Below are 113,476 nucleotides of genomic sequence, written 5' to 3' on the forward strand. Positions count from 1 at the left end.
AGCGACGGCGAGGCACGTCGAACGGACGAGATGGGTTCGAATCAGGGAGCAGCTTTGCTGAGACCGTGGTTCGAGTCCCATCGTGCCCGCGAAACTCGAGCCAACCCGTTTCACTAAACCCACCCGAACGGTCGTCGTCCCCGGATTTTCGGCGTGTTCTCGAGAACCCGAATCCGCTTGAGTAGTGAACGCCCTCTCTCGCAGTCGACATTGTCGTTCTTCGTTCCGGTTTTCGGGCACCGGCGACGGCGTCGACGTCGCGATTCCCGATCCGGAGATCGCGCCCGGTCGCCACGAAGGGGAATTGGCGTGAGCAAAACCGGTCACTACACGAGCGGTACTGAGCACATTCGGCGGTCTACCTCACGCCTCATTCTCCTCCCTCGATTGGAGAGATAATCGAACATTGTCTTCTTCTTTCTCGATACCAACGCGCCCAGCAATGGGAGTCCTATCGACAGGAAAAACGGCCACACGACGCCCGTTACGGACTCGCGACGGACTCTCTCGAGTCAGTCCCGCGGTCGAAGCCGACATTGTGCGCGGCTGGCGGGAGATAACGGAGGTGGCGAGTATAACCGAAACTCGTTACTCATCCAGCCCGAGACGACCGCGGGGAGTTACTGAACACGTATACAACTGTCGGGCCCATACGATCTCGAAATGGCCGTTCGTGCCCGTCGTTCCCGACTCGAGTTCACGTCGAACGAGGTGACGGGAGCGATAGGGGATTCGATTACGGTCCTCCCGCTGGTTGTCGCGCTGGCGCTCGTCACGTCAATCTCGTTGCCACACGTGCTGGTCGCCTTCGGCGTCTTCCAGATCGTCTGGGGACTCAGGTACGGTCTCCCGATCTCCGTCGAACCGATGAAGGCACTCGCAGCGCTCGCGATCGCGGGCGCGATGACCTACGGCGAAATCGCCCTCGCGGGATTGCTTCTCGGCGTCGTCCTGCTCGCCATCGGTGTCACCGGGACGCTGGCGAGCGTAGAACGGTGGATCGGCGAACCAGTCATCCGTGGGGTCCAGTTCGCGGTCGGGTTGCTCCTCCTGGAGACCGGCGTTCACCTCGCACTCGAGGACGTCGTTCTCGCCGGCGTCGGCGTGGCGATCGTCGCAGCAGCCGTCGTGCTCGGATACAGACGATCCAGCGCACTCGTGGTGCTGATCGTTGGACTGGGACTGGCCCTCGCCGTCGCCGGCGTGCCCTCGCCCCGGTGGCCCGGCCCACCGCCCGTCCCGCCGCTCGGCGAGTCGGTCACGAGAGCCGCGGTCGACGGGGCGTTCGCCCAGCTCGCGATGACTATCGGCAACGCGGCGCTGGCGACCTCGTTGCTCGTCGCCGACCTCTTCGACGAGACGGTCTCGCCGGACGAACTGGCGACGAGCATGGGCGCGACGAACCTCCTCGCGATTCCGGCGGGCGGCATCCCGATGTGTCACGGCTGTGACGGCGTCGCCGGCAAGTACACGTTCGGCGCGCGATCCGGTGGTGCGAACGTCATCCTGGGCGGGTTCTACCTCGCGGCCGCTGTCTTCGCCTCGGCGACCCTGCTCGAGGCGTTTCCGCTCGCGATGCTCGGGGTCTTGCTGGTCGTCGTCGCCGTCACGCTGGGCTCGAGCGTTCGCCAGTCCGAACACCTCCCGCTGTCGGTCGGGATTGGGCTTCTGGCGCTGGCGACGAACATCGGACTCGCGTTCGTCCTCGGAATCGTCGCTCACCTGGCCTATCGACGCGTCTCGAACGAACGCTGATTGGTCGTCTCGCTCGAGTGCCCATTGATCGGCGTGTCTCGAGTGAAGCTACCTTTTGACTCGCTCGCAAAAGCTGGACCTCGAATCGTTTGTTTAGTCCTCGAAACCGTCCTCGAAGACGAACGTCCCATTCCGCTGTACAACGTCGCCATCCACCTCGATGAACGACTCTTCGCTCATGTCGACGATCATGTCGACGTGGACCGCGGAGTCGTTCGCCTCGTTGCCCTCGCCGACGGTCTCGTCGTAGGCGCGACCGACCGCCATGTGTACCGTATCGCCCATTTTCTCATCGAACAGCATGTTGTAGGTGAAGCGATCGATGTCGCGGTTCATGCCGATACCGAGTTCGCCCAACCGACGGGCGCCATCGTCCGTCTCGAGCACTTCCGTCAGCAGGTCCTCGTTCTTCTCGGCCGCGTGGGAGACGACCTCGCCGTTCTCGAACTCGAGGTACGCGTCGGTGATCTCTCTGCCCTGGTGGTACAGCGGCATGTCGAACAGTACCTCGCCCTCGACGCTGTCGGGGACGGGCGCGGTGAACACCTCGCCGCCGGGGAGGTTGTGTTCGCCGTAGTCGTTGAGCGTCGTGTTCCCGGCGACGCTCATCGTTACGTCCGTCGTGTCGCCGCTCACGATGTGAACCTCGTCGGCGGGGTCGAGGATCTCGACCATCTGTTGCTGGTGTTCGCGCACGGCGTCCCAGTCCTTGTTGACGGCGTCCCAGACGAAGTTCTCGTAGCCGTCGCGGGACATCTCGGCCAGTTGCGCGTTCGCGGGCGCGGGGAACTGCGTGAGACACCAGCGCTTCGAGAGGCGCTCGTCCTGGACGGGGCGGTAGGCCTGTGTGTAGGCCGCGCTGACCTCGGGGTCGACGTCGCTGGTCTCGGTCGCGTTGTCGCCCGCGCGGATTGCGATGTAGACGTCCGTGTTCTCGATCAGCGCGAGTTCGTGTGACGGGGTGTCGAACTCGAAGTCGCCACCGTTGCCGTCTGCCGCGGCACGGAGAAACGCCCGGTGCTGACGTTTGCCCGCCCGCTTGCTCGTCGTGAGGGGGTTCGCGCCGGCGTCGCCGACGACCTCGTGGAGGGCGACGACCAGGTCCTCCGCGACGGGGTGGGCGTCGATGACGACGTTGTCGCCGGGCTGGAGGTCCACGGAGTGGTCGGCGATGATCTGTGCGTGCTCGCGGATTCGCGGATCCATGTCCGGCTATTTCGATTCGGCGTCGAATATCCTTTCGTTCCGGACACCACTCGAGGCGCGGGCAACCGAAACCAGCGAGACGCCACTCGAGGCACCGGCAGCCGAAACCGGCGAGTCACGACGCGTTCGCTCGCCCGGTATCGACCGGGAGCGTCGCCTATTTCTTCGGCGAGACGAAACGGATACCTACCATGATCGATCTGCGCTCGGACACGGTCACGAAACCCGACGACGTGATGCGCGACGCCGCTCGCGACGCCGACGTCGGCGACGACGTCTACGGCGAAGACCCCACGGTGAACGAACTCGAGGAGCGCGCCGCCGACCTCGTGGGCAAGGAAGCGGCCCTCTACGTGCCGACGGGGACGATGGGCAACCAGATCGCCGTCCGCGAACACACCGAGCGCGGCCAGGAGGTGATCGCCGACCGGGAGAGCCACGTCGTCAAGTGGGAACTCGGGGGGATGGCCCAGCACGCCGCCGTCCAGGTGCGGATGCTCGACGGCAAGCGCGGCGTTCCCTCCGCCGACCAGGTCGAGGCGGGTTACGTCGCGGAGGACCTCCACCGCCCGGGAACCGGGCTACTCTGCCTCGAGAACACCCACAACGCGCGCGGGGGGTTGGCGATCGAACCGGCCCGGATCGCCGAGGCCGCCAGCGCCGCTCGCGAGCGCGACGTGGCGGTTCACCTCGACGGCGCGCGCGTGTTCAACGCCGCGACGGCCCTCGACGTCGACGTCACCGACGTCACTCGGCACGCCGACTCCGTGATGTTCTGTCTCTCCAAGGGGCTCGGCGCACCCGTTGGATCGATGCTCGCGGGCGACGCCGACTTCGTCGAGCGCGCGCGCCGAACGCGGAAGCTCTTCGGCGGCGGGATGCGCCAGGCCGGGATCATCGCGGGGCCCGGCCTGCAGGCCCTCGAGAACGTCGAGGACCTCGAGGCCGACCACGAGAACGCCCGCCTCCTGGCGTCGGGGCTGGACGACGTCGCGGGCCTGTCGGTTCCCGAACCGGAGACCAACATCGTCGTCGTCGACGTCGCCGGAACGGGGCTGGACGTCGAGAGCGTCCTCGAGCGCCTGCGCGAGCACGACGTGCTGGCGACCGCATTCGGTCCGACGACGATTCGGTGCTGTACCCATCGAGACGTATCGCGCGAGGACGTCGAACGAGCGGTCGAGCAGGTCGCCGGGGCGCTCGTCTAGGTCGCGTTCACCCATCCGCCGGTACCGGTGTCACTCTCTCGAACCTCGACGCTCGACTCTCGAGCACCAGTCGCTCCCCGGTCTCATCTCCGTGGCGAATCAGCTACCGACGCCGGCCAGTCGTAAGAAATGACGCTATCGTCGCTCCATCCCGTCTCGAAACTCGAGGACGGTCCGGCGGAGCAGGAGGTAGAGGAAGAAGATGAGCGACAGCAAAATGACTACCATCGCGATGATAACCGGATCGTCGGGGATGAGGTCGAACATACGTCGTGGTTACACGGGCGGTCGCAAAACCGTTTCGACGCCTCGAGGACGGTGAGACTCGAGGATCTGTGGGCCGACGAACCGACTGTGGGGCTAGGAACCGGATAGCTAAAATCGATTTTTTAGCTTGCGGTGAGTCTTTTTATACCCGACACGTAGGTGATGATGGACTTCGGTCGCACACGTTCCCGTGACATCCACTGGTGCGACCGGTACAGTCCACCCACCGTCCGGGGCCGACCCAGCGCTCTCCCCCAGCGCGGAAGTCACAATTGACCGACCGATCGACCGATCGACCGACCACTCACGGTCGGCCCCTACTCGTCCCCTCTGATGCTTCGGCGGTCGCCCGAACCGCCATCCGTTACAGTCGCGTGCCCTCCCCCGTGGTCGCCCGGATTTTCTCACGTACGTCGCGTCCTCATCAGTCTCGGCCCTCCCCTTCCTTCCACTTCCGTTTTCGGCCCGTTTCGTTCCCGCCACGACTCCTTTCCGTTCGCACTCCTACTCGTTCTCGCGCTCACTCCGACTCGAGCGTGAACGACTCGAGCAGCGTACCGCCCGGCTCTCGAAGTTCGCCACGAACCGTCCCGTCCTCGCCTCGCTCGAGCGTCGCGAACCCCGGCCGGTTTCCGCGCGGCTGGGCGTGGCTCCCGGGATTAAGCAACAGGACGCCCTCGGCGTCGGTGACCGACGGGTGATGCGTGTGTCCGGAGACGACGACGTCCGCCTCGCGCGAGCGGCCGAACATCGCCAGACCAACGTCGCCGCCGTCGCGACGGTGCGTAACCGCGATCCGGATTCCCTCGCAGTCCACAATTCGAACGGGCGGTAGCTGTTCGGTGACGGTCGCGTCGTCGGCGTTGCCGTGGACGGGATAGAAGACGGGGCAGAGCGAGCGAAACGCCTCGAGCGCCTCGACGTTGGTGAAGTCGCCGGCGTGAATCACGGCGTCGGCCTCGCGGGCGGCCTCGAGCGCCGCGCCCTCGAGGTGGTGATCGCCGGTGCTGTGAGTGTCGGAGAAGATGGCAAGCATCGGGACGCGGTAGGCCGCGAGGGAGTACCACTGTTTCGACATCGGCCAGACGTGTACAGTCGCATCGTTTATACTCGTCCCTGTCTTCGGACGAGACAGTACGCATGTGGCCACTCGGACACGCCGCCGTCGCCTACCTCCTCTACTCGCTCTGGACGCGCCGTCACCCGGCGCGAATCCCGAGCGCGGTGGCAGTCGTCTGCGTCCTCGTCGGTAGCCAGTTTCCCGACCTGATCGACAAACCACTTGCCTGGTACGCACCCGTGCTCCCGACGGGCCGGTCGCTGGCACACTCCCTGCTGTTCTTGCTCCCGGTTTCGCTCGTCGTCCTGGCCGTCGCGAGCCGGTACGATCGTCCGACCCACGCGATCGCCTTTGCCATTGGCGCGTTCTCACACCTCCTCGCCGACACCGTGCCAGCGCTCTGGGGCGCCGAAGAATACGGGTATCTGTTGTGGCCGATCGTCCCGGTCGTGCCTGAGGAGGGCGCACCGAGCATCCTCGAGCTGTTTTCCAGCTCCCTGGGCGACCCCTACTTCCTGCTCGAGTTCGTCCTCGCCGCGGCGGCCCTGGTCGTCTGGCGCGCGGACGGCTATCCGGGACTCGACCTCGTGACGGACCGGCTCGAGCCGGGTTCCGACGAGCGCGAACACCCTTCGCGCTGACGGGACCACCGACGAACCGTCGCAACGGTTTTCCTCCGGGGCGTCGCACACGAACGCATGCACGTCCTGCTGGGACTCGACGGAAGCGATGAGTCAGTGAAGACGCTCGAGACGACAATCGAGCGCGTCACCGAGGTGGGCGACGACCTGCTCGTCGCCGTCCTCGACAAGCCGGAGGCGGACCGAACGGCCGAGGAGATGCACGATCTAACCCAGGAACGACTCGTAGCGGCGGGGATCGACGCTGAAATCCGGACGCTCGAGGGCGATCCCGGGAGCTCGCTGGTCGACCTGGCCGAGCGCGAGGACGTCGACCAGCTGGTGATCGGCGGCGGGACCAGGAGTCCGATGGGGAAAGTTCGCCTCGGGCCGATCACCGAGTTCGTCCTGTTGAACGCGACGATGACCGTTAAACTCGTTCGATAACGATGACGGAGAGACAGCGACGAGTGTACCCGGACGAACCGGCCGGCCCGTTTCCGACGCCACCGACGACCTACACCGATCCGGAGGGGCGAGACATCGAGATCGGGCCACTCGACCTCGACCGCGGTGGCGGACCCAAACAGACCAACGGAGCGCTCGAGGCGCTCACCCGAATGTACGTGCAGTTCGACCCCGCCGACCGTGCCCAGGGGATCCCGCCGACCGGCGAGGAGCGCATCCGCCAGTGGCTCGAGCCGTTGCTCGAGGACGGGATCAACGTCGTCGCGCGACACGAGGAGGGGGTGATCGGTCACGCGACGCTGGTTCCGGACGTCGACGACCCGGAAACGATCGAGGACCTGAGCGAGGTCGAGTGGGAGCTGGCGATCTTCGTGCTGCAGGCCTACCAGCGCGGCGGCATCGGGACGCAGTTGCTCGAGCACCTGCTCGGGGAGGCCGCCGACCGCGGCGTCGAGTGGGTCTGGCTCACCGTCGAGCGCTGGAACGGCCCGGCCATCGCGCTGTACGAACGCGTCGGCTTCGAACTGTGCGGGACCGAGAGCTTCGAACAGGAGATGTCGATCCACCTCGCTCGCAACGGGAAGCCGTAGCGCCCTGCTCCCAACGAGAAACCGCAACCCCTACCACGCCCCTGCGCGCACGGCTATCCATGCAACTGGGCGTAATCGGACTCGGACGGATGGGGCAGATTGTCGTCGACCGGGTGCTCGCCGCGGGCCACGACGTCGTCGCCTTCGACCTCGACGAGGACGCGATCGATGCCGCGGCCGCTGCGGGGGCCAGCCCCGCCGACTCGATCGACGACCTGTGTGACCAACTCGGCGACGACAAGCGGATCTGGCTGATGGTTCCCGCGGGCGCACCCGTCGACGCGACCCTCGAGACGCTCGAGCCCCGCCTCGAGGCCGCGGACGTGGTCGTCGACGGCGGCAACTCGAACTTTCACGACACGCTCCGACGCGCCGAGTCCTGTCCGGCGGCGTACCTCGATTGCGGCACCTCCGGAGGCCCCGCCGGCGCCGAACTCGGCTTCTCGCTCATGGTCGGCGGCCCCGAGTGGGCCTACGACGAACTCGCCCCGGCGTTCGACGCCGTGGCGACGGGGCCGGAGGGCCACGCCCGGATGGGCCCGTCGGGGTCGGGCCACTACGTAAAGATGGTCCACAACGGCGTCGAGTACGCCCTGATGCAGGCCTACGGCGAGGGCTTCGAACTGCTCCACGAGGGCCGGTTCGACCTCGACCTCGAGGCCGTCGCGTCGGTGTGGAACAACGGCGCGGTCATCCGATCCTGGCTGCTCGAACTCTGCGAGGAGGCGTTCCGCGAGGAGGGATCCGACCTGGGCGACGTTGCCGATCGGATCGAGGGCGGCTCGACGGGCACCTGGACCGTCCAGGAGGCCCTCGAGCAGGAGGTCCCCCTCCCGCTGATCTACACGGCGCTCGCCGAGCGGCACGGCTCGCGGGCGGACGAGGGTCGGTTCTCGAGGCGGCTCGCGAATCGTCTTCGGTACGGGTTCGGTCGACACGAGGTCCATCGGCGGTAGGCGGTTCATGAGGTGGGGACCGCCGACGCGGCGTCCCTGGCTTTGGTGAGTTGACGAGTTGACACCCTTGCGTTCTGGTGAGCTGGCGCCTTTTCACCCTGATCTTCTGGCGTTCCGCTGATCTGTCAGCATGACAGCCCGATACGCTCACCGACTGACGCACCCACCTATATGTACCCCTCGCCACATCGGTCAGGTATGCAGACAGTCGAGGTCACGGATGAACAGTACGCGGTGATCCAGCGATTGCGAGCGGCCATCTCCGAGGACGTCGTCGGCAGGTACGGCTTCGTGCGCGAACGCGACGCGATCCAGTTTCTGATCGACAATCTCGAGGCGGGCGAAGACAGCGAGGATGCCCTCGACGTCGACTTCGAGGCCGACACCTCGGGTCGAACGGCGACGGACGACGTGGCGGCGGCCGTCGAGTCGGCGATCGAGTCGGGTTCGCAGGTTGATGGGTCCGACGAGGTGGAAGAAGTCAGTTACGACGAGGAAGCGGAGACGAGCGCTGCCGACGACGAGGGTGACGACGACGCCGATGCGGACTCGGCGGAACCCGAGTCGGATGGTGATGCGGATACCGATACTGAGGACTCGAGCGACGACGCCGGAGACGACGAAACCACAGACGATGCCGACGCCAGCGAGGGTGACGGTGAGAGCGTAGACGATGACGACGACGAGGACGGTACCGAGGAGGAGAATACCAGTGAGGACGAAGGCGAGGGCGATGATAACGCAGACGACGAAAACAAGGAGGAGGACGAGGAGGCGGGCAACAGCAGCGGCGCCGCCGACGACGACGACATGCTGAACAAGATGATGAACCTCCTCGAGACTCACGACGACAAGTGGGACGAATCACCCGCCGCGGACTATCGCTACCGGGTCACGCTCCCCAACGACTCCACCGAGGACGTGCAGACGAAAGACGACGTGCGCGCACTCCTGTTCAAAAATTACTGACCCGCGTTAGCGGTGACCGCCGGTTCGCCTGCCGACGCACCGAGGTGAGGACGGAACTGCTGTAGCTGGTCGGTCGGGTACACTAGCCCACGGGACTTGTCGTACTCGAGGAGTCCGAGTCGGTCCAGTTTCGGGAGAACCGACGTAGCGAGCGAGACGTACACTCGTTTGCGCTGGCCGTCCTCGAGGTCGGCGACCGTCGTCTCGTGTTCCCGGGCGGCGACTCGTTCGGCGAGGGCCCCCATCTTCACGGGCTCGTTCGTCCCGTACTCGAGCAGACAGGTGGCCGTCTTTCGCTGACGGGGCGTCTCCAGGACTCGTCCGCCGGCGTTGCGTGGACTATCCGGGCTGTCGGTGGTGGCCGGTCGGTCGTCCGACGAATCGCTCCGCTGGGGCCCTTTCACCAGGGTGACTGGGTTAGAACGGCGCACCGACGTCTCGACGTGGCGTGCAACTCGCTTGATCGTCTCGTTCTTGGGTACGGTATCTTTCATTGACAGCATGGTGGCCTCTGACGATGTAGTGGGCTTCGTGCCCGATTCGGTGAGAGTGCCGTATCGTCAACGGTCTCGCGTATGGAATACTCAAATAGTCCTGTCGTTATGCACATTGTCCCAAAACACGTTGGGTAAATATTGGATGATTAACACGCTGATGAATATGAAATGTCTCCCCAAAACGCCGGTTCCAGCCCGCTCGAGGGCGCACTCGGCGAAACTCGTCGAGCCGTCAGGTGTTGCACGTGACACAACGCTTTTGCCGGCGCTCGCGCTTCGGAGGGATATGAGCGAACGCGAGGTGCTCGAGTTGCTTCGTGAGAACGCGCGATACGAGACGGCCGACATCGCGCGAATGACCGACCTCGACGAGGACGAGGTAGCCGACGCTATCGAGGCGCTCGAGGCCGCCGGAATCGTTCGGGGCTACCAGGCCGTCGTCGACTGGGACCGCCTCGAGGACGAACGCGTTCGGGCCGAGGTCGAACTCAACGTCACCCTCGACCGGGAGACAGGGTACGACGACGTCGCCGAGCGACTCGCTCGCTTCCCGCAGGTGAAAGCGCTGCGACTCATCAGCGGCGACTACGACTTCGACATGGAGGTCGAGGGCGACTCGATCCGCGAAGTCTCCCGGTTCATCAGCGAGAAGGTCGCCCCGGTCCCCGAGATTACCCAGACGGTCACCCACTACGTGATGGCCTCCTACAAGGAGAACGGGATCGAACTCGGGGACGGCGAGGACGACGACCGACTCTCCGTGTCGCCATGACCGTGCCCCTCGAGCCAGCCGAACGCGTCCGGGCGGTCGGCCCCTCGGGTATCCGTCGCTTCTTCGAAATCGCCGAGGAGCGCGACGACGTCATCTCCCTGGGCGTCGGCGAACCCGACTTCTCCGCGCCGTGGGCAGCGCGGGACGCCGCTATCCAGTCACTCGAGCGGGGGAAGACCTCCTACACGGCCAATCGCGGCATGTACGCCCTTCGCGAGGCCATCTCGAGCTACGTCGCCGACCGATTCGGCCTCGAGTACGGCCCCGAGGAGGAGGTTCTCGTCACCGCGGGCGCGAGCGAGGCCGTCGACCTGGCCTTTCGGGCGTTCGTCGATCCCGGCGACACCGTCGCCGTCGCTCAGCCGGCGTACATCTCCTACGGACCGGGCGTAACATTCGCCGGCGGGGAGGTGCTCCCCGTCCGGACGCGAGAGGAGGACGACTTTCGACTCACGGTCGACGCGCTCGAGGCCGCCGGGGCCGAGGCTGCGGACCTGCTCGTCATGTGCTATCCGAACAACCCGACCGGCGCCGTGATGACGCGCGCGGATCTCGAGCCCATCGCCGAGTTCGCACGCGAGCACGACCTCGCGGTTCTCTCGGACGAGATTTACGCCGAGTTGACCTACGACGAGCACGCCGCCGACGCGAATCCCGGCGCCGCCGTTCACGCCTCCATCGCGACGCTGCCAGGAATGCGCGAACGGACGATCGTCTGCAACGGGTTCTCGAAGGCCCACGCGATGACCGGGTTGCGACTGGGCTACGCGCTCGGTCCCGCCGAGGCGGTGGGGGCGATGAATCGCGTCCACCAGTACGGCATGCTCTCGGCGCCGACGACCGCCCAGTACGCGGCCCTCGAGGCGCTCGACTCCTGTGGTGACGACGTCGAAGCGATGGTCGACCAGTACGGCCGCCGGCGCCGGTTCGTCATCTCGAGGTTTCGCGAGATCGGAATGCCGTGTTTCGAGGCGAAAGGGGCGTTCTACGTCTTCCCCGAGGTGCCCGACGGGTGGGATGGGAGCGCGAACGACTTCGCCGAACGACTGCTCCGCGAGCGCGGCGTCGCGGTCGTCCCCGGCGACGTCTTCGGCGTCGGCGGCGAAGGCCATCTCCGGGTCTCGTACGCGACGGGCCTCGAGGACTTACGCGAGGCACTGGCGCGGATCGAGGCGTTCGTCGACGAGCACGCCTGAAGCCCGTTTCGTATACGGCATTCTGGCGGCTGCGCGAGGTGTGTGAGACGCCATCGAGAGAATTCGTTACCCAACTATCGGATCGCGACGATAGTTCGCGTCAGTCGTCGCCCTCGACCAGAATCCGTTCTTCGGGCCGTGGCCGCCCCGGATGAACACCGTAGCGCGCCATCGCGTAGAGCGCCGTTACCGCAGTCGCACACAGAAACGCACTCCCGGCACCGACTTCGAACGCGACGAGCGGTATCGCGGCGGACAGGGAGTCGGAAATCGCTGTCGCCCCCTCGCTCGAGGGCGCCGTCACGAGTCCGTAAGGGAGGAAGGCGACGAAGGCGACCGCCCACCAGCGAACTGCCGCCCGGTGAACGCCCTCGAGCGGACGCTCGCTGACCTCGCTTGCGATGCCGGCGAGTCCGACCGTGACGAGACACAGTGCCGCGATGGATCGGACCGAGGGGGTCAGGGTCCAACCGTTGCTGATGGCGACGCCAGCGGCGACGAGTGTCGCCGACGTGACGGTCACGAACCGCGTCGACTCGAGGAGACGAGTGGACATTTCGTGGCGGTAGTGAGCAATTACACATAGCTCTCTCGAATCGTCTATCATCACGAATAACTGACTCTCAGGGTATCGAGAGCGACGAACAACAAAGGACGTATTACCGGTGGCGAGAAGTCACGGCCAAGGATGGCGAGCGTACGTGATCAGACGAGGTGTGGGCGCGAACCCGGGTCCAACCCTGGACTCGAGGTGACCGAACCGTGCTGAAACGCCTGTGGAAACGGTATGTCGCGGAACGTCCGGACGAATACCAGGCGTACATCTCCCTGCCGACGGAATCGTCGGCACCGACGATGGGCGCGCTTCACGACCTGATCGAGGACGCCGAGTTCGCGTTCGAGGGTCGACTCGACGTCTACGCGCGGCGCCGACGCCTCGCCGTCGTCACCGACCGTGTTCCACGCGAGACGTTCGACATCGCCGCGTTCGACGCGGTGATCGAGACGCTCGAGTCGCTGTACGAGGCTCACGCCGTCGCGCACGTCGAGAAGTGGCGCTCGGTTAACGGTCGATTGGTAAAAACGTACGTCGTCGTTCCGGTCAAACCGCTCTTCTCGAAACTGGGGGAACCGAAAGCGGCGCGGCCGGCCGTCCGGTGACCGAGGTCAGTCGTCCGAGTCCGCGCCAGGACCGGGTTCGCGGTCCGTTCGAGTTCTGGACCCGCTCCCCGTTCCAGCACCACTCTCGCTCCGTCGCTGATCGGACGACTCATCGGACGGCTTCATCGAGTTCGTCCGGCGCATCCAGCTGTCGATGTTGTCGGCGACGTAGTCCTTGCCGCCCCAGCCGAAGGCGACGCCGGCGCCGATCGCCACAGCGGCGGCCAGGCCCCACGCGAGCGCTCGCGCGAAGACTAATAGAATGCCGACGTCGATGCCCATCGTTCCGAGGCCGATCACGATGGCCGTGAAATAGAGGAACACCCGGGCACCGTCGGCGAACCAGGACGTGTAGACCGTCTGGGTCGCTGCTCGAGTCCGCTCGATCATGTCGCCGACGAAGTCAGCGACGATGAACCCGAAGACGATGACGAGCAGGCCCGCGATGAACGCTGGCAAGTACGATACCGCGGTCGAGATCCACTCCGACAGGAGTGCGATTGCGAGAGCGTTCGCGGCCGCGAGAATCGCGAGGGCGTACACGAACCACTTCGCCAGTTTGCCGAAGGTTCTCGAGACGGCCTGCTCTGTTCCACCGAGGATGCGCCCGAGCGGCGTCTCGAGTACCATGCGGTCGAGTTCGATGCCGTCGGCGATTCGCATGACGACTCGGCCGGCGAGGCGGCCGATGATCCAGCCGATGAACAGGATCACCAGCGCGCCGACTAGTCGCGGCAGAAACGTCACCAGTTCGGCGATCGGATCCTGGAGCCAGTCGGGAACCGTTACCTGTGCGGGTTGTGTGTGAACCATACCCGAACGGTGGTCCTCACCCGACTTTACGCTAGACGTTGCTCTCGGTGGAAATATCCTGTTTCCGGCGGCGTCGTCCACTCAGCAACCAAGACGTACCGCTTCGAGAACGCGCGTCTGGAATTGGGACGAGCGAGACTGGCGCTGGCCGTGTCGATCTCGACTCACGAGTGTCGTCGGTCGATGCGGACAGCGATTGCGGATTTCAATTGCCCTGTCGCTGCGTCACCAAACCGGGATACGGCGTGCTGTTCGGATGGGGGAACCGGTTCGTACTCGAGCCCGAAGCGGTCATTGATTGGTCGCTCGGTAATCGACCATTAGCGTTTGGACGGGTTCCGGGGAAACCTGTAACACCACAGAAACGATCGCGTGTTATCGTGACACATGGGACACAAACATTCTTCGAACTGGCCTCTCGCTCATCGATTATGACGATCTATCGGGCACTCTCCGAGGACGAGCGCGATCGATTTCACGAGTACGTCTCCTACGCGTTCACGCCCACCAACGGCCCACCGGCGTACGAACCGGCGGAACACGACCGGCCACGAGCGCTTCTCGGCGACCGACGAGGGCTGTTCGCGGACGGCGATGGAGACCCGCTCTGTGTCTGCAAACACTACTGGTTCGACGTTCACGTCCGCGGCGACGAACACTCGATGGCTGGCCTCGCCTCCGTCGCCTCGCCGCCGGAACACCGCCGGAGCGGTTACGTCCGGGACCTGCTAGTCGCCTCGCTCGAGGAGTATCGAGACCGTGACGCGGCCTTCGCGGCCCTCTGGCCGTTTCGACACCGGTTCTACCGGCAGTACGGCTGGGCGACGGCCAACCGACAGCTTCGGGTCGAGTGCGACCCCGCGGACCTCTCGTTCGCCCGGACGCGGCTCGAGGCGGAAACCATCGAAAACGGCCGATACCGGCGCCTCGAGGCCGACGACTACGAGACCCTCGTTCCGGTCTACGAGCGCCACGCCGCGCGCTACGACCTTTCGATCGATCGCGACGCCGACTGGTGGCGCTACCGCGTCTTCGAGAACTGGGAGACGGACCCGTTCGTCGCCGTCTGGGAACGCGACGGGGAGCCGGCGGGCTACCTCGAGTACACGATCGACGGCGACTGGGGCGACCGGACGATGGACGTCGCCGAACTCGCCTACACCGACGTCGAGGCGTTCCTGGCGCTCCTGTCGTTCTGTCGCGACCACGACTCGCAGGTCCAGACCGTTCGTCTTCGCCTGCCCACCGACACGCCGCTTTTCGACGTTTCGAGCGACCCCGACGAACTCGAGACCGAACGCGAGGGTGGGCCGATGATTCGAATCGTCGACGTCTCGCGAGCGCTGTCGGCGCTCTCGTATCCGACCGTCGACGCCAGCGTGACGCTCACCGTCGACGACCCGCTGGCTGCGTGGAACGATGGTGCATTCGAACTCTCGGTCGAGAGTGGCGATGGTACCTGCGAACGCGTACCCGTGCCGGACTCAAACATCGCGCTCGACGTTGGAACGCTGTCACAACTCGCCGTCGGCGCCCGTTCGGCCCGGGCGGTCGAGCGGGCAGGCCGTCTCGAGGTCTCACCATCGGCGCTTGAGACGCTCAAGACACTGTTCCCCGAGCGGGCGGTGTACCTGCGGGACGGGTTCTGATCGTAACGCGAAACTCGAGTTGGAGAACGACTACTCGTCGGACTCGTAGTGTTCGCCCGCGGCCGACGGCATCCGGGTATGACCGACGAACGTGAGCACGACCAGGACGGCGACGTAGGGGACGATGCCGACGAGCGTCGAGGAGAGGTCGTAGGCTGCGATCTGCTGAAGTTCGATCTGAAGCGCGTCGAGGGCCGCGAAGAGGAACGACGCGAGGAACGCGCCGATCGGGTTGTAGTTCCCGATCAGGTACGCCGTCAGGCCGATCCAGCCGCGACCGTCGATCATGGTGTCGCCGGTGCCCTGGAACTGGCCCACGTTGAGTGCCCAGCCGGCGCCGCCGATGCCGCAGTAGACGCCCGAGAGCAGGACGCCAGCGTAACGCACCTTTCGGACGTCGACGCCGGCCGTGTCGAGCGACTTGGGGTCCTCGCCGCTGGCCTCGAGCCACATCCCGAACGTAGTCCGGTTGAGGAGGTACCACGAGACGGGGACGGCCACGAGCAAGAGCAACACCTGCGGCGAGAACTCGAAAATCTGGCCGACGCCTGGCAGCGAGGAGAGTCCCGGAATCGAGACCGACGAGAACGTACCGACGTTCCCCGGACTGCTCCGCCGGTCCCAGATGACGACGCTGAGGAACGGGGCGGCGCCCAGCGCGATCAACCAGACGGCGAGGCCGGCGATGATCTGATCGGCCTTGAATTCGATGCAGACGATGGCGAACAGGAGGGCGATCAACGTGCTCGCGAGGATGGCCCCCAGCAGCGCGAGCCACGGATTCGGCTCGATTGGGACGGAGTCGGAACCGAGCGCGTACATGGTCGCAATCGAACTGAACGCGCCGACGATGAGCAGCCCCTCGAGTCCGATGTTGATGACGCCGGATTTCTCGGCGAAGATGCCGCCCATCGCGGCGAACGCGATTGGGACGGTGAACCGGAGCGCAGAGCCGAGATAGGAGATGCTGAGGACGCCGGCAATCTCCCCGACGAACTGGCGCCCGCCGTCGACGACGAGGCCGAGTGCGAGTACGCCGAAAAGGCCCGCGCCGATGGCGAGGCCCTGACGACGAGTGACGGTCGGCGCGTTCATCGCCGCTCACCTCCGTCGGTCGCGACGGGTTCGCTGCCGAATCCATAGTGCTTGCCGAGCAATCGGAAGAACTCGGGCATGGCGATGAAGAGGATGATCAACCCCCTGAGCACCTCGACGAGTTCGTTCGGGATGCCGAGTGAGAGGTCGACCGCCACGCTGCCGGTCTTGAGGGTTCCGAAGAGGAGGGCGGCCGGGATCACGCCGATGGGGTTGTTCCCGGCGAGGATGGAGACCGCGATGCCGTCGAAGCCGAGCGGCGGGATGCCGGCCTGCCAGCGGTACTGGACCATCGTGACGTATATCGCCCCGGCGACACCGCCCAGGACACCGGATAGCGTCATGCTCGTGACGATGTTTCGTCTCGCATCGACGCCGCCGTACTCCGCTGCAGCCTCCTGGATGCCGCTCGTGCGCAGATCGTAGCCGATGACGGTTCGTGAGTACAGCAGGGCGATACCGACGGCGATCGCGAGGGCGCCGATCAGGGCGATCAGCGAAAACCGGCTTCCGTCGATCGACGCCGGCAATCGGGCGACTCCCGGGATCGGTTCCGTCTGCACCGAATCGCTCGCCAGGTCGCCGATGTGGACCTGTACGAGCCAGTAGGCGACGCCCGCGGCGACGAAGTTGAGCATAATCGTCGTGATCACCTCGTGGGCGTTCGCGTAGGCCTTCATCAGGCCGGGGATCATCCCCCAGACCCCACCGACGAAACCGCCGACGACGATTCCGACCGGGATCACGACGAGGGAACCGATCAGCGTATCCGGCACGAACTCTCCGACCGTGAGTACCGTCATCGCCGTCGCCAGCGCGCCGAGTACCATCTGTCCCTGCGTCCCGATGTTGAACAGGCCGGCGCGAAACGCGACGGCGACCGAGAGCCCGGTGAACAGCAACAGGGTCGTCTGCAACAGCGTCTGGCCGAGGTCGGTGAACGAGCCGAACGCCCCCTCCAGAATCGTCCAGTACATCTCGAGCGGGTTGTAACAGCCGTACCCGAGCCCTGGCAGGTAGATGAAGGGGCTCGAGCACTCGGCGACGAACCCGGAGACGAACACCAAGACGGCGCCGACGACGAGCGCGAAGACGAGCGAGGCGAGGCTGATCGCGACGCGTTCGGCCGCCGAGGCGTCGACGAGGCGGTCGAGGGTTGCTCCGCCGCGTTCACGCCAGCCGCCGTCCCCGCTGCCGTCCGAACCGTCCGGGCTGTCCGAACCGTCCGTGCCGCTCATACCACCGACCTCCCGACTCGAGCGCCGTCGACGTCGAGTCCGTCGGGTCGTTCGCCGGCCATGAGCAAGCCGAGTTCCTCCTCGGTGACGGCGTCGGGATCGACGACGGCGACGAGTTCACCGTCGTGCATTACCGCGAGCCGATCGGAAAGCTGGGTCACCTCGTCGAGTTTCGAGGAGACGAGGAGGATGGCTTTCCCCGCCGAACGGAGGTCGAGCAGTCGGTTGTGGATGAACTCGATGCTCCCGATGTCGACCCCACGAGTCGGTTGCGCGGCGACGACCAGCGAGGGGTCGCGTTCGAACTCGCGGCCGACGATGAACTTCTGCTGGTTCCCGCCCGAGAGCGAGTGCGCCGTTGCGGAGGGGTCGGGTGGTCGCACGTCGTACTCCGCGATGATCTCGTCGACGTAGTCGCTGGTCGCCTCCCAGTCGATCACTCGACCGTCCGAGAACGGCGCGAGGTGCTGTCGGCCCAGCAGGCCGTTTCGCCGAAGATCGTAGTCCATCACCAGGCTCCGTTTCTGACGGTCCTCGGCGACGTAGGCCATCCCGGCGGTGATGCGCTCGCGACGCGGCGACGAGGTGATCTCGCGCCCGTCGAACGTGATCGTTCCGTCGGTCGTCCGACGGAGCCCCGTGATGGCCTCGACGAGTTCTGACTGGCCGTTCCCGTCGACGCCTGCGATACCGAAGACCTCGCCCTCGTGGACGCGGAACGTCGCCTCGTCGACCGCGACGACGTCCCGGTCGTCCGTCACCGTCACCCTATCGACGTCGAGGACGACGCCCCCGCGCGTGGTGGCGGGTTTGTCGACCTCGAGGAGCACGTCTCGACCGACCATCATGCGCGCAAGTTCCTCGCGGGTGGCGTCGGCCGCCGGGACCGTCCCGACGAGTTCGCCGTTTCGCAGGACGCTAATCTCGTCGGCGACCTCGAGGGCCTCGCCGAGTTTGTGCGTGATGAAGATGATTGTCTTGTCCTCGGCGATGAGTTCCTCGAGGACCTCGAGCAGCGCGTCGACCTCTTGTGGGGTGAGGACGGCGGTCGGTTCGTCGAGGATGAGGACGTCCGCACCGCGGTAGAGCGTCTTCAGAATCTCGACGCGCTGTTGTTCGCCGACGCTGACGTCCTCGATGCGCTCGGTCGGGTCGACGTCGAAGCCGTAGCGGTCGGCCAGCGCCCGTGTCTCCTCGTTGGCTCTGGCGCGGTCGGTCGCGAGGCCGCCCCACTTCGTCGGTTCGTCGCCCAGAACGACGTTCTCGGCGACGGTCATCGTGTCCACGAGCATGAAGTGCTGGTGGATCATCCCAATGCCGACAGCCATCGCGTCGCCGGGGTCGTCGAACGTTCGCTCCCGGCCGTCGATCCGGATCGTCCCCTCCGTGGGTTCGTACAGCCCGTAGAGGACGTTCATCAGGGTCGTCTTTCCGGCACCGTTCTCGCCGATCAGGGCGTGAATCGAGCCACGCTCGACGGTGAAGTCGACGTCGTCGTTCGCGACGACGCCCGGGAACCGCTTGGTGATCCCCTCGAGTGCCACCGCCGGCGGCGTCTCGCCGTCCGTCCCGCGGTCGTCAGTAGCCATTGCGTCTCAGAGGTCGTCGGTGTTGTCGGGAACCTCGATGTCGCCGTCGATGATCGCCTGTCGGGACTCTTCGAGCGCGTCGACGATGTCTTCGGGGAGTTCGCCCTCGAAGTCCTGGCCGATGGTCGCGCTCACGCTGCCGTCGTCGTCGAGGCCGAGGTCGTTCATGCCGCTCTCGAACTCGTCGTTGACGACGGACTCGACCGAGTCGTAGACGGCGTTGTCGACGCGCTTGACCATGCTCGCGACGATCACGTCACTGAAGTCCTCGGCACTGATCGACTGGTCGTCGTCGACGCCGATGGCGAACCGACCGGCCGACTGGGCGGCCTGGAAGACGCCGCCACCGGTGCCGCCCGCGGCGTGGTAGACGACGTCCGCGCCGTCGTCGTACATTCCGCTGGCGATCTCCTGGCCTCGGGACGGGTCGTTCCAGCTTCCGGCGTACGCCGACGGCGTCTCGATGCTGTCGTCGGCGTGGCGAACGCCCGCGATGTAGCCCGCCTCGAATCGGTCGATGAGGGCGGTCTCCTGGCCGCCGACGAAGCCGACGACGGTCTCGTCGGTGTTCGTCTCGCCGCCGCCGTGGGCGTAGTCGGTCGTCGTCAACAGGCCAGCGAGGTGACCGACCTGGAAGGAGCCCTCGTGTTCCCGGAACGTGTAGTTGGCGACGTTGTCCGCCTCGACGACTGCGTCGACGAGCACGAATTGCTGGTCGCTGAACTCCGCGGCGTTCTCCTCGAGGTCGGTCGCGTGGTCGAAGCCGATACAGCAGACGAGGTCGATTTCTTCGTCGCCCGCGAAGTTCCGCTGCATCTGGTTCATGTCGGCGGGGGCGTCGGGTTCGGCGTCCTGGTAAGAGATGCCGAAGTCCTCCGCCGCTTGCTCGATGCCGGCGTGGGCCATATCGTTGAACGAGTCGTCACCGAGGCCACCGGTCGAGTAGATGATGCCGACGGTGATGTCGGATCCGGCGCCGCCGTTGCCGTTGCCGTCGGCCGTGTCGTTTCCGTTTCCGTTCCCGTTCCCGTTCCCACCATTTCCGCCACCGTCGCCGACCAGACAGCCAGCCAGTCCTGCCGTTACCCCTGCACCTGCTGTCGTGAGAAACGTCCGTCGTTGCATATCCGTGAGAGTGTACGCGACCGGTTTATAGATTCGGTTTCGAAAGGAGATAGCGACTTTACGTGAATTACCTGAATATTCGGTCTAAGAGAGTTCCCGATCGGTCACTCCGCCCGATGGGGATCCCCATACCAGAACGCGTCGAGCAGCATCCGCCTGAACCGGTCGCCGTCGACCGACTCGATCACCCGCGTCTTCGCCTCGCCGTCGGTCACACTGAGTTCGTCGACCAGGCTGTACCCACGTGTTATCCCCTCCCGATCGTCGACGGCCACGTAGTACGTATTCGCCGCCTCGACGATGTCGGGCTCGAGTAGCGTCGCGATCGCCAGCGAGTCCGGCTGAGTCGTCACGTCTGCGCCGAGGGCGTCGTGGTCGGACTGGCGGTTGAACGCGCGGACGGCCTCGGTGACGGTCAGGTAGAAGTCCGCGAGTGGCGTGTCCATCGCCTCGACCGCCTCGAACACGTCGGTGTCGAACGTCGAGTCCCGGAGCGTCAACCCCCAGTCGACCAGCGTCGTCTCGAAGGCATCCATCACGACCGCTGCGGCGTCGGGGTCGACCCAGAAGTTGTACTCCGCCGCGGGCGTGATGTTCCCGAGCGTATTGACCGCGCCGCCCATGATCACCACTTCGTCGAGCAGCTCCGGCAGGTCGGGTTCGCGCTCGAGCGCCAGGGCGACGTTCGTCAGTGGGGCGATGCAGGCCAGGGTGATCTCCCCGGGGTTCTCGCGAGCGGTCTCGACGATGAAGTCGACGGCGTGTGCCTCGGCCGAGGGGATTCCCGTCTCGAGGAAGAGGTCGCCACCCAGGCCGCCCTCGCCGTGGATGTACTCCGCGAACTCGTGTTCTTTCTCGAGTGGCTCACGAGCGCCCTCGTAGACCGGCACGTCGCCGGCCCCAGCGAGGTCGAGGGTGTACTTCGCGTTCTCGACCTGGTACTCGAACGGGACGTTCCCTGCACAGATCGTCACGCCCTCGAGGGCGACGCGATCCGAGCAGGCCGCGAGCACGAGCGCCTGCGTGTCGTCTCCCGCGGTGTCCGTGTCGACGATCAGCCGCGCCGGGTCCGAATCACTCATTGGCCGACGGTTCGGGGCGGACGAGGAATACCCTGTCGACCCTCTCGACATCGGGTGGTGTCTGCTCGCCGGACTGGCGCGAGTAGAAGGCGCGCACACAGCGCGGACGTCGTCCGAACAGAACGAACGAAGAATCGGCCAGTACGGTGCTCTCGGCGGCGAACCGACACTGAACTAGTCGCTGGCCCACGACCCTCTGCACTCGTCGCTACAGAACGAGATCGGAGCGGTGGTCTCGTCGTCCGTGACCACGTCGACGATCGGTGGAGAGGCAGCGGTGCTGTATTCGATCCCACACTGGGCGCAATAGTTCCAGAAATCCGGTCTGTCGTCACTCATTGTCCCCTCCCGTCGTGACTCGCCCGTCACCGGAATCACGCACCTCGTTGCCATCATTGACACCCTCGTCAGTCACATCATCGACAGCTCGAGCGAGGGCGCGGTGGGCATCCAGGTCAGTTACCGTGGCCAGCGGTGGCGACGCAGATAGTGGCCTCCCTTCCGTTTCAGCAACGGGTCTGACACGGCCACAGCAGCCGTTGTCAGGCCCGTGGGAGTTTACCGTCGAGGACGGAGCAGGTAGGCCCGATTTCACAGTCGTTCAATGGCGTCTACGTATAAAAAACCCAGGTTGTTTGATTCGACACTTCCCGAGAAAGTGGAATATAACGTGGTTCTTCGAGGCTATCAGGGATTAATATTCGATATTCCCTCACCATCGCTACCTCTCTTAAGTGTACGAAAACGTATTTCGATAATGCCCTGCCAACGCCTGTTTCTCGAACTTCTCGAAAACCACTCTCGGAAACTGTGGAGTATCGATAGTATCATGGAGGCGGCCCGATAAGCCCGATTGTGACCGAGTACGAACTCGACGACGTAGACAGGCGTTTGCTCAATCTGCTTCAGGAGAACGCTCGGTCTAATGCGATCGGACTGGCCGAGGAACTTGGGGTCTCCGACAACACCGTTCACAATCGGATGGAACGGCTGGAGGACGCCGGCGTCATTACCGGTTACACGACGAGCGTCGACTACGACCGGACGGGGCTCCGTCTCTACTTTCACTTCAGCTGTACGGCCCGCATCAGCGAGCGCTCCGATGTGGCCGAGAAGGCGTTGGCACTTCCCCAGATTACCGAAGTGACCGAACTGATGACCGGCCAGGAGAACCTCCACATCAAGGCAGTCGGGACCGAAAACGAGGATATCACCTACGTTGCCGAACAACTCGACGACCTCGCCCTCGAGATCAACGACGAGAATCTCATCCGGACCGAACACGCTGCCCCTCTCGACTACGTGACGGTGAAGGAACTGCTCCCGATCGAACGGTGAGGCGCCGAGCATCGCACTGCGAGGTGCTCTGGGGTCAGCACGGCGAGAATAGCACCGCAGAGCGCCTCCGCGGTTAGCCGCGGTATTCTCGACGGGAACCAGGTAGAATACGTCCCGTCGCGTTCTATCGATCGCCTGTACCGGTCGGTCGGTCGAATTTCCGAATAGCAGTCCCGACAGCGCCGAACGCCGTCTCGAGCCCGGATCGTACGCCCATCGGCCACGACACTGAAATACCGGGTGGGGTAACTATGAGTCAACGGAATGAGAGACAGGCGTGTTCGGTCGGTGTGGCGGGCGAGTCGGCTAGCGCCGCGAGCCACGACGCCTCGCCGCCGATCCATTTCCCCCGATGCGGGTGGTCGCCGGTGACCCTCCGCACCGTTCCCATGATCGACCGCGTCCGCGACGCCTTCTTCGCCCTCGACACCGACTTTCGATTCACGTACCTCAACGAGCGGGCCGAGGCGCTACTCGAGCGCTCCCGAGAGGACCTCCTCGGACGGGTCATGTGGGACGAGTTCCCCGAGACGGTCGAGACCCAGTTCCCAGACGGCTTCTACCAGGCGATGGACGAACAGGTGCCGGTCTCCTTCGAGGTGTACCACACGCCGCTCGAGACCTGGTTCGAGGCCCGGGCCTGGCCCGGGGAGAACGGGCTCTCGGTGTCCATGCGCGACGTCACCGGGAGAAAGGAACAGGAGACAAAACTCGCCCGGAACACGGCCGTCGTCGAGGCGATCCAGGACGGCGTGGTCACCCTCGACGACAACAACCGGATCCTCTCGGTCAACGCCACGGTCGAACGCGCCTTCGACACCGACGCGCGGAACCTGCGTGGCGAACACGTCGAGACCCTCCTGGACCTCGCTGCCGTCGACGCCGACGACACCATCCACGTCGGCCGCGCGCTCAGCGACGTCGACGTCGGCACCGCGGCCCAGCGGACGTTCGAACTGGCCTACACCGACGCGACGGGCGCCGATCGGGTCGCCGAGGTCAGCGTCGTGCCGGTCGACCACGGCTCGGCCAATCTCGCCTGCATCGCCCGCGACGTCACCGACCAGCGCGAGTACGAGCGGGTCGTGACCTCGCTGCACGAGGTCACGCGCTGGCTCCTGCAGTCGAGCGACCCCGAGGAGATCTGTGCGATCGCCGTTCACGCCGGGAGCGACCTCCTGGACCTCCCGATCAGCGGCGTCTGGTTGCTCGACGACGAGTACGGCTACCTCGACCCCGTCGCCGGCACCGCGGGTGCACATGACGAGTTCGGCGGACTCCCCCGATTCCACCCCGGCGAGGGCCTCGTTTGGGACGTCTTCGAGGCCGGCGAGACCAGACACATCGAGGACCTGCAGGAGGTCGAGGGCCTCTACAATCCCGACACGCCGATCCGTTCCGAGATCATCGCCCCGATCGGTACTCACGGCATCCTGATGACGGGCTCGAAGCGGGTCGCGAACTTCGAGGGCACCGACGTCGAGTTACTCTCGACGCTCGCCGAGAACACTCGCGCGGCGCTCGACCGGGCGATCCGCGAGCAGGTACTCGAGGACCGGACGACCCAGCTCGAACACCAGACCGAACGCTTAGAGAGCGTGGCGAACGTGCTCTCGAGCGACCTCAAGCGTCACCTCGAGGCCGTCGCGACGGCGCTCGAGGAGGAACCCGACCGACCTGGTGAGTGGGAGTTTCCGCTCGCCGAAGACGCCGTCTCGACGACGCTCGACCGCACGGAACGACTCGTCGACGACATCCGGGAGTTCGCCCGAAACGCGACGGCGGTCGGCCCCCGGACGCGGATCGACCTCGTGTCGGCGATCGAGCACGCGGTCGAGGGCTCCCGCCTCGAGCGCCCCGCCGTGGTCGTCGACGCCGACGCGACCCTCCGGGCCGACCGGGAGCGATTCGATCACTTCCTCCAGACGATCTTCGACGACGCGGCCGCCCGCGCCGACGGATCAGTCACGATCCAGGTTGGGCTGCTCGGCTTCGACGATCCTCGCTCGAGCGAACGCGGCTTCTTCCTCATGGACGACGCCGCCGAGATCCCACCGACCGATCACGACCGGGTAATCGACCTCGAGTCGCGCGGCGAGGACGCTGACGAGGAACGCGGCCTCGGTCTCGCTCTCGCCCGGGCGATCGCCGATGCGCACGACTGGTCGTTGACGGTGACCAGCGGCCAGCACGGCGGAACACGAATCGAAGTGCACGACGTGACGACGCTCGAGCGTCACCCGTAGCGCTAGCTCGGGAGCTTTCCGACCCGCTCGAGGACGACGAGGGCGACGACCGTCGCGCCGAGAAATAGCGCGGCGACGGCGAACACCTCGTCGTAGGTGTAGTTCCCCTCGACGAAGACGCCGAGGACGTACGAGCCGAGCGACTGTGAGAGCATCCAAACGGAGCTAAATACTGCATAGGCGCTCCCTCGAGTCGAATCCGGAAGCGTATCGAGGAGGTACGTGTCGACGGCTGGAAACAGCGCGTGGATCACAAACCCGACGACGATGGTGAGCGCGACCAGCGGGATCAGCCCTTCGACGAGCGTCAGCGCGAGGAGGGTCGCGGCGAACGTGCCGACGATCCCGAGCAGGTACGGGATCTGCGGGAGACGGTCGGCCAGGTCGCCGCCGAAAAAGAACGCGGGGACGCCGGCGGCGAAGACGACGGTGAGCATCATCCCGGCCGCTTGGTCTGAGAGCCCCTTCGACTGCATGTACAGTTCGTAGAAGTTGAACACGCCCTGCCAGATGAACACGGCGACGCCCGCGATCGCCAGCGCGGTCACGATGAGCCGCCACTCCGAGAGCGCGCCAGCGACGAAGGCCCGATCGGACCGCCCCGCGTCCGGCATCTCGGTTCGCCTCGCGGTGAGCCACGTGTAGGCCGTGACCACGGCCCCGCCGACGGCGATCGCCCACAGCGACAGGCGCCAGTCGACGAAGAGGGTGAGCGCCACGAACGGGGCGGCGATCACCGCGGCGACCTGATTCGCGGCCCCGTGGATTCCCATGACGCGCCCGACGCGATCGGGGTACAGTTCGCTCAAGAGCGGGTTCGCCGAGACGAAGTACACGCCCGAAGCGATCCCCATGAGGAAGGCGCCGCCCATGAGGTGGGTGATCGAGGTGGCGGTCGCGGCGACCCCGGACGAAATCGCGAGAATAACGCCCGAGGCGAGCACGACGTGCTGTCTCGGGACTTTCGTGAGCACCCACCCGGTCGCCAGACGGGGGAACGCGCTCCCGACCCACACGAGGGTGACGATGAGGCCCGCGGTCGCTTCGCCGATCCCGAATTCGGCGATAAACACGTTCAGCAGCGGTGCGAAGACGATTCTGGCGAGATTGATGAGAAAGACCAGTCCACAGAGGGATCCGAAGAGACGAGCGCGGGCCACGGTCAGTCTTTTCTGCATACCGTCTCAAGGCTTCCGAAAGCGGAATCCTCCGCCTCGAGTGGCGGCGCTGTACCGGCGAAACCAGGGACCAGGAACCACGACCCTCGAGCCACCCTCGGCGCCCTCGAGCCGACCCCAACTCAGGAGAGAACCAGCACGTACCGCGTCAGCGACCGGTGGACCCGCCGTTCGAATGCCGCCTCGAGCGTCCAGCCCGCTTCTCGAGCTTCCTTCGCCCACGAGCGATCGGCGACGACGACGGCCCGGTCGGCCACTCGCCGGGATTCCGCGAGCGCGCCCGAGACCAGATCCGCCAGCCGGTGGGTCTCGATCTTCGACTGGCGGCCGTAGGGGGCATCGAAGACGACGGCGTCGGCGGCGCCGTCCCGGAGCGGGAGCCGGGTTCCGTCGCCGCGGGCGACGTGCCACGACCCGCGCGGGACGCCGGTCGGCGACGGATCCTCGCGGTCGAGGAAGTGTGCGAGGTTCGTCCGCGTACCGGTGACCATCTTCGCCTGGGCGTCCGTGCCGACGACGGTCGCTCCAACCAGTCCCGCCTCGACAAGGACGCCGCCGGTGCCACACATCGGGTCGAGGATCGTTCGCCCGGATTCCGCGCCGGCGATGTTGGCGACCGCACGTGCCAGGAGCGGGTCCATGCTTCCGGGCTGGAAGAACGGCTTGTCGGTCGGCGCCCGCGAGCCGAAGTCGCGGACGCTCTCGGCGGCGAGCCAGCCGAGGGCACAGACCGACACCCGTTCCCCGGATTCGTCGACTCGTTCTCCAGCTTCGTTGTTTCGCTCCCTGACCTTGTCGCTCGCGACCGACTCGAGCAGATTGCCACGGCCGTCGGCCTCGGACTTGAGGCGCCCCTCCGAGAAGACCGCCCGGAGGACGTGGTCGGGATTCTCGAGGTCGACGTCGAACCCGCGGTCGACGAGGACGCTCCCGAGTTCGCGTTCCGCGTCCGTCGTGGAGACGCCGCTCGAGCCGTGGACGTTCGTCGCGCGGACGGCGACCGTCCCCTCCCGATCGATCGAGGCCGCCTCGAGCAGGGCTCGTGCGCTCGCGATAGAGGCGTCGGTTCGGCCCATAAGGTCGCTCGCCGCGCGGGTGTAGGCCAGTCCGCGGACGCGCTTAGGGACGAGGGCGTTCGCGACGGCCAGCCCCGGCGCGACCCGGGTAACGCCGGTGGCGGCGTGACGGCTCTCGGCCGCCGCGAACGCGTCGTCTTCGCCGCCGTACTCGAGGAGATACACGTGTCTCGAGTGATGCTGGACGAGCAATGATACTGTCGGTCGACTCGCGAGACGGTTCCTCGTCGCCTCACTACCTGTCGCCTCGTCGGCGACCGTCATCCACTCGTCTGACACACTCAAAGAACCGGACAAATCAGCACGCAGTACCAAGCTTTATAAACCTTAAATACGTCTTTTTAAGCGACTTATGACGGATCCGAAGGACACCATCAACATCGAAAACGTGGTGGCGTCGACCGGCATCGGGCAAGAACTCGACCTCCAGAGTGTCGCGATGGACCTCGAGGGGGCCGACTACGACCCCGAGCAGTTTCCCGGTCTCGTCTACCGAACCCAGAATCCGAAATCCGCCGCACTGATCTTCCGCTCGGGGAAGATCGTCTGTACTGGCGCGAAGAGCACCGACGACGTCCACGAGAGTCTGCGGATCGTCTTCGACAAACTTCGCGAACTCCAGATTCAGGTGAACGAGGATCCGGAAATCGTCGTCCAGAACATCGTCACCTCGGCTGACCTCGGCCGCAATCTCAATCTCAACGCGATCGCTATCGGCCTCGGTCTCGAGAACATCGAGTACGAACCCGAGCAGTTCCCCGGCCTGGTTTACCGCCTCGACGAGCCGGAAGTGGTGGCGCTGCTGTTCGGTTCGGGCAAACTCGTCATCACCGGCGGGAAGAAACCGGCCGACGCCGAACACGCCGTCGACAAGATCGTCTCCCGACTCGAGGACCTCGGCCTGCTCGAGTAGCGGCCCGACTCGCGGACCCGATTTTCGATCGAATCTCTCCCTCGAGCGACGCGAATTCGGCACACACAAACCGCGTGATATCGTCTCTCGAGTATGCACGCTCCACCGTTTCTCGCACAGATCCCCGGCGGGATCGATCCGGCCGGGGGTGGCCCCCTCGCGTACCTCGGGACCTTCCTGCTGGCGACGGTCTTCTACGGCGTCACGCTCCACATCGCTGCCCGGTACGTGCTCGGGACGGTCCCGGTCAAACGCGCGTTCACCATCGGACCAGTACTGGCGCTCGTCTCGGTCGTCCTCCAGCGGTGGGGCCCGCTGGTGGTCGTTCCGTTCATGGTCGCCGTCGCCTACACCGCGATTCTGATCGTCTACGACCTGGACTACAAACTCGCGGCGCTGGTCGCGGTGGCGTACTACACCGTTGCCGTCATCGTTGGATTCACGATTTTGAACCTCTGGCTGTTGCTCGGAACGGCACCCGCGTGATCCGACTGTTTCCCGGAACGATACCCGGTGTCTGGCCGCTGCTCGGAATGGCACAGACGTGACGCCAACGAGCGTTTGCTTACCCTCGAGATAACCGATCAGTGTTCGTGATACTCGAGGCGAATTTAGCCCGAATTTGCGATCGACGGACCGATTTTCACGTGTGGCAACGATCCGTCGAACGGGTCCTTGCAGCGAGTAATATCATTTTACCGCCGGCTAAACGATTCGACCGAGTTGCGATCGGTGGCGAACGACGAAACGACTACGCCGCTTTATACCTCCTACTCGAGTGAGTGGTTATCACCCATGACGTTCCGCGTCCCGACCAAGACGGCGAACTCGAGCGGTCGCGGCACGACCGCCGCTACGCACCCTGGCGCTGGCAATCGCGACACTCTCGCTCGTACCGAGGTCACTCGCGTGCTGTCGTCGGACCGTCGCCGGACGCTCCTCGAGCACCTGCTCGATGCGGGGACGGCACTCGACGTCCACACCCTGATCGGCTGGCTCGCCGACGACGAACACGAGCCGACGGTCGAGACGTCGATTCACCAGCTCCGCCAGCGCGTCCACGTCTCCCTGCGTCGGACGCACCTCCCGCTGCTTGAGGAGTACGGGCTCCTCGTCTACAATCAAACGGAGGAACTCGTCGTCCCGACGTGGCGTCTCGACCTGTACGAATCGGTGCTCGAGTCGGACAATCGTCCGTAGGAGGCGAGTAGGGGCGAATAAGAGGCGAACGACGGACGAACGCCCGCTCGAGGAGCGCGTCTAACGACTCGAGCGAAGAATCGGCTCGGACTCGGAACGACAGCTGCCTGGACTCTCCGCTCGAGCCACGAGAACTCTTTTGTGCGCGCTCGCTCGACCCCATTCATGGTCACGCCGATTCTCGCCGAGGCAGCCCTCGCGCTCGCCGGATTTCTCGACGACACTCTCGTGTATCTGGTTCAATCGAGCGGCGTTTTGGGCCATCCCGTCCGACGACGCGTGATGTCGTTACTCGTCGAACGCGAGATAGCGACCCGGGAGGAACTTGTGGCGGCGCTTTCGGACTACGAGACGCTCTCGGAACGCGAGGTCGAGCGACTCGAGACGATGCTCCACCACGATCACCTGCCGCGACTCGAGGAGGAACTTCTCGTCGAATACGACGATCGAAACGGCGACGTCGTCCTCCGAACGGATCCGGCGGAGGCGCGCGAGCTGCTCGAATCGGCCCCAGAAAGCTGATCGCGACCGCCGCTACTCGTACTCGATCGTCGCCGGCGGCTTGTGGGTCACGTCGTAGACGACGCGTGCGACGTTCTCGTTTTGCCCGGTGATTCGCGACTGGATGCGCTGGAGCGTCTCCCAGTCGAGTTCCTGGGCGCGGGCGGTCATGCCGTCGCGGGACTCGACCGATCGCACGGAGACCACCCAGCCGTGGACGCGGTTGTCGCCCTTGACGCCCGTCGCCTTGCCGATGACCGCGGCGAGTGCCTGCCAGGGATCGTACTCTTCGAGTTCCCCCTCGACGACGTGACAGGCGTCGCGGGCGACCTCGAGTTTCTCCTCGGTGACCTCGCCGATGACGCGCACGGCGAGTCCCGGACCGGGGAAGGGCATTCGCTCGGCCACCAGTTCGTCGAGGCCGAGGTGGCGGGCGACCTCGCGAACCTCGTCCTTGTAGAGGTCACGAACGGGTTCGACGATGCCGTCGAAATCGACGACTTCGGGGAGGCCGCCGACGTTGTGGTGGGACTTGATCCCACCCTCGCTCTCGATCCGGTCGGGGTAGATCGTTCCCTGAACGAGGTAGTCGGCGTCGGCCTCGAGGGCCTCGCGCTCGAACTCGCGGATGAACTGCTCGCCGATGATTTTGCGCTTCTCCTCGGGATCAGTGACGCCAGCGAGCGCCTCGAGGAAGCGGTCTTTCGCGTCGACGATCTCGAGACTCTCCATGAACGAGAACGTCTCGCGGATCTGGTCGGTCTCGCCCTTGCGCATCAGGCCGGTGTCGACGTAAACCGGCGTGAGTCGGTCGCCGATGGCCTCGTAGGCCAGTGCGGCGGCCACCGAGGAGTCGACGCCGCCCGAGAGGGCGATGACGGCGTTCGCATCGCCGATTTCGTCTTCGATCTCTGCGACTGCTTCGGGAACGAAGGTGTCGGTGTCGACCATCAGTGGGTCACCTCGGTTTCGTCCGCGTCGCCTGCACCGCTCGGCACGTCTCCGCCGTCCGTCCGACCCGCCTCGAGTACGCTCTCGACTAACCCCACGAACGGCGGGCTCGGGTCGCCCGGCCGGGAACTGTACTCGGGGTGGTACTGCGTCCCGAGGAAGAACGGGTGGCCCTCGAGTTCGAGGATCTCCATCCGGTTACCCGCCGTCCCCGAAAAGGTCAGGGGCTCGTCCGCGAACGCGTCGAAGTACTCGGGGTTGACCTCGTAGCGGTGGCGGTGGCGCTCCTGACACGAGGTGTCCCGGTAGAGGTCGTACGCGAGCGTCTCGGGCTCGATGACGGTCGTGTGTTCGCCCAGGCGCATCGTCCCGCCCAGGTTCTCGACCTCGTACTGCTCGGGCAGGATGTCGATGACGGGGTGGGGCGTGTCCGCGTCCATCTCCGTCGAGTGGGCGCCCTCGAGGCCGAGGACGTGGCGGGCGTACTCGACGACGGCCATCTGGAAGCCCAGGCAGAGGCCGAGGAAGGGCACGTCGTGCTCGCGGGCGTAGCGGATCGCCTCGATCTTGCCCTCGGTGCCGCGCATTCCGAACCCACCGGGGACGATGACGCCGTCGACGCCCTCGAGTTGCCCATCGTGGCCGTCGGCGAGGTCATCGGCGAACACCCACTCGACATTGACCTCGGCGCCGAGTTCGAACCCGGCGTGTTTCAGCGACTCGTGGATCGACATGTAGGCGTCTTCGAGGTCGTACTTGCCGACCAGCGCGATGTCGACCGACTCGGTCTTCTCGGTGGTGACGACCTCGCGCCACTCGCGAGTGCGCTCGGCGGGCGGGAGCGCCTCGTCGGCCAGGTCGAAGTGCTCGAGGACGTACTCGTCTAAGCCTTCTTCCTCGACGGCCAGCGGGACGTGGTAGACGTCCTCGACGTCGGGGTTCGAGAAGACGGCCTCGGTGGGAATGTCACAGAAGAGTGCGATCTTCTCTTTGGTACTGGGCTCGAGTTTGTCGTCCGATCGGCCGACTATCACGTCCGGCTGGAGGCCGATCGACCGGACCTCCTTCACCGAGTGCTGGGTCGGCTTGGTCTTTTGCTCGCCGTTTTTCGAGTACGGAACCAGGGTCACGTGGACGAACAGGACGTTCTCCTCGGGTTCCTCGTGGGCGAACTGGCGCAGGGCCTCGAGGTAGGGCATCCCCTCGATGTCCCCGACGGTGCCGCCGACCTCGACGAGGCAGACGTCGGTTCCCTCGGCGGCCTCGCGGATGCGGCGCTTGATGTCGTCGGTGATGTGCGGGATGATCTGGACCGTCTTTCCGAGGTAGTCGCCCGCGCGCTCCTTCTCGATCACGTGCTTGTAGGTCTTGCCCGTCGTGACGTTGTGATCGGAGTGCATGTCGATCCCGAGGAAGCGCTCGTAGTTCCCGAGGTCGAGGTCGACCTCGCCGCCGTCCTTGAGGACGTACACTTCCCCGTGCTGGTAGGGGTTCATCGTCCCGGCGTCGACGTTCAGGTACGGGTCGATCTTGACCGCGGTGACGTCGAAGCCCGCGTTCTTCAGGAGCCGGCCGGTGCTCGCGGCCGTGATCCCCTTCCCGAGACCTGACATCACCCCGCCGGTGACGAAAATGAACTTGCTCCCCAGCGAGGAGTCGTATTGAGTGTCCGGATCCGTCGGCATACCGAGTGTCCGGGTGAGGGGATCAAAACCATTTCGGGACGGACCTGCCACGGCAGGGACTGGCAGTCGTCGATGGTCAGCCCTCGTCCTCGAGCAACCCCAGATCCTCGACCACGAGATCGGCCAGTTGTGCCTTGAGGTCCGGATCGACCTCCGCGATCGGCTCGCCGTCGTGAACGGTCTCGTTGTGGCGCTCGATCGATTCGGCGAGTTCCGACAGCGGCACGCGGGTTCGCGTCTCACACGCGGAACACTCCACTGGAACGCGGGCCTCGTCTGAATCCGTCATCACGTGGACACTCGAGGGGCACCCTCAAAGTGGTATCGTCGCCCGTGATCGAAGTGGCGACATGGCATCGTCGCTCGCGGGAGTCTCGAGGCTAGGCCCGCTCGGTCAGACACACCTCCTCCGGCGTCACGTCGACGTCAAAACCCGCAAACTCGAAGCGGACACGAACGTCGTCACCACCCTCGAGAACCCCGTCCAGGGCATCGCCGTCGACGGAGTCGTACAGCGGCTCGAGGTCCTCCGGCTGACGACCCGCGGCGGTTGCGACGGCCTGGACGACCGCGAGCGTCGGCGATTCCCCATCGACCGGCCAGCAGTGATTTCCCATGTCTATCTCCGTTCCTCAAGAGTTACTCGATACTGACTCTCGCGTCGGTTCTCACTTCGTGGGAACGATCGAGCGTGACGTTGTCTGGCTAGTCGACAGTCGCTGGTCCTCAGGCACCCAGACACCCGGGGCCCAGGCACCCAGGGCTACATCGTCTTCAGACCGCTCCCCGTGAGCGGGACGACCACGTCATCGTCGTCGTCCAGGACGCCCGCTTCGCGGTACCGGCGGAGGGCCGCCGGAGCCGCCGCGCACGTCGGCTCGACGTAGTAGCCGTTCCGGTGGAGTCGGTCGAGGGTCGTCTCGAGGACGTTGCTCCCCAGCGCGATGGCGTCGCCGTCGGTCGCCTCGATGGCCTCGAGGATCTGGGTGCCGCGGGCGGGTTCGGCGATCTGGATGCCGTCGGCGATGTCGGTTCGTTCCCCGTCCTTGCCGGTGGTATCGCCGCCGAGGGCAGCCACGATGGGCGCGTAGCCCGCCGCCTGGGCCCCGAGCAGGCGGGGCATCGACTCGACGATTCCGGCGTCGTTGAGCAACTTGAACCCCCGGTAGGCGCCCAGGAAGAGCGTCCCGTGGCCGATCGGGAGCACGAGCGCGTCCGGGACGGTCCACCCGCGCTGGGCGGCGATTTCGAACGCGAAGGTCATCGTCCCCGCGTAGAACGCCGGGTTCCAGGCGTGGGAGGCGTACCACCCCTCGCCGCTCTCGACGGCGTCGAGACAGGCCGCCGTGACGTCCTCGCGACTCCCTTCGACGCGGACGGGGCGCGCGTCGACGCGCTGGATCGCCATCAGCTTCGACTGCTTGACGTCCGCCGGAACGTAGATGTCGGCCTCGAGGCCGGCTTTCGCCGCGTATGTCGCGATGGCCGCCCCGGCGTTGCCCGAGGAGTCCTCGACGACCTTCTCGACGCCGAGTTCGACCGCCCGTGAGAGGGTCGTCGTCGCGCCGCGATCCTTGAACGAGCCTGTGGGAAAGACGTACTCGAGTTTGAACTGGGCGTCCCACTCGGGAGCGTCGACGAGCGGGGTGAACCCCTCGTGGAACGTGACGTGTTTCTCGATGGGGAGGAACTCGAAGAACGTCCACAGCCCCTCGGTGGTGTCGAGCTGGGAGAGCGGCAGTGGGTTCCCCTCGGGGTGGGGGCGAGCCGCGAACTCGAGGCCGTGCCCGCAGGTACAGCGCCAGGGTTCGTCCGGGCCGGCGGCGTACTCGGCCCCGCAGTCGGGACAGACGAGGTCGCTTGGTGTACCCACGTCAGATCACCTCGAGGTCGGTCCCGACCGAGCAGACGTACTCGCCGGTCGCGACCTGCGGGAGGCGCCGACTTCGCCAGAAGATGCCGTCGTTGTCGGCCGTCACGGTCGCCTTCGACTCGCCGAAGGGCGTCGTCACCTCGAAGAGGGTGTCGCCGGCCGCGACGCGCTCGCCCAGCGATGGCTCGAAGCGGACGAGACCGCCGACCGGCGAGCCGTACTGGTCGAACCCGGTCGCTCGCGTCTGGTCGACGAGTTCGCCTTCGTCCTCGAGGAACCCGTAGTACCGGAGGACGTTGAACAGTCCTGCGACGCCCTTCTCGATGCTCTCTTCGTCCCAGCCGACGGCTCCGCCGAGTTCGGGATCGATCGTCGGGATGCCCTCGTTCGGTGCCGCGCGGGCGAGTTGTCCCTCCGGCCCCTTCTGATCGAGAATGTGCCCGCACTCGAGGGAGAACACGCGCGCAAGTTCGAGGCACGACTCGTGGAGGCGGTGGCGGTGGCCACAGCGGACCCGCACCTCGTCGATCATGCGGCTGGTCGACCCCTGGTGGAGGTCCACGATGAGGTCGGCCTCGCGGGCGATCTGGAATGTAGCGTGGGCGATGCGCTCGCTCGAGGTACCCGACTCGTTGCCGGGGTAGGTCCGGTTCATCTTCGTGTCGTCGATCGGGTTGCGGTGCTCGGCTACCTGGAAGGCGTGGTAGTTGACCAGTCCCACGGCCAGGATGGTTCCCGACAGTTCGGTGGGGTCGATCCGTGGAACGGCGCGGCTGAGCACGCCGACGCCGTTCAACTCGTCGCCGTCGCTGGCTGCCTGCACGTAGAGCGTCTTCCCCGGTTCGGCGCCGTTGATCACGGCGACCGGGAGGCCGAACGGGCTACCGTCTCGGGTTTCGCCGACCTCGAGTCGGCCCGTGTCGATCTCGCCGGGTGACGCGCTCGCCGTCCCGAGCGTCGTCGTCATGTGCCCGAGGAAGCGCCCGCTTGCCTTTACTGGTTCGGTCTTTCGGTGCGGTGGGGAGACGGCGTGATGCTTTGGATGCGCGGCGTCCGACTCGTCGGGACGGAAATGTCCTTGTCGGTAGAGCCAGAACCGTGACCGTATGAGCCTCGAGGACTCGCAGGCGGACGCGGCCGACCCGCTCGACGCCTGGCGCCAGTTCTTCGCCCTCGAGCGGGACGTGATCGTCCTCTCGCTCGCCATGTTCGCGTTCAGCCTGAGCTTCCAGATGACGAGTCGCTACATGGCCGAGTACATGGTCGCACTGGGGGCGACGGGCGTCGCCGTCGGACTCTTCGGAACCGCTGGGAACGTAATCAGCGCCGTCTACCCCTACCCCGGCGGCGCGATTTCGGACCGCATCGGTTCCCGATACGCCCTTACCGCGTTCGGCCTTCTCGCCACCATCGGGTTCGGCGTCTGGCTCGCGGCGCCCCTCCTCGCCGACGTCGCCGTCGGCCCCACCAATCTCGCCATCGTCGCCATCTTCCTCGGACTGATCCTCGCCCAGGCCTGGAAGTCCTTCGGCCTCGGGGCCACCTACGCCATCGTCAAGCAGGCCGTCCCGCCCTCATAGCTGGCGGCGGGATTCGCCAGCACCGAGAGCTTCCGGCGCACCGCCTTCCTCGTCGGCCCCCTGATCGCCGCCCTCGTCTTCGCCCCCTTCACCAGCGCGAGCGACGAGGTGATCTTCGCCTTCCAGCTGATCCTCGTCGTCGCCGTCGCCTTCGGAATCTTCGGCACCCTCGTACAACACCGGTTATACGACTCGAGCGACGACTCCTTCGGCAAGGAGTTCGAGGGGGTCTCCCAGCTCCTCACAGACCTCCGGAATCTCCCCGATCCGCTGCGGCCGCTCCTGGTCGGCGACACCCTCGTTCGGTTCGCCAACGGGATGGTCTACGTCTTCTTCGTCCTCGTGATCACCGACTTTCTCGCGGTGGGCCTCGTGCTCCCGACGTCGGTTCCAGTAGTTGGGAACTCGCTCTCTCCCCAGGCGTACTTCGGGCTCCTCCTGAGCCTCGAGATGGCCGTCGCCCTGCTGGTCATGATTCCGGCCGCGAAGGCCGCCGAGCACGTGGGGCTCAAACCGGTCGTCGCGCTCGGTTTTCTCGTCTACGCAGTGTTCCCGATCATGCTAATTTCGGTGCCCGAGGGCGGGGTCGGTGCACTCTCCACGGCGGGGGTCCTCGCGGTGCTGTTTGCCTTCTCCGGACTCCGATTCGCGGGTCTGCCGGCCCACAAGGCGCTGATCGTCGGCCCCGCGGAGATGGGCGCCGGGGGGCGAGTCACGGGCGCGTACTACCTCCTGCGGAACGTGATCGTCATCCCCAGCGCCGCCCTCGGAGGATTCCTCTGGGCGGGACTGTCGAATCCCCTGACGGGGGAGACGATCCTGGCCGGTGACCCGGTCCTCGCCTTTACCATCGCGACCGTCATCGGCCTCGTCGGGACGGGTTACTTCCTCGTCTTCGGCGAGGAGTTCGAGGCGTACGCCTGACTCGAGCGGAGAACAGAGTTCCGACCGATTACTGAAGCGCTTCGTCCGACTACCGACCCAGATCCGCGTGCGCGCTCGCGAGGTGTCTCGAGGCCAGCGCCGCCAGGAGCGAGAGTTCGCCCGCCAGTGCGCCGACCGCGATGACCTCCGCGAGGGCGTCGGCGTTGCTCCCCGCCGGGTCGCCGCCCCCACGCAGGCCCAGTACGTCGAGCGCCTCCGACTGGGTTGGGAGTTTCGTGCCGCCGCCGACGGTACCGACCTCGAGCGAGGCCAGCGAGACGGAGGCGTAGAGGTCAGCCGCCCCCTCCTCGTTCGGGCGAGCGTCCATCGTCGTGATCGCGTTCGCCCCCTCGACGACCTGGGCCTCGTCCTGGCCGGTCGCGAGGAAGGCCGCGCCGACGACGTTAGCCGCGTGGGCGTTGAAGCCCAGGCTGCCCGCCTTGGCGCTCCCAATCAGGTTCTTTCGGGTGTTGGCCTCCGCGATAGCGTCGGCGGTCGTGTGCAGGCGCTCTTCGACGACCTCTCCGGGGATGACGACGTCGGCCGTGACCGAGCGACCGCGGCCCTCCACGGCGTTGATCGCGGCGGGCTTCTTGTCCGAACAGAGGTTCCCGGAGACGGCCACGAGGGAGGCGGGCGTCTCTGCCTCGACGACCGAACACGCTTCGTCCGTCGCGATCGTCACCATGTTCATCCCCATCGCGTCCTTGGTGTCGTAGGCGAAGCGCAAGTAGACGGAGTCGCCGACGACGTACGGCTCGACGTCGAGCAACTCGCCGTGACTGGTCGTGGACTCGGCGGCCTCGCGCAGGGCCTCGAGGTTCTCGCCGACCCACTCGACGGTCTCGGCGGCCTCGACGACGCCCTCGACGCGAAACACGGGGGCGCGGGTCATGCCGTTTTTCGTCACGCGGGCGCTCGCGCCGCCAGCGGATTCGATGACGGAGAGTCCTCGATTCACAGATGCCAGCAGCGCGCCCTCGGTCGTCGCCAGCGGCAGGCGGTACTGCCCACTCGCGGCGCCGCCATCGACGGTGACGGGGCCGGCGACGCCCATCGGCACCTGGGCCGCGCCGATCATGTTCTCGATGGCCGATTCGGCGACCTCGGCGTCGAAGGCGTAGTCGCCGACGGTCTCGAGGTCGGCGTCGGTCTCGGCCTCGAGCAGGGCGCGACGGGCCGCGGTGGCGGTATCGTGGTCGGCGTGCTCCTCGAGTTCGTGCAGTCGCAACTCGCCCGTCAGGACGCGCTCGGCGAGGGTCTCGGCGTCGGTCATGTGCGAGGAATCGAGGCGGCGGGTGCTAAGGGTTGCTGATTCGTCACCGCGAGCGCTCGACTCGAGTCGCCGACGAACTGGTCTCGCTCGACGTGCGATAGCCGGTCCAGAACTCGTGATCCATCACCTCCTCTGACCCGCTCGCTGGTCGCGACGAGGTCGCCCGCTTTCCCAACCGTTTTGCCCTCTCCGCGCGCGCACTCGAGCATGACCGATGCTGCCGACACGGTGCTCGTCGACGCCCGCGTCTACTCGCTGGCGGACGTGGACGGGACCGATCCCGACGCACCCGAACCCGATCCGATGGAGGCGCTGGCGATCCGCGACGGCGAGATCGTCCGCGTCGGCCGCGAGTACGAGGTCCGCTTCCTCGAGGGCGTCGAAACCGACGTGATCGACTGCGAGGGCCGCCCGGTGGTCCCTGGATTTATCGACGCGCACACGCACGTAGAGAATCTGGGCCAGTACCTCGTACACACCGACCTCTCCGCCGCCGAGACGCTCGAGGGCGCCCTCGACGCGCTCGCGACCCATGCCGACGACGCGAGCGACCGCGAGTGGCTCCTCGGGTTCGGCTACGACGAGAGCGAGTGGCCCGAGAACCGCTACCTCACTGCGACAGATCTGGACGCCGTCAGCGAGGACCGCCCCGTCGTCGCGATGCGCGTCGACATGCACACCGCGTCGCTGAACTCGGTCGCGCTCGAGCGCCTGGCCGGATCGATGCCCGCTGCGGACGTCGAAACTGAGGGTGGCGAACCCACCGGCGTCGTCGTCGAGGAAGCGACCGAGGCCGTCTGGGACGCCATCGAACCCGACTACGCGGAGACGCGGGACCTCGTCACCGCCGCCCTCGAGCACGCAAACGCGCTGGGCGTAACCGGCGTCCACGACAAGGTTCGCCAGTCCCACGCCCCGCGGGTGTACCGGGACCTCGAGGCTGCGGGCGAGTTGTCCTGCCGGGTTCGACTGGATTACTGGAGCGACCACCTCGAGAGCGTCCTGGACGCGGGTCTCGCGACGAACGGGGGGAGCGAGTTCGTGGAGATGGGTGGGATCAAGTCGTTCACCGACGGGAGTTTCGGCGGCCGGACGGCAAAGCTGTTCGAGCCGTACGCGGATCTGCCGGGTAGTAGGAGCGACGGTAACGGTGACGGCGACAGGAACGGTGACGCCAACGGCCACGGCGACAGCGACGGCGACAGCAACGGCAACGCCCCCGAAGCGGGCCGCGGCCAGTGGGTCGTCGACCCAGACGAACTCGAGGAAATCGCCGCGAAGGCCACTGGGGAGAGCGACTACCAGCTCACCGTCCACGCCATCGGCGACGAAGCGATCGAGGAGACGATTTCGGCGTTCGAGGCGACGCCCAACGCGGAGACGGCCCGCCACCGCGTCGAGCACGTCGAACTCGCGACCGACGACCACCTCGAGCGAATGGCCGACGCGGGCATCGTCGCCTCCGTTCAGCCGAACTTCCTCCAGTGGGCGGGCGAGGGCGGCCTCTACGACCAGCGTCTCGGCGTCGAGCGCCGCGAACGGTCGAACCGCTACCGGTCGATGCTCGAGACGGGCGTCCCGCTGGCGTTCGGTTCGGACTGCATGCCTCTCGACCCGCTGCTGGGGGTTCACCACGCGGTGAACGCGCCCGTCGAAGCCCAGCGGCTCTCGGTGACCGCCGCACTCCGGGCGTACACCGCGGGCGCGGCCTACGCCGGATTCGACGAGGACCGACTGGGGACGCTCGAGGTCGGCAAACGGGCGGATATCGCCGTCCTCGAGGCGTCGCCGTGGGATCAGACGGAGCAAATCGACGAGATCGACGTCGCGATGACGCTCGTCGACGGGGAGGTGGTCCACGACGCGGGGCTCGAGTCGAGCTGATCGCAGTTTCCGGAGAGCGGGGACGGACGACTCGACGGCTCAGTTCCGCTCAAGTCGAGCGACGAAGAACGTCCACGGGTGGTCGTCCTCGTCCTCTCCGTCACTTTCACTGTCGTCTTCTCCGACTTCTCCATCATCGTCGCTGTCGTCGTCGGCGAACTCCTCCGGCACACCCCACTCCTCGAGCACCGCGAATCCCGCCTCCTGCAACTGACCCCGCGTCGCCTCCGCACCCGCAATCTCCCAGGCCATCTCGACGCCGCTCTCGAGCCAGTCCGGGTTCTCGCCGGTCCAGGCGTTCGTCCCCTCACACAGGAGGAGCCGCCCGCCTGGACGGAGGACGCGCTTGAACTCTTCGATCACCGTCGGGTGGTCCTCGAGCGGCACGTGGATCAGCGACCAGTAGGCGACGACCGCGTCGAACGACGACTCCTCGAGCGGCAGTGCCGTCATGTCGCCCTGGAGGAGGCCGGCCCCGGGCGCGGCATCTGTCGCCAGTCGTAGCTGCTCGCCCGAGAAGTCGAGCCCGACGGCCACCGTCGACTCGCTCAACCGGGTCAACACCGGGGTTCCCTGGCCACAGCCCGCGTCGAGAACGCGTTCGGGGTCCTCGAGCGAGTCCAGAAAGCGCTCGAGGACCCTCGTTCCGGGGCCGTCGTCCGATCGCTGGGCCGCGTAGACCGAGGCCAGTTCGTCGTAGCTCCGGCGAACGGCGTCTCTCTCGACCATTTCGCAGGTATCTCGAGGCGAGCCTGTTGAAACTTTTCGTACCGTGCTAGCACCAACCGTTCGCCCCTCGAATGCGCCCGAGACCGAAACGGCCGTAGGGCCGCGCCGCCTCGTACCGGTATGCACGCGAGCGTCATCGAGTCAATCCACGAAGATCACGGCGCGACGTTCACCGAGCGCGGCGGACGCCGGGTCGTCGACCACTACGGACGACCCGAACGCGCCCACCGCGCCGTCAGGAACGGCGTCGGGCTGATCGAGACCGCCTCCGACGTGATCGTCGTCGAGGGCGACGACCGCCTCGAGTACGTCGACAACGTCGTCTCGAACCGGGTTCCGGTCACCGACGGTGAGGGGTGCTACGCCCTGTTGCTCGATCCCCAGGGTCGAATCGAGTCCGATCTGTACGTCTACAACGCTGGCGAGCGCCTGCTCCTCTTCACGCCGCCCGGCCACGCCGCGGACATCGCCGCCGACTGGTCCGAGAAGGTGTTCATCCAGGACGTCGAGATCCGCGAGGCGACCGACGAGTTCGCCATCTTCGGGGTCCACGGCCCGAAAGCGACCGAGAAGATCGCGAGCGTGCTCAACGGGGCCGCCGCTCCCGAGGACCGATTCACGTTCGTCCGGGGCTCGATGGGCGACGCCGGGGTTAGCGTCGTGCGAACCGACGACCTCGCCGGGGAGGAGAGTTACGAGGTCGTCTGCGGCGTCGACGTCGCACCCGATGTCTACGAGGTGCTCTCGATCCAGGGACTCAACGCGGCCCCGTTCGGCTACCGGACCTGGGACACCCTCACGCTCGAGGCCGGCACCCCCATATTCGAGTCGGAACTCGAGGGGACGATTCCGAACGTACTCGGACTGGACCTGGCGCTGGACTTTGAGAAGGGGTGTTACGTCGGCCAGGAGGTCGTCTCGCGGGTCGAGAATCGGGGACAGCCGAGTCGCAAGTTGATCGGGTTAATTCTCGAGTCCGAGGTCGATTTCGATACCGAGTCCGAATCCCCGACCGACGCCCTGCCGACCCCTGGCGCGACCGTCTTCGACGACGACGCCACCGTCGGCGAGATAACCCGCGCGGCGGTCAGTCCCATCCTCGAGGAGCCGATCGCGCTCGCGCTCGTCGAGTACGGTCTCGAGGACCCCGACCTCTCGGTTCGAGTGGACGGCGACGAAGTGGGAGCGACCGTGATGGCGCTCCCATTCGTGGCGGGGTCGGAACGGTCGGCGCGCATGCCGAGCTACGAGTGAGCGGTTCGGAGTGAGCGCCTCAGAGTGGGTACCCCAGCATGAGTGCCTCGAGGGGCGAGCGAGACGGATTCGACGAGTAGCCGAGCGTGCCGTCACCGAAGCCGCGTCTCGAGGTGGACGATCGACCCGTTCTCGATCGTGAACGTGTCGACGAATGCGAACAGCGCGTCGCCGTCGCCCCCGTCCTCGAGCACCCGTCCCTCGACCACGACGGTGTTCCCGTCGGCGGTACTGTCGTCGATGACGTGGGCGGTGTCAGGGCTCGGTCGCTCCTCGCGCATGAACCGAACGAAGGCGTCCCGCCCCTCGAATCGACGGTCGGGCCGCTCCTGGACGAACGAGTGGCTCAGGATCGACTCGAGGGTGTCGTACTCGTGGTGGTCGAGCGCGTCGTAGTAGCGCCCGACTGGTGTCGGTGTGGGTGGGTGGCTCGAGGGCATGGAGACGATAACGTGTCGGTTGGATGCCGAGGTTCGACGAACGCCTGGCACTTCCTGTGGACGGTTCGGCGTTGTGAGCGGTTCGCCGATGTGGACGGTTCGTCGTTGGAGGCGATTCGTTGTAGTTCCACCGACGTCCTCGAGGGCGGGCCGAGAGGATCAAGAACCTTCGACTCGAACGTTCGGGCGATGAAAAACCCGGGCATCCTGTGGATGCTGCAGGTCGGTCTCGGCCTCTCGCTCTCCGGACCGATGTTCGTCGCCGGCGCTATCTTCGTCACCGACGGGCGATACCTGTTCGGCGGCTTCGTGTTCGTCTGCGGACTCGCCGCACTCTTTGCGCCGAATCTCCTCCTACGACGGGTGGGGGGCCCGCGATCCTGGATCGGGCGACTCACTGGCGATCCGCGAACGAGGCTTCGGCGCCGACTCCCTGGCCGCACCGACGAGCCTTCTGGCGAGAGCGGGGAAGACGGCTCGGGTGCCGAGTCAGCCGAAGAAGGCTCGAGCGTCGAGTCAGCCGAGGACGGATCGGCCGAGGCCAGCGGGGCGGGTGGGGTACTCGCGCGACTTCGAAACCGCTGACTGCGGATCGTCGGCAGCTCGTGCCGGTTTCGTTCGACAGTTCAAACCTGGACGTCGACGCGAGAATGGCCCGGTTTCGCCTGTGCTCGCGCTCACAGTCACAGTCATAGTCACACTCACACTCGCACTTGCACTCGTACGTGCGCTCGAGTGAAGAACTCACGATCGAACGACGGACTTCGCGGCCGAGCGATGGCCTCACGACCGATCGACGTCGACCGGAACCTCACATCGCTCGTCCACGGACTCGTAGGCCGCCTCGACCACCGCGAGGTCGGCCACGCCGTCCTGGCCGTCGGGTTCGGGCGTCGTCCCGGTGAGTACGCAGTAGCCGAAGTAGTCGAACTCCTCGCGAACCTCGTCGGTGGGCTCGCCGGTGTACTCCATGCACACGTCGTCGTACTCGACGCGAATCTCGTGGGGGACGACGCCGCCGAACGGCGAGGAAACCAGGACCGATCCGTCGGTGCCGACCAGTTTCAATTGACTGCCCGCGTGGGCGTCGTAGCTGGCGGTACAGGAGGCCGTCGCGCCGGTCGGCAACTCGAGCTGGAAGGCCACGTCCCGGTCGACGGGTTCGAACGGGGGCTCGGTGTAGGTGTTCGCGTAGACGCAGACGGGTTCGCACTCGAGCAGGAACCGGATGCTGTTCAGCGGGTAGATGCCCAGATCGACGAGCGCGCCGCCGCCCGCGAGCTCCGGGTCGAGGCGCCAAGTGTCGGGCTCGGTCTCCTCGAGTAGCGGATGCGAGAAATCGGCGTGAATCTGGACGACGTCGCCGATCACCTCGTTGGCGACGACCTCTCGAGCACGGCGAACGATCGGCTCGGTCTGGTGACGGTAGGCGGTCATGAGCGTCACGCCGGCGTCCTCACAGGCGTCGACGACCGCCTGGGCACGTTCGACGCTCGTCTCGAGCGGTTTCTCGCAGATGACGTGGGCGCCCTGCTCGGCGGCCGCGATGGCGTACTCGCCGTGGAGCGCGTTGGGCGTCGAGACGTAGACGGCGTCGTAGGCGTCGGCGTAGTCGCCCGACTTGAAAGCGTCGTAGTCGATGCAGTGGTCGGCGTCGGCGGCGATCGGTTCCGTCGCCACCGTCTCCGGCGAACTCGTCACCAGGACGGTCGTCTCGCAGTACTCGCCGGCTTCGATTCCCGGGAGAGCCCGGTTTCGCGCGAACCCGCCCACGCCGACGATGGCGATCCTGACCGTCCCGTCGACCGATTCTTGCTCCCAGTCGCGACGGGTGATCCCTCTGAAGTGATCCTCGAGTTCCATGGCGGGTGTTGGTGAGCCAGGGAAATAGGCGCAGTGCCCTCGTGTCCGGTCGACGCCCGACCAGTCGCCGGGGGTGGCGAACACTATCGAAATAATGGTCTGCATCCGACCAGTTTGAAGGAAAAATACTTTCAATACCGGGGTATGAGACTCATATAGATACGAGAGACGACTATGGTTACACTAGATACGGCGGACCTCGACACCGAACTGAGCCTGTTCAAGTACGATAACCTCGAGCAATTACCACCGAGGTATCGCGACCTCGAAGCCGACGAGCGAACGGCGCGGATCCAGGCGGCGCTCGAGGAACTGGGCGGCGACGTGGTCGTCCTCGGGCACAACTACCAGCGTCGAGAGATCATCGAGCACGCCGATTTCGTCGGCGACTCCTACCAGCTATCGGTCGAGGCCGCCGAGAGCGATGCAAAGTACGTCGTCTTCGGCGGCGTCACCTTCATGGCCGAGAGCGCAGATATCATCACCGACGACGACCAGACCGTGATCCTGCCGAGCATGGAAGCGTCGTGTCCGATGGCCGGGATGGCCGAAGCCCTCCAGGTCGACGCCGCCTGGGCGGAGATCACCGCGGCCGCGCCAGACGCCGACATCGTGCCGATCACGTACATGAACTCCTACGCCGACCTGAAGGCGTTCTGTGCCGACCAGGGCGGCCTCGTCTGCACCTCCTCGAACGCCCACCGCGCCTTCGAGTGGGCGTTCGAGCGCGGCGACAAGGTGCTCTTCTTGCCCGATAAGCACCTCGGGGAGAACACCGCCCACAGGCTGGGAATGGAAGATCAAATCGCCGAGTGGGACCCCTGGGACCCTGAGGGGAAAGATCCGGCCGAGGTCACCGACAGTGACGTCATCCTCTGGGAGGGCTACTGCCAGGTGCACGAGCGCTTCCGGGCCGAGCACATCGAGCGGGTTCGCGACGAGAATCCGGATGCGAATGTGATCGTCCACCCCGAGTGCCGCCGCGAGGTCGTCGAGGCGGCCGACAGAGCCGGCTCGACCGCCGAAATCTGCCGGACGGTCGGGGCGGCCGACCCCGGCGACACCTGGGCCATCGGGACCGAAATCCACCTGACGAACCACCTCCAGCGCTGGCACCCGGAGGTGAACGTCGTCCCGCTCTGTGGCGAGGCCTGCATGGACTGCAACGCCATGCGTCAGATCGACCCCAACTACCTCGCCTGGGTCCTCGAGGAACTCGTCGAGGGCCGCGAGCGCAACGTCATCGAGGTGGCCCCCGAAGAGAAGGACCTGGCGAAGGTTGCCCTCGATCGGATGCTCGAGGTGTGAGCGATGGGGAACGATCCAGCCACACCGGATACCGCGGACGTCCTCGTCGTCGGCAGCGGCATTGCGGGCTGTGCGGCCGCCCTCGCCGCGGCACGGGAGGGCGTCGACGTTTGCCTCGTGACCAAGGCCGCCCGACCCGACGACGCCAGCACCGACTGGGCCCAGGGCGGCATCTCGACGACGCGTGGCGATCCCCGGTCGCTGAAAGCCGACATTCTCGCGGCCAGCGGCGACACCGCCGACCCAGACGCGGTCGACGTCCTGGTCGAGAACGCCGACGCCGCCGTCGAGGACGTGCTGCTCGAGACGCTCGAAATCGACTTCGACTCGACGGACGACGGCGCCAGCGGAAGCGACGGTGCCAGCACGTTCGACTACGCTCGCGAGGCAGCCCACTCCGAGGAACGGATCCTGCACGTCGACGCCGCGACGGGAACGCACATCCTCCGGCCGTTCCTGCAGTACGTCGACGACCACGAGCGCATCGAGGTCCGGGACGATACCGCCGCCCTCGAGTTGCTCACTCACGAGGGGCGGGTCCACGGCGTCGTCACCGACAGCGACCCCACCGGCCACCCGATCTACGCCGGAACCACGGTCCTCGCCACCGGCGGTATCGGTTCGCTGTACGCCCGCTCGACGAACCCCGATGGGGCGACCGGCGACGGCATCGCGATGGCCGCCCTCGCGGGGGCCGACGTCGCCGACCTCGAGTACGTCCAGTTCCATCCGACGGCGTACGCGGGAAGCGGGGAGCCGTTCCTCCTCTCGGAAGCCCTCCGTGGTGAGGGCGCACTGTTGCGAAACGGCGACGGTAAGCGGTTCATGCTCGATTACCATCCCGACGCCGAACTCGCCCCGCGTGACGTCGTCGCCCGCGCCGTCGCCGCCGAACGCGAGGCCACGGGCGAGGTCGTCCTGGACGTAGCGCCCATCGCGTTCGAGACGGAGTTCCCCGCACTCGCCGAGAAGTGTCGCGACCGCGGCGTCGACGGCGACGAGATCCCGGTCGCCCCCTGCGAGCACTTCCTCTGTGGCGGGATCGACGTCGACGACCGCGGGCGGACCTCGCTCGAGCACCTCTACGCCGCCGGCGAGTGCGCCCGGACGGGCGTCCACGGCGCGAATCGACTGGCGAGCACCAGCCTGCTCGAGGGGCTGGTCTGGGGGTTCCGGGCGGGCGAGCACGCGGCGGGGCTCGACGCCGACGCCGAACCGGCAACCGTCGAGGCGCCGCCCCTCCGAAACAGCGACCCCGCCCTCCCGCCGCGGTTCGCCGCCGAGAAGTTCGCCCGCCTGCAGCGAACGATGGACGAGCACCTGGGCCTCGAGCGCGACCTCGAGGACGTCGCCCGCGCCGCCGGCGTCTTCCGACGGCTCAAGGGCGAGGTCGACGCCTATGTCCGGACGCGCACGGCGCGAGACCTGTACGAACTCCGGAATGCGAGCGTGACCGCGCTCCTGATCGCCCGTGCGGCCCGGGAGAACACCGAGTCGGCGGGGTGTCACTATGTCGTCGACGACGCGCCGCTCGCACGGTAGCGATTCGGGGCAGCGATCTCACTCGAGTTGGATTCGACGACCTATCGCTTCGAGGTGACCGCTTTTGTACCGCTCGCGGACGACGGCGACGCGTCTGTCACATCACTTTCCTCGGGAACGCCGAGCGATTGCAGATTGACGTCGCGCTGTGGGAACGGAATCTCGATCTCCGCGGCGTTCAGCGCCTTGTACATCGCTCGATTGAGTTTGTGTCGGGCTTTGTTGACGCGAGTCGGTGACGCCACCCAGCAGAGAAGTTCGTACTCGAGCGCCGAGTCGCCGAACGATCGAAATCGCATCCGCGGTTTCGGCGAGTCGAGGACGAGCGGTTCCTCGTCCGCCAGCTCCAGGACGAGTTCCTCGAACGCGTCGATGTCCGTCCCGTAGGCGACGCCGATCGGGACTTTGAGCCGCCGCCGACGGTTGGGCGCCGACTGGTTGATGACCTTCGCGGCGTTCAGCGCCGCGTTCGGCACCGTGATCAGCACCTCGTCGCGCATCATCAGCGTCGTCGACCTGACGCCAACTTTGACGACCGTGCCGGCCTCGCCGGAGTCGAGTTCGATGTAGTCGCCGAGCTTGTACGTGTCGTCGAAGTACAGCGCGATTCCGCCGAAGAAGTTGGCGACGGTGTCCCGGGCGGCAAACCCGACGGCGATGCCGGCGACGCCCGCCGCGCCGAGCAGCGGCGAGATGCTGTACTCCCAGAGCGACAGCAGGATGCCGATGGTGCCGACGACTACGATCAGCGTCCAGACGTTCGAGAAGACCGGCGCGAAGTCGAACCGCGAGCCTTTGTCCTTGACCTCCTCAACGAACCGGTTGACGAGACGATTCGACGCGAACGCCCAGGCGACGACGATGACCGACAGCGACGGTTTCCCGAAGAACGTGTCAAGTTGTGCCGTCGTGAGCAGGACGTTTTCGGTAACCGACGGGATCTGCGTGAGCACGTAGACGCCCGCCAGCGCGGCCGTCAGGACGACGGGCGCCCGGAGTTCCTGGACGAGGATGTTGTCGTACTGGGTCTTCGTTCGACTGGTGTAGCGCAGGAGCGTCCGGAGGATCACGACCTCGAGGAGGGCAGCGATCCCAAACGAGATGACGACGAGCAGGAGGGTCGCTTGCCAGGCGGGGACCTCCTCGAACAGCGCGGCGAGCGAACCGAGGAGCGCGTCTATCATGACAGAGACTGGGCGGTGATGGACGTAACTGTTTCTCTATCCTGAACGTCAGGGTTCTCGAGTTGTCGACGGATCGTTGGCTCTAAGATAGCGATGGAATCGCCGATCCTCGAGCGGTCGACGAGACTGCGGCCCCGCCGAAAACGGGCGCATTTATTCGCCAGGAACGCACAGCCGCGAACGACACTCGCATGATCTCTGACTTGCAGATCGAACGCTGGCTCCGCGAGGACCTCGGCCATCACGACGTGACGAACGACGTTCCGGGCGAGACAGCCGGCCGCCTCGTCGCCAAAGAGCCGGGTACCGTCGCGGGGCTCGAGGCCGCAGTCTCCGTGTTCGAGCACCTCGGTGTCGACGTGCTCGAGAGCCTCGAGGACGGCACCGAGGTCGACGTCGGCGACGTCGTTCTCCGCGTCGAGGGCCCGGCACGGGACGTGTTGCGCGGCGAACGCGTCGCCGTCAACCTCGCCGGTCACGCCTCGGGGATCGCTACGCGGACGGCTCGAGCCGTCGTAGCGGCCCGCCAGGGCGGGGAGTCAGGGCACACCCAAATCGCGGCGACCCGGAAGACCACGCCCGGTCTCCGGGGACTCGAGAAGCGGGCCGTCGTCGCGGGCGGGGGCGACACCCACCGCCTCGACCTCTCGCACATGGTCATGGTCAAGGACAACCACGTCGCCGAGATGGGGCTCGAGGCGGCCGTTTCCCACTTCCGCGAGCGTGTCTCCTTCGCCACGAAGATCGAGGTGGAGGTCGAGTCGCCCGCCCAGGCGGTTCGGGCAGCCGAGGCTGGAGCCGAGGTCGTCCTGCTCGACAACATGGATCCCGAAACGGTCGAGGAGGCACTGGCGGCGCTCGAGGACGGCGGGTTCCGGAGCGGACGCAGCGACAGTACAGATACTGACCGAGTGCTGACCGAAGCCAGCGGCGGGATCACCCTCGAGAGCGTGCCCGCGTACGCGGCGACGGGCGTCGACGTGATCTCGATGGGGTCGCTGACGCACTCCGCGCCGTCGCTCGATCTCTCCTTTCGGACCGGCCGGTAGGGCGATTCCAAAACGGGTGGCCCGCAACCACTCACTCGAGGGGCTTCTCCATCGAGACGAACGCGTAGTCGTGACGCGAGGACTCGTGGTACTCGGTCGGTTCGTACCCGCGTTCGCGGTACCACTCGAGGAGGAACGGGTGTTCGTCGAACGTCGTCAACTGGACGCAGTCGTACCCGCGCTCGCGGGCGAGCTCCTCGACGCGGTCGACGAGCGTCGTCGCCACCCCTTCGCCCTGCCAGTCGGGGTGAACCGCCAGTCGCTCGAGGTACGGTTCGTCGCGCTCCTCGAGGAGACGGACGGTGCCGACGAATTCGTCTTCGTCTGTGGAGGTTTCGGAGCCTGTGGGGGTTCGGACGTCATCGGTGGGGGGTGCCGCGGGGCCGGTGACTGTTGCCGCGCCGTCGGCGCTCGCGACCAGCGTCACGGCCTCGCGCTCGAGCCACTCCGCGACGGTTTCGGCGTTGATCTCGGTCATTCGCGAGGGGTAGCCGAGCTGGGCGGCGCTCGCGTAGGCCTGCCGATAGAGCCGCGCGATGGCGGGGGCGTCCGCGCCCGTCGCCCGTCGGATGTCGAGACGGGACATACTCGAGGTACGGTCAGGAGTGCAGAAAGAGCCGTCGAGTCGCCCCCGGGCGGTCACCTGAGCTCGAGTATCGATCCGAGTCGCCAGAGGCTCCAGACGACTATCACGACGACGATGCCGCCGAACACGACGAACAGCGGGAAGTCCTCGAGCCCTGGCGGCTGGAAGTCGGTGAGACTGAACACGCCGAGCCGGTCGAGCAACCAGCTCGCGACGACGACGGCGAGCGCGATGCCCACGACGGCGACGGCGAGTCGGTTGTCACGGATTCGATTCGCGCTCGCCGTCCGCTTTGATTCCCTGTTTCGGTCGGCCATGGCGTCTCGACTCGTTTCGGTGTGGAGATAGACACGGAGGCCGTGAAACCGTAGCCCCTGCAGGTTCCGGCCGCGGCCTCGATTTCCGATCCTGCGGCTTGCCTCCCGATGCCCGAAACTGACAGGTTCTGTCGCTGATGCAAGTGCTTTTACGCTTCGCGGCGGTCTTTAGGGGTGAATGCCGTCATCTCCGTACGGAGACGCAGATCCGGCACTTGCCGCCTACATCCGTCAGCAGGAAGCCATCGCCGAACTCGGCCAACAGGGGCTCGAGACCGACGACCTCGATCAGCTGATGCACGACACGACGGTGACGGTCGTCGAGACGCTCGACGCCGACTACGCCAAGGTCCTCGAGTTGCTTCCCGACGGAGAGGCGGTCTTCCTTCGACAGGGGGTCGGCTGGGACGACGGGCTGGTGGGAACCGCGACGGTGCCGACCGACCAGGACTCACAGGCCGGTTTCACCCTCCTGACGGAAGAGCCGGTCGTGGTCGACGACCTTTGCACGGAGGAGCGGTTCTCCGGGCCTGACCTGCTAACCGATCACGGCGTCCGAAGCGGCGTGAGCGTCATCATCGGTTCGGTGAACGACCCGTGGGGCGTCTTGGGCGTCCACACGACCGAAGCACGCGAGTTCACCGAGCACGACGCGACCTTCGTCCAGAGCGTCGCCAACGTGCTCGCAACGGCGATCGAAAACACGCGGACGCAGCGGCGATTCCAGGCGGTCTTCGAGGACCCCAACATCCTGGTCGGGCTGCTCGAGCCGGACGGGACGGTGATGGACATCAACCAGACGGCGATGGAGTACATCGACGCCGATCTCGCCGACGTGACCGGCGAGATATTCTGGGAGACGCCGTGGTGGGGCGAGGGAGACGACGTCCGGGCCGACGCAAAGGAGTGGACCGAACGCGCCGCAGCGGGCGAGTACGTCGAGTTCGAGGCCGACCTCACCCGGCCGGACGGCGAGCGGTACACCCTCAACGGGACCTTCAGACCGGTGACGGACGACGACGGCGACGTCGTCTCGATCATCGTCTCCGATCGAGACGTCACCGAACGGAAGCGACATCAGCGGCGACTCAGGAAATCCGAACAGCGCCACCGCACCCTCGCCGAGAACTTTCCCAACGGGATCGTCACGATGTTCGACGACGACCTCCGGTACACGCTCGCCGCGGGGCTGGCCTTCGACGACCTGCCCGTCTCCTCGAGCGACCTCGAGGGGCAATTCGTCAGGGAGGTGTGGCCGGACGAAGTCGGCGAGACGCTCGAGTCGGCGTTCCGGGACGCCCTCGAGGGCGAGACGCGAACGGTCGAAGTGGAGTACGCCCACCGGGAGTGGATTATTCGCGCCGTTCCGCTCACCGACGACGACGGTACGGTGTTCGGCGGAATGACCATCGCCCAGGACGTCACCGAACAGGTCGAGCGCCAGCGAAAACTCGAGGCCTCGAACGAACGCCTCGAGCAGTTCGCCTACGCCGCCTCTCACGACCTCCAGGAGCCCCTGCGGATGGTCTCGAGTTACCTCCAGTTGATCGAACGGCGCTACGGCGACGACCTCGGCGAGGATGGCGAGGAGTTCCTCGAGTACGCCGTCGACGGCGCCGACCGCATGCGTGAGATGATCGACGGCCTCCTTCAGTACTCCCGGGTGGATACGCAGGGCGACCCGCTCGAACCGGTCGACCTGGACGACGTCGTCGACGACGTGATCGAGGACCTCCAGCTCCAGATCGAGGAGAGCGGCGCCGAAATCGCCGTCGGGTCGTTGCCCCGTGTCGAGGGCGACGCCAGCCAGTTACGACAGGTGTTCCAGAATCTCCTCACGAACGCGATTGCCTACAGTGGTGACGAAACCCCGAGCATTCGAGTGACGGGCGATCGACGCGGCCAGCGATGGCTGGTCTCCGTTCGCGACGAGGGAATCGGCATCGACCCCGAGGACCAGAATCTGGTCTTCGAGGTGTTCCAGCGCCTCCACAGCCGCGACGAACAGGCTGGAACCGGTATCGGCCTCGCGCTCTGTCAACGGATCGTCGAACGCCACGGCGGGCGCCTCTGGGTCGAGTCCGAGCCTGGCGAGGGGTCGACGTTCTCGTTTACGCTTCCAGCAGCCGAAGAGTGACGAACGGGTCGCTGGAACCGCTTCGAGTCAAACGATGGCCGTCTCGTCGTCGATGAACGTGTGATACCACGCGACGTAGGTGAGGATCAGCCAGAGCGTTCGCCCGACCGACTCCTCGCCGCGACGGTGGCGATCCCGCAACCTCGCGGCCCTGTCCGCGTCGACGTACGGCGTCCGCTCGAGGCGCCCGCGGTCGAACCACCGTTCGATGGCGTCGTGGTCTCCCCGGAACCAGTCCTCGACGGGTGGTCGCATCCCCATCTTCTCGCGCTCGAGGATCTCCCTGGGAAGCAGGTCGCCGACGGCGCGTTTGAGCACGCGTTTGACGTCCTGGTCGGTCGCCTTGTACTCGATCGGGAGCGAGTGGGCGAACTCCACGATGTCGGCGGACAGGAACGGGACCCGGAGCTCGAGTGACTGGGCCATGCTCGTGTGGTCGGCCTTGAACAGGTGGAAGTTCGGGAGCGTCTGGCTCGTCTCGAACGCCGAGATGTGCTGTTCGGGCGTCGGATCCTCGACCCGGCTCGTCACCTGGCTCACGCTCGAGCGGAGGCCCGACGTCTCGGCGGTTTCGCCCGTCGTGAGGAAGTCGTCCGGCTCGGGGCGGAACGGCATGAATCCGCAGGTGTTGTGGAGGACGAGTTCGGTGTTGTCCTTCAGCCAGGAGTAGTACTGCAGGTGTTTGGAACCGACGGGCGCCACCGTGGCGACCGCGCCGGCGACGTCGTGGGTGAACTTCGGGAGGAAGTCGACCTTCCGCTTGTACTGGGGCGCCTGCTGGTACCGCGAGTAGCCGGCGAACAGTTCGTCGGCGCCCTCACCGGCCAGGGCGACCTTTACGTCCTCGCGGGCGCGCTGAGAGAGCAAGAAGAGTGGCAGCATCTGTAGGTGGCCGGTCGGTTCACCGAGGTGGCGAATCATGTCGTCGAACACGTCCATCGAGGAGAGGTCGACGTGCACCTCGTGGTGATTCGTCCCGAAGTGATCCGCGACGAGGCGGGCCTCCGCGCTCTCGTCGAAGCGCTCGTCGCTGAAGGCGACGGAGTAGGTGTCGAGTGGCTCCTCCCGGAGGTTCGAGGCGATGCCGACGATCGCCGAGGAGTCGAGGCCGCCCGAGAGGAACGCCCCGACGGGGACGTCCGCCATGAGGCGCTGTTCGACGGATCGCTCGAGCAGGGTCGACAGTCGGTCGGCGGCGGCCGCGAAACTCGTCGTCGCGCTGCCGGTCTCGACGTCGAGGAAACTCCAGTACTCGCGCTCTTTGACGCCGTCAGGGCCGATCTCTACGGTATGTCCCGGCTTTACCTTCCGGACGTCTCGAAGCAGCGTCTGTGAGCCCGGCGCGTACTCGAGCGAGAAGTGGTTGAAGACGGCCGCAGGGTCGATGGATCGATTCACGCCGCCGATCAGGAGCGCTGGGAGTTCGCTCCCCCAGACGTACCCCGCGTCCGTTCGTCCGTAGTACAGCGGCTTGATGCCCATCCGGTCGCGAGCCAGAAAGATCGTCTCCGACTCAGCGTCCCAGATGGAGAAGGCGAACATGCCCTCGAGGTGGTCAACCATCCGGTCGCCGTACTCCTCCCAGAGGTGGACCAGGACTTCGGTGTCGGACTGGCTCTCGAAGCGGTGGCCGTCCCGCCGGAGGGACGCTCGTAACTCGTCGTGGTTGTAGATTTCGCCGTTGAAGACGACGCCCACCGTCTCGTCCTCGTTCCACTTCGGTTGGGAGCCGCCCTCGAGGTCGACGATGGCGAGGCGTCGCGCCCCCAGCATTACCCCTGCGTCGCGGTCGATATACTTACCTTCGTCGTCGGGTCCTCGATGTTCGATCCACTCGAGCATCGACGAGAGCGTCTCCTCGTCGACCCGACCGTACGCACCAACGATGCCACACATACGAACGGCATTCGGCGTTTGGGTCGTTGTTATGTCGTCGCTACCGCGTCGTAGTGGCTTCCTGATATGTGTTCGGGAGACGACTATATTCCAGAACGAACTGTCTCGTTGTGTGTGAGGAACGTTGCTCGGGGACTGAGTTTGAACTTCAACTGACCGATCGCTGTTGCTCGCGAGTTGCTCGCACAGCGATGCGAGGGTTGGGATTTGAACCCAAGGACTCCTACGAGAGCGGGTCTTAAGCCCACCGCCGTTGGCCTGCTTGGCTACCCTCGCACAGAAGGCAACTCGAGGATTGCCACCGATGGGGGTTGTGCGTTTCGGTGTCGGTTTCGTACACTCGAGAAAACTCCAACTGCGACAACTCGAGCGCCTTCGAAGCCCTTACACGCACGACGGGCCACCCTCGAGTATGGAAACGGACGACGTCACGCGGGTCGAGTGGCGCGAGTGGGGAGCCGACGCCTTCGACGAGGCGGCCGACCGGGACGTCCCAATCTTGCTCTCGCTCACGGCGACCTGGTGCGACCACTGTCACGAGATGGACGCCGAGACCTACGCCGTGCCAACGCTCGCGGCCAACGTCAACGACGGGTTCGTCCCCGTCCGCGTCGACGTCGACCGCCACCCGCGGGTGCGCGACCGGTACAACATGGGCGGGTTTCCCTCGACGGTCTTTCTCGCCCCCGACGGCTCCATCCTGACGGGTGCCGGCTACCTCGGTCACGACGGCCTTCGCCAGGTGCTCGAGCGTGTTCGGTCGGTGTGGGAGACGAAGGGTGCCGATGCGGGGTCGATTCCGCGGCCGTTACAGGACACCGAACCGCCGGCAGGGCAGCTCACGGCGGACGTCGAGCGCCAGATGCTCGGCCAGCTCACCGACCAATACGACGAGGTCGCCGGCGGCTGGGGCGAGGAACCGAAGTTCCCGCTGCCGGACGCCCTCGAGTTCGCGCTCAAGCGCGACCGGGAGATGGCGCTGCGGTCGTTCGACGCCGTCTCGGCGAACCTGCTCGACGAGTACGAAGGGGGCTTTTACCGCTTCGCGACGGGCAAGGACTGGTCCGGTCTCCAGCACGAGAAGCTCCTGGACTCGAACGCGGCGCTCCTGCGGGCGTTCGCCAACGCCTACCTCTACACGGGCGAGGACAGTTACCGAAAGCCGGCCGAGCGGACGCTCGAGTATCTGACGACGACGCTGTGGGTGCCAGAAAGCGGTGAGGACGGGGACGACGGCGACGGCCGGTCCCTCGGCGGCGCCTTCGCCGGCAGCCAGGCCCCCGGCGATCCCGAATCCCACGTCCTCGAGGCGAGCGACCGCGAGGCGGTCGACCAGCCCCCCGTCGACGAAACCGTCTTCGCGGGAGCGAACGCGCTCGCGATCGACGCCCTGTGCACCTACCGGGCCTACACCGACGACGAGCGCGCCGGGCGGTACGCCGAACGCGCCCTCGAGACGCTTCGAGACGCGATGCTCGAGGATGGTGTCGTCACCCACTATCGACCGGTCGGGGCCACCGGTGGATGGAACGTCGAGAGCGAGCGCGGACTGCTCGCTGACCAGGCCCGAGTTCTGCAGGCGCTGACGAACGCGCGATCGATCCTCGGCGCCGACACAGTGGACGACGCGGTCGCCGTCGCCGACGCGACGATCGACCGGCTCCGGGTCGGCGACTCGTTCGTCGACGGCCCTCGATCCGGCGCGGGGCTGCTCGAGCACCCCCTGCGACCGCTCGACGCGAACGTCGAACTCGCGGATGCCCTGCTCGACCTCGGGGCGATCACGGGCGAGGATCGCTACGAACGGGTCGCTCGCGAGACCCTCGAGGCGTTCGCCGGGGCGAGCGATCGCTTTTCGGTTCAGGTCGCCCGCTACGCGAGCGTGGCAACGCGCGTGCTCGAGGGATCGCTCGTGATCAGGGTTGGAGCGCCGGCCGGTTCGGACCTCCACCGGGCGGCCTGTCGCATCGCGGATCACGAGAAGGTCGTCGTCCCCGACGCCGCTGACGTCTCGGACGTGCCCGAGGGAGCGGCGATCGCCGAACGCGGGTCGCGAACAACCGAGCCCGCGACAACGCCTGCAGAGTTGAGTGATCGCGTCTCGAACCTCCTGGCGTAGGTTTTCCTTCCTTTTGGGGAACTCGCCGGGCGGTCAAACTATCCAAGCGTTTATGGACGTCGCCTCTCGAGAGAGTAGTATGGCCACACTCAGGGACCTCGGCCTCTCGGAGTACGAAGCACGGGCGTACCGGGCCCTGCTCAACACCGGTCCCACAACGGCGAAGGAGTTGTCGCGCGCGAGCGACGTACCAATGGGGCGGATCTACGACGTCCTCAACAGCATCGAACAGTACAATCTCGTGCGAAGCCAGACGGCCAGTCGCCCGAAGAAGTACGTTGCCGTCGAACCGGCGACGGCCCTCGACCGCCTGCTCGACGACAAAAAGCGCGAACTCGAGGAGAAGGCCGAGCAGTACGAGTCCATCGTCGACGACCTCGCGAACGAACTCGACGCGGCCGAACCCGTCGAGGAGCAGTTCTGGACGGCTGCGGTCGGTCCCGACGAGACGATCGACCTCCTGCTCGAACGTTTGGCCGCGGCCGACCGGAACATCGTGATGGTCGCCGCCGACCCCTCCCCGCAGGTGGACATCCGGACGGTCGGCGACGAGGTGCTGGCTCACCTCGAGGCGGCCCTCGACAGGGGCGTCTCGGTGAACGTCCTGATGAGTCGGAGCCTGGTCAACGCTCTCTCGCCGACCGTCGGGCGTCGGTACCAGGAGGCCCTGCAAGAGCGCGAGGACTTCGCGGTGCGGACGAACGAGGACGTCCGCGGGTCGTTCAACGTCATCGACGACGTCGAGGTGGTAATCCAGGTGCCGAATCCGCTCGGATCGGGCGAGGCGTTCGGTATGATCGACCTCAAGGATCCGGAGTTCGCCGCCGACGTCCACGAGAAGTTCCTCCCCCGATGGGAGGAGGCGATACCGCTCTCGTTCTGAATCGAGTGAGAGAAGCATCATTGCCACGTCGGAATCGGGTCACGGTAGCAACACTTTAGGACCGAACGCTCGAACCCCGGCGTATGTCCCCCACGTCGCCCGCCGACTCGTCGATCTCTACCTCTGCCCCCGCAATCGAGGCTCGAGGCCTGACCAAGCGCTACGGCGACGAGACCGCCGTCTCGGACCTCGACCTCGAAATCGCGCGCGGCACCGTCTACGGCTTTCTCGGGCCGAACGGGGCCGGCAAGACGACGACAATGCGGATGCTGACGACGCTCACCCGCCCCACCTCCGGGACGGCCCGCGTCGCCGGTCACGACGTCACCGACCGAAACGCCGTCACCCCGCACATCGGCTACCTCCCCGAGGAGCCGCCGATCTACGACGAACTCAGCGGCCGCGAGCAACTCGAGTACGTCGCGGGCCTCAGAGATCTCCCGAAAGCGGAGGCGAGCGAGCGCATCGAGTCCCTCCTCGAGCGCTTCGACCTGCTCGAGGACGCCGACAAGCGCATCGACGCCTATTCGAAAGGGATGCGCCAGAAAGTGGGCGTGATCCAGGCGGTCCTCCACGAACCCGCCGTTGCCTTCCTCGACGAGCCGACTAGCGGCCTCGACCCGCGGGCGGCCCGAACGATGCGAGACACCATCGCGGACCTGGCCGACCAAGAGATGACTATCTTCCTCTCGACGCACATCCTCTCGGTCGTCGACGAACTCGCCGACACCATCGGCGTCCTCCACGAGGGGACCCTCGTCGCCGAGGGCGACCCCGAGACGCTGAAGTCCCGGGCCGAAACCGGCGAGAGCGGGAGCCTCGAGGACGCCTTCCTCGAGATCACCGACGACAGCGAGGCGGCGGTTCGAGGTGCCGAAAAACGAGTCTGAGCCGGGATTCGATCCTGGGCCTGGCCTAACCGCGATCAGCTGACGTACCCGTCGAACGCACGAACCGCGTAGCCCGCCGACAGCGCCGGCCCGGCGAGTCCCGCGAGGAGCGCGACCCAGGCGAGCACGAGGACGGCGGCGCCCGGAACGGTGAACGTCACGACTGGCGCCATCGTGACCAGCGACGTCGCGACTGACGTAACTGGGTCGGCGGCGTCGGTGTAGATGATACCGAACGCCCCGATCGGAATCACGAGCGCGAGCGTGTAGGCGACGAACGCGGACTTGCTCGGCATAACCGCCTCCCGGTTCGAGGAGATGGTAACGCTGCCGAATCGGGGGAACAGCGAGCCGATACCGACGGCCAGCGCGGGCGCGGCGACGGCGCCGACGGTCGTCGCGGGAACCAGCAGGGCGACCCGCTCGAGCGACAGCGGACTCACGAGGCCGACGGCGAGGCTGACGACGACGGCGACGGGGACGGCGACGAGGGCGCTCGCGACGAGGCGGCCGGCGACCATCTGTCGACCCGAGACCGTCGACGTGAGAACGGCTGGCAGTGCCGGTCCGAGGTCGCCCAGCGGGTTGAGCGAGACGAACGCGCCGGCGCCCCAGACGACGTACAGGCAGGTGAGCACGGCGATATAGGACGGAATCGTCCCCGCTCGAGCGATCTCCTGGACGAAGAAGGCCGCCATGAACAGCGGGTAGGCGACGTACAGCAGGCGGATGGGCGCGCGCTTCGTTCGGCGGAGGGCCGTCACGGCGACGGTTCGAACCGGCTGGCTCAGGCCTGGCTCGAGCAGGCTCGCAAGTCGGCTCTCGCCGGCGTGTTCCGCGACGACGCGCTCGTCTTCGTCTTCGCGGAACGGATCGGACCGCCAGTGGATGGCAGCGAGACGGGTGCCGACGACGATGGCGAGCGCGGCGAGCGCCACCGAACCGACGACGCCGACGACGGCGCGTGGCATCGAGAACGTGACGTTCGGAAGGCCCGCCAGCAGGAGGTGGCCGGGCCAGCCGAGGGGCGTCCCGTCGAGGAGGTCGAACAGGACGCCGGTGACCTGGTCGAACCAGCCGAGGGCGATCGACCCGAAGTAGGCCGCGCCGACGAGGACGAGAATCGGGGTGCGGTAGCGTGCGATCGGCTCGTAGACGGTGATGAGGTGGCGGATTCCGACGCCGAGGGCGAACGCGACCGGGAAGGCGGACAGGAACAGCACGGCGACCGTCGCCGGGGCGACGAGGACGGGCCAGATCGTACCCGTCCCGTAGGCGAACGCACCCGACAGCAGCACCGAAATCGGGAGCAACCAGGTTCCGAAGGCCAGCAGTTCCGACCCGACGAGGCCGACGACGAGCGTTCGAATCGGGGTCGCCGTCAGGACGAGTGCGGGTTCGTCCAGGTTGGCTACGGTCGAGACGACGCGGATCGTCGCGAACGCGACCAGTCCGATCCACGCCATCGCGACGCCGCCGGTGACGACGTCCGCGACGGTGAACCCGGCGATCGGTTCGACCGGCCCCGCGGCCAGCGCTTCGCCCGCGACCGGTAACAGGAGGAGGCCGACGGCCATCATCGGGCCGAGGGCAACCAGGAGGATCCCGACGCTCAGGAGGAGCTTCGTTCGGTCGCCGACGACCGTGCGAACCGTTCGCCGGTACTCAGTCGTGGCGATCGTGGCGGGGACGAACCCCATCAGGCCGTCACCTCGAGCGAACGAGGTTCCGCCTCGAGCGACGCTTGGAGTGGGTTACGAATCAGGGGGCGGCACATAGGCCCCCCTGTGCGGGCCGCCCGCGTAAATCGTTCGGTCCGCTGTCACCTCGCTACTGACCGTCGCCGTTCGCTTCCGCTCGCAGGGTCGCGAAGTCGACGACGCGCTCGGCGTGCGCGTTGTGCTGGTGGATCGACTCGTCGTTCGACTGGGACATGCGGACGACCGCGTCGTCAGGCAGGTGGCCGAACTCCTCGAGAACGCCCTCGGCCATCGCGCGGACGCAGTCCTCGACGAACTTCGCGTCGCTGTGGGCCTCGTAGGTCATGTGGTCCTCGTCGGGGCGCTTCGCGAGATTGTAGATGTGCGCGCTCATCGAGTCCCGGGCGACGTCGATCACGTCGTTCAGGTCTACGTCCGGCGCGCCCTCGGATTCGATCGTGAGCGTCGCGTGGCCGCGTTGGGAATGACCCGGCTGAGGAACCTCGTCCAGGAACTCCGTGATTTTCTCCTCGGGCACGTCGAGGTCCTCGAGTTTCTGCTTCGCTCGCGCGACGGACATCCCCTGGGAGCACGGGCAGACGGTCATGCCGACGACGCGGGCACCGACCTCCTCGCGGGTTCCCTCCTCGGTGGCCGTCGCGGAGGCGATGACATCGACGGTGTGCTGGGTTTCCCGGTCGCTCGCCGGCGTCTGTTCGCGGCGCATAAACTCGGCCTTCATCGAGACTTCAGCCTTCGAGGTGTAGTCGTGTTTCTCGAGCAGGCGCTCGGCAGCGTCGCCGCAGACGTCCTCAACGCGGTAGGCCTCCTCGCGGGTGGCCTCCTCGAGGGTCTCGTCGATGACCTCCATGTTACGGCTCATGTCCGCGCCCTTGCGCCAGGCGGGGAGATCGACGAAGACCTCGAACTCCGCCGTGAACACGAGCGGGCGTTTGTCCTCGCGGGCGATCTTGACGAGTTTCTCGACGCCGGTGACGCCGACCTGGCTCAGTCCGACGGTGACGTCGGGCGCGCTCGCCTGGACGTCGGGCAACTGGTGACTCATTGGTCGCACTCGGGCCAGAACGCGATTAGGCCTTTCGGAAGGGGCTCATCTGTCGAGCTCACGGACGATAACTCCGGTACTTTCGACCCCTCGCTTTCGGGCGAACGATGACCCCGATCGTTCCTTTAAGTACTTCTGGTCACAAGGTAGAGCTATGAAGGGCATTTTGGCGTCGTTCTCCCTCGCGAGCCACCGCGCCGGGCCAACCCGTGCACCTCGGTAGCACCTCTCTCGCCTTTAAGTGGTTCTGGTCACAAGATAGAGCTATGAAGGGCATTTTGACACCGTCACGTTCCTCGAGCGACGGCGCTCGCAGGCTCTCGGACCGTCGACGACGGGAACGAGCCGTTCGGTCCTCGACCACGACCGTCGCGTCGGGCCGTGACGACGGGATTAAGGGCGTGTGGTGACTAGGTTCCGCGAATGAGTACTCCGGCGCTCGAGGTCGTCGAGTTCCTGCTCACGGCGAGCATCTACTCGAACGACCGTTCTCTCGACGAAAACGACCTCCCGCCGGCGATCCGCCGGGTCTTCTGGACGGGCGCCGCCGGTGGGACCGACGATGACGACACCGACGACGCGTCCAAAACGGGCGACGCCGCGAGCACAGGCGCGGGTTCCGGCCGCGAACGACGCCACCGCGGCGGCATCTCCCGCCCGCTGTCGGCGACCAACACGACCATTCGCGAAGCCACCGGCGTCGACCGCCCGTGGAACGCCGTCAGCGACCTCATGTTCACCGAGCGCGACGACTTCTCGGGGTCGATCTCGCTCACCGAACGCGACCTCGCGGAGCGGTGGTACCTCGAGCGAACCGACGCCGAACGCATCCAGGCGAACCCGACGCTCGCGAAGCACTTCGAGGGGCACGAGGACCTCGCCTTCGACGTGAACTACGAGGCTGCCCGCGAGCAGAACCGCCCGATCCAGGCGGACCGGGTGTGGATCGACGGCCTGCTTCAGGAGTACTTCGAGGACGAGGAAGACGAGGAGATGCTCGACCTCGTGGAAGTGCGTGCGCCCGAGGAGGTCGACATCACGCTCGACGATCTGGTGTTGACGCCGAACCAGGAGTCCGAAATCGAGAAGATCGCCAAAGCGATCGAACACCGCGACTACCTCGCCCAGATCGGCCTGCGCGAAATCGGAAAACTGCTGTTCGTTGGCCCGCCGGGCACCGGGAAGACGTCGACGGCCCGCGCGCTGGCTCACGACATGGACCTGCCGTTCGTCGAGGTCAAACTCTCGATGATCACCAGCCAGTACCTCGGGGAGACGGCCAAAAACGTCGACAAGACGTTCGAGGTCGCCAAGCGGCTCTCGCCATGTATCCTGTTTATCGACGAGTTCGACTTCGTCGCCAAGACCCGCCGAAGCGACGAACACGCTGCGCTCAAACGGGCGGTCAACACCCTGCTCAAGAGCATCGACAACGTTTCGCTCATTCAGGACGACGTCCTCCTGATCGGGGCGACGAACCACCCCGACCAACTCGACGCCGCGGCGTGGCGGCGCTTCGACGAGATCGTCAACTTCCCCAAACCCGACACTGGGATGCGTTCGGACATCCTGCGGGTCATCACCCACGCGATGGACATCGACGAGTTCGACCCCGACGCGGTCGCCGACGCGACCGAGGGGATGACCGGGAGCGACCTCCGAATGGTCATGCGGGAGGCCGTCCTCGAGGCCCTGACAGAGAACCGGACGACGCTGACTCAGGCAGACCTCCTCGAGGCCGTCCAGGACTTCGAGGAACGGGACAACCTGAAGAACATGGACATGATCGACGGCGATCACGAGGCGCTGGTCGCAGGCGGGGACCTGGGTGCGGCGAGCGACGGTGGGCACTCGCACGATCACAACCACGACCACTGACTGCGATCACGACCACGACCACGATCACTGGCCGCGGCATATTCCCGACTCGAGATACCGAACCGCGTGTCGACGTGTAAGCGGCCGCTTCGGCGCAGTGATCGCGGCCCCAATCGACCCTCGAGAATCGTCACGAACGTTTTGACGAGATTGTCAACACTCTCTTTAGAGCTACTGTTGTGCTCCAGCGTATGTCACGGCAGCCAGTCGATCGGCGATCGGTTCTGAAAGCGTCCGGCGCCCTCGCCGGAGCGAGCGTGCTCGGTCTGCTCGGATCCGCGCCCATCGCGGCGACAGACGGGATCGAAACCACCAGCGGGGAGACCGAACCGCGCTACGACCTCGGCGACCCCGAGTCACACTCCATCGAGGTGGAGTTCACTTTCGAGAACCGGGACGGTGAGGAGGTGACCGAGTCACCGTCATTGTACGGTGAGGTCATCCGCCCAACCGACGCGGACGGCGAACCCGTCTCCGACGTGCCGGTGATCCTCACGTACTCGCCGTACAACGACCTCTACCAGGCGCTCAATGGCGGCGAGAGTCCCGCGAAGGGCGCCATCGCCGACTTCTTCGTGCCGCGTGGCTACGCCCGCGCCCAGTTCGACCTCATCGGGACGCGCAACTCGGGGGGCTACTACGACTACGGCGGCATCCGCGAGCGTCTCAGCGGGAAGGAACTGATCGATGCACTCGGCGAGGCGGAGTGGACCAACGGGAACATTGGGATGATCGGAGGCTCCTACGACGGGACGACCCAGCTGGCGGCCGCGATCGAAGCCCCCGAACACCTGCAGGCCATTGTCCCGCAGGTCGCCATCGACCGCTGGTACGACTATCGGTTCCACGGCGCCTGCCCGTGGGACACCTACGGGACGCCGACGCTGTTCGACTTCGGCTTCGGCCTTATCCCGCCGGCGGCGGTCGAGTACCCCGAAGAACTGCTCGACTCGCTCACGACCCGCGTCGAGCCCAGCAACCGGCTCGAGCACGAAATCCGATCCTACGAGTACGATCCCAGTTACGACGAGTTCTGGATCGAGCGCGACTACCGCCGACGCGCCGCGGATGTCGAGTGCCCCGTGATGATGGAGGCCGGCTGGGAGGACCGCAACGTCAAACGCTGGGGATCGACGCGGTTCTACGAGGCGCTCCCCGACGACCACCCGAAACGGCTCGTGGTCGGCGACTGGGGTCACGCCGCCGGACAGTACCCCGACAGCCCGGCGATGTATCACGCCTGGTTCGACCACTGGCTGGTCGACGGCGTCGAGACTGACGTGATGGACCTCCCGCCGGTTGACGTCCAGTCGGCGTCCTCGCCACGGACGCAGTTCGACGTCTGGCCGCCAGCTACCGCCGAGAAGACGGCGTTCCCGCTTGTCCGCGACGACCCCGAAGCGGGCGAACTCGATTTGCTGGGAACCGGCGTCTCGAGCTTCGAAGATGCCTCGCCGCCCGTGGACGAAGACGGGATGTTCGCCGAACGGTCGTCCGGGCCCGACCACCTCATGTTCGAGAGCCCGCGCCTCGAGGAGTCGGTGCGAGTCGCCGGGCACGTCACCGCGGACCTGCTGGTCGCCTCAAGCGACGACACCTGGTTCACGGCCGTCGTCTACGAGCGCCGGTCCGACGGGAGTACCCGGCCTTTTGCTCGGGGCTTCTGGAACTCGCGGTTCCGAGACGGTATCGACGAGGAGTCCCCGACGCCGACGGACGGAGCCTACCGCGTCCCGCTCGCCTGCTGGGACATAGACTGGACCCTCGAGGCCGATTCCCGACTCGGCGTCGTCGTCGCCTCCGACAACGCCGACTGGGTCAGACACGACCCCGACAACGAGTCGACGAACCAGGTCGTCCTCTCGGAGTCGTGTCTCCGGTTCGACGCCATCGCCGAGGGCCTCGATGCGCCCACGTTCCCCACCGCGACCCTCTCGCGCGAGCAGGATTCGTCGGCCTACACCGCCGGCCAGACGGCCAGGATCGACCTCACCGTCGACTCGACGACGGAGGCGACCCTGGTTCGCGACCGCCTCCCCGACGGTTGGACGGTGGTAGGCGGCGACGACCACTCGATCACCGAGGTCGAGGGGACGACGTACGTCGAGTTCGACGACTTGCTCGAGGCGGGCGACTCGGTGCGTTACTACGCGGAGGTTCCCGCCGAGACGGGCGAGCACGAGTTCGGCCCGCTCGAGTACAGCGCGAGCGGCGACCTCTGGGCGAGCGCGTCCGGGACGACGGCGTCGGTCACCGTGGTCGGTCTCGACACGTCGCTCTGAGCCCCTCGAGGTCACTCGAGGCCTTCGGACCGGGTGCGCTCGAGGCCGCCCGGAGGCCGATCGACGGATCCCTGAACGGGAGCGGGTAACACCCTTATCCCCCACGGCCGTATCTCCCGCCGATGACGTTCCCTCCCTCGAGCGCCCGGTCCCGGAGGTGGCCCTGACCGTGGAGGTGACGCTGCTCGGCACGGGCGACACCACCGGGACGCCCACCGTCGGCTGTGACTGCGAGACCTGTCGGCTGGCCCGAGAGCGCGGCATCGAGCGCACTCGATTCTCGGTCCACGTGGAGAACGAGCGAACGGGCGAGTGCCTCCTGATCGACGCCAGTCCCGACTTTCGCTACCAGTTTCTCCGCGACGAGGTCTCCCTGCCCGACGCGGCGATCATCACGCACATTCACTTCGACCACCTCGATGGGCTGGGCAACGTCTTCCGCCTGCTCCGTCACCTCGACGTCTACGCGGCCAACGAGACCGACCCCGAGACGGGAAAGAGCGTCGCCGAGACCGTCGACGCGGACTACCACTACCTTGAGGCCGTGACCGTCCACCCGCGGACACCGCTCGAGCCGTTTTCGACCTGCGGGCTCGAGGTCACGCTGGTTCCGGTCGTTCACCCGCCGCTGGTCTGTTACGGGCTGGCGGTCGAGGACCCGGAGACGGGTGCGAAGCTGTCGATCACGGGTGACACCAGCTACGCGATCCCGGACGACTCGCGGGCCGTCCTCGCCGACCCCGATCTCCTGCTCGCGGAGGCCATCGTTCCGGCACACCTCGCCGACAAGCACCCCATCGGTGGCCGCCACGAAGGACCCGACGGGGTTCCGCGGACGTTCGGAACGAAACACATGACGCGCGAGGGGGCACTCGCGCTGGCCGACGAACTCGCGGCCGAGCGCACCCGACTGGTGCACCTCGCGCACTTCTACCCGGCGGAGGAGGCCTTCGAGGAGCCGTTGGCGGTGGACGGGGAGCGCTACTCGCTGTAGACCTCTTTACTTCCCTCTCCCCTTCCTCGAGTCAGCGCCCGCCCAATGTTCACCCGCTCAGTGATCACGAGAACCGATCCAGTCCCGACTGTCGGCGCCGCTTTCCGGCCGGATCGGCCACCCACGGCGTCCGTTCGTCGCGCTCGGCCTCGAGGTCGACCCGGATAGTGGGCTCCTCGACCGACTCGTAGCCCGGACACGCTGGCCCACACTCCGAACTCGCATCCACGACGCGGCCGGCCCACCGGCAGTGCGGCAGGGTCGCGCCGTCTCGCCCGAGCGGCGCGCAGGCCGCACACCCGGGAAACTCGTAGGTTCGCCACCCCTTTCCGTACGCTCGCTCGGCGAGTCGCCGCCTGGCTCGAGCCTTCCGTTCCGGCGAAACCACCGCGATGTCGGTCCGTCCGGGGTGATACTCGAGGGGTTCGACGCCGGCCGTCGTGTTCGGTAACGGAGCGGGGTCGCGTATCACTTCAATTTCTATAGTATTGTCTACCGGGCCCGTCTCGTCACTCGTTGGCGCCGTCTCGTCGCGGTGCACCCGCCAGACGCCCACTGCCTCGGGGATCCGGTTGAGGTGCGCTCGCGTCACGTAACTCTCCGTCGCCAGCACCGCCTCGTCGACCAGCGCGAGGCTCGCGTCGAGGCGCAACTGGGCCTCGAGGTCGCCCGGTCGGCCCAGATCCGGCTTGTTCTCGATTCCCACCAGTTTCCCGTACCAGTCGGGATAGCGAGCCACTTGCCGGACGTACTCCCGCCCGTTTCGACGTTCGGACTCGAAGAACCCGATCTCGACGGCGCGCTCGACCGCCCGGCGGGCCCGTTCGGGGTGGCAGTCGAAGCAGTCCTTCCAGTAGCGCGCCCGTCCCGTGCCCACGTCGGCCTCGAGCGCCGCGTCGGGGATCGAATCGGCGGTAATCGTCGTGCGCCGGTCGAACTCGGGGCCCGGCTCGACGTGGACGACATCGAGGATACGGGCACCGGGACTGGCGATGCTCCCGCCGAGCTGGCGGGCGAGAATTCCCTCTCGACGCGCCTCGAGGGCCGCACACAGCTCGAGTTCGAACGCAAACTCGCTCACTGTCTGGGCTGGGGGCGGAACGGGCATAAGCCTGTGGCGTCGCCCACGTCCGTCGCCTCAGACCGAGAACTCGGCTCGAGCCGTGCAGTCGTAGTTGTTCGCGTTCAACTCGCCGACGGCCACGTACTGCCCGGGCTCGAGTTCGTCGCCCGTTGCCTCGAACGTGGTGGCCTCGCCGGCGTCGAGGTCGGCCTGGGAGAGCACCTGCGTGAACATGCGGGTATTCGTGAGTCGCCAGCGCTCGGCGCCGCCGTCTTCGACTGCGAAGTCAGCCTTGCAGCCGTTTCGAAACTGAAGCGTGACGTCGTCCGGACCGGTGTTCTCGACCGTCAATGCGAACGTCGGAACGCCGTCCGTCACGGTCACGTCGAGCGTGCCCTCGAGTGTCATGGTCAGTGGTTCCGCCCCTTGGACTATATTCCTTGTGCTATCGCCGAAATATAGTCTCTCGTTCCGTCCTGGCTGTTGCGGCACGGCTGTCGACGCTCCCGACGAGCGTCGCAGGGTAACACCTTCCTCTTCGCCGGTCGATTGACGGGTATGGCCACCGACTGCACCTACTGCGGCAGCGACGTGGAGTGTCACGACCCCGTCTTCGTGAGCGAGGCGACGGACGAGGGCCGCGAACGGGCGGGCCAGTTCTGCAACTACGCGTGTCTGGCGGCGTACATCGACGAGCAGGCGTTGACCGTCGGCGCCGCGTGCGAGTGGCCCTGACGGGGCGAGCGTCACGGCTTTCTATCGCGGGTCCGAAGGACGACCGTGCAAGTCGTCGGGTACAGACCGCGCCGGCCGGTGTCGGCGGACGGGGCGAACGTCGAGATATTGGATGCCGCCTCGAGTGCAGCCGACGAACCGAACGAACCGACGCCGCTGACCGACGCCGTTTTGCTACTCAGCGACCCCGAAGCGACCGCGAGGGACGACCGAACCGTCACGCCGCTCGCCCTCGAGCCGGGCACCGTCCTCGAGTACGCTCTCGGCGACCGCCACTGCGCCGGCTCGCTCGAGGGCGACGTCCACCACCCCTGTGATCGCCCGGCAGCACCCTACTGCGAGTACCACACGAGCACATGGGTCTGCGCCCGGTGTACCGGCACCTGCCTGAAAGACGAGATGGACTGCTACGAGGAACACGCGGTCTACCTCGCGGCGTTCGCGCCGACGACGTTCAAGGTCGGCGTCACCCGCTCGTGGCGGCTCGAGACCCGGCTTCGCGAGCAGGGGGCCGACCGCGCTGCTCACGTCCACACCGTCTCGAACGGCCGTATCGCTCGCGAACTCGAGGCCGAGATCACCCGCGAACAGGGGCTGGTCGACCGCGTCCGAACCGACGCGAAGGTCGAGACGCTGGCCAGCGCGGTCGACGGTGACGCCTGGGACGCGTTGCTCGCCCGCGACGCGTTCGACGTGATCGACCGATTCGACTTCGCGTACGACCTCGACCTCGATCATCGCCCCGTCCGGGAGACCATCGGCGCAGGGACCGTCGTCGGCACGAAGGGAAGATTGCTCGTCCTGGAGCGCGGCGGGACAGCCTACGTCGTCGACATGCGGGACCTGGTGGGATACGAACTCGAGGCCGCCGATACCGAGGGGCGGCGGCTCCAGTCGTCGCTCGGGTCGTTCGCCACTCGAGGCTGATTCTCGCCCGCCGGTCGAGGCCGCACTCGACCGGGTTCCGGCGTCAAAACTCCCGAGATAACAATCCTTTTCCGCCGCGCTCGAGAAGGACGAGTATGGCAGACGATCACGACAATGACGCCGACGCGGGGGAGGAGACCGACGTCGACGTCGACGTCGATAACAGCGGAGACGGCGACAGCGACGGCGAGGAAAAATCCTTCCGCGAGCGCGTCGAAGAAATCCGCGAAAAACGCGAGGCGGAAGCCGAGGAGGGCGAGGGGCCACCGGAGAGTCCGTTCGGCGGTGGCGGTGGCGGTGGACCCGGCGGCATGGGCGGCAACCCCCTCGCCCAGATGATGGGCGGCATGATGGGCGGCGGACCCGGCGGGCCAGGAGCAGGCGGCCCCGGTGGTCGCGGCGGCGACGAGGTCGGCAACGAGGAACTCGTCCGCGAGGTTCGACAGGTCCGCGACGAACTGCGCGACCAGACCCGCGCGCTTAACCGCATCGCCGACGCGCTCGAGGACGACTGAGCGCCGATTTCGACGCTTCTACCAATTCCTGGTTCGAGAGCCACAGGCTCGACGTTGACGTTGACGTCGGCGTTGGCGAGACGTCGTCCAGGTCTCCCGATTCTCTGGAGTCGCCTTCCCGGATCCGCTTCCTGAATCCGCTTCTCTGACGTCGCTCAGCGGCTCCGATTCCACAGCCCGCGACGCTCGAGTCCGTCGTAGACCGACCAGCGACCCACGAGGTGCGTCGAGAGTTCGACGGCGAGCCAGGCGAGGCCGATGCCCGCGACCACGTCGATAGCCCAGTGGATGCCCAGGTACATCGTCGAGAGCGAGACGCTGACGGCCAGCCAGACGGCGAGCCAGAACCAGCCACGGTAGACCTCGCGTGTTCGGTAGGCGAGCAAGGCGACCGTCGTCGAGAGCGAGGCATGGAGCGAGGGGAAGACGTTGGTGTTGCGGTTGACCTGGCGGGTGAGGTGCTGGTACTGCGGGTACGTGTCGTACAGCAGCGCCTGGATGAGTTCGGGCATCATGTTCCGGGGACCGTAGGCGATGACGAACACGTAGCAGACGAGGCCGAGCGTGTAGTTGAGGGTGTAGGCCGCGAGCAGTTCCCGGAGCGGGCGCGTGTTCGGGAGCAGGAAGTAGGCGATTACCGGAAACACGAGGACAAAGACGTAGCCGTAGATGTAGATGAACGAGAAGTACGCCGTCAGCTCGGGGGTCGCCTGGGCCTGCAGCCAGAGGATGAAGTCGCCCTCGATGTCGTGGATCGTCCAGGTGAGTTCCCAGCCGATCATCCAGGAGACCTCGGGGGCGAGGTCCCTGGCGACGCTGTTGAACAGCAAGACGCTCGCGAGGACGAGCACGATCGGGACGGTCTCGACCACGCGGCGACGCCAGTCCCCGACGGTCTCGACCAGTCGCTGGCGACCCGCGAACGCCGCCGTCGAGACGACGATCATGGCGGCGACGACGACGACCACCTGGCCGAGCGTCTGGAGGAACATTACTGTCTCACCACCAGGACGTCGCCGTCGTAGTGGTACCCCGCGTCCTCGAACGCCGCTCGAGCGGCGTCGACGTCGAGTTCACCGTCGGAGCCGTGGAAGGGGACGACGGGGTCTTCGTTTTCGTCACCGAACGCCAGCGACGACGGCGTCCACTCGGGGGACAGCGGCGTCGCGACCGGGTCGGCGTGGCCGTGAAACACCGTCTCGGCGAGCCATGCCTCGTCGATCACGCCGGCGACTGCCCGACGGAAGTACGGGTCGCCGAACGGCGCGCGCCGGACGTTGAACCCGAGGTGGTAGAACGCTGCCGTCTCCGACTCGATCCGTTCGACGTCGCCCTCGGCCTCGAGGTCGTCCAGAACGTACGTCTCGAGCGGCGAGATGGTGACGTCGGAGTCCCCGTCCCGGATCAGCGAGATGGCGGAGGTGCTCCGCGGGTCAATCTGGACTCGGAACGAGTCAGCGGTCGGCGCCGGCAGGTCCACGTCCTCGCGGGTCGTGAAGTGGTCGGCGTAGCGCTCGAGCGTGAGGTGCTGGCGGTCCTCGTGGTCAGCGTACTGGTAGGGGCCGCTGCCGATCGGCGGGAAGTTGTTCGTGACGAGCGCCTCGGTCGTTCCCTGTGCGAGGCGAACCCCGGGCACGCTCGGCGGGTCGGATCGCGATTCCCAGACGTGTCGCGGGAGGATGGGTGCCACGAGCGCCCGCTCGGCGATGGCTTCGGTGCCGTCGACGACGAACTCGAGCGTTCGCTCGTCGAGCACGTCGACCGACTGGACGGCCGAGGTTCGGCCCCGGTATCGCGGCGAGGGGGCCGGAACGTCGCTCGATCCCATCGACGTGTCTGCGAGGAATTCGTAGGTGAATTCGACGTCGTCCGCCGTCACCGACTCGCCGTCGTGAAAGGCGTGCTCGCGGAGGGTAATCTCGAGGGTGCCGTTGTTGTTGTCGTCGCCGTTGTCGCTGTCGCCGCCATCGCCGCCACCGTTCTCGCCGGCATCGCTGTCTCCGTTCTCGTCGTCATTACCGCTACCGTCACCGTCGCCACCACCCTCACCACCGTCCCAGGTCCAGTCTTCGGCGAGCCACGCCACGACCTCGTCACCACCCGGCGGCTCGATGACGAGCGGATCGTACACGAGGTCGACGACCGGGTCCGGTCCCCGGTACGGCGCCGAAAGCGGATTGACGTTCTGTGAGGGGGCGGCATCCATGATTGCTCCACGTAACGCTCCGCCCTCGCCGACTGGCTCGAGCCCGAGGTAGCCGAGTCGCGTCGTGATGTCCTCGTCACGCCAGCCGTCGAATCGACTGGTGCGGACCAGTCGAACCTCGTCGGGTCGGCAGATGGGGACGAACGGCTGCTCGCGGGCGACCAGTGTCGCCAGTTGCTCGACTACCTCGCGGCGGTCCGTACCCGCAACCTGGCGTTGGCGCTCGAGCAGGTCGTCAATCGCCATATTCGTGACGCCGAAGGGGTTCTGCCAGCCCGACTCCTCCGCGTACCGGGAGTAGAGCGCTTCATACATGAAATCGGGGTCCGCGCCGCCGGGGTGGCGATCCACCACCAGGTCGAAATCGTGGTTGACCAGGACCTGCCGGCGGAGCTCCTGGGGCGATCGGAGTTCGACGTGGACGTCGATCCCGACGGCCTCGAGGTTTGCGGCGATATCCCGGCTGAGCTGAATCGACTGCCGGTCGCCGTCGGCCGGCTGGGTCGTGATCGTCACCGAGAGCGGCTCGAGTCGGTCCCGGTTGACGGCGCTTCGAAGCTCGCGGACGCAGCCACTCAGCGACAGCGAGCAGCCGGCAGCGGTCGCGGCGAGCAGGGAGCGTCGGTCCATCGCGGTCGCGTCTCCGCCGTCGGCGGTCGCTGTCCCACTGGGAATCACGGTCTGTTCTCACGAGTAGTTCACCGGGGCCCGTATAACAGTATTGCGGCATCGACACGTCCACGTTGCGTCCTCTGGCACGCGAGGTCGCCGTTTCCGTCTGTGGCCGCCGAATTTCGGTACCTAGTTACAGGTGACGGCCAAACGAACCGACGATGAGCGTCGCCGCTGAGCGAATCGACCGTCTCCACGCCCTCGCTCGAGCGGCCGCCGCCGACGGCGACGACGAGCGGGCGAGCGCCTACGTCAGGCTCGCTCGCCGAATCGCCGAACGAAATCGACTCGAACTCCCGCGGCAGTTCAAGCGCTTCACCTGCGACGGCTGCGACGCCTACCTCCGTCCGGGGAAGAACGCCCGGGCTCGCCTGCGCGACGGCCACGTCGTCGTCACCTGCGACTGCGGGAGCCAGGCGCGATATCCATACGAGTGACGGTCGGTCGGGCGTTTTTCGAATCGCGAACATTGAAACCGCCCGCCCACATAGAGCGGTTCATGAACGATCACGAGCAGGAACTCAAGCGCCGCGCACACGACCTCGACGTCACCGTCTGGGTCGGGAAGAGCGGCGTCGACGCGGTGGTCGACGAACTCAACGACCAGCTCGCGAACGAGAACCTCGTCAAAGTCAAGTTCCTCCGGGCGGCTCGAGCGGGCAGTTCCACGGAGGAGAAGGCAGCCGACCTCGCCGAGCGGGTCAACGGGCAGTTGATCGATACGCGAGGGCACACGGCAGTGATCCATCGATGATCGGCGGCGAGATTGGGGCTGGAACGCTCCTACAGGGCGGCCTTGGACCGATCGGGCAGCAACTCGATCGGCTCTCCGGGGTCGACGAGACGCTCGCGGCGACCCTCGAGAGCGGTCTGGTCTTCCTGGTGACGCTGCTCCTCGTCTGGTTCGTCGGCCGGGCGGTCGTCGTCCCGTTGGTCGAGCGAGCGATGGATCGCCGCGGCCTCGACCGGCACGCCCAGAAGCCGTTGCTGGTGGTCACCAGGTTCGCGATCCTCTTTCTCGGCATCGCCATCGCGTTCGGCGCCGCCGACTACGGCAACTTCCTCGTGTCGATGGCCGGGATCGCTGCCGCGGGAGCGCTCGCGGTCGGCCTCGCGCTCCAGAACGTCATCTCGAACTTCGTCGCCGGGATCTTCATCTACACCGACAAACCGTTCCGCATCGGGGACTGGATCGAGTGGGACGACGGCACCTATTCGGGCGTCGTCGAAGACATCAGCTTGCGCGTCACCCGCGTTCGCACCTTCGACAACGAACTGTTGACGGTGCCGAACAGCCTTCTCACCGAGAACGTCCTCAAGAACCCCGTCGAGGCGGACAAACTCCGCCTGAAGTTCGTCTTCGGGATCGGCTACGGCGACGACATCCAGGAGGCGACGGACATCATCATCGAGGAAGCCGAAAACCACCCCGACATTATGGACAACCCCGGCCCCTCGGTTCGACTCACCGAACTCGGGGACTCCGACGTCGGCCTCCAGTCGCGATTCTGGATCGCGAACCCCTCGCGGTCCGACTTCGTCCGTACCCGTGCGGAGTACGTCACCAGCGTCAAGGAGCGATTCGACGAGGCAGGCATCGACATCCCCTACCCCGTCCGAACGCTCGAGGGTGGGTTGCAGGTCAGTAATCCGGCGATGCTCGAGATGGCCGACGACTGACCTGGTTTCAATCGCTTCGACCGCTTCGACTGCTTCGACAACCCTCCTGCTCGAGACTCGAGTTCCCCGTTGACTCTCGAGCCGTGCCACCGACAAAGAGGACCCGCGACAAATGGCCGGGAGCGTTCCGCGAGCATCGCGAGCGGGGCGCGACCCGGGGAGGGGCAGGCGATCGCCACTGTACTCACCGCGAGCGAACGGGAGCGCGGCGCAAGGCGCCGCGAAAAGACGACGGGCGAAGCCCGTGAGTCAGTGAGCGAGCGGGCCGACGACTGACCCGAAGCGAACGAAGTGAGTGAAGGGGAGGGAGGAGTGCTTTTGGCCGAGCTTTTACCGAGGGACGCCGAGCCATGCGCCAGCATTGCTGGCGCTGGCGAGGTAGACTGCAGTGTAAAAGGTCGGTATGAATGATGGACCCCGCGGTTGCCCGGCGTTCCGGCCGGGGGAATCCTGGTTGCCTCCTCCACCCCGCAACCCGTCGAGCGACAGGTGTCCGGCGGTCCACTGCTCGCTTCCGCGCCTGATGGGCTGTCGCCGGCTAACGACGATGAGTCGTCCCTGCGGACGGTCATGGTCGACCGCTGTCCCCGACGGACGAGGCTTCCACGTTGGCTCCCGGGGCCCCGGCCGGTCTGACCGGACGCCCGCGGGCTTCGGTCCCCACTGAAGGCCATACCGTGGGTTGTGAGCAGGGCCTAACTGCCCGACCTAGTCCACATCTGGATAGTCGACCGTACCTTAAGGCCCTTTCGTCTCTCGTTCTCGTTTTTTGTTCTCACCCGCCTGCCATCCTGATTCTTGCTCTCACTTTCGCCCCCGCCATTGAGCCCGCGGCCCCTCGAACCCGCGAGTACCTCGTCGCTCGAGTTGGTGGCGTTCTCGAATTCGAGATCTACGGTCTGGCATCTGGTACCTGGAAACCAAAAACCGAAACCCCGCTCAGATCGCCCCACAGCCGATTTGACGGCCTATTGGCCCCGACGAGGAACCTCCTCGAGCCGCCGGCCTCGAGTGACCCCTCGGAGAGGCAACGTTTTAGTGGTGGACTGAGATAATCGACCAGACAATGACTCCGGAGCTACCCGATAGACTCCTCGGGATCAGTATCGAGGACCCGAGCGAGCGACAGTCGGCCGACGAGACGACGGCCGAGGAAGAAGAGCGCGTGCGGTTCATCTTCGTTCGACTGGGCGACCACCGTCTGGCGATCCCCGTCGACGAGGTGAAGACGGTCACGGACCCGCCGGCAGACGAGGACCTCACGCGGGTACCGCGGTCGCCGCAGGCAGTCGAGGGCCTGGTCGACCTCCGTGGGGAGATCACGGCGATCGTCGACACTCGCGTCCACTTCCCCGTCGGGCCGGCGCCAGACGCTCAGCGACTCGTCGTACTCGACCGACCCACCGACGAGCAGGCGGCGGCACTTCGCGTCGACGAAGTGCTCGGCGTCCACAACATCGCCGAAGACGACGTTCTCGAGCCCGACGAGGTCGAAGACCCCGGGGTTGCCGGCGGCGCAATCGAGCACCCGCTCGTTTGCGGCCTCGTCGAACGCGAGCGCCGCCCGCGCCAGAAATCCCGGACCAGGCGCGGGGGTCGGTCGTCGCGGTTCTCGAGGAGTCGGTCGAAGCCAGGCTCCGGTTCGGCTTCGTCCGCCGCGGTGGGGGGAATCTCGCGCCACGGTTCGGCGGCTGCGGACGCCGGCGCGGAAACGGACGCTGGCGAAGGTGCAGACGAAACCGTCGTGAGCGACGAGTTCGTCCTCGAGGACGAGGATGAAAACGAGGGTGGAGCATCCGAAACGACGTCTCGAGCAGAGGGGACGGTCGTCATCGAGGCAACCGGAATCCTCGACGTACCGGCGCTCTTGATAGCAGCCGGAACGAAGTCGTAAAAAACCGTCGTCGAACGGCCGGTAGACCTATTCCTGTTCGCCCGAAAACGCGGAGAATTCGGCCGCTGCCACCGGTTATCATGTCTGATAATCGAGAGACAGCATTTATGGTAGTTGTATCTCTATCGGAATTTGGTGTACAATTGAATGTCGACAGGGGTGCTCATCGTAGACGACTCCCATTTTATGCGTAATCTACTGCGACAGATTCTCGAGCAGGATTACCATATCGTTGGAGAGGCGTCGAACGGCGCTGAGGCGGTTAAACTCTACAAGGAACAGAATCCAGACATCGTCATGATGGACATCGTGATGCCGAAGTGTAATGGCATCAAGGCGACCGCGGCGATCAAGAAACTCGACCCCCGGTCGCGGGTCATCATGTGTACGAGTGTCGGGCAACGAGAGAAGATGAAACTCGCCGTAAAGGCTGGTGCCGACGGCTACGTCACGAAGCCGTTCGAGGAACCAAGCGTACGGAAGGCACTGGCTGACGTCGTCGCGGCATGACGGGCGTACTCGTTGTCGACGACTCGCAGTTCATGCGAACAGTCGTCGGGAACGCGCTCGACACCGCCGGGTACGACGTACGGACCGCTGATACTGGCGAGGCGGCTCTCGAGGCCGTCACGACGGACGACGCGATCGACGTGATCACGATGGACGTCGAAATGCCGGGCATGGGCGGTATCGAAGCCGTCGAGCGCATCATGACGCACGACCCCACGCCGATTCTCGTGCTCAGTGCCCACACGGAGGCGGGGGCGGATGCGACCCTCGAGGCGCTCGAGCGCGGCGCGCTCGACGTCCTCCAGAAACCCGACGGCACGGGGACGCAGAACCTCGGTCACCTCACGGACGCCGTCGTCGCGAAGGTCGACGAGCTCTCGGCGGCCCCCGTGTCGGCGCTGGCGCTCGCACGTGCGACGGCCGCGGTCACGGCGACCGAGCGCCGGCAGGTGAACGCGACGCGGTCGGCGAGTGGCGTCAGTGTCCATGCCAGTGCCAGTGCCGGGAGCACCGAAGTCCTCGAATCCGGGAACGCGGGCACGCTAACCGCTCGTGGTCCGTCTACCCCGCCGTCGATGGACGCGCCGACCCCTGTCGACGGTGCGTCCCTCGATCACCCGACGATCGTGATCGGTGCGTCGACCGGCGGCCCGAAGATCATCGAGCGACTACTGGCGCACCTGCCAGCCGACCTCGAGGCGAAGGTGCTGATCGTTCAGCACATGCCGGCGGATTTCACTCGGCGACTCGCCACTCGGCTGGATGCGATCTGTGCCTACGACGTGTTCGAGGCGAGCGACGGCGACCGGATCGACGCCGGCGACGTCGCCATCGCCAGAGGCGGTCAGCACCTCCGGGTCGTGAACAACGTCAACGGATCGCTTCGCGTTCGCCTCGACGACGGCGAGCGCGTTCACGGGGTTCGCCCGGCGATCGACGTGACGATGGAGACTGCCGCAGCACGCGTGGTCGATCCACTCTGTGGCGTCGTCCTGACCGGAATGGGCCGGGACGGTGCCGCGGGCATCGAGGCCATCGCCGACGCCGGCGGCCACACGATCGCCCAGGACGAGGCGACGAGCCCCGTCTTCGGTATCCCCCAGCAGGCGATCAGGACGGGTCGCGTCGACGAGGTCGTTCCCGCGCCGGCGCTCGTCGATCGGATCGTCAGCGCATTTGTCACGGACGGTGAGACCGATGAGTGAGTACTGGACGGACTTCGCCCAGGAGAGCGACGAACAGATCACGGAACTGAACAACTCTCTGCTCACACTCGAACGAGACCCGGACGACGACGACGCGATGGAGGCCATCTTCCGGACCGCACACACCCTCAAAGGGAACTGCGGCGCGATGGGTCTCGCCCGTGCGAGCGACCTCGCACACGCCATCGAGGACCTCCTCGATGCCGTCCGTCGGGACGACCTCGAGATCACGCCCGAGGTCATGGATGCCATCTTCGACGGCGTCGACGAACTCGAGGCGATGCTCGAGGAAGCACCCCCGAACGGCGAAATCGATCGCGATCCAGCGGCAGAGATCGAGACGCTCCGGAGCTTTCTGGACGAGTCGACGACGAGGACGAACGGGGACGTTTCGACGCTGACGGATGCCGAAATCGACGCCATCCTGGCCCGGTTCGACCGCCCGAAGGACGCCGACCACGACGCGTTTCTCGTTCGGCTCGCGGTCACCGAAGATCCGCGGGTCAACAACGGCCAGCTCGTCGTCGAGGCGCTCGTCGACGCGTTCAATCTCGTCGGAACTGCCCCTTCTCGCGAGGCAATCGAAAACGGCGAGTACGGCACGGCCTTCGACGCCGTATTCGGAAGCGCTGTCGGCAAGGACGCGATCAGCGCGGCCCTCGAGCCGGTAGGCGCCGTCGAGGCGTTCGATATCGTCGAGGTGACGGACCGGTTCGCATCAAGCAGCGACCCGTCCGCGGCCGGTGGACCCGACGAGCCGCTCGGCGCAGACGACGCCGAGGACCTTTCCTCGAACGACGCGCAGAACCTCTCAGTCGACGAACTGCTCGAGGAGTTCGAGGAGTTCGACGACCTCGACGCGATGGTCGAGGAGGTCGAGGGCGAGGACCTCGATGCGTTCGACGAGATGGGCAATGCGGGGTCGTTCGACGACCTGCTCGGCGAGTCGGCGCTGTCGGACGCCTCACTGGAAGGGGCCGCCGACGATTCGGAGGCGAAATCGGACCCCACCGACGGGGCTGTCGCCGCCGAGTCAGCAGATGCGGAATCCGCGAGCGGTGGCGGTGTGGACGATCGCGAAGAGGTAGCCGATGCTGACGACGCCGACGACGCCGGCAACGCCAGTGCGGTGTTCGCCGAACTCAAAAACGAAGTCGAGATGGTCGGCTTCGACGAACTCCAGGACGAACTCGAGGAACTCGAGTTCGACGAATTCGACAGCGATGACGAGGTCGACATGGACGAATTGCTCGGCGACGACGTCGACGTCGACGACAACAGTTTTCTCGAGGTCGAAGACGAGTTCGGCGAAGAGCTTGCCGACGAGTTCGACGACGTGGGCCACGAGAGCGACGTCGAGGAGACCAGCGATGGCGAGGAGACCAGCGACGAGGGCGTCGAACGGACGGGCGCCGAAAGCGAAGTGACGGCCGCCGAGCCGTCCGACCTGGACGACACTCCGGTGGAGCTGTCGTCGGATGCGGGTGTGGAATCGGATGCGGAAGCACAGTCAGCGGGAACAGAGACGGGTTCGACACCGGCTGACGCCGACGACTCGATCGTCCCAACTGACGACGACTTCGAGACGTTCGCGTTCGACGATACGGACCTCGACCTGGACTCGGATGACAGCGCCGCAGGGCAACCCGTCGAGGCGTCCGACGCCGACTCGCTCGAGCCGCGAGCGACGGACGCCGAGGAGGCCGACGAACTCGAGGAGGCCGACGTTGCCGCCCTCGACGGCGTCGACTTCGGTGAAACCGACGACGGGACGGCCGATTTCGAATCGGGTTCCGGCGACGGTTCCGCAGTCAACGATTCGGGAACGGATCTGGACGTCGAGGGCGTTGCTCTGGAGGACGAAGATCTGGGCCTTGAGGACGAAGGTCTGGGTCTCGAAGACGAGGAAATGATCCTCGAAGATGATGATCTGGGCCTGGAGGACGAGGACCTGGACCTCGAGGACGACCTTGATCTCGAGGACGACCTGGGACTCGAGTCGATCGATCGGGACGCGGCCGAAGACGACTTCGCGGTTGACTTCGGATTCGATCCGGTTGACGACCTGTCACTCGAGGACGAACAGGACGTCTCGTTCGACGACTCGGTGCTCGAGGCCGACGTCGACGTTGACGTCGATGAGGACCCCGACCCCGCCCACGAGCTGGACAGGGACCTCGAGACGCCGGACGATACCGCATTTGTCGACGACCAGCCGGCACCGACGGCGTTCGATGTCGACGCGGACGCGGACGACGCGTACGCGTTCGAGAACGACGACGGACTCGAGGCGTCTGCGATGGACGCCGACGACCTTGGCGCCCCCGACGACCTCGACGTCGAAACTGCCGCCTCTGCTCCAGAGGACGGCCTCACGGCCGGTGCGGACGCGTCGAGCGCCGCTGCGTTCGGCGCTGCAGAGAACAGAGACGGCGGGGACGCGACCGCCGAGGAATCGAACCACGTCTACGAGGACGTTCCGGCGATGCCGATTCCGGACGTCGACGTGCCCGAAACGGACGAGGAGGCGGATTCGGAATCGAACGCCGACCAGGCGCAGTCGATCCGCGTCGACGTCGATCAGGTCGACACGCTCCTCAACCTCGTCGAGGGACTCGTCACCGCTCGCGTCCGCCTCCGTCACACCATCGAGCAGGACGACGACCCGAAGACGCTCCGTCGCGAACTCGACGACCTGGAGGACATCACCGCTGAACTCCAGGACACGGTGATGGACGTCCGACTGGTCCCCCTCGAGACGGTCGCCAACCGATTACCCAGGACGGTTCGGGACATCGCGCGCGACCAGGAGAAGGCGGTCGCCTTCGAAACCGAGGGCGAATCGGTCGAACTCGACCGCAGTATCCTCGACCGGATCGGCGACCCACTCATCCATCTGGTTCGGAACGCGGTCGATCACGGTATCGAGGCGCCGTCGGTCCGCGAGGAGGCCGGAAAACCCCGCGAGGGGACGGTCCGACTCACGGCCGAGCGGGCCCGCGACCGCGTGCAGATCCGAATTCACGACGACGGTCGCGGCCTCGACGCCGAGGAGTTGCGCGAGGCGGCCGTCGACGCCGACGTCCTCGCGGCCGAGGAGGCCGCGGACCTGGACGACGACGAGGTCTACGACCTGGTGTTCCACCCCGGTCTCTCGACGGCGACGGAAGTGACCGACGTCAGCGGCCGCGGCGTCGGGATGGACGTCGTCAAGCGGACGATCGAGGACCTCAACGGCACCGTCTCGGTCGACAGCGAGCCCGGCGAAGGGACGACGATCACGATGGAACTCCCCGTGACGGTCGCCATCGCCGACGTCCTGTTCTTCGAGATCGGCGGCGAGGAGTTCGGCGTCCCGATCAAGGCCGTCCAGGACATCGACGACGTGCGGATCATCGAGACCGTCGACGGCGACCCGGTGATTCCCTCGAGCGACTCGCCCGTTCCCGTCGTGGAACTCGCCGAGCGACTCGAGACGCCGGAGCCGTCCGACCCCGACGACGGAATGGTGATCCGAATCCGGGACGACGTCCGGTCGGTCGCCCTTCACTGCGACGTCGTGCACGGCCAACAGGAGGTCGTCATCAAGCCGTTCGAAGGGTTCATGAGTGGGCTTCCAGGCCTGAGCGGGGCGACGGTTCGCGGCCGGGGGGAAGTGGTTACGATCCTCGACGTCAATACACTATGAGCATGAACACGCACACCTACACCGAAAGTGACGGACGGTCGGACGCGAACCCCCACTCGAAAGAGACACCGGCAACGGACACGACGAACGAACTCGACAACGCACACGGAGGTACCTAATCTATGACGATGATGGTCGACATTCGGAAGCTGAGCTTTATCAACGAAATGGCGAAAGTCGGGACGAACGGCGTCGCCGACAACATGAGCAAACTGACCGGCGAAGACGCCCAGATGGAGGTCACGAAGACGAACTTCATCGACGTCGACGACATTCAGAGCCAGCTCGAGCCGGGCAAGCGCGTCGGCGTCCGGGTTCGGTTGCTCGACCCGCCCCACGGACACATCCTCATCCTCTTTCCCGAGGCGAGCGCGAAGAAGATCACCGCGATCATGCTCCGCGACGTCGTCGACGACATGTCGAACGTCTCCGGGAAGATGGCCCGAAGCGCCGTCGAGGAGATGGGCAACATGATGGCCAGCGGGTTCATCGACGGCTGGGCCGACGTGCTCGGGCGCGCGATCGACATCGCCGCCCCACAGCTCGTCTACGCGCCGGCCGGTGACATCGTCGTTCGAACGGCCGGGCTCGGCGGCGACGACCTCGCGCTCTTCTTCGACTCCGATCTCTCGGTGCCGAGCTACCAGATCGAGGCGGAAATCTACGCCTTCCCGGAGCTCGAGGAGTTCGTCGAGATGGTCAACGGCATCGACGTGCACCCCGCATGAAACTCGACGTCAACGCCCTCGGCACGTTCTACCGGATGGCCCGCGAGGGCGCCGGGCTGGCGGCCGGTCGGTTGACGAAGATGACCGGCGTCGAGACGCAGGTCGGCGTCACGAAGCTCAACTTCATGCGCGGCGAGGAGATTCGACACGACTTCGAGGACGGCACAGAGAAGGTCGGGATTCGCGTCAGACTCAGTGGCGGCCTCGACGGCCACTCGGTCGTCGTCTTCGATCGCAACAGCGCGCTCCGCATCGTCGAGATGCTGATTGCCGAAGCCGACGTCGAGGAGTTCGACGAGATGAGCATGAGCGCCGCCACGGAGGTCGGGCAGGTGATGAACAGCGGGTTCATCGACGGCTGGGCCGACGTCCTCGAGACCGTGATCGACGTCTCGACGCCGCAGTTCATCGAGGGGGCGACCGCCGAGCCCTTCTTCGGCGATATCGACGAGGCTCCTGGCGAGGGGGACATGGCCCTGCTCTTCCAGAGTCACATCAACGCCGTCGGTACCGAACTCAGTTTCAGCCACTACCTGTTCCCCGCTCGCGACTCCATGGCGAGCCTGCTCGAGCGACTGCGCACCAGCGACGGGATCGAGTACGACAAGCTCGACGGCTTCGACCGGATGGCCGAGCAGGGCGCCGAGGAGGTGGCGAAGACGGCGACGACGCTCACCGGCATCGAGACGAGCGTCGAGATTCGACGTCTGAACTTCGTCTCGCTCGAGGCTATTCCCGCATCCGTACCGAACGAGCGCCTCGTCGGGGTCGCCTTTGAGTTCGACGGTACGCCGAGTGGGTACCTCCTGTTCCTGTTCGACGAGGAGTCCGCACACGAGATCGTCGACGCGATGGTGCCGATGGAGACCGACGACGGGGATGGATTCGGCGAGATGGAGCGAAGCGCCATCACGGAACTCGGGAACATCATGGCCAGTGGATTCCTCGACGGTTGGGCGAACGTCCTCGACACGACGATCGATCACTCGCCGCCGGAGTTCATCCACGACATCGGCGCCGCCGCCGTCGACCCCGTCATCATTCAGTTGGGCGAAAACCAGGAGTTCGCGTTCGTCTTCGACACCCAGGTGATGGCCGACGGGCGCGAGTTCGACTGTGACATCTACGCCATCCCCGACGAGCGAGACCTGGAACGCGCGCTGAATGACCTCGACGTCGACCGCATCGAGGAGACGCCGACGACGGCCGAATTCGGAGACGTAGAATGAAGACGTACGGAACCGAACCGGGAGTTCCCGAACCAGTGCAGGTCGGTATCTCGGAACTCGTCGTCAGCGAGGGCGAGGATACGCTGAAATCCTACGGACTGGGTTCGTGTCTCGCCGTCGCGCTGTACGATCCGGACTCCGACATCGGCGGCCTTGCACACGTCATGCTCCCGGACGGTGACACCGCCGACAACAGCGACGTAAAGCCCGGAAAGTACGCCGACACGGCCATCCGAGCCCTCCTGCGGCGGATGGTCGAACGCGGCGCCAGCTACACCTCCGTCGAGGCCAAGATCGCCGGCGGGAGCGACATGTTCCAGTTCGAGAGCTTCGGCGACGGCGTCGGCCAGCGAAACGTCGACGCCGCGAAGACCGAACTCGAGAAACTCGGCGTCCCGTTGATCGCTGAGGACGTCGGCGGAAAACACGGTCGGACGGTTGAATTCACTCCCGGCACCGGTACACTTATCGTTCGGACGGCCAACGGTGAGCACGGAGTGACCGAGTTGTGAGCACCGACCCGGCGTTCGAACGCCTCCTCGAGTACGTCGAGGCGGAGCTGGCTTTCGCGACGAGCCACTACAACACGAGTTACCTCGACCGGCGGGTTTCCTCGCGGATGCGCCGAACCGGCAGTGACAGCTACGAGGAGTACTTCGAATTGCTGCGGTCGGAGGCGGACGAACAGCGGGCGCTGCTCGACTCGCTGAGCATCAACGTCACCGGCTTCTTTCGCAACCCCGACGTCTGGGAGGGGATTCGCGACGTGCTCCGAACGCTGACCGAGCGCCACGAGAGCGTCCACATCTGGAGTGCCGCGTGTGCCGACGGCCGCGAACCGTACTCGCTGTCGATGCTCGCCCACGACGACGACGAAATCGACGAATCGTCGATCCACATCCTCGCGACCGACATCAGCGAGCCGGCCCTCGAGACCGCGCGCGAACGGACGTACACCGAATCCAGGACGGTCGACCTCGGCGACCAGCTCGAGTTTCTGAACGACTACCACCGGTACGTCGACCACGACCCGTCGAACGAGACCTACCGGGTGCGCGAGTCCGTCGCCCGGCCGATCACGTTCGAGCGACACGACCTCATCAACGGCGAGGCGAAGTCAGGATTCGACCTCGTGATCTGCCGAAACCTGTTTATCTACATCGACAACGCGTACAAGCAGTCGATGCTCGAGACCATCGCCCGATCACTTCGGGCCGACGGCTACCTCGTCATCGGCAAGGCTGAGACGATCCCGCCGACGCTCAAGTCCGCGTTCGCGATTACTGACGGTAGACTTCGGATCTACCAGCGTGAGGGTTCCTCGGTGGGGATATCGATGAACTCGGAGTCGACCAACTAATCTCCCGTCCTCGTGACAGCTACCGAAGCAACGCCCGGACCGACGTGTTCGTCTCGACGAACCTCTCGTCGTCGATGACGACGGAGACCGATTTGGCGACCGTTCTGGCATCGCCTTCAGCCACACGGTCACCAGGTTCCTGTTCACCGGACGATTCCCAATACTACAATAATCATATTAATGAGTCGGTCGCATCGCCGCGGTGTTCGAGCGTCTCGCCACGGCACTCGAGCGGGGCTTCGAACGTGAAGTTCCCCTAGTTCTCCCCGCCGAAAGTAAAGACGTCCGACGGGTCGTCGTCGTCCTGGCCGTCGCCCAACGCAGCGTCGTCCGCCTGGTCGACATCGTTAGTTTCGTCAGCGTCGACTCGCTGATCTTCGATGGACGCGGACGTATCGTCGACCGATTCGGGCGTCGTTTCGTCCTCGAGCGATGGATCCGATCCGGTCTCGGGAAGCGGTGTCGGGTCGTTTGCTCCCGCGGAAATCGGCGTTCCGATGTCAGCCATCTGGTCCGGTCCGGCGCTGGTGTCGAACCGGTCGAGCGCCACCGAAAGCTGCGTGGCCTGATCGGACAGGTCGCTCGCGCTGCGGGAGACCTCGGTCAGGGCCGTGGTCTGCTCTTCGGCCGCGGCGGCGACGTTCTCGCTCTCGGCGGTGGTCTCCTCGGAAATCGTCGCGGCCTCGTCGACCATTGAGACGACCTCCTGGGTCGACGCCGCCTGCTCTTCGGTCGCTGCGCTGATCTCCTGGACGCCCACGTTGGTCTCCTCGGCGTGGTCGGCGATCTCGTCGAGCGCAGTGACGGCGTCCTCGATGGCGTCGCGGTTCGCCTCGACGCGCTCGCTCGTGTTCGTCACCGACTCCGCGGTGTCAGCCGTCCGGGCCTGGATCGCCTCGAGTCGCTCCTCGATGTCCTCGGCGGCGTCTTTGGTCTCTTCAGCCAGTTCCTTGACCTCGCCGGCAACGACCGAGAAGCCGTCTTCCCCCGCGTTCGAACGCGACGCCTCGATGTTGGCGTTCAGCGCCAGCATGTTCGTCTCCTTCGCCACCTCGGAGATGAACTCGATGAGTTCGTCGATCTGTTCCATCTCTGCCTCGAGCGCCTCGATGTCGGCCACCGCCGCCTCGGATTCGGTCTCGATGGCGTCCATCCCGTTGATGACGTCCTCGGCGGCGTCGCGCCCGCGCTTGCCCGTCTGGGCAGTGCGCTCGGCGATGTCAGCGACCTGGTTCGAGGACGCCGCGATTTCCTCAGTGGTCGTCGAGAGACCGTTCATCTCGTGGTTGACCGACTGAAGGCTCTCGTTCTGGCGCTCGGCGCCGTCGGCGATCTCCTGAATCGACTCGGTGACTTGCTCGGAAGCCGAACGAACTTCCTCGCTCGAGGCGGTGACCTGCTCGCTGGCGGTCGCGACGTCGGTCGCGAAGGCCTTGACGCCGGCGGTGGTCTCCTCGAGTTCGGCGACCATCGCGTTGAACTCGAGGGCGATGTCCTCCATCGCCTCGTTGTCGGTGTCGGCGTCCATCCGGGCGGTGAGGTCGCCCTCGGCGGTCTCTTGCATCACGGCGCGGTACTCGTCGGCTTTCGCCTCGAGGTGGCGGTTGATCGCCTCGGTCTCCGCGCGGGCCTGTTCGGCTTCCTCGCGGGCGTCCTGGGCGTTCTGGATCTGGTTTTTCAGCGAGTCGCGCATGTTGGCGAATCCGGCGTAGAGCCGGCCGATGCTGTCGATCCGGGGCGACTCGAGTTCGACGTCGAGGTCGCCTTCTTCCATCCGCTCAGCCTTCCCGGTGAGTCGGTCGATCGAGCGCGAGGTGTTGAACCCCAGGGCCGCGCCAACCAGGACGACCAGCAGGACGATACCGAGAGTCGCGTAGATCCCGTACTGCTGGATGTTCTGTACGAAGCCGTACGCGCTGTTCGACGGCGTGTGGACGAGGGCGACCCAGTCGGTCCCCGGAACCGGTGCGGCGCCGACGACGTACTCCTCACCGGAACCGATGCTGTAACTGGATCGGCTGGTCAGGACGCCCTGGGCGCCGGCCTCGACGAGCATTCCCTCACCCTGTCCGGCCGACAGCGAGCGCGCCGTCTCGAGTGGCTGGGTGGATTCGTCGTAGCTTTCCCACTTCGTCCCGGTCGGACTCGAGGCGATGACGCGACCCTGGCCGTCGACGAGCATCACGACGCCGGAGTCGCCGTCTCGCATCTGCTGTTCGTAAAACGAGAGCGGGACGGTGTACGCCAGCAGGTAGCCGTCCTGGAGGTCACCGGCGTCGGTCACGTACGCGACCCGCTCTTCATTCCCGCCGAACGTTCCGCTCTCGTAGGCCCCGGTCGTCACCGTTCCGCTGATTGACTCGAGGTCGTCGAACCACTCGCCCTCGAGTTCCGAGACGGGGTTCAGGTCCTGGTCGGTCTTCGTGCTGGCGACGATGTCGCCGGAATCGACGTCGATGTAGTGAATGTGTGGATACGTCCGACCAGCGCCCGAATTGTACCGACCGGCGATTTCGTCGTCGAGATACGCCTGGATAGTGTCGGCGTCTCCGCTCTCGATTGCACTCGAGCGAGCCATCGCCTCGACGGTCTCTTCGTTGTTCGTATTCCAGTTTCTGATGCCCTGTGCCTGCTGAACCGCGAGCGTCCCGTGGTCTTCGTGCACGATCGATTGCACCTCCGTCTGTACTTCCTCGGTCGCGACCAGTCCGATTGCCCCGACGGCACACCCCAGAACGAGCAACACGATGGCAAACTTCAGCGCGTAACTTCGTCGTATCACTCGTGGAACCAGTCTGCGGACGATACTCACCATACGACCTATAGATCAGCTATCCGTAATAAATGTTTGCTGTGAAATTTCATCACGGATATGAGTCGAATTCGAGACGTCGAAAGAATCGGACGAATGCCAGGCTCGAGAACGATGTTACTACTCGGACTGGCGAAACACGGGAAAACGAAACAGAACAATCGATTCGATGCGGATTCGAGAACCGAGCCGTTCAGGAGCTGTTGCCGAACGTGAACATGTCGTCGCTGTCGTCGGGTTCGTCGTTGCCGTCGCCATCGTCGGTTTCAGCTTCCGACTCGAGAGCCAGCGTCGACTCGCCTACGCTCGCTGTGTCGACAGCGTCACCGTCGTCGGTCTCGCCGTCGTCACTCGCTCCATCTTCGCCCGCTCCGGTCTCGCTTCCGCCCCCGATCTCGACGGGCTCCGACTCACCGGTCTGGGGCTCCGACTGATCGGTAGACGGCGCTTCCGTTACCGACGGGGTCGCGTCGTCGAACGCGATTCCCTCGCTCTCGAGGTCGCCAACGTCTCCAGATTCGAGCGCCGGCTGGGCGTTGGTGTCGAATCGGTCGAGCGCCTCCGAGAGCTGTGCCGCCTGGTTCGCGAGGTCGCTCGCGCTGCGGGAGACCTCGGTCAGGGCCGTGGTCTGCTCTTCGGCCGCGGCGGCGACGTTCTCGCTCTCGGCGGTGGTCTCCTCGGAAATCGTCGCGGCCTCGTCGACCATCGAGACGACCTCCTGGGTCGACGCCGCCTGTTCCTCGCTCGCCGCCGAAATCTCCTGGACGCCCACGTTGGTCTCGCCGGCGTAGTCGGCGATTTCGTCCAGCGCGTTGGCCGCTCGCTGCACCGAGTCGGTGTGTTCGGCAACCCGGTCGCTGGTCAACTGCACCTCGGTCGCCGTCTGCTCGGTCTGGTGCTGGATCGCCTCGAGTCGCTCCTCGATGTCTTCGGCCGCCGTCTTCGTCTCCTCGGCCAGTTCCTTGACCTCGCCGGCGACCACGGAGAATCCTTCGCCGGAGTCGCCCGAGCGAGCGGCCTCGATGTTGGCGTTCAGCGCCAGCATATTGGTCTGCTCGGCGACCTCAGTGATGAATTCGATGAGTTCGTCGATCTGTTCCATCTCCGCCTCGAGTCGTTCGATCTCCTCGACTGCGGACTGGGACTCGGATTCGATCTCGGCCATGCCCTCGATAGCGTCCTCGGCGGCGTCGCGCCCGCGCTTGCCCGTCTGGGCGGTGCGCTCGGCGATGTCAGCGACCTGGTTCGAGGACGCCGCGATCTGCTCGATCGTCGTCGAGAGACCGTTCATCTCGTGGTTGACCGACTGGAGGCTCTGGTTCTGGCGCTCGGCGCCGTCGGAAATCTCCTGGACGGATTCAGTGACCTGTTCGCTGGCGGAGCGAACTTCCTCGCTCGAGGCGGTGACCTGCTCGCTGGCGGTCGCGACGTCGGTCGCGAAGGCCTTGACGCCGGCGGTGGTCTCCTCGAGTTCGGCGACCATCGCGTTGAACTCGAGGGCGATGTCCTCCATCGCCTCGTTGTCGGTGTCGGCGTCCATCCGGGCGGTGAGGTCGCCCTCGGCGGTCTCCTGCATGACCGCGCGGTACTCGTCGGCTTTCGCCTCGAGGTGGCGGTTGATCGCCTCGGTCTCCGCGCGGGCCTGTTCGGCTTCCTCGCGGGCGTCCTGGGCGTTCTGGATCTGGTTTTTCAGCGAGTCGCGCATGTTGGCGAATCCGGCGTAGAGCCGACCGATGCTGTCGACGCGCTGGGTCTCGAACTCGACGTCGAGGTCGCCTTCTTCCATCCGCTCAGCTTTCGTCGTGAGTCGGTCGATCGAGCGCGAGGTGTTGCGCCCGACGACGCCGCCGATGAGCATCACGAACAAGATGCCACCGATAGAGGCGTAGATGCCGTACTGCTGAACGTCCTGCACGAAGCCGAACGCCTCGGATTCGGGCGTGTGGACAACGACGAGGAACGGACTGCCCTCGGTGACACGAGCCGTCGCGCCGATGTACGGTTCGTTTCCGTAACCGCCGCCAACGGCGGACGCCAGTGCGTCGTTTGGGTCCTCGATCGAGAAGTGCTCGCCCTCGGTTCCGACTGCACTGAGGTTGATATCTTTCGTCGAGTAGTCCTCGAAGTAGGCGTTTTCGCTCGGGTCCATGACGACCTGGGCGCCGTCGCCGGTCTCCATGACGATGAACGAGATTCGACCCTCGTTTTCGTTGTGGATCATTTCCTCTGCGTACGCGCTCATCTCGAGCGACACTACCAGGAACTCGTTTTTCCCGTCGACGCTCGAGACGTAGCTCAACACCGGCGTCCCGTCGGCCGAAACGTGTGGCACGACCGCGACGTTGGTGTCGAAGTTCGAAACTGGCTCTCCGAATACCTGTCCGCCTGATTGCAGCGTATCACGATTGCTCTCGTACTCGGGTTCGATTCTGCCCAGCTCTGCTGCCCAGGTGATCCCACCGTCCTCGGTCTTGTGCTCCTGGGCAATCTCTGCCGGTGCCTTCCCGTGAAGCGCATCAACCGTACTGTTCGTCACGTTCTCGTTGAGGTTGACGTAGTGGACGCTATGGCCGCCGGAGATGGAGTTCCGGGCGGCGACCAGTCGTACCTGTTCGCCCGTTCCCACCGAGGACTCCAGTGACTGGTGTTCCTGTATGTTCAGTTGATTCCACTTGTCGACGTTCCGAGCCTCCTGCTGTGCCAACTCGGCGGAATCGTTCTGCACCTGCGACTGTACTTCACTCGCAATTTGATTCGTCCCTAGATACCCCATTGCCCCCACAGACAGACCGATGACGAGAAGCACGATAGCGAACTTGAGTGCGTATCGTCGTCTGATGAATTTGGGAATGACTTTTCGGACCGGGCCTAACATACGGTCATAGACAGGTATCACTCACAATAAATCCTCTCCCGCGATTATCACGACTGAGAACAGGTCTCTGCCGAACAGTGTCGTTTAAGTTGTCAGCCCGGGATATCTACTCGAGTATCCCCCACTGAGCGCACATGTCTCCCCATCCTCTCGAGACGTTCGTTACCCGGACACGGCTCCTGTGTGAAGCTGCGCCGCCGGAGACGCTCGCCGAAACGACGCCGATCGTCGACATGCTGTTGAGCGCCCTCGGCTGGGACACCGTCCAGGACTGCCGGCGGAACGTCTCGGTGGCGGGAACCACACTCGAGTACGTCTGTTCGGTCGGGGCGACCCCCGCGCTGTTCGTGGCCGTCGACTCGGCGAGCGCGTTCCCCTCGAGCGATCGCCTCTCGGCGCTCGGGACGTGCCTCGCCGAAACCGGGGTCGATCGAGCGATTTACACCGACGGCCGCGAGGCGGTGTTGCTCGCCGGAACGAACTCGATCGACACTCACAACTGCGACCTTCGCCGCCGGGAGACGCTCGAGCCGCTTCTCGAGCACTACCAGCGACGGGCGCTCGAGCGGCGTCTTGGGCGCCACTCCAGAGCGACCGTCGCTCGCCGGCTGGCCGTCAAGCGCACGGCGGTGCGAGAGACACTCGTCGACGACCTCGAGGCGGTCACCGGGTCGGCCTACACCGATGAACTCGAGGCGGCCGTCGACCGACTCCTCGATCACCTGGTTGGTTCGTTCTCGGGGACCGACGTTGCGTCCGCGTCCGGAAACCCCGACGCCGGAACCCCGACGTTCGAGAGTCAGATCGAGGCCGAGGACGAGGACGAGAGCGAGTCCGCCGAGGAGTCGACTCGAGCACGCGTTCAGTACCGTGACCGGCTCCTGGATGTTTCCGACGAGCGAGGTAACTCGCAGTCGCGCTCCTCGTCACACGGTGAGTCGACCGATTCGACCCACGACCGGCCGACCGACTCATCGGCTCGAGTCGACGCTGGCACCTCGAGTGACTACGACGAAGCCTCCAGCATCGTCGATGGCGACGATGATGGTGAAGACGGCGATAGTGACGCCAACGACGGTGACAGCGAGGACGGCGACGCCAGCGACAGTGAGGACGGCGAGTACGTCGCCCGGTTCTTCGCCGATCACGGCTCAATCGGGGCCATCGGCCACGGTTCGTCCGCGGAAGCGCTCGTCTACGCCGCTGAATTCCTCCTCGAGCGGGGGCTCTCGGGCGTCCGCGTTCCGTGGCCCGAATCGGAACCAGAGACCCCTGACACCGACGATACCCTCGACCGCCCGGTTCTCGTCGGCCAGGACGGTGCAACACGCCTCCCACGGAGTCGACAACTCTCGAACGGCTACCACCTCAATACCGCGGGTTCTCAGACCGACCACGCCGACCGAGTCGAGGCGCTCGGCGCTCGAGCGGGGTATCGGGTGATGTTGACCGGCGACTGGGAGTGAGCAGTACTCGGGGTCGGCGTAAACGTTCAGTACTCGAGATCCGCGTAGACGACGTGAATCGTGACGCGGCCGTCGCCGCCGAGATTGCACCCATCGTCGCCGAATCCACGATCATCGAGCGTTCGTTCCCAGGCCATCTCGTACTCGGATTCGACGACGGTGATATTCACCTCGTCGCCTCCGGTGTAGGTCCGTCGGGTCGTCTTCGACGTGTTCTCTGTGAGCCGAAGTTGGTTGATCTCGCTACTCTGGAGGGTCCGCGGTTCGGCGTCGATCACGAGCAGTGAGATGACGGCGGTGTCGTCCCGACAGCGGAGCATAGGTTCCTCGAGGGCGACATTCCCGGTGTGGTCGCCGCGGAAGATGGCGCCGCCCTCGTATGCGATTGTGTCGGTGCCGCTGCCGGCTTCGTAGACGAGGCCGCCGGTTGTGACGTTTGTCTGATTCTTTCCCGAGACGTGATCGACGGTGATTGTCAACTCCGTCCCCTCGTGCGCCGTCGACACCGACCCACCGCGGAGGTTGAGTTCGCCCGCTCGAGCCGTCACGCCGTCGTACCGGACCACGTCGTTGAAGTTGTCGCTCAGGGCGTCCATCGCCCGCTCGGCGTTACGAAGTTGCTCACCCTCCTGGTAGCTCGTTAGCGACTGCATCCCGAAGACCGACACCATCGTCACCGAGCCGATGATGATGGTGAACACGAGGATGAACGCCAGGACCTCGGAGACGGCGCGATCGTCGTGATCACAGGAGGTGGTACGATCGAACATCAGCGATCACGCTCGAGTCTGACCTGAGCGCCGTCGTGGACGATTCTGATGGTGCCACCCGACACCGAACTTTCGTGTTCGACGGGGGCGGTCACTGGCACGTAGACGTCTACGTCCGCACTTTGGGCGCTGAGGCGCATGCAATTCGTCGCGTTCGTGAGTAACGGTTCTTCTGCACAGGTTTCGTTTTCCAGTAACGTTACCGTATACCGATTCGAGGCGACCATCGACGGATGGTCCACGGTCAGGTTGGCCGTCCCGTTCCCGGCCGCAATTCGGTCGACAGCCGAGATTTCACCCGAGAGCCGTTCGCCGATTGTCTCGAGCGATTGCTGCGCGCTACGATCGGTCTGAGACTCGAGAAGCGTCCCGGCGGAGATGAGGAGTCCGGCGACCAGGACGGTCGTGATGCCGAGGGTGAGGACGTGGGTGATGGCGATGGAGACGCCGCGGTCGTTCGATTCGGGTCCAATCACGAGTCGGACACCCCCAGCGGCATCGGCACCTCGAGCGTTCGAGACTGTGTGAGGCCGTTCGTGGTGTACTCGAGGCCGATCTGGACGGCCACGACGACGTTTTCGTCTGTTTCCCAGTCGTCGGACGCCGACCCGTTCATGAACACCTCGAGCTGAACGTCGTCCGCACCTGGAATGGGCGTGACGACCAGGTCAGCGCTCGTCGTCGGTGAGAGCTTGCTCGCCGAACACGTCGTCCGTTCCGCGCCGTGGACCGTTCCCGTGACGAAGTCGATCGTCGCCGACTCTCCGCCAAATTCGATCTCACAGCGGTCGTCTCCCTGTTCGATCTCGAGCGTATCACCGTCGCCCTCCAATATCGTGACGTCCGCGTTTTCGTCCAGTTCGACGGTGACGTTACTGCCGTTGAGATCGGCGCTCTCGAGCGTAAGCGCCACCCCATAGATACTGGCGCCCGACACGGTTCGTTCGGCAGAGAGGTTCGCGGTCGCGTACGTCCCATCCACTGTCGATGTGTTGCTCGAGACGATTGCCGGTCGATTCGCCGCCGTATGGTTTCCATAGCGGTTCAAAAACGCATCGACGTCCTCGAGAACCCGGTCACCGTCGCTCGAGTTGACGACCACCGCTTCTCGATGCTCAGTCACCGTTAGCACCCCTTGGGTCACTTCTGCCGCCGTCCGCTCGGCGTCCGAGACGGTCTGTCCCGACGCGCTTGAGGAGAGCGTCTGCGTGTAGAGGACGCCGTTGAACACGACGACGACGCCGAGGAGGATGAACGCGATGGTGACCGCGGAGATGAGGACGAGCTGACCGCGTTCGCGGTCTCTCGTCTCCTGTGCCATCACCATACGACCACCCGTACCTCCACGACGTTGTAGAGGCCACTATCGTCGTCGATATCGGGGATGTACCCATCAGTTTCATCGATGTCGCCGAGCGTTTGGTCTTCTCCAGACGTCGTAATCGGCTGATCGTCGTGCAGAATGACCGTGTAACTCGCCGTCACCGCCGTACTCGAGGGCGGTCCTTGGTTGACGAGTTTGATCGGCGGGGCCGCTTCTCCGGACTCGTTTTCATAGTGTAACTCGACGTTGTAACTCTGGCCGGCGTCGAGGTGCTGATTCAGGATCGCTCCCAGGGTCGACTCGTTGGCGAACGCCGCCGTCGAGTACACGCCCTGGACGCCGCTCGACTGATTTTGGAACTCCACGAAGTCGTTGTCCCCGTCGAGTTCGACGTTTCGGAGCACCTCCGAGAGATTGTTCTCCTGCTGGGCGACGATCAGCGCGTCCTGGACCTGCTGCTGTTGCTGGGCCTGGGCCGTCCGATCGACTGCTCCGCCCGACGAGGGCGTGATGACGACCGACTGCACCGCGAAGAGGACGGCAATCAACAGGATGAACGCCGCGATGAACCCCTCGAGCGTGTACGCCTGGCCGCGATCGGTCGTTCTCGAATTCGGTGTATTCCGTCTCATGGTTACCACACCCTCACGACGAGTCGACAGGCGGGGTCGCAGTCGACGTCGTCGGGTATCGCCGACGTATTCGAAACCGTCACGATCCGCGTCGCACTACCCGCCGACTGGCCCCGGTACTCGTCTCCAACGCCAAACTGGGGATCTCGAGTGGCGTTCACGACCGTCACGTTGATCCGATCGATCCGAACCGACCCGGTGTCTCGCAGCCCCAGTCCCGCGAGCCCGTCGGGATCGGCGTCCTCGAGCGCCGCCAGATCGAGGTCGTTCGGCTCCCCGCTCGAGTACTCTGTGACAATCTCGCCGGCGATTCGGTCTGCCTGGGCCGACTCCGGCGCTGTCGACGCCGAAAACGGCGTGATCAGCGACGGGACGAACGAGAACACGAACGCGACCGCGAGCAGGAACACCCCGATGCCGACCGCGAAGTCCTGGGTGGTCTGGCCTCTCGAGTCGAGCGAGATCGAGACGGTGCGGGGGCGTCGACGCGACATCTCAGGCCACCAGCGCCCAGGCGACGAGGGCGATCGTCGAGAGGATGATCACGTACTTCAACCCGCTCAGCAGGTCGGCATCGCGGATGTAGCCGCTGATGAACCCCGAGAGGACGGCCTGCAAGGTCACCGCGTGGAAGAACAGCAGCGACAGCTGATCGATGTCGACGTTCTCGCTGAAGTTGGCGTCCGCGAGCTGGCTGTTCGCCCCGGCGTCGACGTCGCTGCCACCCGTCTCGAGGCCCGCCATCGTCCCGATGAACTGGGTCTGGAGGATGGCGATCACCGCGAGCAACGTCATGAACGTCATGATGATGATGACGACCTGCATCCGCGTCCGGGACTTTCGCTCCCGTTCGATGTCGTCGTGATTCTCGCTCGAGCGGGCGGCCGTCCGCAACACCGCCGAGATCTGGTTCGACGCCTCCTGGGACTTCGTGATGAGCTTGACCGTCCGGGCCAGCCGCGGGATGTGGTACTTGTTGTTGAACTCGACGAGCGCCTCCGAGAGGCTCATTCCGTAGTTGACCTTGGTGTGCATCAACTCGAGTTCGCGAGCCAGGCGCCCCGAGGTCGTTTCGGAGACGGACTTGAGCGACTCGAGGAGCGTGAGGCCGGTGTCGTTCGCGCTCGCGAGTTTGCGTAAGTCTTCCGAGAGCGTCTTGACGACGGCGTTTCGCGAGATGACGTTCCACTCCCGGAAGACCGAGAGCGGGACCATCGTGATGTAAAGCGGCGCGTAGAGGTAGATGAACGTACCCCAGACGGGCCGTGCTTTCATCCCTTCCCACGAGGTCGGCGCGCTCCCGTTGACCATCGCCGTCGTCACGACGACGAGGGCGGCCGGCACGGTCAGTGCGAGCGTGAACAGTGGGTTGTCCCGGAAGAAGAGGTGCGGTGCCTGCAGAACCTTGACGGTCTCGTGGGTGCCCTCACGGTTCTTGATCCGGTCGAAGACGCGGTGGGCGCCGGTGTACTGCTCGACGAGACCCAGGTTGAGGAGGCCGCGGTCCTGCTCGTGCTTGATTCGGCTGTCCCCACTCGACGTTCCGAGGTAGCCGTCGCCGGGTTCGTCGTGTTTGACCGTCGAAACGAGGACGATGAAGGCCATGCCCGTGAGCGGAATCAGTCCGTACACAGACATGAACAGTAGGTTGGGATTGACGTCCGCGTCCGGCACCATCTGCATGATCACGAGGATGATGATCAACAGGAGCGGAAACAGCGAGAGTGTCATGTACATCTCGCCGAACAGTTCGAGCGTCTCGAGGGTGAGTTCCTGCTCCTGCTTGGCGGTTCGCATGTGTTTTTCCTTCTTGTCCTCGAGGAAGCTCTCCATGTCGCCGCCGCTGTTGACGATCGAGAGCATGTCGGTCAGGAACTGCGAGAGGTCGTCGCTGGGGGTCTCGATTGCCTGCTTTCGGATGGCCGTCCGGTAATCGACGTCGAAGTATTCGGTCTCCTGGACGATGCTCTGGAACTCTTTCGAAACCTCGCCGTAGGTGTCGTCGGCCTCCGCCATTGCCTCGAGGATCTCGAGCTGGTTCAGTCCGCCGACCGAGAGGGCGTACATGTAGGAGACGGCGTCCGTCAGGAGCATGTTGATCTCGCGCTTGCGCGTTGACGCGCGCGAGTACGGAATTGCGACGAGTGTACCGAAGCCGAAGGCAAACCCGAGGCTCCCGAAGAACAGGCCCGTCGTGACGATCAGTGTCGGAATCCGCAGCGTGTCGATAATCGCGAGGACCGTCTCGCTGCTGACGGGGAACCCGATGATCGTATCGACCTGGATCACCCCGGTGGCGAACAGGCCGTACCCCAGCATCAGTCCCATGAGCCAGAGTACGAGGCCGGCAATGAATCCGATACCGAGCGACCGTGAGAGGTACATCTCGACGGTGTCGGTCATCCTGGCCTGGGCGAGTTTCGTCTCGAGGTCGGAGACGAACTGGCTGTCCTCACTGAACAGCCAGTCGTAGAGCGGGTAGAACGTCTCGCCGAGAAGGTCGGAACTGCTCGCGATGCCGCCCGGTCCGTCGCTCGACTGGAGGCTCATGCGTCGTCTGCCTCCGCGTCGTCGTCAGCCGCCTCGTCGTCTCCGTCCTCGGAGAATATCGAGCCCGACACGCTTCCGCTGATCCCGTCGCTCCCGCCGTTGGCGTCGTCGTCATCGTCCGAGAATATCGAATCACCACCCTCGTCACCGAAGATCGAGCCGTTCCCATCGTTCGAGTCGACGGTATCCGTTCCGGTACTCGAGTCGGCCGGGCCGTCACTCGCGCCAGCGTCGGTGGTCTGATTCTCGTTGTCGAAGATCGACCCGTCGTCCTCGTCGAAGATCGACCCCTGGGGGGCTTCCGTCGGGGTGTCGTCGCTCGAGCCGTCAATATCGGGGTCAGCGTCGTCGCTCGGGCCGTCGGCGTCGCCACTCGTCGGGCTGGACCCGAATATCGAGTCCAGATCCCGGTCCGGGAACATCGCGTCGAATCCCGACGTGTCGGGACCCGGTTTGGAGTGCGTTTCCGTCCGTGTCTCCGTGCTCGGCCCCTCCTCGAGGCGCTCGAGTGTCGACCCCATGTCGGAGAACAGTCCCTCGAGGGTGCCGTCTCCCTCCTCGGTCGTCTCCGTGGTTGTTGTGGTCGAAGTGCTGTTCGTGTCAGACGTATCGGTCGCAGCTGACGTATCGGCTTCAACGGACGTGTCAGCTGTGGTGCTCGACTCCCCTGCCGTACCGTGATCAGTGCTCGAAGCCGCCCCTGTGTCTGCCTGCTGAGCCGTCAGTTCCTCGCTTTCGTCTTCGGGGCCGGGACCGGACGCCAGCTGACTCGCCTCGCTCGTCGTCTCGTCGGACCCAGTCGCCGGCTGGACCTCGTCGGTGGAGCGGCTAGACGTCGATTCGTCCGACACAGCCGTCGATGCTTCCGCCGGCCCGGCCTCGAGTTCCGGCGCGGACGCCGAAGCCGTCGGCGTCTCGCTCGTCGAATCGGCGGGCGTCGACGACGCTTCCGCCGCCGCTCCGTCGCTCGAGTCGCCGGTAGCGAAGTCCTCGTCGTCGTTCAGCCACGCGGGACCGTCACCCGAATCGAAGGCGAACTCGCTCGAGCCGTCGCCGAGGTCCCACTCGTCGTCCGGGACGTCCTCGTCGACCTCGCCGCCGAAGTCGAAGTCGTCGACGTCGGCCCGGTCGACCTCGATCGGGTCCGCCTGCTCGACGTCACCGAGCGCGCTCGCGAGGCCGCTCGGGATCTGTCCCCGATACTCCTCGAAGAGCGACTCCTCGGCCCGCTCGAGGATGTCCGTCGAGAGGTTGTACGTCTCGGTAGTCGAGTCCGGCCGCGGGACCAGTTCCTCCTTCTCGGGGTCGACGTCGATCAAGACGCTCTCCATCTCCTGGAGGTCCTCGAGGCTGTTCTCGAGCTGGCCGTTGGCGATCAGCGTCAGGATGGTCTCCTGGTCGTTGATGAACGCCTGGACGGTCGCCGCCACTTCCGAGTACGTGTTGAGGCCGTTCTTGATCAGATACGCGAGGATGACCTGCCGCTTGAACAGCTCGGTCCGGAGCTTCTCGTCGTTCCAGCCGCGGTCGAACTTGATCTCCTCTAAGGTGTTCGAGTCCCCCATCTTGAGGTACTCGTCGGTCTCGGCCTGCCACTGGTAGACATCCTGGACGTTGATCTCGTCGTGTTCGGCCTCGTAGTGGTTGATCTCGGTGAGCGATTTGTTTCGGCGGACCTTCTGGCCCTGCACCCGGGTCTGGGTCTGAATCGAGACCAGGTCCAGCGCCGTGAACATCGTCTTCGAGACGTTGATCGGGTCCGTCGTGAACCGCTTGAGCACCTCGTCGACGGAGTCAGCGTGGAACGTCGTGTACGTCGTGTGCCCCGTGGACATGACCTGGAACAGGGTTCGCCCTTCCTCGCCCCGGATCTCACCCATCACGAGGTAATCGGGACGTTGACGCAGTGCGGCGCGCAGCAGGTCGAACTCGTCGACGTCGCCCTGGTCGTCGTCGGCGAACGACGGGCGGGTGACGGAGGCGATCCAGTTTCGCTGTGGGAGTTCGACCTCGCGGGTGTCCTCGATGGAGACGATCTTCGTATTGCTCGGGATGAACAGCGAGACTGCGTTCAGGCTGGTCGTCTTCCCGGACGCCGTCCCACCGGCGAAGATCAGGCTTTTGTGGTTCTCGATGGCGAGCCAGAGGTAGGCCATCTCGTCGAGGCTGAACGTGTTCCAGTTGATCAGGTCGACCGGGGTGAACGGGACGTCCTTGAACTGTCGGATCGTGTAGTTGGTCCCGTGGTCGGAGACTTCCTTGCCGAGGGTCAACTGGGCGCGCGAGCCGTCGGGGAGGGTGGTGTCGACCTGCGGCAATCGCTTGCTGATCCCCTTGCCCGAGCGCTGGGCGAGTTTGACGACGAAGTCGTCGAGTTCGCTCTCGCCGTGGTAGATGTTCGAGATGACCTGTTCGTACCCCGAGTGGTAGACGAACACCGGCGAGTTGTAGCCGTCACAGGAGATGTCCTCGACGTTGATGTCGTGTTTGATCGGGTCGATCCGCTCGTAGCCGAGGAAGTTTCGCTTCAGAAGGTAGAGCAGTTTCTCGACCTGGTACTCGGTCAGCGTGTCCGGGTCGTCCTCGAGAATCGCCGGCTCCGGCCTGGCCGCCGTGCCCTCGAGGTAGAGGTCGGCCGCCGTCGGCGTCTCGTCCTCGTCCTCGAGCAGCGTTCGCAGGGATTCGATGATCCCCTTCGTGGTCTTCCCGCTCGACTTCTCGAACAGGTCGTAGCGTTTCAGCAGCCGACGGGTTTCCTCCTCGATGACCTCGCGGCGGCCGTCCAGGTCGGCGGTGTGTTTGATCCCGTCGTCGGAGTACTTGATCGCCGTCCGCAACTTCCCGCCGAGGAAATCCCGTAGCTCCTCTTCGATCGGATTCAGGTGGGGCTCGACGGCGTAGTACTTCTTCTCGTTTTCCTTCTCGGAGTGGAAGATGATGACGAACGCGTAGGGTTTGTTCACCCAGTAGCGCTCGACCTCGCGGTAGTGGCGCTTCTTGGCGAACGGAACCGCCTTCTCGAGGTCGTACCGGTTGACGACCGTCGTGTCGCCGATCTCCGTCGAGAAGAACTTGTCTTCGTCGAGGTCCTCGCTGACGTTGACCGTCCGCTCCTCGACGACGTCGTCGAGTTCCATCGCGGCCTGCCCGCCCTGGTGGAGCTTCTGGCGGATGTCGTCCGGGTCGAACCCGAGCGCCTCCTCCTCGTCGAACGACTCGATTTCGCCCGACCCGTCGCGGGGGCGACTGCCGTCCTCGTCGTAGTAGTACTCCCACTTGTAGTGTTCCCAGGTGTAGAAGTCCTTCAGAACCGGGGTGGTTTCGGGGTCGACGTAGGTGAGAAAGATGTCCTGGAGACGGTCCCCGTTCGGCTGAAAAACCTCGCCGATCAGGTCAGGCAGTTCGTCCGGATCGTAGCCCAGGTGCGGCTCCGGATCGAACTCGACGCGCTCCCAGTCGGCACCGTAGGGTGCGGTCGACTCCGCCGAGCCGTCGGTATCGAGCCCGAGCTGGTCGTCAGGACCGCTCACCCCGTGGGGATAGAGAATCGAGATTTCGTCCTCGTAACCGTACTCCGTCATGAAATCGGCCCACGTGTACGCTCCGACCCGAACATCGGCACCTCGAGTCGGCTCGTGTGTCGTCTGTGTATTCGACCCCGACGCCGATCCCGAGTCACCACCCTCAGTGACTGCACCCGGATCGGTCTGGTCGACGTCCTCAGTAGCCATTGACTCCCTCCAATCTCTCATCCATCAAAAGTTTCATCCAGAAATTACCACTTCTGATAATCTCGAGCGACGCCGTCCGTGTCACTGTCTCGCGCCCCGTCGATTGTCTCGGTCTCACGCGCATGTCAGCACCTCCACTGTATCTACCGCCCGTTTCGACCCCGTTTATTTTTGTCTTGTGGTTAACGTTAAAATACTATCATTTGCGACTGACAGTCGACGATTCGTCAGGGAGTGGGACCGACGGGTCCCGTTCGTCCAGTCTCATGAGTTCTGATCGCCGAACACGTTCATCGGCTGAACAAACCGCTCATTTTATTATTGGATGCGGCCGTCTCTCACCAGAGCAGGCATTATGGCACTTCCTCGTCTTCGCGACGAACTCAGTCCGCTCGCGTGGTGGATACTCGTCCTCTCGACGGTCGCCGTCGGGATCGCGCTCGTCGGGACGATCATCCTCGCCGCCGAGTTCGGAGCCATCTTCTAACACACCATGCAGCACACTTCCTTCATCCCCTCGAAAACGGTCCTCTATCACGCCGCCGGGCTCTTCCTTCGCGTCTACATCACCATCGTGATCGTGACCACCGTCTACAGCCTCCTCTGGTTGCTCGAGATCGCGGGCTACCTCGACGAACAGATCATCGGCGTCATCTGGATCTCGATCGCGGCGATGGGATCGGTGTTTCTCGTCCTCCTGATCCCGCTCTACTGGTCGAGCCGGTCGAAAAGCAGGTAGTCGAACGATCCTCGTACACGAGTGATATGCGTCACGGGCTGGATGGTTGGACTCGCCCCGGTCGGGTGATCGAACTCGCGTTCGACGCAATCGACGCGAAGCAGTGGCCGGTAGTGTGCTACTTCCTCGAGGCGACCGTCGACCCCCCAGGCTCCGGGGCCCGGCATCCGACGAGACTGCCGTTCTCTCTCGACCGATTTTCGAATTACCGATAAAGGGGTTTGAATATGCGCGGCCGAGTATGATGAGCTATGGCTCGAAGGGGAGACGGGTCGAACAGAGTGGTCGCGATCTGCGTCGAGTGTGGATCCTCCCACGCGGCGATCGTCTGTGAGGGCGGACGAATTCGCCCGATTGGGACGGACGCGTGTCCCTGTGGCAGTCGCGACTTCGAGATAATGGAGTGACGAGTACCGCTCGAGGGCCCTGCCAGCGTCTGGTCTCTCCAGGTTCGTGCCCTGGACGTTAGAACCGACCGGATCGCGTCGCTGCTCGATTTACAGCGCTCGTTCGAGGGGGCTGGATTACCGGCCGTTCACAGCTCGGTATATACCGCCGAGTCCCCTCCGAACCGAATTTCGTACACCGGCCACGTTCCGTCTTTCTCCCCGCCCATCCCCGGCGACCCGGACGGCATTCCCGGAAACGCGATTCCAGCGATATCGGGTTCATCTTCGAACAGCGTGGCGATGGTTTCGGCTGGAACGTGACCTTCGACGAGGTAGTCGTCCAATTCGAGGGTGTGACAGCTTCGAAGGTCGGGTTTGATTCCGCGATCAGCCTTGAAAGCCTCGAGGTCGTCGGGAACGACTGTCTCCAGGTCAGTCGTGAGTGAGTCGTCGAGATACTCCGCGTAGACGTCACAGCAGTTACAATTCGGCCCTTTGTACATCGTCGCGGCGGTCACCGCAATTGCTTCGTCCGTCTCCCACTCGTCAGTTCCATCGCTCAGGCACCCTGCCAGCGCAACGGCGAGTGCACTCCCGCCGGCCAGCAAAGCCGCGCGTCTCGACATCTCTCTCATTCGTACTCCATTGGTCTCTCGAGAGCCATTTCTGTGTCGATACTTCCAGACGAACGAGAATTGCCCGATTGCCGATGGTTGCGTCACCCGCAAACGAGCGGGCGAATCGGGTACCCGAACCCGAAAAGAGCGCCGATCGGATCGTTACTCGAGATAGCCCAGCGACTCGAGTCGTGCTTCGACTTCGTCCTGGGCCGCCCCCTCGTATTCGTCCGTCTCGGTTTCGGCTTCGACGGAAGTGAGCACTTCCTGCATGACGAACGCGACGTACTCGTCGGCGGAGTCGAAGTCGCTTCTGGGGAGCCGAGTTTCGATCCTGGAGACGAGTTCCGACGGAAGGGTTATCGACTCGCGTTCGTCGCGTTCTAGCGCAGCGTGGTCCGAACTCATTAGCGTGAGTTAGACTGCGAAGCGTATTATTATCGGGTGTATAAGCCATCATAGCGCCTCCGTAGAATACCAAACGTTGATTGGGGAGACCATAGACCGTAGCGACAGTAATGGGAGATCAACGGAACGTCATACTCGTCACGGTCGACAGTCTTCGACTCGACTACTGTAGCTATGCAGACGACCTGTCGGACGCGATGCCGACGTTGAAGCGCCTCGCAGACGACGGCCTCGCGTTCGAGAACGCGATCGCGACGGGGCCTGCAACCCACGAGTCGGCGACGACGTTCATGACCGGCGAACACGCGGTCGAGCGACCGGGTAGCACCGAAATCACCAAATCTCAGATGCGAGAGCACATCCGAGCGCATCTCCGATCACAGCGAACGCTCGCCGAACGGATGTCGGCGGCCGGTTACGAGACCGCAGGATTCACCGCGAACCCGTGGACCTCTCGCTACTTCGGGTTCGACGCCGGCTTCGATCACTTCGAGGACTTCATGGACGAGGACCTCTCGAAGGGGCTCATCGAAGGCGGGCGGCCGGAAAACTCCGCTCGCTACGCGCTCGCCCAGGCGCTCAACTGGTGGCAGGGTCAGGACATGTTCATGTCGTGGGAGAACTACTACGACGAGATAACCACGTGGCTCGAGCGTACGGACGACCCGTACTTCGCGTGGGCGTTTCTGGTAGACCCCCACCTTCCGTACATTCCCAGTGACGAGTATCGCTCGCGCTCGCGACTGATGACGTACCTGGCGAACATGTGGATGTACGCCGGGCGACCGGACTGGTTCGACGAGCGGTTCCGCGCGGCGCTTCTGGACGCGTACGAAGACACCGTGCGACACACCGACGCGTTCCTCTCGCGGCTCGTGAACGACCTCAAGGAGATGGACGACGATCCGTTGCTCATCGTTCACGCAGATCACGGCGAGCTCTTCGGCGAACACGGACGATACGGCCACGGCGGGTATCCTCACGAGGAACTCGCTCACGTCCCGCTGGTCGTCGGGAACGGGCCGAACGACACCGTGACGGAACCGTTCTCTCTGCGGCGCCTCCCGGAACTCGTCTCGACGCTGGCAGCGGGCGAGGACTACGAAGCGCTGACGGAGCCGTGGGTGGTCACGCGGAACAGAGACCCGACGACCTGCATCCGTGGGAAGAACTGGAAGTTCGGCAGACGACACGACGGCGAGGAATTCCTCCACGCACTGCCAGGTAACGAAGACGAGCAACTGGACAACGAGGAACTGCGCGGAATCGGTCGCCAGCTGGTCGACGACTGGGAGGAAGCCAAACGAGAGCGCGAACGAATAATCCGCGGCGTCGACGAGCTACCGATCGGCAGCAAAGTCTGAGCGGACTGGATCACCAGGCGGTTCCGGGAAATTTAGCGACGGCTCGATGGCCAATCGCTAGTTACGGTCACAGACGAGACACAAGCGCTGTCCCCTGTAGAGACGTTGGTTGGGAATCGTGTGGTCTCTGGATGGGCCCTGACGGATTCGAACCATCGACCACTCGGTTATGAGCCGAGCGCTCTAACCAGACTGAGCTAAGGGCCCCTTTCAATCGGGGGAAAACGGGCAGGCTAATTAACGCTTGTTGTCCGGGGTCGCCTCGAGCTTCGAGTACCGTCTCCTCACTCCCCGTCGAAATCCGCGAGCGTCTGCGTGCCCGTCCCGGCGCGATGTTTCGTCGCCAGTCCCGCGAGGTGGGGCGCCTCGGGGACGATCAACTGCTCGCAGGCCGTTCGACAGGCGTTCGTACTCCCCGGGAGGCAGAACACGGGCGTGTCCGCGGCGATCCCCGCCGTCGCTCGCGAGGCCATCGCTCGCGTGCCGACCTCGTCCCACGAGAGCGACCGGAAGAGCTCGCCAAACCCTGGCAGGTCGCGTTCGAAGAGCGCCGAGGCCGCGTCCGGGGAGACGTCGTCGGCGGTGACGCCCGTTCCGCCGGTCGTGAGCACGACGTCGATCCCGGGCTGGACGACCAGACTCCTGACGGCCGTCCGGATCGCCGCGTAGTCGTCGCGGACGAGCTCGCGGGCTCGGACCTCGTGACCTTCGCCCTCGAAACACTCCTGGATGGTGTCGCCGCCGGGGTCGTCTGGATCCGGCTCGTCGCTCGCGGCTCTCGAGGACGAGACGGTGACGATTCCTACGTGCAGCGGATCGATGACGTCGTGTCCGTCGTCGTCGGTCGTTCGTCTGTCGGCGGGTGTCGACATGGGCGTCTCTCCGGTGGGCGGGAACTAATAGCCATTCCTCGAGAACGGTGTTGCGATCGCTGTTCGCGAAGCGCGGTCGCGTCCTCGCATCACGGCGTGGGTACTCCGCGAGCGCGAGTGTGATTGCGAGAGAAGGCGCCGAAGCCAGGACTCGAACCTGGGACCGCCTCGTTAACAGCGAGGTGCTCTACCAACTGAGCTACTTCGGCTTGGGGCATCTGCTGGTTGTCGGGTCGATTTGATAGGGCTTTCGCTTTTCCCCGAGTCGTGCCCCGAGTTCACGTCGCACACGGGTTCACTTCTCCCTTGTCCTCGCATCCGACCTCGTCCTCGTCTTCGCCCCACGTTCGCTGTCGCACGCGCGCTCGCCGTCACCCTCCAACGAGCGCGCGTTGTCCTTCGATACCCTTTCGGCCGTCGCTCGAGTACGTCCCCCGTATGAGCGACGATACGGGGGAGGGCGAACCCGAACACGGGGCTAACGGGAAGCCCGGCGACGCGGGCGCGAGGAACGCCGCACTCGAGGCCGTCACCGAGCGCGTCCTGGAGCGGATCAGCCCCGACGACGTCGAACGCGCGACCATGCACGCGGCTGCCGAGGAACTTCTCACTCGAGCGACCGCCGCGGGAACCGACCGCTGTCCGGACGCCGACGTCGTCCAGGTTGGATCTACGGCACGCGATACGTGGATCAGCGGCGACCGCGACATCGATGTCTTCGTCCGCTTTCCACCGTCGCTCGACCGCGAGACACTCGAGACCTACGGGCTCGAGGTTGGCCACGAGACGCTCCCGGAGGGCCACGAGGAGTACGCCGAACACCCCTACGTCACGGGCGAGTATGACGGGTTCGACGTGGACGTCGTCCCCTGTTTTCGACTCGACGCCGCTACCGACATCCGCTCGTCGGTCGACCGGACCCCCTTTCACAACCAGTATCTCGAGGCTCGTCTCGACGACGAGACCGCCGACGACGTTCGTCTCGCCAAGCAGTTTCTGAAGGCGATCGGCGCGTACGGATCGAACCTCCGGACGAAGGGATTCAGCGGCTACCTGACCGAGTTGCTCGTCGTCGAGTACGGCGGCTTTCGGCCCCTGCTCGAGGCGGCGGCCGACTGGCGCCCACCGGTCGAACTCGATCCCGAAGACCACGGCCGAGCGACGTTCGACGACCCGCTCGTCGTCATCGACCCGACTGATCCCGAACGCAACGTCGCCGCAGTGTGCTCGGCGGCGAACGTCGCCCGGTTCCAGCACTACGCTCGCGAGGTGCTCGAGTCGCCCCGAATCGAGCTGTTCGAACCGGACGAACCGGAGCCGCTCGAGTCCGACGAACTCGCGGCCCACCTCGACCGACGCGAGACGACGCCCGTCGCGATCCGATTCGATACCCCTCCCCTCGTCGACGATCAGCTCTATCCACAGCTCCAGAAGTCCCTCGACGGCATCGTAAGCGGTCTCGAGCGTCGCGAGTTCGACGTCCTCAGAGTCGAGGCGTTCGCCGACGCGAGCGCCGTTCTCCTCGTCGAACTCGCCGTCGCCGAGCGCCCGGCCGTCGAGCGCCACGAGGGGCCGCCGGTTCACGTCAGGGACCACGCCGAAGGGTTCTACGACGCCTACGCGGACGACGAGACGGTGTACGGCCCGTTCATCGACGGTGCCCGGTACGTCGTCGAACGCGACCGGGAGTTCACCGACGCCGTTTCGTTCCTCGAGAGTGACCGACTGCTGGACGTCGGACTCGGCGCCCACGTCGAGACGGCACTCGAGGACGAGTACGAAGTGCTGGTCGGACCCGACGTGAGCGCGTTGCTCGAGGAGTTCGGGACGGCGTTACGGGCGTACTTCGAACCGACGCCGTGATCGATTCGGCGTCGACTCCCTCGGCGCCGTCTCAGTCGTCGCCGTCTCAGCCGTCGTCGTCTCACTCGGCGTCGCCTGCGTCCTCGATGACGCCCTCGACGAGCGAGAACACGTTTGCCTCCTCTCGCCCCTGAGTCTGTTCCGGGTAGACACCGATCGCCACGAGGTGGTCCTCGCTGGTCTGGATCGCTTCGGTGACGTGGATGAACACGTCGAGGTCGACGCCGTCGAACTTGGCGCTCGCGCTGAACCGTGACATCGTCGTCTCCTGTTCGAGTACCGACACCGACTCGTCGGCTTCGTGGGTGACGTCACCAAACCCGTCGTAGTTGTTCTTGACGAGCTCCATGACATCCTCCGTCGACATTTCCTCGATCGGGTTGAGTTCCTGCCCGAGGACGTCGACCTGCGGCGTCGTTATTACGTTGAAAACGGCCGCGCGCAGACTCCCCAGGGGGCCGAGGTCGACGCTCTTGTCGTACTCCGTCAGGTAGTTCGTCACGGTCACCGTTTCGCTGTAGAGGAGCAGGTCGACGTTCTCGTCGACGCCCAACGGTTTGGTCCTGATTTCCTGGTAGCCAGTGTCCTCGAGCACCGACTGGTCGACGCCGGCCGGCGCCGATTCGTGTTCGTCGAGTCCCAGTACACCCAGACACCCCGAGAGACTCGCGAGACCGACGACACCGGTCCCTGCGAGCACGTCTCTACGATTCATCGTGTACTACCTGGCGAGTCAGTTCTAATGAGTGTGTTGGCTTCTATCCAGTCGCTCGAGTGGCACGATCCGATTCTCACCGGTGAACCGATCGGTTCCCGTGGCGCTACTCGAGCTCAAGGCCGTGTGCATCGCGTACCTCCTCGAGCAGCGCGGCGACGTCGTCGCTCACCGGGTCGTCCGGGCCGAGCGGGTCGCGCCCGTCGAACGTCTCGTGGACCAGCGCGACGCTGTCGGCGAGCACTTCCAGGCCGTAGCCCCCCTCAAGGACGAACGCGAGGGCGGCGTCGACGTCTTCGGTCAGCGTGCGGAGCCGATCGGTCATGAGTGCGTACGCTTCGGTCGACAGGCGAACGCGCGAAATGGGGTCGTGGCGGTGGGCGTCGAAGCCGGCGCTCGTGAGGACGAGTCCGGGGTCGTAGGCCTCGAGCGCCGGGGCGATGACGCCGTCGAGCGCCTCGAGGTAGTCGCCGTCGTGGGCGCCGGCGGGCATTGGGACGTTCATGGTTGTCCCCTCGCCTGCGTCGGTTCCGGTCTCGTCGACGTCGCCCGTCCCGGGATACAGCCCCTCCTCGTGGAGCGAAACGAAGAACACGTCGTCGCGCTCGTAGAACAGGTCCTGCGTTCCGTTGCCGTGGTGGACGTCCCAGTCGATGATCGCGACGCGGTCGACGTCGTATTCGTCGATGGCGTACTGGGCCGCGACCGCGACGTTGTTGACGAAACAGAACCCCATCGCGTCGTCGTAGACGGCGTGGTGCCCCGGCGGCCGCCCCAGCGAGAAGGGTGTCTTTCGACCGTCGTCGCCCTCGAGCGCGCGTTCGGCGGCCCAGCACGCGAGGCCGGCGCTGGTCCGGACCGCGTCCCACGTTTCCTCGACGGCGCTCGTGTCCGGGTCCCAGCTGCCGCCGCCGTCGGCACAGAACTCGCGAACCTCCTCGAGATACGAGCGGTCGTGGATCGCGGCGATGGTGTCTATCGAGAGCGGATCGACGTTGACGTACTCGACGCCGTGTTTCCGCTTCAGTCCCTCGCGAATCGCCCGGAGGCGGTCCGGCGTCTCCGGGTGGCGCGGGCCAGGGTCGTGTTCGAGGCAGGTGGAGCTGTACCCAAAGCGCATGTGATTACTGGAAGAGCGCGAAGTACGTCTCGATGTCGTCGGCCGTGATCGTCCGGCGGTCGGCGTGATGAGCGAGTGTCGCCGCTGCTCGAGCGACGTTGTCGGCGTAGTCCTCGAGAATGTCCGCGAGCGCGATGCGGGCGTCCATGGAGACGCGATAGTGTTCGTCGATGTCGATGCGCGCGATCCGGTCGACCGGGGCGACCGGCAACTCGAGGTCGTCCTTGTCGACGACGGTTTCGACCTCGAAGTCCTCGGCCATCAGCGTCTTCCGGCCGTCTGCGGTCGCTCGCTCGGCCGCGTCGATCGCCAGCCGGGCGCCGTGGGCCTGAATCTCCCTGGCCAGTTCCTCTGCTGCACCGGCGCTCACCCGAAGGTCCCCCGCGTTCCGTCGAATTATCGTGTCCACCGGAGCGAACGGGAGTTCGACGTTCATACACAGATAGCCGAAGTTGACCTTCTTAACGCTTTTCGTACAGGCTACGGGCGTGCCCGCTCAGAAGACCTCGTCGGCCTCGAGTCGCCCGTCGCTGACTTGGCCACGCGCCGTCACTTCTTCCCCGAGGCCGACGTCGGCGCTCGTCTCGACGCTCATCGTCGTCTCGCCGTCGTCGAGGACGACCGGGTCGCCAGCCTGGACGACGACGCCGGTGAACTCGATCTGTTCGCCGTCTTCGGGGTCGTCGGCGTCGTCGGCACCGGCAGCATCACCTGCATCGCCATCCTCACCGTCTTCGGGCGCGTTCGCCCCGCCGGCATCGCCGTCCGCGAACGCCGAGAGCCCGGCCGACTCGCTCCCGCCGTCGGCTGAACTCGAGTCGGCGCTGGCACCACCGCCACCGCCCTCGCCGAGCACCGTCACGGTCGAGCGCCACCCGGCGGAGGCCTCGAGGTCGTCCTGCCAGCCATCCTTAATCTCGACGTCCGCCAGGGCGACCTCGTCGCCGGGACCGACGTCGACGTCGGCCTTCTCACTCCACATGGCGACGCGAATGTCGCCCGTCGCGTCCTGGACGCGGATGTTTCGAACCTGCCCTTCCGAGCCGTCGTCCCGGTCGAACGTCCGCTTCGGGTCCGCGGATCGAACGACGCCCGCGATGTCGACCGTGTCCCCGATCTCGAGGGATTCGATCGGCGTGCTCTCGGGGACGTACTCGACGTCCGCCTCGACTCCCTCGACGGCGCCGCGGTTGCCGACGTGGAGTTCGAGCGAGCCGTCGCGGTCGCGCACGTAGCCGTCGACGACCTCGACGGTGTCACCGGGGACGAACTCCTCGGCGAGGTCGGCTCGCTCGTCCCAGAGAGTGACCCGGACACGTCCGGTCGAGTCGCCGAGCGTGAGGTTGGCCACCTTCCCCTCCGAGCCGTCGTCCCGGTCGAACGTCCGGACGGCGTCGGTGTCCAGGACGACGCCGACGAGGTTCACGTCCGAGAGGCCGAGCGAGAGCGCCTCGACGGTGTAGGTGTCGGAAATCTGGACGTCGATCTCGGTGTCGTCGTCCGGCTCGACGTCGTCGACGCTCACCTCGACCCCGCTGAACCCCTCCTTCGGGCGGCCCTTAACCTTCAGCACCTGTCCCTCCTCGAGTTCGTCGACGGCTGCCTGGGCGTGTTCGTCCCAGAAGGCAGCCCGGACGCTCCCGGTCTCGTCGGCGACTTCGACGTTGACGACGCGCCCGTCCTCGTCCTCGCCGTCGCGCTCGAACGTGCGGAGATCGCCGATCTTTACGACCTTCGCGGTGAACTTCGCCTCCTCCATCCCCGGTTCGATGTCCGCGACGCCGGTGACCTCGCTCTCGCCGAGTTCGTGTGCGATGAGCATCGCCGCCGTTTCCTCGTCGGCGAGCCCACCCATCTGCTCGACTTTGGCCTCGACGGCCTCGCGAAACTCCTCGAGGGAGACGTCGGCCTCGAGGTCCTCGTAGATACCCTCGATCTCGCTCATTCTATGCTCGTGCATGGGTAGCCCGCGCATAAGCATTGTCCATTTGCGGTCGTCGCCGGATTCGGTCGTTCATACCGGGACCTGCCGCGGGATCGTATTTAAACCGTCGGCCGCCGTCGGTCGGTGTCGAGCGTGCGCTGGTGCTCGAGGTCGTGACTTGAAACGTGGTTCGGGGACCTGATTCGTGAGTGACTCGTGAAGGACTCGAGGTAGTGACTCGAGAGCTGTGCGCTGCGGTCACGTCCCACAGAATCGACAGCGGCACCGCCTCCCTTTCGAAAGGGCTTTAACCGACTCCGGGTAACGATGAGATGAGTCCTGGTAGGGTAGTGGACTATCCTCTTGGCTTGCGGAGCCAGGGACCGGAGTTCAAATCTCCGTCAGGACGTTTCTGTCGACACTAACCCGCGAGCGGAGCGAGCGACTGGTGTCGACGAAACACACACGGAGATTTGAGCAGACGAGTCGCAGCTCGGAAAGCGAACGACGTGAGCGACCCGGACCGTCTCGACGTGTTCAAATCTCCGTCAGGACGCTCACTTCTCGCGAGCGCTTCGCGTTGCTCAGCGCTCGCTGCGGGTTCGGTCCTGACGTGCCTTTCGCTCGCTTCGCTCGCGAAAGACTCCGTCAGGACGCTCTTTGGACGTACCTCTGGACGGTGGCTCAGTCAGGGCGCTCTCGTGAACGTAGTCTCAGCGGAGGCTCCGTTAGAACGCTCTTTGGACGTAACCCTCCGGTGGACGACTCCGTCACTCCCCTCGAGTACGCTCCAAAAAACGTAGATCAACAGCGGTCCGATTGCCGTTACCGGGTGTCTTTCACGCCGCCGGGGAAGTCGTTGTTCTGCAGCGAGACGTTACTCGAGCCGTCGAGGATGAACAGGGAGTCCTCGCCCTCGTAGGACTCGCTGTAACTGTCTTCGATCACCACGTCGTCGGAGCCGTTGACGACGATGGGAACGTCATCCGTCGTGAACTCGCCGTTGGTGATGTGGTAATTGTCACCGCGGAGCTCGAGTCCCCCGCGACCGTCTCCGGGCTGGTCGATCGACAGGTCGTGGAACCGGCAGTTGCTTCGCTCACAGTAGATCGTGTGTCGGATCGGCGATCTGGTCGCGTCGCCGGTCACGTTGACGTCTCGCAGACTGACGATGCCGGCGTCCTCGCCGAGGATGCGGAACGCGTAGCCGCTGGCGTCGATGTCGACGTCGACGTTTTCGACCGTCGTTCGTCCCGACTCGGGATCGATCCGGATTCCCGAGTTGTTACCGTCGCCGATCGAAATCGAGGTGTTCCTGATTGTGGCCTCGTCGACGTCGTCCATCACCCGTATCGCAGCCCCGTTCGGTTCGGGAATCCTGATCTCGGCGCCGTCAATTTCGAACGACTGCCCGTGGTCGAGTCGAATTGCGTGCTGGCCCGCTGCTCGCACGGCATTGTCGTCCACGACGATGACCGGGTCCTTGACCGTGGCCCGGTTCCCGGAGAGCCGAATCGACGCGGTGCCGCTGTTTCTAAACAGGCCACCCTGGACGACGAGTTCGCCGTCGTCCGACGATTCGTAGAGGCCGTTGTCAGGGAACGCGCCGAGGGTACAGTCACTCAGCGTGAGCGACCCGTGATGATTCGGGTTGACGGCGATCCCGGTGGGCCCGCGCCACATGTTCCCGCTGTTAGGCGTGTCGTCGACGTGAGCCCCGCCAGCTTTCGCACGGAAACACTCGACGAATCCCGTTCCTCCCGGATCGGTGATGTTGAACAGACCCGGACCCCACGTGCCGCTGTCGTGCAGGCCGTAAATACCGATTCTGCCGACGTAGAGGCCGTCTTCGACCTCCGCGCTGATTACGCGGATCCCCGTGTCCTTGGCACTCTGGTCCACGGTAAAGTTCTCGAAGTGCAGGTCCCGTCCGGGACGGTCGGCGGTGCCGAGCCTGAACAGACGGTACTGCGGTCCATCGAAATTGTGGTAGTTCGCGGGTACCAGCGTCGCCTTGTCCCCGACGAATCCGGCATTATTGAAGTTGGTGAACCGGACCTGCTCGTCCATGTAGTAACGCCCCTCGGGGAACTTCAGCAGCGTGTCGTCGTTGACGAGCCGCTGTATGACGGGTGTCACCGATTCGTTTCCGGTGTTGTCCGCCCCCTCCTCCGTGACGTCGATAACCGTCCGGTACTGGTCCTCGAGTGTATCGTCAGACGCGGACGTCACCCCCGAAAGAGCGAGCGCAGAACCGGCGCCGACGAGACAACCTTTCAGATACGATCTCCGACCGAATCGAGCCGACTGTGGTTCGTTGGAACTCACGGGAGGCCCTGAGAACAGTGACTATTTGGCTATAGGCTCTGTAACGTTCCACGCTTGAATTTCAGGAATAAAATAATAGAGTTGCAATTATTCGAACCAATAACGCTCCCCCAGAAACGACATTCACGCACGCGAGGGGGTCGATGGGTTACTCGCCAGCTAACTCCGTTCGGATCAGTGAATTCGTCGATCGGCCGCTCGAACGGGCGCTAAGTATGTGAACTGGGTTAGTTAATCCGGATTGATCACAGTTCGTGGGTTTCTCTGGACGGAATCGTGCGCCCTCACTCGCTCCGGGCTAGAGGAAGCACGTATTTGTTCCTGGCATGAAACGAACGACGTATGCCAGGCAGTCGTCAGTTCGCACTCACGACGGTACTCGTCGGCGTCATTGCCCTCTTACACGCCACGTTCACGTGGCCAACACGCGTGACGATCGCGTTCTTCGTCGGCGGCGCGTTGATCGCATTCGTTGCGGAAGCGCTCGTCATCGGCCTCGGCTGGCTC

General features: G+C 65.4%; 102 protein-coding genes, 4 tRNA genes, 1 other RNA gene and 1 pseudogene (1 of these 108 cut by a window edge). 53 read left to right on the forward strand and 55 right to left on the reverse strand.

The genetic code is table 11. From position 1 onward, the window contains the following. Positions 1–663 precede the first annotated feature (663 nt). Complete coding sequence (locus tag ACFQS4_RS15435) at positions 664–1,755, forward strand: putative sulfate/molybdate transporter (protein WP_500194062.1); 1,092 nt, start codon at positions 664–666, stop codon at positions 1,753–1,755. 93 nt (positions 1,756–1,848) lie between these two features. Here the strand turns inward: ACFQS4_RS15435 and ACFQS4_RS15440 are convergent, their stop codons facing one another. Beyond that, positions 1,849–2,961, reverse strand: a complete 1,113-nt coding sequence (locus ACFQS4_RS15440) for an aminopeptidase (protein WP_500194065.1) — start codon at positions 2,959–2,961, stop codon at positions 1,849–1,851. 191 nt (positions 2,962–3,152) lie between these two features. On the opposite strand from ACFQS4_RS15440, the gene ltaE reads away from it, so the two are divergent. Next, positions 3,153–4,169, forward strand: coding sequence for a low-specificity L-threonine aldolase (ltaE, locus tag ACFQS4_RS15445; RefSeq protein WP_500194068.1), 1,017 nt, complete (start codon positions 3,153–3,155; stop codon positions 4,167–4,169). Positions 4,170–4,304: 135 nt separating this feature from the next. Here the strand turns inward: ltaE and ACFQS4_RS15450 are convergent, their stop codons facing one another. Together ACFQS4_RS15450 and ACFQS4_RS15455 are read right to left on the reverse strand one after the other, a co-directional pair. Then, positions 4,305–4,436, reverse strand: coding sequence for a DUF7859 family protein (locus tag ACFQS4_RS15450; protein ID WP_256498863.1), 132 nt, complete (start codon positions 4,434–4,436; stop codon positions 4,305–4,307). 520 nt (positions 4,437–4,956) lie between these two features. Next, positions 4,957–5,472, reverse strand: a complete 516-nt coding sequence (locus tag ACFQS4_RS15455; RefSeq protein ID WP_500196623.1) for a metallophosphoesterase — start codon at positions 5,470–5,472, stop codon at positions 4,957–4,959. 104 nt (positions 5,473–5,576) lie between these two features. On the opposite strand from ACFQS4_RS15455, the gene ACFQS4_RS15460 reads away from it, so the two are divergent. From ACFQS4_RS15460 to ACFQS4_RS15480, 5 genes are all read left to right on the forward strand, one after another. Then, on the forward strand, positions 5,577–6,137 hold the full coding sequence (locus tag ACFQS4_RS15460; RefSeq protein ID WP_500194072.1) for a metal-dependent hydrolase: 561 nt from the start codon (positions 5,577–5,579) through the stop codon (positions 6,135–6,137). A 57-nt stretch (positions 6,138–6,194) separates the two neighbouring features. Then, positions 6,195–6,563 carry a universal stress protein gene (locus ACFQS4_RS15465; RefSeq protein WP_500194074.1) on the forward strand — a complete coding sequence of 123 codons (369 nt, stop codon included), beginning with the start codon at positions 6,195–6,197 and terminating at the stop codon, positions 6,561–6,563. Positions 6,564–6,565: 2 nt separating this feature from the next. Then, a complete protein-coding gene (locus ACFQS4_RS15470) occupies positions 6,566–7,174 on the forward strand; it encodes a GNAT family N-acetyltransferase (protein ID WP_500194076.1) in 609 nt (202 codons plus the stop codon). A gap of 59 nt (positions 7,175–7,233) precedes the next feature. Further along, positions 7,234–8,130, forward strand: a complete 897-nt coding sequence (gene gnd / locus ACFQS4_RS15475; RefSeq protein ID WP_500194079.1) for a phosphogluconate dehydrogenase (NAD(+)-dependent, decarboxylating) — start codon at positions 7,234–7,236, stop codon at positions 8,128–8,130. A gap of 198 nt (positions 8,131–8,328) precedes the next feature. Then, a complete protein-coding gene (locus ACFQS4_RS15480; RefSeq protein ID WP_500194081.1) occupies positions 8,329–9,099 on the forward strand; it encodes a hypothetical protein in 771 nt (256 codons plus the stop codon). Here the strand turns inward: ACFQS4_RS15480 and ACFQS4_RS15485 are convergent. After that, positions 9,093–9,593: a DUF7344 domain-containing protein gene (locus ACFQS4_RS15485; protein ID WP_500194083.1), complete on the reverse strand. Its 501-nt coding sequence runs from the start codon at positions 9,591–9,593 to the stop codon at positions 9,093–9,095. The genes ACFQS4_RS15480 and ACFQS4_RS15485 overlap by 7 nt on opposite strands. Positions 9,594–9,882: 289 nt before the next feature. On the opposite strand from ACFQS4_RS15485, the gene ACFQS4_RS15490 reads away from it, so the two are divergent. Further along, positions 9,883–10,368, forward strand: a complete 486-nt coding sequence (locus tag ACFQS4_RS15490; protein WP_500194086.1) for an Lrp/AsnC family transcriptional regulator — start codon at positions 9,883–9,885, stop codon at positions 10,366–10,368. Continuing rightward, positions 10,365–11,564, forward strand: a complete 1,200-nt coding sequence (locus ACFQS4_RS15495) for a pyridoxal phosphate-dependent aminotransferase (RefSeq protein WP_500194088.1) — start codon at positions 10,365–10,367, stop codon at positions 11,562–11,564. Before ACFQS4_RS15490 ends, ACFQS4_RS15495 begins: the two co-directional genes overlap by 4 nt. A 100-nt stretch (positions 11,565–11,664) precedes the next feature. Here ACFQS4_RS15495 and ACFQS4_RS15500 read toward each other — a convergent pair whose 3' ends face one another. Further along, entirely contained in the window at positions 11,665–12,120 is a 456-nt protein-coding gene (locus ACFQS4_RS15500) for a DUF1467 domain-containing protein (RefSeq protein ID WP_500194090.1), read from the reverse strand. A gap of 206 nt (positions 12,121–12,326) precedes the next feature. Between ACFQS4_RS15500 and ACFQS4_RS15505 the strand changes: the two genes are divergently transcribed. Then, a complete protein-coding gene (locus ACFQS4_RS15505; protein ID WP_500194092.1) occupies positions 12,327–12,725 on the forward strand; it encodes a hypothetical protein in 399 nt (132 codons plus the stop codon). 6 nt (positions 12,726–12,731) lie between these two features. Here the strand turns inward: ACFQS4_RS15505 and ACFQS4_RS15510 are convergent, their stop codons facing one another. Beyond that, positions 12,732–13,538 (reverse strand): mechanosensitive ion channel family protein, encoded by an 807-nt coding sequence (locus tag ACFQS4_RS15510; RefSeq protein ID WP_500194094.1) that lies wholly within the window; start codon positions 13,536–13,538, stop codon positions 12,732–12,734. A gap of 431 nt (positions 13,539–13,969) precedes the next feature. Between ACFQS4_RS15510 and ACFQS4_RS15515 the strand changes: the two genes are divergently transcribed. After that, positions 13,970–15,187 (forward strand): GNAT family N-acetyltransferase, encoded by a 1,218-nt coding sequence (locus tag ACFQS4_RS15515; RefSeq protein ID WP_500194096.1) that lies wholly within the window; start codon positions 13,970–13,972, stop codon positions 15,185–15,187. A gap of 30 nt (positions 15,188–15,217) precedes the next feature. Here the strand turns inward: ACFQS4_RS15515 and ACFQS4_RS15520 are convergent, their stop codons facing one another. The 6 genes from ACFQS4_RS15520 to ACFQS4_RS15545 form a co-directional block, all read right to left on the reverse strand. After that, the gene (locus ACFQS4_RS15520; protein ID WP_500194099.1) at positions 15,218–16,282 is read right to left on the reverse strand and encodes an ABC transporter permease; all 1,065 of its coding nucleotides are present in this window, start codon (positions 16,280–16,282) and stop codon (positions 15,218–15,220) included. Next, positions 16,279–17,520: an ABC transporter permease gene (locus tag ACFQS4_RS15525; protein WP_500194101.1), complete on the reverse strand. Its 1,242-nt coding sequence runs from the start codon at positions 17,518–17,520 to the stop codon at positions 16,279–16,281. Before ACFQS4_RS15525 ends, ACFQS4_RS15520 begins: the two co-directional genes overlap by 4 nt. Continuing rightward, positions 17,517–19,109 carry an ABC transporter ATP-binding protein gene (locus tag ACFQS4_RS15530; protein ID WP_500194103.1) on the reverse strand — a complete coding sequence of 531 codons (1,593 nt, stop codon included), beginning with the start codon at positions 19,107–19,109 and terminating at the stop codon, positions 17,517–17,519. The genes ACFQS4_RS15525 and ACFQS4_RS15530 overlap by 4 nt, the downstream gene beginning before the upstream one ends. A 6-nt stretch (positions 19,110–19,115) precedes the next feature. After that, on the reverse strand, positions 19,116–20,234 hold the full coding sequence (locus ACFQS4_RS15535) for a BMP family lipoprotein (RefSeq protein ID WP_500194105.1): 1,119 nt from the start codon (positions 20,232–20,234) through the stop codon (positions 19,116–19,118). Between the two features lie 104 nt (positions 20,235–20,338). Further along, the gene (locus tag ACFQS4_RS15540; RefSeq protein ID WP_500194107.1) at positions 20,339–21,316 is read right to left on the reverse strand and encodes a nucleoside hydrolase; all 978 of its coding nucleotides are present in this window, start codon (positions 21,314–21,316) and stop codon (positions 20,339–20,341) included. A gap of 174 nt (positions 21,317–21,490) precedes the next feature. Then, positions 21,491–21,655, reverse strand: coding sequence for a DUF7576 family protein (locus tag ACFQS4_RS15545; RefSeq protein WP_500194109.1), 165 nt, complete (start codon positions 21,653–21,655; stop codon positions 21,491–21,493). Positions 21,656–22,171: 516 nt separating this feature from the next. Here ACFQS4_RS15545 and ACFQS4_RS15550 point away from each other — a divergent pair. Both ACFQS4_RS15550 and ACFQS4_RS15555 read left to right on the forward strand, forming a co-directional pair. Continuing rightward, positions 22,172–22,654 (forward strand): Lrp/AsnC family transcriptional regulator, encoded by a 483-nt coding sequence (locus ACFQS4_RS15550; protein ID WP_500194111.1) that lies wholly within the window; start codon positions 22,172–22,174, stop codon positions 22,652–22,654. Positions 22,655–23,022: 368 nt separating this feature from the next. Then, positions 23,023–24,900 (forward strand): sensor histidine kinase, encoded by a 1,878-nt coding sequence (locus ACFQS4_RS15555; RefSeq protein ID WP_500196625.1) that lies wholly within the window; start codon positions 23,023–23,025, stop codon positions 24,898–24,900. Between the two features lie 2 nt (positions 24,901–24,902). Here ACFQS4_RS15555 and ACFQS4_RS15560 read toward each other — a convergent pair whose 3' ends face one another. Beyond that, positions 24,903–26,060, reverse strand: a complete 1,158-nt coding sequence (locus ACFQS4_RS15560; RefSeq protein ID WP_500196627.1) for an MFS transporter — start codon at positions 26,058–26,060, stop codon at positions 24,903–24,905. Positions 26,061–26,200: 140 nt separating this feature from the next. Continuing rightward, positions 26,201–27,319 (reverse strand): TIGR01177 family methyltransferase, encoded by a 1,119-nt coding sequence (locus ACFQS4_RS15565; protein ID WP_500196630.1) that lies wholly within the window; start codon positions 27,317–27,319, stop codon positions 26,201–26,203. A gap of 187 nt (positions 27,320–27,506) precedes the next feature. Here ACFQS4_RS15565 and ACFQS4_RS15570 point away from each other — a divergent pair, with 187 nt between their 5' ends. From ACFQS4_RS15570 to ACFQS4_RS15585, 4 genes are all read left to right on the forward strand, one after another. Then, positions 27,507–28,067 carry a TATA-box-binding protein gene (locus tag ACFQS4_RS15570; RefSeq protein WP_252700267.1) on the forward strand — a complete coding sequence of 187 codons (561 nt, stop codon included), beginning with the start codon at positions 27,507–27,509 and terminating at the stop codon, positions 28,065–28,067. 93 nt (positions 28,068–28,160) lie between these two features. Continuing rightward, positions 28,161–28,553: a DUF7473 family protein gene (locus tag ACFQS4_RS15575; RefSeq protein ID WP_500194114.1), complete on the forward strand. Its 393-nt coding sequence runs from the start codon at positions 28,161–28,163 to the stop codon at positions 28,551–28,553. Positions 28,554–28,862: 309 nt separating this feature from the next. After that, positions 28,863–29,267, forward strand: coding sequence for a DUF7344 domain-containing protein (locus ACFQS4_RS15580; RefSeq protein WP_500194117.1), 405 nt, complete (start codon positions 28,863–28,865; stop codon positions 29,265–29,267). 165 nt (positions 29,268–29,432) lie between these two features. After that, the gene (locus ACFQS4_RS15585) at positions 29,433–29,789 is read left to right on the forward strand and encodes a DUF7344 domain-containing protein (protein ID WP_500194119.1); all 357 of its coding nucleotides are present in this window, start codon (positions 29,433–29,435) and stop codon (positions 29,787–29,789) included. 12 nt (positions 29,790–29,801) lie between these two features. On the opposite strand, the gene guaA is transcribed toward ACFQS4_RS15585, so the two are convergent. The 6 genes from guaA to ACFQS4_RS15615 all read right to left on the reverse strand — a co-directional run bounded on the left by guaA (position 29,802) and on the right by ACFQS4_RS15615 (position 35,244). Next, positions 29,802–30,719: a glutamine-hydrolyzing GMP synthase gene (gene guaA / locus ACFQS4_RS15590; protein WP_500194123.1), complete on the reverse strand. Its 918-nt coding sequence runs from the start codon at positions 30,717–30,719 to the stop codon at positions 29,802–29,804. Beyond that, positions 30,719–32,404: a glutamine hydrolyzing CTP synthase gene (gene pyrG / locus ACFQS4_RS15595; RefSeq protein WP_500194125.1), complete on the reverse strand. Its 1,686-nt coding sequence runs from the start codon at positions 32,402–32,404 to the stop codon at positions 30,719–30,721. The genes guaA and pyrG overlap by 1 nt, the downstream gene beginning before the upstream one ends. Before the next feature lie 76 nt (positions 32,405–32,480). Beyond that, entirely contained in the window at positions 32,481–32,693 is a 213-nt protein-coding gene (locus tag ACFQS4_RS15600; RefSeq protein WP_253431094.1) for a DUF8149 family protein, read from the reverse strand. 91 nt (positions 32,694–32,784) lie between these two features. Beyond that, positions 32,785–33,021: a HalOD1 output domain-containing protein gene (locus tag ACFQS4_RS15605; protein ID WP_500194128.1), complete on the reverse strand. Its 237-nt coding sequence runs from the start codon at positions 33,019–33,021 to the stop codon at positions 32,785–32,787. Positions 33,022–33,167: 146 nt separating this feature from the next. Next, positions 33,168–34,277: a pyridoxal-phosphate dependent enzyme gene (locus ACFQS4_RS15610; RefSeq protein ID WP_500194130.1), complete on the reverse strand. Its 1,110-nt coding sequence runs from the start codon at positions 34,275–34,277 to the stop codon at positions 33,168–33,170. 1 nt (position 34,278) lies between these two features. After that, the gene (locus tag ACFQS4_RS15615; RefSeq protein WP_500194133.1) at positions 34,279–35,244 is read right to left on the reverse strand and encodes a succinylglutamate desuccinylase/aspartoacylase family protein; all 966 of its coding nucleotides are present in this window, start codon (positions 35,242–35,244) and stop codon (positions 34,279–34,281) included. 139 nt (positions 35,245–35,383) lie between these two features. On the opposite strand from ACFQS4_RS15615, the pseudogene ACFQS4_RS15620 reads away from it, so the two are divergent. Beyond that, positions 35,384–36,781 (forward strand): annotated as a pseudogene (locus ACFQS4_RS15620) (MFS transporter). Positions 36,782–36,830: 49 nt separating this feature from the next. On the opposite strand, the gene hmgA reads toward ACFQS4_RS15620, so the two are convergent. Beyond that, positions 36,831–38,057, reverse strand: a complete 1,227-nt coding sequence (hmgA, locus tag ACFQS4_RS15625; RefSeq protein WP_500194135.1) for a hydroxymethylglutaryl-CoA reductase (NADPH) — start codon at positions 38,055–38,057, stop codon at positions 36,831–36,833. Between the two features lie 207 nt (positions 38,058–38,264). Between hmgA and ACFQS4_RS15630 the strand changes: the two genes are divergently transcribed. Next, positions 38,265–39,941 (forward strand): amidohydrolase, encoded by a 1,677-nt coding sequence (locus tag ACFQS4_RS15630; RefSeq protein WP_500194138.1) that lies wholly within the window; start codon positions 38,265–38,267, stop codon positions 39,939–39,941. Positions 39,942–39,980: 39 nt separating this feature from the next. Here ACFQS4_RS15630 and ACFQS4_RS15635 read toward each other — a convergent pair whose 3' ends face one another. Then, the gene (locus tag ACFQS4_RS15635; protein ID WP_500194140.1) at positions 39,981–40,670 is read right to left on the reverse strand and encodes a class I SAM-dependent methyltransferase; all 690 of its coding nucleotides are present in this window, start codon (positions 40,668–40,670) and stop codon (positions 39,981–39,983) included. 120 nt (positions 40,671–40,790) lie between these two features. Here ACFQS4_RS15635 and ygfZ point away from each other — a divergent pair, with 120 nt between their 5' ends. After that, the gene (ygfZ, locus tag ACFQS4_RS15640) at positions 40,791–41,924 is read left to right on the forward strand and encodes a CAF17-like 4Fe-4S cluster assembly/insertion protein YgfZ (RefSeq protein ID WP_500194143.1); all 1,134 of its coding nucleotides are present in this window, start codon (positions 40,791–40,793) and stop codon (positions 41,922–41,924) included. A gap of 92 nt (positions 41,925–42,016) precedes the next feature. Here the strand turns inward: ygfZ and ACFQS4_RS15645 are convergent, their stop codons facing one another. Next, a complete protein-coding gene (locus ACFQS4_RS15645; RefSeq protein WP_500194145.1) occupies positions 42,017–42,364 on the reverse strand; it encodes a nuclear transport factor 2 family protein in 348 nt (115 codons plus the stop codon). Positions 42,365–42,553: 189 nt separating this feature from the next. On the opposite strand from ACFQS4_RS15645, the gene ACFQS4_RS15650 reads away from it, so the two are divergent. Then, positions 42,554–42,949 (forward strand): hypothetical protein, encoded by a 396-nt coding sequence (locus ACFQS4_RS15650; RefSeq protein ID WP_500194148.1) that lies wholly within the window; start codon positions 42,554–42,556, stop codon positions 42,947–42,949. A 198-nt stretch (positions 42,950–43,147) separates the two neighbouring features. On the opposite strand, the gene gfo6 is transcribed toward ACFQS4_RS15650, so the two are convergent. Beyond that, positions 43,148–44,227, reverse strand: coding sequence for a D-xylose 1-dehydrogenase Gfo6 (gene gfo6 / locus ACFQS4_RS15655; protein ID WP_500194150.1), 1,080 nt, complete (start codon positions 44,225–44,227; stop codon positions 43,148–43,150). A gap of 174 nt (positions 44,228–44,401) precedes the next feature. On the opposite strand from gfo6, the gene nadA reads away from it, so the two are divergent. Continuing rightward, complete coding sequence (gene nadA, locus ACFQS4_RS15660) at positions 44,402–45,535, forward strand: quinolinate synthase NadA (protein WP_500194152.1); 1,134 nt, start codon at positions 44,402–44,404, stop codon at positions 45,533–45,535. Between the two features lie 3 nt (positions 45,536–45,538). Beyond that, positions 45,539–47,077 carry an L-aspartate oxidase gene (locus tag ACFQS4_RS15665; protein WP_500194154.1) on the forward strand — a complete coding sequence of 513 codons (1,539 nt, stop codon included), beginning with the start codon at positions 45,539–45,541 and terminating at the stop codon, positions 47,075–47,077. A 41-nt stretch (positions 47,078–47,118) separates the two neighbouring features. Here the strand turns inward: ACFQS4_RS15665 and ACFQS4_RS15670 are convergent, their stop codons facing one another. Next, entirely contained in the window at positions 47,119–48,261 is a 1,143-nt protein-coding gene (locus tag ACFQS4_RS15670; protein ID WP_500194156.1) for a mechanosensitive ion channel family protein, read from the reverse strand. 191 nt (positions 48,262–48,452) lie between these two features. Here ACFQS4_RS15670 and nadC point away from each other — a divergent pair, with 191 nt between their 5' ends. After that, positions 48,453–49,310, forward strand: coding sequence for a carboxylating nicotinate-nucleotide diphosphorylase (gene nadC, locus ACFQS4_RS15675; protein WP_500194158.1), 858 nt, complete (start codon positions 48,453–48,455; stop codon positions 49,308–49,310). A gap of 31 nt (positions 49,311–49,341) precedes the next feature. Here nadC and ACFQS4_RS15680 read toward each other — a convergent pair whose 3' ends face one another. Next, complete coding sequence (locus ACFQS4_RS15680; RefSeq protein ID WP_500194160.1) at positions 49,342–49,896, reverse strand: GNAT family N-acetyltransferase; 555 nt, start codon at positions 49,894–49,896, stop codon at positions 49,342–49,344. Between the two features lie 53 nt (positions 49,897–49,949). After that, a complete protein-coding gene (locus ACFQS4_RS15685; protein WP_500194162.1) occupies positions 49,950–50,213 on the reverse strand; it encodes a hypothetical protein in 264 nt (87 codons plus the stop codon). A gap of 178 nt (positions 50,214–50,391) precedes the next feature. Here ACFQS4_RS15685 and ACFQS4_RS15690 point away from each other — a divergent pair, with 178 nt between their 5' ends. After that, the gene (locus tag ACFQS4_RS15690; RefSeq protein ID WP_500194165.1) at positions 50,392–52,350 is read left to right on the forward strand and encodes an ATP-binding protein; all 1,959 of its coding nucleotides are present in this window, start codon (positions 50,392–50,394) and stop codon (positions 52,348–52,350) included. Positions 52,351–52,377: 27 nt separating this feature from the next. Here ACFQS4_RS15690 and asnB read toward each other — a convergent pair whose 3' ends face one another. Together asnB and ACFQS4_RS15700 are read right to left on the reverse strand one after the other, a co-directional pair. Next, on the reverse strand, positions 52,378–54,246 hold the full coding sequence (gene asnB / locus ACFQS4_RS15695; protein WP_500194167.1) for an asparagine synthase (glutamine-hydrolyzing): 1,869 nt from the start codon (positions 54,244–54,246) through the stop codon (positions 52,378–52,380). Positions 54,247–54,438: 192 nt separating this feature from the next. After that, a tRNA-Leu gene (locus tag ACFQS4_RS15700) sits at positions 54,439–54,522 on the reverse strand. A 136-nt stretch (positions 54,523–54,658) separates the two neighbouring features. Here ACFQS4_RS15700 and ACFQS4_RS15705 point away from each other — a divergent pair. From ACFQS4_RS15705 to ACFQS4_RS15715, 3 genes are all read left to right on the forward strand, one after another. Beyond that, positions 54,659–56,365 carry a DUF255 domain-containing protein gene (locus ACFQS4_RS15705; protein WP_500194169.1) on the forward strand — a complete coding sequence of 569 codons (1,707 nt, stop codon included), beginning with the start codon at positions 54,659–54,661 and terminating at the stop codon, positions 56,363–56,365. A gap of 79 nt (positions 56,366–56,444) precedes the next feature. Beyond that, the gene (locus ACFQS4_RS15710) at positions 56,445–57,248 is read left to right on the forward strand and encodes a TrmB family transcriptional regulator (RefSeq protein WP_500194171.1); all 804 of its coding nucleotides are present in this window, start codon (positions 56,445–56,447) and stop codon (positions 57,246–57,248) included. Positions 57,249–57,331: 83 nt separating this feature from the next. Then, positions 57,332–58,138, forward strand: coding sequence for an ABC transporter ATP-binding protein (locus ACFQS4_RS15715; RefSeq protein WP_500194173.1), 807 nt, complete (start codon positions 57,332–57,334; stop codon positions 58,136–58,138). Positions 58,139–58,173: 35 nt separating this feature from the next. Here ACFQS4_RS15715 and ACFQS4_RS15720 read toward each other — a convergent pair whose 3' ends face one another. After that, positions 58,174–59,838 (reverse strand): hypothetical protein, encoded by a 1,665-nt coding sequence (locus ACFQS4_RS15720; RefSeq protein WP_500194175.1) that lies wholly within the window; start codon positions 59,836–59,838, stop codon positions 58,174–58,176. A 130-nt stretch (positions 59,839–59,968) separates the two neighbouring features. Further along, positions 59,969–60,904, reverse strand: a complete 936-nt coding sequence (gene mptA / locus ACFQS4_RS15725; RefSeq protein WP_500194177.1) for a GTP cyclohydrolase MptA — start codon at positions 60,902–60,904, stop codon at positions 59,969–59,971. A gap of 423 nt (positions 60,905–61,327) precedes the next feature. On the opposite strand from mptA, the gene ACFQS4_RS15730 reads away from it, so the two are divergent. The 3 genes from ACFQS4_RS15730 to ACFQS4_RS15740 all read left to right on the forward strand — a co-directional run bounded on the left by ACFQS4_RS15730 (position 61,328) and on the right by ACFQS4_RS15740 (position 66,058). Next, a complete protein-coding gene (locus ACFQS4_RS15730; RefSeq protein WP_500194179.1) occupies positions 61,328–62,782 on the forward strand; it encodes an ATP-binding protein in 1,455 nt (484 codons plus the stop codon). Between the two features lie 191 nt (positions 62,783–62,973). Next, a complete protein-coding gene (locus ACFQS4_RS15735) occupies positions 62,974–65,064 on the forward strand; it encodes a CocE/NonD family hydrolase (RefSeq protein ID WP_500194181.1) in 2,091 nt (696 codons plus the stop codon). Positions 65,065–65,233: 169 nt separating this feature from the next. Beyond that, positions 65,234–66,058: an MBL fold metallo-hydrolase gene (locus ACFQS4_RS15740; RefSeq protein WP_500196633.1), complete on the forward strand. Its 825-nt coding sequence runs from the start codon at positions 65,234–65,236 to the stop codon at positions 66,056–66,058. A gap of 64 nt (positions 66,059–66,122) precedes the next feature. Here ACFQS4_RS15740 and ACFQS4_RS15745 read toward each other — a convergent pair whose 3' ends face one another. Both ACFQS4_RS15745 and ACFQS4_RS15750 read right to left on the reverse strand, forming a co-directional pair. Next, the gene (locus ACFQS4_RS15745) at positions 66,123–67,139 is read right to left on the reverse strand and encodes a DUF5787 family protein (RefSeq protein WP_500194183.1); all 1,017 of its coding nucleotides are present in this window, start codon (positions 67,137–67,139) and stop codon (positions 66,123–66,125) included. A 57-nt stretch (positions 67,140–67,196) separates the two neighbouring features. Further along, on the reverse strand, positions 67,197–67,529 hold the full coding sequence (locus tag ACFQS4_RS15750; RefSeq protein WP_500194185.1) for a BsuPI-related putative proteinase inhibitor: 333 nt from the start codon (positions 67,527–67,529) through the stop codon (positions 67,197–67,199). Positions 67,530–67,679: 150 nt separating this feature from the next. Here ACFQS4_RS15750 and ACFQS4_RS15755 point away from each other — a divergent pair, with 150 nt between their 5' ends. The 3 genes from ACFQS4_RS15755 (at position 67,680) to ACFQS4_RS15765 (ending at position 69,298) form a co-directional block, all read left to right on the forward strand. Next, positions 67,680–67,856 carry a hypothetical protein gene (locus ACFQS4_RS15755; RefSeq protein ID WP_500194187.1) on the forward strand — a complete coding sequence of 59 codons (177 nt, stop codon included), beginning with the start codon at positions 67,680–67,682 and terminating at the stop codon, positions 67,854–67,856. A 156-nt stretch (positions 67,857–68,012) separates the two neighbouring features. Continuing rightward, the gene (locus ACFQS4_RS15760) at positions 68,013–68,783 is read left to right on the forward strand and encodes a DUF2797 domain-containing protein (RefSeq protein ID WP_500196636.1); all 771 of its coding nucleotides are present in this window, start codon (positions 68,013–68,015) and stop codon (positions 68,781–68,783) included. Positions 68,784–68,878: 95 nt separating this feature from the next. After that, a complete protein-coding gene (locus tag ACFQS4_RS15765) occupies positions 68,879–69,298 on the forward strand; it encodes a hypothetical protein (RefSeq protein ID WP_500194189.1) in 420 nt (139 codons plus the stop codon). A 155-nt stretch (positions 69,299–69,453) separates the two neighbouring features. Here the strand turns inward: ACFQS4_RS15765 and ACFQS4_RS15770 are convergent, their stop codons facing one another. Next, entirely contained in the window at positions 69,454–70,290 is an 837-nt protein-coding gene (locus ACFQS4_RS15770; RefSeq protein WP_500194191.1) for a phosphatase PAP2 family protein, read from the reverse strand. Next, complete coding sequence (locus tag ACFQS4_RS15775; RefSeq protein ID WP_500194193.1) at positions 70,290–72,182, reverse strand: ABC transporter substrate-binding protein; 1,893 nt, start codon at positions 72,180–72,182, stop codon at positions 70,290–70,292. Before ACFQS4_RS15775 ends, ACFQS4_RS15770 begins: the two co-directional genes overlap by 1 nt. A 155-nt stretch (positions 72,183–72,337) precedes the next feature. Between ACFQS4_RS15775 and ACFQS4_RS15780 the strand changes: the two genes are divergently transcribed. The 3 genes from ACFQS4_RS15780 (at position 72,338) to ACFQS4_RS15790 (ending at position 73,856) form a co-directional block, all read left to right on the forward strand. Next, positions 72,338–72,613 (forward strand): ribonuclease P protein component 4, encoded by a 276-nt coding sequence (locus ACFQS4_RS15780; protein WP_500194195.1) that lies wholly within the window; start codon positions 72,338–72,340, stop codon positions 72,611–72,613. A gap of 62 nt (positions 72,614–72,675) precedes the next feature. Beyond that, the gene (locus ACFQS4_RS15785) at positions 72,676–72,930 is read left to right on the forward strand and encodes a YhbY family RNA-binding protein (RefSeq protein ID WP_500194196.1); all 255 of its coding nucleotides are present in this window, start codon (positions 72,676–72,678) and stop codon (positions 72,928–72,930) included. After that, on the forward strand, positions 72,927–73,856 hold the full coding sequence (locus ACFQS4_RS15790; RefSeq protein WP_500194198.1) for a mechanosensitive ion channel family protein: 930 nt from the start codon (positions 72,927–72,929) through the stop codon (positions 73,854–73,856). The genes ACFQS4_RS15785 and ACFQS4_RS15790 overlap by 4 nt, the downstream gene beginning before the upstream one ends. Before the next feature lie 407 nt (positions 73,857–74,263). Here the strand turns inward: ACFQS4_RS15790 and ffs are convergent. Continuing rightward, an RNA gene (gene ffs / locus ACFQS4_RS15795) (signal recognition particle sRNA) lies at positions 74,264–74,575 on the reverse strand. A gap of 347 nt (positions 74,576–74,922) precedes the next feature. Between ffs and ACFQS4_RS15800 the strand changes: the two genes are divergently transcribed. The 9 genes from ACFQS4_RS15800 (at position 74,923) to ACFQS4_RS15840 (ending at position 84,470) form a co-directional block, all read left to right on the forward strand. Then, positions 74,923–75,750 carry a chemotaxis protein CheW gene (locus tag ACFQS4_RS15800; RefSeq protein ID WP_500194200.1) on the forward strand — a complete coding sequence of 276 codons (828 nt, stop codon included), beginning with the start codon at positions 74,923–74,925 and terminating at the stop codon, positions 75,748–75,750. 147 nt (positions 75,751–75,897) lie between these two features. Beyond that, a complete protein-coding gene (gene cheY, locus ACFQS4_RS15805) occupies positions 75,898–76,260 on the forward strand; it encodes a chemotaxis protein CheY (RefSeq protein ID WP_253430991.1) in 363 nt (120 codons plus the stop codon). Next, entirely contained in the window at positions 76,257–77,465 is a 1,209-nt protein-coding gene (cheB, locus tag ACFQS4_RS15810; RefSeq protein ID WP_500194202.1) for a chemotaxis-specific protein-glutamate methyltransferase CheB, read from the forward strand. Before cheY ends, cheB begins: the two co-directional genes overlap by 4 nt. Next, complete coding sequence (locus ACFQS4_RS15815) at positions 77,458–81,153, forward strand: ATP-binding protein (RefSeq protein ID WP_500194204.1); 3,696 nt, start codon at positions 77,458–77,460, stop codon at positions 81,151–81,153. The genes cheB and ACFQS4_RS15815 overlap by 8 nt, the downstream gene beginning before the upstream one ends. Next, on the forward strand, positions 81,150–81,272 hold the full coding sequence (locus ACFQS4_RS15820; protein WP_500194205.1) for a hypothetical protein: 123 nt from the start codon (positions 81,150–81,152) through the stop codon (positions 81,270–81,272). Before ACFQS4_RS15815 ends, ACFQS4_RS15820 begins: the two co-directional genes overlap by 4 nt. Positions 81,273–81,275: 3 nt before the next feature. Beyond that, positions 81,276–81,881: a chemotaxis protein CheC gene (locus ACFQS4_RS15825; protein WP_253430985.1), complete on the forward strand. Its 606-nt coding sequence runs from the start codon at positions 81,276–81,278 to the stop codon at positions 81,879–81,881. Beyond that, a complete protein-coding gene (locus ACFQS4_RS15830) occupies positions 81,878–83,110 on the forward strand; it encodes a chemotaxis protein CheC (RefSeq protein WP_500194208.1) in 1,233 nt (410 codons plus the stop codon). The genes ACFQS4_RS15825 and ACFQS4_RS15830 overlap by 4 nt, the downstream gene beginning before the upstream one ends. Then, complete coding sequence (locus ACFQS4_RS15835; protein ID WP_500194210.1) at positions 83,107–83,622, forward strand: chemotaxis protein CheD; 516 nt, start codon at positions 83,107–83,109, stop codon at positions 83,620–83,622. The genes ACFQS4_RS15830 and ACFQS4_RS15835 overlap by 4 nt, the downstream gene beginning before the upstream one ends. After that, complete coding sequence (locus ACFQS4_RS15840; protein WP_500194212.1) at positions 83,619–84,470, forward strand: CheR family methyltransferase; 852 nt, start codon at positions 83,619–83,621, stop codon at positions 84,468–84,470. The genes ACFQS4_RS15835 and ACFQS4_RS15840 overlap by 4 nt, the downstream gene beginning before the upstream one ends. A gap of 256 nt (positions 84,471–84,726) precedes the next feature. Here ACFQS4_RS15840 and ACFQS4_RS15845 read toward each other — a convergent pair whose 3' ends face one another. Together ACFQS4_RS15845 and ACFQS4_RS15850 are read right to left on the reverse strand one after the other, a co-directional pair. Continuing rightward, positions 84,727–87,285, reverse strand: coding sequence for a methyl-accepting chemotaxis protein (locus tag ACFQS4_RS15845; protein ID WP_500194214.1), 2,559 nt, complete (start codon positions 87,283–87,285; stop codon positions 84,727–84,729). 190 nt (positions 87,286–87,475) lie between these two features. After that, complete coding sequence (locus ACFQS4_RS15850) at positions 87,476–90,007, reverse strand: methyl-accepting chemotaxis protein (RefSeq protein ID WP_500194216.1); 2,532 nt, start codon at positions 90,005–90,007, stop codon at positions 87,476–87,478. A 284-nt stretch (positions 90,008–90,291) separates the two neighbouring features. Between ACFQS4_RS15850 and ACFQS4_RS15855 the strand changes: the two genes are divergently transcribed. After that, positions 90,292–91,623 carry a hypothetical protein gene (locus tag ACFQS4_RS15855; protein ID WP_500194217.1) on the forward strand — a complete coding sequence of 444 codons (1,332 nt, stop codon included), beginning with the start codon at positions 90,292–90,294 and terminating at the stop codon, positions 91,621–91,623. Positions 91,624–91,649: 26 nt separating this feature from the next. On the opposite strand, the gene ACFQS4_RS15860 is transcribed toward ACFQS4_RS15855, so the two are convergent. Genes ACFQS4_RS15860 through ACFQS4_RS15890 form a run of 7 tightly spaced genes read right to left on the reverse strand, consistent with a single transcriptional unit; the run spans position 91,650 to position 100,630 of the window. Then, entirely contained in the window at positions 91,650–92,393 is a 744-nt protein-coding gene (locus tag ACFQS4_RS15860) for a DUF7289 family protein (RefSeq protein ID WP_500194219.1), read from the reverse strand. Continuing rightward, entirely contained in the window at positions 92,393–92,869 is a 477-nt protein-coding gene (locus ACFQS4_RS15865) for a DUF7266 family protein (RefSeq protein WP_500194221.1), read from the reverse strand. The genes ACFQS4_RS15860 and ACFQS4_RS15865 overlap by 1 nt, the downstream gene beginning before the upstream one ends. Continuing rightward, positions 92,866–93,714, reverse strand: a complete 849-nt coding sequence (locus ACFQS4_RS15870; protein WP_500194222.1) for a DUF7261 family protein — start codon at positions 93,712–93,714, stop codon at positions 92,866–92,868. Before ACFQS4_RS15870 ends, ACFQS4_RS15865 begins: the two co-directional genes overlap by 4 nt. Continuing rightward, positions 93,714–94,349 carry a DUF7288 family protein gene (locus ACFQS4_RS15875; protein WP_500194223.1) on the reverse strand — a complete coding sequence of 212 codons (636 nt, stop codon included), beginning with the start codon at positions 94,347–94,349 and terminating at the stop codon, positions 93,714–93,716. The genes ACFQS4_RS15870 and ACFQS4_RS15875 overlap by 1 nt, the downstream gene beginning before the upstream one ends. Positions 94,350–94,351: 2 nt before the next feature. Beyond that, positions 94,352–94,843, reverse strand: coding sequence for a DUF7287 family protein (locus ACFQS4_RS15880; RefSeq protein ID WP_500194225.1), 492 nt, complete (start codon positions 94,841–94,843; stop codon positions 94,352–94,354). A 1-nt stretch (position 94,844) separates the two neighbouring features. Next, positions 94,845–96,899, reverse strand: a complete 2,055-nt coding sequence (locus tag ACFQS4_RS15885; protein ID WP_500194227.1) for a type II secretion system F family protein — start codon at positions 96,897–96,899, stop codon at positions 94,845–94,847. Then, positions 96,896–100,630 (reverse strand): type II/IV secretion system ATPase subunit, encoded by a 3,735-nt coding sequence (locus ACFQS4_RS15890; protein WP_500194229.1) that lies wholly within the window; start codon positions 100,628–100,630, stop codon positions 96,896–96,898. Before ACFQS4_RS15890 ends, ACFQS4_RS15885 begins: the two co-directional genes overlap by 4 nt. A 355-nt stretch (positions 100,631–100,985) precedes the next feature. Between ACFQS4_RS15890 and ACFQS4_RS15895 the strand changes: the two genes are divergently transcribed. Further along, positions 100,986–101,117: a hypothetical protein gene (locus ACFQS4_RS15895; protein WP_500194232.1), complete on the forward strand. Its 132-nt coding sequence runs from the start codon at positions 100,986–100,988 to the stop codon at positions 101,115–101,117. A gap of 6 nt (positions 101,118–101,123) precedes the next feature. After that, entirely contained in the window at positions 101,124–101,369 is a 246-nt protein-coding gene (locus ACFQS4_RS15900; protein WP_500194234.1) for a hypothetical protein, read from the forward strand. A gap of 535 nt (positions 101,370–101,904) precedes the next feature. Here the strand turns inward: ACFQS4_RS15900 and ACFQS4_RS15905 are convergent. Further along, positions 101,905–102,384, reverse strand: coding sequence for a DUF411 domain-containing protein (locus ACFQS4_RS15905; RefSeq protein WP_500194236.1), 480 nt, complete (start codon positions 102,382–102,384; stop codon positions 101,905–101,907). 153 nt (positions 102,385–102,537) lie between these two features. Beyond that, positions 102,538–102,783 (reverse strand): hypothetical protein, encoded by a 246-nt coding sequence (locus ACFQS4_RS15910; protein WP_500194239.1) that lies wholly within the window; start codon positions 102,781–102,783, stop codon positions 102,538–102,540. 110 nt (positions 102,784–102,893) lie between these two features. On the opposite strand from ACFQS4_RS15910, the gene ACFQS4_RS15915 reads away from it, so the two are divergent. Continuing rightward, a complete protein-coding gene (locus tag ACFQS4_RS15915; protein WP_500194241.1) occupies positions 102,894–104,147 on the forward strand; it encodes a sulfatase in 1,254 nt (417 codons plus the stop codon). Between the two features lie 132 nt (positions 104,148–104,279). On the opposite strand, the gene ACFQS4_RS15920 is transcribed toward ACFQS4_RS15915, so the two are convergent. From ACFQS4_RS15920 to ACFQS4_RS15930, 3 genes are all read right to left on the reverse strand, one after another. Further along, positions 104,280–104,354 (reverse strand) — tRNA-Ile (locus ACFQS4_RS15920). A gap of 77 nt (positions 104,355–104,431) precedes the next feature. Further along, positions 104,432–105,019 carry a MogA/MoaB family molybdenum cofactor biosynthesis protein gene (locus tag ACFQS4_RS15925; protein WP_500194243.1) on the reverse strand — a complete coding sequence of 196 codons (588 nt, stop codon included), beginning with the start codon at positions 105,017–105,019 and terminating at the stop codon, positions 104,432–104,434. A 136-nt stretch (positions 105,020–105,155) separates the two neighbouring features. Beyond that, positions 105,156–105,228 (reverse strand) — tRNA-Asn (locus ACFQS4_RS15930). A gap of 229 nt (positions 105,229–105,457) precedes the next feature. Here ACFQS4_RS15930 and cca point away from each other — a divergent pair. Then, on the forward strand, positions 105,458–106,882 hold the full coding sequence (gene cca, locus ACFQS4_RS15935) for a CCA tRNA nucleotidyltransferase (protein WP_500194246.1): 1,425 nt from the start codon (positions 105,458–105,460) through the stop codon (positions 106,880–106,882). A gap of 61 nt (positions 106,883–106,943) precedes the next feature. Here cca and ACFQS4_RS15940 read toward each other — a convergent pair whose 3' ends face one another. From ACFQS4_RS15940 to ACFQS4_RS15955, 4 genes are all read right to left on the reverse strand, one after another. Continuing rightward, the gene (locus ACFQS4_RS15940; protein WP_500194248.1) at positions 106,944–107,597 is read right to left on the reverse strand and encodes a DUF6517 family protein; all 654 of its coding nucleotides are present in this window, start codon (positions 107,595–107,597) and stop codon (positions 106,944–106,946) included. Positions 107,598–107,703: 106 nt separating this feature from the next. Next, positions 107,704–108,717, reverse strand: a complete 1,014-nt coding sequence (locus tag ACFQS4_RS15945; protein WP_500194251.1) for a histone deacetylase family protein — start codon at positions 108,715–108,717, stop codon at positions 107,704–107,706. Positions 108,718–108,721: 4 nt separating this feature from the next. Continuing rightward, positions 108,722–109,153: a histone gene (locus ACFQS4_RS15950; RefSeq protein WP_254158560.1), complete on the reverse strand. Its 432-nt coding sequence runs from the start codon at positions 109,151–109,153 to the stop codon at positions 108,722–108,724. A gap of 60 nt (positions 109,154–109,213) precedes the next feature. Then, complete coding sequence (locus ACFQS4_RS15955; protein ID WP_500194254.1) at positions 109,214–110,662, reverse strand: single-stranded DNA binding protein; 1,449 nt, start codon at positions 110,660–110,662, stop codon at positions 109,214–109,216. A gap of 315 nt (positions 110,663–110,977) precedes the next feature. On the opposite strand from ACFQS4_RS15955, the gene ACFQS4_RS15960 reads away from it, so the two are divergent. Further along, a tRNA-Arg gene (locus ACFQS4_RS15960) sits at positions 110,978–111,050 on the forward strand. 416 nt (positions 111,051–111,466) lie between these two features. Here the strand turns inward: ACFQS4_RS15960 and ACFQS4_RS15965 are convergent. Further along, positions 111,467–112,873, reverse strand: a complete 1,407-nt coding sequence (locus ACFQS4_RS15965) for a hypothetical protein (RefSeq protein WP_500194256.1) — start codon at positions 112,871–112,873, stop codon at positions 111,467–111,469. A gap of 438 nt (positions 112,874–113,311) precedes the next feature. Here ACFQS4_RS15965 and ACFQS4_RS15970 point away from each other — a divergent pair, with 438 nt between their 5' ends. Continuing rightward, on the forward strand, positions 113,312–113,476 hold the start of the coding sequence (locus ACFQS4_RS15970) for a carotenoid biosynthesis protein (RefSeq protein WP_500194259.1). 306 nt of this gene lie beyond the right edge of the window; 165 of the gene's 471 nt are visible here — the first part of the coding sequence; the start codon lies at positions 113,312–113,314; its stop codon lies beyond the right edge, outside the window.

The organism is Saliphagus sp. GCM10025317 (assembly GCF_042663665.1).
GTDB lineage: Archaea > Halobacteriota > Halobacteria > Halobacteriales > Natrialbaceae > Natronosalvus.

Excerpts from the sequence above, each read along its gene's own strand:
- ACFQS4_RS15435 (WP_500194062.1), top strand. The coding sequence starts at position 664 with ATGGCCGTTCGTGCCCGTCGTTCCCGACTCGAGTTCACGTCGAACGAG.
- ACFQS4_RS15440 (WP_500194065.1), bottom strand. The coding sequence starts at position 2,961 with ATGGATCCGCGAATCCGCGAGCACGCACAGATCATCGCCGACCACTCC.
- ltaE (WP_500194068.1), top strand. The coding sequence starts at position 3,153 with ATGATCGATCTGCGCTCGGACACGGTCACGAAACCCGACGACGTGATG.
- ACFQS4_RS15450 (WP_256498863.1), bottom strand. The coding sequence starts at position 4,436 with ATGTTCGACCTCATCCCCGACGATCCGGTTATCATCGCGATGGTAGTC.
- ACFQS4_RS15455 (WP_500196623.1), bottom strand. The coding sequence starts at position 5,472 with ATGCTTGCCATCTTCTCCGACACTCACAGCACCGGCGATCACCACCTC.
- ACFQS4_RS15460 (WP_500194072.1), top strand. The coding sequence starts at position 5,577 with ATGTGGCCACTCGGACACGCCGCCGTCGCCTACCTCCTCTACTCGCTC.
- ACFQS4_RS15465 (WP_500194074.1), top strand. The coding sequence starts at position 6,195 with ATGCACGTCCTGCTGGGACTCGACGGAAGCGATGAGTCAGTGAAGACG.
- ACFQS4_RS15470 (WP_500194076.1), top strand. The coding sequence starts at position 6,566 with ATGACGGAGAGACAGCGACGAGTGTACCCGGACGAACCGGCCGGCCCG.
- gnd (WP_500194079.1), top strand. The coding sequence starts at position 7,234 with ATGCAACTGGGCGTAATCGGACTCGGACGGATGGGGCAGATTGTCGTC.
- ACFQS4_RS15480 (WP_500194081.1), top strand. The coding sequence starts at position 8,329 with ATGCAGACAGTCGAGGTCACGGATGAACAGTACGCGGTGATCCAGCGA.
- ACFQS4_RS15485 (WP_500194083.1), bottom strand. The coding sequence starts at position 9,593 with ATGAAAGATACCGTACCCAAGAACGAGACGATCAAGCGAGTTGCACGC.
- ACFQS4_RS15490 (WP_500194086.1), top strand. The coding sequence starts at position 9,883 with ATGAGCGAACGCGAGGTGCTCGAGTTGCTTCGTGAGAACGCGCGATAC.
- ACFQS4_RS15495 (WP_500194088.1), top strand. The coding sequence starts at position 10,365 with ATGACCGTGCCCCTCGAGCCAGCCGAACGCGTCCGGGCGGTCGGCCCC.
- ACFQS4_RS15500 (WP_500194090.1), bottom strand. The coding sequence starts at position 12,120 with ATGTCCACTCGTCTCCTCGAGTCGACGCGGTTCGTGACCGTCACGTCG.
- ACFQS4_RS15510 (WP_500194094.1), bottom strand. The coding sequence starts at position 13,538 with ATGGTTCACACACAACCCGCACAGGTAACGGTTCCCGACTGGCTCCAG.
- ACFQS4_RS15515 (WP_500194096.1), top strand. The coding sequence starts at position 13,970 with ATGACGATCTATCGGGCACTCTCCGAGGACGAGCGCGATCGATTTCAC.
- ACFQS4_RS15520 (WP_500194099.1), bottom strand. The coding sequence starts at position 16,282 with ATGAACGCGCCGACCGTCACTCGTCGTCAGGGCCTCGCCATCGGCGCG.
- ACFQS4_RS15525 (WP_500194101.1), bottom strand. The coding sequence starts at position 17,520 with ATGAGCGGCACGGACGGTTCGGACAGCCCGGACGGTTCGGACGGCAGC.
- ACFQS4_RS15530 (WP_500194103.1), bottom strand. The coding sequence starts at position 19,109 with ATGGCTACTGACGACCGCGGGACGGACGGCGAGACGCCGCCGGCGGTG.
- ACFQS4_RS15535 (WP_500194105.1), bottom strand. The coding sequence starts at position 20,234 with ATGCAACGACGGACGTTTCTCACGACAGCAGGTGCAGGGGTAACGGCA.
- ACFQS4_RS15540 (WP_500194107.1), bottom strand. The coding sequence starts at position 21,316 with ATGAGTGATTCGGACCCGGCGCGGCTGATCGTCGACACGGACACCGCG.
- ACFQS4_RS15545 (WP_500194109.1), bottom strand. The coding sequence starts at position 21,655 with ATGAGTGACGACAGACCGGATTTCTGGAACTATTGCGCCCAGTGTGGG.
- ACFQS4_RS15570 (WP_252700267.1), top strand. The coding sequence starts at position 27,507 with ATGACGGATCCGAAGGACACCATCAACATCGAAAACGTGGTGGCGTCG.
- ACFQS4_RS15575 (WP_500194114.1), top strand. The coding sequence starts at position 28,161 with ATGCACGCTCCACCGTTTCTCGCACAGATCCCCGGCGGGATCGATCCG.
- ACFQS4_RS15580 (WP_500194117.1), top strand. The coding sequence starts at position 28,863 with ATGACGTTCCGCGTCCCGACCAAGACGGCGAACTCGAGCGGTCGCGGC.
- ACFQS4_RS15585 (WP_500194119.1), top strand. The coding sequence starts at position 29,433 with ATGGTCACGCCGATTCTCGCCGAGGCAGCCCTCGCGCTCGCCGGATTT.
- guaA (WP_500194123.1), bottom strand. The coding sequence starts at position 30,719 with ATGGTCGACACCGACACCTTCGTTCCCGAAGCAGTCGCAGAGATCGAA.
- pyrG (WP_500194125.1), bottom strand. The coding sequence starts at position 32,404 with ATGCCGACGGATCCGGACACTCAATACGACTCCTCGCTGGGGAGCAAG.
- ACFQS4_RS15600 (WP_253431094.1), bottom strand. The coding sequence starts at position 32,693 with ATGACGGATTCAGACGAGGCCCGCGTTCCAGTGGAGTGTTCCGCGTGT.
- ACFQS4_RS15605 (WP_500194128.1), bottom strand. The coding sequence starts at position 33,021 with ATGGGAAATCACTGCTGGCCGGTCGATGGGGAATCGCCGACGCTCGCG.
- ACFQS4_RS15615 (WP_500194133.1), bottom strand. The coding sequence starts at position 35,244 with ATGACGACGACGCTCGGGACGGCGAGCGCGTCACCCGGCGAGATCGAC.
- hmgA (WP_500194135.1), bottom strand. The coding sequence starts at position 38,057 with ATGACCGACGCCGAGACCCTCGCCGAGCGCGTCCTGACGGGCGAGTTG.
- ACFQS4_RS15630 (WP_500194138.1), top strand. The coding sequence starts at position 38,265 with ATGACCGATGCTGCCGACACGGTGCTCGTCGACGCCCGCGTCTACTCG.
- ACFQS4_RS15635 (WP_500194140.1), bottom strand. The coding sequence starts at position 40,670 with ATGGTCGAGAGAGACGCCGTTCGCCGGAGCTACGACGAACTGGCCTCG.
- ygfZ (WP_500194143.1), top strand. The coding sequence starts at position 40,791 with ATGCACGCGAGCGTCATCGAGTCAATCCACGAAGATCACGGCGCGACG.
- ACFQS4_RS15645 (WP_500194145.1), bottom strand. The coding sequence starts at position 42,364 with ATGCCCTCGAGCCACCCACCCACACCGACACCAGTCGGGCGCTACTAC.
- ACFQS4_RS15650 (WP_500194148.1), top strand. The coding sequence starts at position 42,554 with ATGAAAAACCCGGGCATCCTGTGGATGCTGCAGGTCGGTCTCGGCCTC.
- gfo6 (WP_500194150.1), bottom strand. The coding sequence starts at position 44,227 with ATGGAACTCGAGGATCACTTCAGAGGGATCACCCGTCGCGACTGGGAG.
- nadA (WP_500194152.1), top strand. The coding sequence starts at position 44,402 with ATGGTTACACTAGATACGGCGGACCTCGACACCGAACTGAGCCTGTTC.
- ACFQS4_RS15665 (WP_500194154.1), top strand. The coding sequence starts at position 45,539 with ATGGGGAACGATCCAGCCACACCGGATACCGCGGACGTCCTCGTCGTC.
- ACFQS4_RS15670 (WP_500194156.1), bottom strand. The coding sequence starts at position 48,261 with ATGATAGACGCGCTCCTCGGTTCGCTCGCCGCGCTGTTCGAGGAGGTC.
- nadC (WP_500194158.1), top strand. The coding sequence starts at position 48,453 with ATGATCTCTGACTTGCAGATCGAACGCTGGCTCCGCGAGGACCTCGGC.
- ACFQS4_RS15680 (WP_500194160.1), bottom strand. The coding sequence starts at position 49,896 with ATGTCCCGTCTCGACATCCGACGGGCGACGGGCGCGGACGCCCCCGCC.
- ACFQS4_RS15685 (WP_500194162.1), bottom strand. The coding sequence starts at position 50,213 with ATGGCCGACCGAAACAGGGAATCAAAGCGGACGGCGAGCGCGAATCGA.
- ACFQS4_RS15690 (WP_500194165.1), top strand. The coding sequence starts at position 50,392 with ATGCCGTCATCTCCGTACGGAGACGCAGATCCGGCACTTGCCGCCTAC.
- asnB (WP_500194167.1), bottom strand. The coding sequence starts at position 54,246 with ATGTGTGGCATCGTTGGTGCGTACGGTCGGGTCGACGAGGAGACGCTC.
- ACFQS4_RS15705 (WP_500194169.1), top strand. The coding sequence starts at position 54,659 with ATGGAAACGGACGACGTCACGCGGGTCGAGTGGCGCGAGTGGGGAGCC.
- ACFQS4_RS15710 (WP_500194171.1), top strand. The coding sequence starts at position 56,445 with ATGGCCACACTCAGGGACCTCGGCCTCTCGGAGTACGAAGCACGGGCG.
- ACFQS4_RS15715 (WP_500194173.1), top strand. The coding sequence starts at position 57,332 with ATGTCCCCCACGTCGCCCGCCGACTCGTCGATCTCTACCTCTGCCCCC.
- ACFQS4_RS15720 (WP_500194175.1), bottom strand. The coding sequence starts at position 59,838 with ATGGGGTTCGTCCCCGCCACGATCGCCACGACTGAGTACCGGCGAACG.
- mptA (WP_500194177.1), bottom strand. The coding sequence starts at position 60,904 with ATGAGTCACCAGTTGCCCGACGTCCAGGCGAGCGCGCCCGACGTCACC.
- ACFQS4_RS15730 (WP_500194179.1), top strand. The coding sequence starts at position 61,328 with ATGAGTACTCCGGCGCTCGAGGTCGTCGAGTTCCTGCTCACGGCGAGC.
- ACFQS4_RS15735 (WP_500194181.1), top strand. The coding sequence starts at position 62,974 with ATGTCACGGCAGCCAGTCGATCGGCGATCGGTTCTGAAAGCGTCCGGC.
- ACFQS4_RS15750 (WP_500194185.1), bottom strand. The coding sequence starts at position 67,529 with ATGACACTCGAGGGCACGCTCGACGTGACCGTGACGGACGGCGTTCCG.
- ACFQS4_RS15755 (WP_500194187.1), top strand. The coding sequence starts at position 67,680 with ATGGCCACCGACTGCACCTACTGCGGCAGCGACGTGGAGTGTCACGAC.
- ACFQS4_RS15765 (WP_500194189.1), top strand. The coding sequence starts at position 68,879 with ATGGCAGACGATCACGACAATGACGCCGACGCGGGGGAGGAGACCGAC.
- ACFQS4_RS15770 (WP_500194191.1), bottom strand. The coding sequence starts at position 70,290 with ATGTTCCTCCAGACGCTCGGCCAGGTGGTCGTCGTCGTCGCCGCCATG.
- ACFQS4_RS15780 (WP_500194195.1), top strand. The coding sequence starts at position 72,338 with ATGAGCGTCGCCGCTGAGCGAATCGACCGTCTCCACGCCCTCGCTCGA.
- ACFQS4_RS15785 (WP_500194196.1), top strand. The coding sequence starts at position 72,676 with ATGAACGATCACGAGCAGGAACTCAAGCGCCGCGCACACGACCTCGAC.
- ACFQS4_RS15790 (WP_500194198.1), top strand. The coding sequence starts at position 72,927 with ATGATCGGCGGCGAGATTGGGGCTGGAACGCTCCTACAGGGCGGCCTT.
- ACFQS4_RS15800 (WP_500194200.1), top strand. The coding sequence starts at position 74,923 with ATGACTCCGGAGCTACCCGATAGACTCCTCGGGATCAGTATCGAGGAC.
- cheY (WP_253430991.1), top strand. The coding sequence starts at position 75,898 with ATGTCGACAGGGGTGCTCATCGTAGACGACTCCCATTTTATGCGTAAT.
- cheB (WP_500194202.1), top strand. The coding sequence starts at position 76,257 with ATGACGGGCGTACTCGTTGTCGACGACTCGCAGTTCATGCGAACAGTC.
- ACFQS4_RS15815 (WP_500194204.1), top strand. The coding sequence starts at position 77,458 with ATGAGTGAGTACTGGACGGACTTCGCCCAGGAGAGCGACGAACAGATC.
- ACFQS4_RS15820 (WP_500194205.1), top strand. The coding sequence starts at position 81,150 with ATGAGCATGAACACGCACACCTACACCGAAAGTGACGGACGGTCGGAC.
- ACFQS4_RS15825 (WP_253430985.1), top strand. The coding sequence starts at position 81,276 with ATGACGATGATGGTCGACATTCGGAAGCTGAGCTTTATCAACGAAATG.
- ACFQS4_RS15830 (WP_500194208.1), top strand. The coding sequence starts at position 81,878 with ATGAAACTCGACGTCAACGCCCTCGGCACGTTCTACCGGATGGCCCGC.
- ACFQS4_RS15835 (WP_500194210.1), top strand. The coding sequence starts at position 83,107 with ATGAAGACGTACGGAACCGAACCGGGAGTTCCCGAACCAGTGCAGGTC.
- ACFQS4_RS15845 (WP_500194214.1), bottom strand. The coding sequence starts at position 87,285 with ATGGTGAGTATCGTCCGCAGACTGGTTCCACGAGTGATACGACGAAGT.
- ACFQS4_RS15855 (WP_500194217.1), top strand. The coding sequence starts at position 90,292 with ATGTCTCCCCATCCTCTCGAGACGTTCGTTACCCGGACACGGCTCCTG.
- ACFQS4_RS15860 (WP_500194219.1), bottom strand. The coding sequence starts at position 92,393 with ATGTTCGATCGTACCACCTCCTGTGATCACGACGATCGCGCCGTCTCC.
- ACFQS4_RS15870 (WP_500194222.1), bottom strand. The coding sequence starts at position 93,714 with ATGGCACAGGAGACGAGAGACCGCGAACGCGGTCAGCTCGTCCTCATC.
- ACFQS4_RS15875 (WP_500194223.1), bottom strand. The coding sequence starts at position 94,349 with ATGAGACGGAATACACCGAATTCGAGAACGACCGATCGCGGCCAGGCG.
- ACFQS4_RS15880 (WP_500194225.1), bottom strand. The coding sequence starts at position 94,843 with ATGTCGCGTCGACGCCCCCGCACCGTCTCGATCTCGCTCGACTCGAGA.
- ACFQS4_RS15885 (WP_500194227.1), bottom strand. The coding sequence starts at position 96,899 with ATGAGCCTCCAGTCGAGCGACGGACCGGGCGGCATCGCGAGCAGTTCC.
- ACFQS4_RS15890 (WP_500194229.1), bottom strand. The coding sequence starts at position 100,630 with ATGGCTACTGAGGACGTCGACCAGACCGATCCGGGTGCAGTCACTGAG.
- ACFQS4_RS15895 (WP_500194232.1), top strand. The coding sequence starts at position 100,986 with ATGGCACTTCCTCGTCTTCGCGACGAACTCAGTCCGCTCGCGTGGTGG.
- ACFQS4_RS15900 (WP_500194234.1), top strand. The coding sequence starts at position 101,124 with ATGCAGCACACTTCCTTCATCCCCTCGAAAACGGTCCTCTATCACGCC.
- ACFQS4_RS15905 (WP_500194236.1), bottom strand. The coding sequence starts at position 102,384 with ATGTCGAGACGCGCGGCTTTGCTGGCCGGCGGGAGTGCACTCGCCGTT.
- ACFQS4_RS15910 (WP_500194239.1), bottom strand. The coding sequence starts at position 102,783 with ATGAGTTCGGACCACGCTGCGCTAGAACGCGACGAACGCGAGTCGATA.
- ACFQS4_RS15915 (WP_500194241.1), top strand. The coding sequence starts at position 102,894 with ATGGGAGATCAACGGAACGTCATACTCGTCACGGTCGACAGTCTTCGA.
- ACFQS4_RS15925 (WP_500194243.1), bottom strand. The coding sequence starts at position 105,019 with ATGTCGACACCCGCCGACAGACGAACGACCGACGACGACGGACACGAC.
- cca (WP_500194246.1), top strand. The coding sequence starts at position 105,458 with ATGAGCGACGATACGGGGGAGGGCGAACCCGAACACGGGGCTAACGGG.
- ACFQS4_RS15940 (WP_500194248.1), bottom strand. The coding sequence starts at position 107,597 with ATGAATCGTAGAGACGTGCTCGCAGGGACCGGTGTCGTCGGTCTCGCG.
- ACFQS4_RS15945 (WP_500194251.1), bottom strand. The coding sequence starts at position 108,717 with ATGCGCTTTGGGTACAGCTCCACCTGCCTCGAACACGACCCTGGCCCG.
- ACFQS4_RS15950 (WP_254158560.1), bottom strand. The coding sequence starts at position 109,153 with ATGAACGTCGAACTCCCGTTCGCTCCGGTGGACACGATAATTCGACGG.
- ACFQS4_RS15955 (WP_500194254.1), bottom strand. The coding sequence starts at position 110,662 with ATGAGCGAGATCGAGGGTATCTACGAGGACCTCGAGGCCGACGTCTCC.